The sequence below is a fragment of the Yersinia sp. 2541 StPb PI genome (genome assembly GCF_052217145.1).
Taxonomy (GTDB): domain Bacteria; phylum Pseudomonadota; class Gammaproteobacteria; order Enterobacterales; family Enterobacteriaceae; genus Yersinia; species Yersinia enterocolitica_E.
On record NZ_JAZGQB010000001.1, the window covers coordinates 3,170,818 to 3,286,160 of the forward strand.

Genomic DNA, 115,343 nt, shown 5'->3' on the forward strand with positions numbered 1-115,343 from the left:
TTCAACCTGCCACAAAATCTGCCGGGCACTCATTCCCACCCCTTCTGCCACCTCATGAATGCCGCGGGAGACAGACTCGATACCGGTGATGGTTCCTTGTAAAATCGGCAATAAACCATAAAGCACCAAAGCGATAATGGCGGGTTTTTCACTAAATCCCATCACCGGTACGGCAATAGCCAGCACCGCCACCGGTGGAAAAGTCTGCCCCATAGCAACAACGGTTTCCACCACTGAGCGAAACTCTTTCCCCATGGGACGTGTCACAGTAATACCCGCAATCACTCCTATCAAAACAGCGATAACACTGGAAACCAGCACCAATAAGACATGAGCAACCACCAGTGACCAGAATGTATCTTGCAGGTAGACAGGCCGATCGAGATCAGGAAATAACGCGGCAAAGAAACCGTGTAGAGAGGTCATACCAAAAACCAAACCGGTCAACAGCAGCAGCGCCCAGCACAGAGGGTCTTTTAGCCAGCGCAGTACATCGGACACTACCCATTTAAACGCTTTCTTTGTTGGCTTATAAGTATGGGCCGTATCACGGGTATGAGCGGTATCAGGTTTCACACGCTCCCCTTATCTGCCACCAAATCAGCAAAATAAAGCACACCTAGTGATTGCCCATATTCATCAGCCACCGGCAGTTTATCGGTCTGACGAGACACAAACAGGGAAAGCGCCTCGCGCAGGCTGGTAGTACCGAGAATCGGCGGCCCTATCAACGTTTCACCGCGCCTGACCCGTTGTTCAGCCCACCCCAGTGATAACAGCTTAATTCCGAGATCACTACGACCAAAGAAATCACGAACAAAATCATTGGCGGGTTGAGCTAGCATTTCAAGAGGCGTTCCCTGCTGAATGACTCGGCCTTCATCCATCAGAACTATGCGATCAGCCAGACTCAACGCCTCATCAATATCATGAGTCACCAGCACGATAGTCCGACCCGATAATTGATGAATACGGGTAATTTCAAACTGGAGTGCCGAGCGCGTCACCGGGTCTAACGCGCCAAAGGGCTCATCCATCAATAAGACTTCAGGATCTGCTGCCAAGGCACGAGCGACACCGACACGCTGTTGCTGCCCACCAGACAATTGATGAGGATAGCGGTGGAGAAATTGTTCTGGTTCCAGATGCAGTAGCTCAAGTAATTCGATGACGCGTTGGCGAATACGGTCCTGGGGCCATTTCAACAACTGTGGCACAGTGGCAATATTGCGCTCCACCGTCCAGTGTGGAAATAAACCTATCGATTGGATGGCATATCCCATCCGCCGCCGAATATCTTCAGGTTTATAGTTACGAATTTCTTCACCAGCAAAATGAATCTCCCCCTCATCATGTTCAATAAGGCGGTTAATCATTTTTAATGTGGTCGATTTACCGGAGCCAGAGGTACCGATGAGTACAGTAAACTCACCCTTGGCTATCTGCAACGTCAGATTATCGACCGCTCGTTTACCGGCAAAATATTTACTTACCTGATGGAAATGAATCATCGACGTGAAGTATCCATAAAAATAACCATAAATTTAAACAGCGAATCAACCACAACCGCCATCACAATCACGGGGATAACGCCAAGCAGCACGAGATCCAATGCGCTGCTAAGCAAACCTTGGAACACAATCGCTCCTAACCCACCCGCACCAATCAATGCAGCCACGACAGCCAGCCCTACTGTTTGTACCGCGACAATGCGGATACCGGATAAAATAAGTGGCATCGCAATAGGTATTTGCACCTGAAAGAACAACTGGCTGCGAGTCATCCCCATACCTCGGGCCGACTCGACAACACTGTCAGGCACCGACTCTAGCCCTGCGACCACATTACGCACTAATGGCAACAATGCATAAAGCACCAACGCGACAATAGCCGGGGCCAGGCCGATACCGCTGACACCATGCTCTGCCAACCAGGGAAGAGCCGCAGCCAGCCCCGCTAAAGGTGCAATTAGCAGGCCAAATAAGGCAATAGATGGAATGGTTTGAATAATATTCAATGTCGAAAAAATGGTGCTTTGAAAATGACGAGAACGAAAACAGAGTAAGCCGAGTGGGACCCCCAAAAGGGTGGCGGGTATCAATGTTACGAGTAAAATCTGAAGATGTTGCCATAGCGCATCATTAAATACGTCTTGCCGGTTAACGTACTCTTTCATTAACGATAGTTGATCCAACTGCCCCATCATGAGCAATATCACTACCGGCAGAAGCAGTAAGACATTAGCCACACTGCGCCACACAGGGTTAACAATGGCACGAGATAAGCTATCGACGGCAATCAATAGACTCATCCCACTCATCAGCCAGAACCCTCCACCTAATGAGGTACGTGCCAGACTCTCGCCACCTCCGGCAAGCTGTATGGCGGTCGTGCCAGCCAATAACAACAAACCCAAAAGCAGCAACTCGGCAAATAATACTGTTAGCCAATACAGCACGATATTTTGTTTTAAGAACGCAAAAATAAGCAGGATCAGAATAGGAATTAGCACTGCCCCATTTGATCCACTTATCAGCGATAACAACGAGATCCCTTGCCCGGAAATCAATCGGTTAGGTGCATGGCTCACAAAAGACAGCCCAGCACCTGATAAAACCAATAAAATAGCCAGTACTAGCAGGACCCGGTTTTTGACAGCCATAAAAATCCATCTCCATGACAGGTAACCTTTGTTGTAATAACGAGTGACCTGTTTCTTTGATAGCGCTATAAATCAGATGCCTACAGCGCCATCTCTGACACCCACCACTATCCTTTAACAAACCCTTTCTCTTTCAGATAATTAGCTGCCACTTTTTTCGCATCCTGACCTTCAACCGCAATGCGGGCATTCAGTTTTTGTAGCGTCGGCCCATCAAGGGTAGCAAATACAGGATTGAGTAAAGCAGGTATCGTTGGATGCGCTTTCAGTGTGGCCTCACGAATGATCGGCGTCGGCGCATAAATAGGTTGCACACCCTTAGTGTCTTCGAGTGTTTGTAAGCCTAAAGCAGCAACCGGGCCATCAGTGCCATACGCCATGGCAGCATTAACACCAGAGGTCTGTTCTGCCGCAGCTTTAATCGTCACCGCAGTGTCACCACCGGCTAATGATAACAATTGGTCTTGATTCAATTTAAAGCCGTAAGCTTGCTGGAAAGCAGGCAAGGCATCTGGCCGTTCAATAAACTCGGCGGAGGCCGCTAATTTGAATTTACCACCAGCATTAATCCATTTCCCCAAATCCTCCAGCGTTTTCAAGTTATTCGCTTGGGCTAAATCCTGGCGTACTGCAATGGTCCATGTATTGTTCGCTGGAGCAGGTGAGAGCCACACCAGTTTGTTCTTCTCGTAATCTAACGCTTTGACTTTTTCATAGCCTGCTTTCGCATTTTTCCAAGCGGGATCTTTTTCATCCGAGAAGAAAAAAGCCCCATTACCGGTATATTCAGGGTAAATATCAATCTCACCCGCAGTGATAGCACCACGCACTACTTTGGTGGTGCCCAATTGTGATTTATTGGTGGTTTTTATCCCGTTAGCATCCAGTACCTGCACAATAATATTGCCCAGCAATGAACCTTCAGTATCAATTTTTGAGCCAACTCGGACAGTATCTGCGGCCTGTGATATACCGGTTGATGCCGTTAGCACCATTGCCGCCAATGCAAAAATCCGGCCACGGGTTAGGGTCATTGCCATGCTTACCTCTCATGTGCTCAAGGGTGAGTTAACGTTCATTCTTGCATACTTGTAGTAGCTGAATGTTTACAGGGTGTGCGGCCAAGACATCTTTAACAGATGAGTAACCATATTAGATTTAGTCCAAAACAAACCAAATAACCAATTGATATTAAATATATTATTAGCGTTACATTAGGCTTGTAGGTTTGTATCTATAATACGTAACAGTTTGATAGCTAAGTATTTAAGCTGTGTTGTAACAGCAAAATTTTCAGTTAAGATTACATGAAATACTGTATATAACAACAGCAATTTTCAAATAACAGAAGAGATCGCTAAGAATTTTTTCACCTGAATCCATAGCCGTTTTAACCTCAGCGGGCTGATTTAGGTTGATTCAGAATGCTGGCTACTACTTTTAATCACACCATACCGCTCTTCTGCCGCAACAGTTTTATTCTCACAATCGTAAAATGGGTGTACTTCTATTTCCAACGCAGTAAAAGCAAATGCGTCAAACCATTGAGTATAGCCGTTCACGACAAATTGCCCGCTGCGCTGCTGATATTGAACGCGGTTTTCCAGATAAATCTGGCGTAACCCGTACCAAGGTAAGGCTGGCAAATCATGATGCACCAAGTGGTAATTGAGGTTTAGAAATAACAGACGCCATGGCCATGCAGCTTCATTCAAGGCTGAGCGCGCCGAACTCTCTGGCGCTGCACGATGTTCAAAAAAAGATCTTACTTTAGTCAGACTAAGTGCCGGATAGCTAATCGCCAGTAGGTAGAAAACGGCAGAAATACCATAACCTGCCATCCAGTGAAGTAACCCGTAAAGTAGCCCTAAATGAATCAGCCACATGAATATGGCCGAGCGATCGCCGGAAATAAAAGCCCGGGCTGCGCTGCGAAGAGTATTAATGATGTCTAGTGATGGCCCGAGGGCTAGCCGCCCCACAAAGGTGTTACTCGCACGTATAATACCTTTGAGTAATATGTGGAAGTATTGCCATTGTGTTGCCGTGTAGTAATAGCACTCTGGATCTTTTTCTGGGTGAGTCAAATCCTCATCGCGGTGATGTTGAATATGAGAATCACGATAAAGACCATAGGGGTACCATACCGCCAGTGGCAAAGTTCCAAATAGCTGATTTACCCTCCGCCAACGGGTTGGATGGCCGTGAATCAACTCATGTTGCAAAGACATATACCACGCACTCAACAAGATCAGCAGAACACTTCCCATCACTGGCCCTAATTGCTGCCAATGAATAACACCAACAAACCACCCAGTGTAAATGACACCGATCAATATCCAAGTAGGGATCTCCAGACGCCATAGCCAAGAACGGGACAACTGCTTTACCTTTGCCCGTTGCTGCTCACTAAGATAATGAGCAGTAGTTGTCGCGTGATTATTACGTTTAGTGTCAGCAGTGGGCATATTTAAAACTCATACATGGCCTAATTCGGGCCAGTATCAGCTAAATGATGCTCACCACTAACTAACTTAAGGTGCTATGTAAATCTGAGAATTAGATAACCTCTCTTCGCATTGACATTGTAGAAATTAAAAATGTTAGCTGTAGCTGAATGGTCAATCTGTTAAGACATTTACCCAGCATCGTTCCTCGGCAGAAACGGCAATAGCATCCAATACTTTCGATACTTTCCAACCTTCTTCAAAATCCGGCCACATACGGTCATCGGCAGCAATGCCGTTAATCAAATCGCGGATCTCAACCGTTTTTTGATCGTTAAATCCAATACCATGTCCTGCACTGACACAAAAAGCCGCATAGTCTGGATGCTGTGGCCCTATAAGTAATGTTTTAAACCCTTGTCTGGCCTGTGGATCATCATGGCGATAGAACTGTAATTCCGCCATGCGTTCTTGAGAATAACTGATCGCACCTTTAGTGCCGGTGATTACATATGTCAGCCCCATTTTACGGCCACAAGCAATCCGTGAAGTTTCTATGGTCCCCATAGCACCATTGCTAAAATGCACCAATGCACTGGCTTGATCTTCATTCTCCACCGCAAGAAGCGATGAGGGATCTTTCGGGTCAGGGCGCCGTCTGATGATAGTTTGCATATCGCCACAGACACGGGTGATATCGCCGACCAGATAATGAGCCATATTAACAATGTGTGCGGCTAAATCCCCCAAGGCCCCCAGACCTGCCTGCGCCTTGGTACAATGCCAGTCCAAAGGTGTGAGTGGATCAGCCAGATAATCTTCATTATGAGTACCATAAAAATGCACGACCTCACCAATCTCACCGTTTGCAATAATTTCTCGCGCTAACTGACTCGTTGGATTTTTCATATAATTGAAGCCTACCAACGTTTTTACCCCTTTTGCACGTGCAGCATCGACCATTTCTTTAGCATCGGCAGCACTCAGCGCCAGTGGCTTTTCTGAATAAACATGTTTGCCGTGGCTAATTGCTGCTAGAGCCATCTCCTTATGCAAGAAATTTGGTGCACAAATATCCACCACATCAATATCAGGATCGGCAACCAATTCGCGCCAATGGGAGGTAGATCGGGAAAAACCAAATTCTGCAGCACGTTTTTGAGCCAATTCAGGAGTCACTTCTGCCAACATCTCTAATACTGGCTGACCCTTGAGTGGAAAAACAGTCGCAACCTGCGCGTAAGCAATGGCGTGGCAACGGCCGATATAACCAGTACCAATAAGGCCAATTCGAACTTTTTTCATTTTATTCCCCTTACCTGTTTATAAATTAAAGCCCCGATAAGGTAGCTTTACTTGCCACTGGTTATACGAAATTAAAATTTCACCATCAAGTCAATATGAAATTAAAAGTTATTTTTGCGAGGCGCTACGAAGAAAAGGGTTAAGCTAATGAAAGCTTACATAAGCAGGATGCTTCTATCAGAACGCAGTTCACAGATTGAATTCCAAATTCAATTAATTAATTATATATTTTCATTATGTAATTTATTGAATAATAAATTTCAATAAATGCGAAGCGTCACGCATCATGAGCAAGTCGGGGTTTCAATAGCGTAATTTCGTTATATAGTGGGCATCAAGATGAAGCGATAAATCCCATCGCTCCTTTATAATGTTGACAGGTAACTTGCTATGAACTCACCTTTTCTGGTTACAGCACAATGGCTGGCAGAACATGCTAATGATGCCGATATCGTTATTCTGGATGCCAGAATGTCACCGCCGGGATTGATACCTAAAAGAGACATTCAGGCTGAGTTCGAGCAAGGGCATATCCCGGGAGCCGTTTACTTTGATATTGATGAAATTGCAGACCACAGTACTGAATTGCCACATATGCTGCCATCGCCACAGGAATTCAGTGAGAGGGTTGGTCAATTAGGGGTAAGTGAGCAACATACTTTAGTGATTTATGACGACGGTAACCTGTTTTCCGCACCACGCGTTTGGTGGACGTTCCGTACTTTTGGTGCCAAAAATGTGCGTATATTGGCCGGTGGTATCAACGGATGGCGGCAAGCGGGTTATGCATTAGAAAGCGGCCAGGCAAAATCAACCCCGCAAGTGTTCAATGTGGCTTTCAATAGTGCTGCGGTCAAAAACGTTGATGAGGTTGTCGCCGTACTGGGAAATAGTGAAGTACAAATTATAGATGCTCGGCCAGCCAACAGATTTAAAGCCCAAGAGCCTGAGCCTCGGCCTGGTCTGCGCCTTGGCCGTATCCCCGGCAGTATTAATGTCCCGTGGGGGAACATGGTAGAAAATGGTAATTTGAAATCGCCACAAGCACTGGCACGTATTTTTGCCGCTCAAGGCGTGGATTTAACCAAGCCCATTATTACCAGCTGTGGTTCTGGCGTAACAGCCGCAGTGGTAGCTTTGGGGCTGGCGGCATTAAACGCACCATCAGTATCACTCTATGATGGTTCTTGGGCGCAATGGGGGGCATTGGATTCACTGCCCATCGAGGATACCCGCCTCCCATAAGAGCCTGTCAGATAGCAACCAGGCCACGGACACCGTCTAACTCCATATCAGTGCCGTGGCCACGCTGGATAATTTTGCCACGGGACATCACTAAATAGTTATCCGCCAGCTCTGCGGCAAAATCATAAAACTGCTCAACCAACAAGATAGCCATATCCCCTTGAACAGCCAGTTTTTTGATAACTATACCTATCTCTTTGATAACCGAAGGTTGAATTCCCTCAGTTGGCTCATCCAAAATGAGCAAACGAGGCTGGCAAGCCAATGCGCGCCCAATCGCCAACTGCTGCTGCTGCCCACCAGATAGATCCCCACCACGGCGATGTTTCATTTCTTGTAACACTGGGAATAACTGATAAATACTTTCAGGTACTAACTTGCTCTGGGCGCCGGGAAAACGAGAAAGCCCCAATAGAATGTTCTCCTCAACCGTTAATCTGGGGAAAATTTCTCTACCTTGTGGCACATAAGCAATGCCTCCTTTCACCCGTTGGTGTGGTGACTGATGGCTAATATTTTTACCTTCCCATGTAATGCTACCGTTTTTGACCGGCACCAGTCCCATCAAGCATTTGAGTAATGTCGTTTTACCAACGCCATTACGGCCCAATAAGCAAGTAACCTCACCTATCGCAGCCTCGAATGACAAACCACGCAAGATATGGCTGCCACCGTAATATTGATCAAGTTCATTCACTTGCAGCATATATTGACCTTAAATATCCAGTTAACTGTTAGTCACCAAAACCCGATCACATGATATGGCAGGAGAAACAACACCGATCAGCCGCTATGAATCAAGGCGCAATCCCCCGAAGTTTGGTCAACCCAAATGAGGGGGGAAGCAACACCGAGTCAGAACGGCTCAGCGCCCCAAATATACCTCGATCACTTGCTCGTTGGCCTGCACCTCTGCCAATGACCCCTCGGCCAACACCTGGCCCTGATGCAACACCGTGACATGATCAGCAATAGACTCGACGAACCCCATATCGTGCTCCACGACCATCAGTGAATGCTTCCCGGCTAATTGATTAAACAACTCGGCGGTATAGGCGGTCTCGGCATCGGTCATCCCAGCGGCGGGCTCATCCAACAGTAGCAAATGCGGGTCTTGCACCAATAACATCCCAATTTCAAGAAACTGCTTTTGACCATGAGATAACAAGCCTGCCTGCCGCTGTCGCATCTCACTAAGGCGCAACATAGTAAGGGTTTCATCAATTTGATCCCGCTGCTCACTGTTCAACTTGGCGCGCAGACTGGCCCAGACCGTTTTGGTGCTTTTTTGTGCCAACTCAAGATTTTCAAACACACTTAGCGCTTCAAATACCGTCGGTTTCTGGAATTTCCGGCCAATCCCTGCTTGAGCAATCTCTATCGTATTCATCATTGAGAGATCATGGTGTTGGTCATAGGTCATCTTACCGGCCTGGGGACGTGTTTTACCGGTTATCACATCCATCAGCGTGGTTTTACCCGCACCATTCGGGCCAATAATGCAACGCAGCTCGCCAACACCTATTTGCAATGAGAGATCACGCAAAGCATGAAAGCCATCAAAACTAACATTAATATTTTCGAGGGTTAACACCGGATCCCGTTGCTGGCGATGCTTGTCGGCCGCATGCTCTAACGCACCGGGTTCCTGAGCAATTATCTCGGGATAAATCAGTTGTTCCGTAATTTGAAACCGGCTCATTTGTCTTTCCCCCGCCGCAGTAACCCGATAACACCCTTAGGTAAGAACAACGTAACCAAAATAAATATCAATCCGAGGAAGAACTGCCAATATTCTGGCATTGCCATGGTGAACCAGCTTTTTGCGCCATTGACAATGCCAGCCCCTAATACCGGGCCAATTAATGTCCCGCGCCCCCCAAGTGCTACCCAGATAGCAGCTTCAATAGAGTTGGTTGGCGACATTTCACTTGGATTGATGATACCAACCTGAGGTACATACAACGCTCCCGCCAGAGCACAGAGTACGGCTGATAATGTCCAGACAAACAGCTTGAAACCTTTCGGATCATAGCCACAAAATGTCAGGCGATTTTCAGCATCACGCACGGCGGTCAACACTCGCCCAAACTTGGTGCGGGCCAATGCAAAGCCCAATACCAAACTGGCGATTAACAAAGCGAGTGAGGCCAGAAACAGGGCAATACGGGTAGAGGTTGCCGATACCGGGAAGCCCAGCATAGTGGTAAATCCGGTGAAACCGTTGTTACCGCCAAAGCCCGTTTCGTTACGGAAAAACAGTAACATCCCCGCGTAAGTCAGCGCCTGCGTCATGATAGAGAAATAGACGCCCTTTATTTTGGAACGAAAGGCGAAATATCCAAAAATAAAAGCCAGTAAACCGGGAACCAAGACGATCAGGCACAATGCCCAAATAAAATATTGGCTACCACTCCAAAACCACGGCAACTCAGACCAGGATAGAAAAGACATGAATGCAGGCAGGCCATCACCAGCCGCCTGACGCATCAGATACATGCCCATGGCATAACCACCAAGTGCGAAAAATAGGCCATGGCCAAGAGACAGTAAACCGGCATATCCCCATACCAGATCAAGTGCGATAGCCACTACTGCATAGCATAGAATCTTACCGATAAGCGTTAAGGTATAGGTTGATATTGCGAGGGGATTATCAGCCGGCAGCAGTGCTAAAAAAGGCAAAATAATCAGTGCAGTAACAACTACAGCCCCCAATGATAAGCTGATAACAGGTGCTTTTTGCGTCAAGGTTATAGCTAAAGGTTGATTCATTAATCACTCACCCTGCCCTTGAGGGCAAACAGACCCTGCGGCCGTTTTTGAATAAATAATATGATTAGCACTAAAATCAAAATCTTACCTAATACTGCGCCAATCTGCGGTTCCAAAATTTTATTCAGCATGCCTAACCCCAGTGCTGCAACAACACTGCCAGCCAGTTGTCCGACACCACCAAGCACAACAACCAGGAAGGAATCGATGATGTAGCCCTGCCCTAATTCCGGACCAACATTTCCCAGTTGTGACAGGGCAACCCCTCCTAATCCGGCAATACCCGAACCCAGGCCAAAAGCCAGCATATCAACCCTGCCGGTTGCCACCCCACAGCAAGCAGCCATGGCGCGATTTTGCGTCACTGCCCGTACCTGTAGACCGAGGCGGGTTTTATTTAGCAACAGCCAAGTGAGTAACAGAACAATGATCACAAAGGCGATAACGGCGATACGATTCCATGGCAAAACCAGATTTGGCAAAATCTGTACCCCGCCAGACAGCCACGCAGGGTTAGCGACTTCCAAGTTTTGCGCGCCAAAAATCATACGCACGCTCTGAATCAGCATTAGACTAATTCCCCAGGTTGCCAACAGCGTTTCCAGCGGGCGGCCATAAAGATGCCGAATTACCGTTCGTTCCAAAGCCATGCCGATTCCAGCCGTAATAAAGAACGCGACCGGCAAGGCGACCAACGGATAGAGGGCTAGCCAATGCGGAGCTAATTGCTGAAACAGTGATTGCACCAAGTAAGCTGAATAGGCTCCCAACATCAGCATTTCACCATGGGCCATATTGATAACACCCAATAGGCCGTAAGTGATGGCTAACCCAAGAGCTGCTAGCAACAAGATAGAGCCTAGTGATAACCCGCTGAATACTTGCCCAATAATATCCCCGACCATCAACCGATTTTGTACCTGTTTCAAACTACTGGCTGCCGCGGCACGCACTTGTGCATCAGGCTCGGTTTTAGCATCGGTTAAGCTTTGCAAACGAGATTGGGTTTGTGGCGAACCTGATTGTCCGAGCAATTGCACAGCATTCAGGCGCACCAAAGGGTTACTATCGGTCAGTTGTAAATTAGCCAAAGCAATACTTAGCGCCTCTTTGACTTTACTGTCTGTTTCCAATTTAAGACGCTGATTAAGTAACGGTAATTGATCACTTTGCGCTTGCTGCTGTAACTCTAGTGCCGCTTGCAAGCGCACTGATTCGTCTTCACTTGCCAGCCGTTGAGCCGTCAGTGCATTAGCAATCAGAATACGTAAGCGGTTATTGAGCCAGATTTTCTTTGGTGTACCGACAGGTTGTAACTGCCCTTCCAGCGGGGTGAAACTCTGATTATGCTGGATGAATGCCTGCCCTGTGCTATCGACCACCAACGTTTCTTGTTTCAGTGCCTGCAATAAGGGTAATCGGCTAGCATCCGGTTCGGTCGCCCATTGCTGCAACATAGCGGCTTGCTGTGAACGATTAGCCACAGCAAAATCATGGGCTGGCCCTGCTGTTGCCAAGGCTGAAAAGCTCAGTAACAGGCCTATCAGCGGCCTGAGCAAAAAATTGACTGCTCTACTCCAAACAGGAATTAACAATTTCATAGGCCCGCTCATCACTGATATATGGCAAAAAAGATCCAGAGCCCGCAAAATCTGGCCCTGGAGAGTCATCGCTACTGAATGCTTTTCACTGGATGATCCGGTTTCTTGTCATTTCCGGCGATGAACGGGCTCCATGGCTGAGCACGAATTGGCGCATCGGTTTGCCATACCACGTTGAATTGTCCGTTAGCCTCAATTTCGCCAATCATCACCGGTTTGTGCAGATGGTGATTAGTTTTATCCATTGTCAGCGTAAATCCTGATGGTGCTGGATAGGTTTGTCCGGCCATCGCAGCACGAACCTTATCCACATCGGTTGATTTGGCTTTTTCTACTGCCTGGGCCCACATGTGCATACCTACCCAAGTAGCTTCCATCGGATCATTGGTGACAGCAGTATCTGCATTCGGCAACTTATGCGCTTTGGCATAGGCTTTCCATTGTTCAACAAACGTCTTGTTCGTCGGATTATCCACCGATTGGAAGTAGTTCCAGGCCGCCAGATTCCCCACTAGTGGTTTGGTATCAATGCCACGTAGTTCCTCTTCACCCACAGAGAACGCAATGACAGGCACATCAGTCGCTTTGATACCTTGGTTGGCCAATTCTTTGTAGAAGGGAACATTTGAATCGCCGTTGATGGTGGAAATAACGGCGGTTTTGCCATCGGCAGAGAATTTCTTAATATTACCCACAATAGTTTGGTAATCGCTGTAACCAAACGGGGTATAAATCTCTTCGATATCTTTATCCTGAATACCTTTGGTATGCAGGAAGGCACGTAGGATTTTGTTGGTAGTGCGCGGGTAGACATAATCCGTCCCTAACAAAATAAAGCGTTTGGCACCACCCCCATCTTCACTTAATAAGTATTCCACAGCAGGGATAGCCTGTTGGTTTGGTGCCGCACCGGTGTAGAAGACGTTGGGCGACATCTCCTCCCCCTCATACTGTACCGGATAGAACAGTAGACCATTTAACTCTTCAAATACCGGTAAGACAGACTTACGTGAAACCGACGTCCAGGCACCAAATACGACGGCGACTTTATCTTGTGTTAATAATTGCCGCGCTTTCTCGGCAAAGAGTGGCCAGTTAGAGGCCGGATCGACAATAACCGGCTCCAGTTGTTTACCCAATACACCACCATGAGCATTGATATCATCAATACTCATCAAAGCCATATCTTTCAATGGTGTTTCAGAGATAGCCATCGTGCCGGACAACGAGTGCAAGATACCCACTTTGATGGTGTCGGCAGCCAGCGTGCCAAAAGCCACACCCATACTGATAACTGAAGCTGAAAGAGCAAAAACCTTAATCAAGTTACGATGTTGCATAGCGTTAACCTCTGGTCGTTGAGTAAAACACACAAGATCGGATTACTCTGCGCAATCGCCATGCCAGTTTTATATCTTAATAATTTAATTGAAGATTATAGATAACGTTACCAAATAACCGGATAAACGGCCTAATTGTCTGCACCAATAATGCACAACGCACGGGCACAGATAGTGCAACAATGAGAGGAAGTATGTGGGCAGGTAATTAAAAAACAGAATGGTGTTAATTCAGAGATTGGTGAGAAGAGTGTAGCTTAATTTTAACGAAAAACAGGAGTGCCAAATTGCCACTCCTGTTTTGTTATTAATAATCTATATCAGATAGTTATATCGATATGATCAATCTTACTTTTTAGGGCCACGTATACGTAGCGTCAAACCTTTCAGAAAATAACGCAAAGCCTGATCACCACATGGGCGGAAGTTTTTGCTGCCCTCTTTGCGGAACAGTGCATTTAGCTCAGGTTTAGATACTGGGAATTCAACCGCATTAAAAACATCGTGCATATCGGTATCTTTCAACTCAAATGCCACACGTAGTTTTTTCAATACAATATTGTTGGTAATGACTGGCTCTACCGCTGGGGCCGGGAACTTGTCATCTTTACCACGTCTAAAGAAGATCAAACCATTAAGGAAATGTGCCATTACCAGATCAGGGCAATCTTGATAACCGGCCTCATCTTCTTTTTTAAGAAAATTAACGACATCCGCATTGTTCACTTCAAAATCAGCCAGCTTAATGATTTCTGCTATCTTGATATCGTTTACGTTAAGCATGTAGCGAACACTACGGAGCACATCGTTGTTCATCATATTACTGCCCTATTCCTATTATTTAGAGTAGACGTGGGCGAATATCGCAAGAAAAACAAAAGGCTTCTTTCACGTCTAGCGGGCAGTATTGTATAGATTTACGTTGATTTTCTCAATGCAAATCTGATTAATGAGAAAAGTATGCATTCCGGTAGAATACATAAAACTCAATAATAATGAAATTTGAAGGGCTAAGATAAATTAATATTCCCTTCATCTTTCTACTTTATTAAAGATCAGCTATTCATCTTACTGTTATAGCTGGATTGATAAAGGGCGATATCCTCACCGGAAATGTATTTTCTACGTAATGTGGCAGATATTTTATCCATAATCATAACTACCACAACCATTATTAAGGTAATAAACATCACAACATCCCAGTTCCATAGACGCATATTCTCGGCATAAACCAAGCCAATACCTCCCGCCCCCACAAAACCTAATACTGCGGCAGAACGCGTATTTGACTCAATTTGATAAAGGCTTAGCGCTAACAGTGTTGGGAAGGACTGAGTAAAAATACCAAAACGGTGTTTTTGCAAAGCATTAGCCCCCATGGCGGTCAAGCCGCGATTAGGCGATTTATCAACAGCTTCATGCCCTTCAGCATAGAGTTTACCCAACAACCCTATATCTTGCATAATAATAGCTAACACCCCGGCAAGCGGCCCCATACCAACGGCACGAACAAAAATCAGTCCCCAAATTGCCATATCAATGCCACGAAAAACATCCAAAAAGCGCCGAATTATAAAGGAAATAATACGTAATCCCGGTGTCGACATTACGTTGCGTGCGGCTAAAAATGATAGCGGCAAAGCCAGCACCGTCGCGGTTAAAGTCCCTGCGAATACAATTGCCAAGGTAATAAATATCTGACTGAAATAGTATTTAAATGGCCAATTAATGAAATCATGCCAAACAAACATACGCAAAAAATAGCGGCTTATTTGCTGGCTTCCATTAGCAAATGTCTGCCAAGGGATACCAAAGACTTTAAAGAAAAATAGATAATATAAAAAAATACCGACAGTAATGGCGGTAACTAACCTGATATACCGTTTTTGCTGTAAGAAAAATTGCGGATATTGCTGTTTTAAAGTCAATATCTGTGACGGTGTTAAATGATGAGCCAACATTATGAAGCTCCTTCCACAACGTGCTGACGTAATTTACCCGAGGTATAATCCAACAGCGATACCACAATAATAATCAGCAGCAATGTCATGCTCACCTGATCATAACGGTCCAATTTTATTGACGTCATCAGTTCCTGCCCAATCCCACCAGCACCAACCAGTCCTAGAATGGTCGATTGGCGGAAATTAATCTCCAGACGCATAAAGCTATAAGAGAGAAATATCGGTTTTACCTGTGGCCACAGCGCAAAACGCATTCGTTGTAATTTACCCGCACCACAGGCCGCCAGCCCACGCACCGGTTTATCAGATACCGTTTCAAGCGATTCATAAAACAACTTAGTCAAACTGCCAATCGTATGTAATGCCAGTGCCAGAAAACCGGGAATTGCCCCGATACCAAAAGCCATAACAAACATCACTGCCCATGCCAATTCCGGCATGGTGCGTAAAAATGCCACAAAAGTTCGAATAGATAACCGTAACCAAGGCGGGCTTTGAGTATTATTCGCAGCCAGGAAGGCCAGGATAACCGCAACCACCACGGATAAAATAGTGGCTGCCACCGCCAATTGCAGCGTTTCCCAAATCAGCGGTAACTGTATAGGTAACCGATAACCCCAATAAGCCAGAGACCCCTCCGTGTGACCATCGGCAAATAAATTGTGCCAATAGAGTACCGGTATCGTTTCGGCTAGATAATCAAAAAAATGTGGGATGGAAATAAGAACAGTATGTAAATTAAACTCAGCAATACTTCCAGCACCCAGATAAATAATTGCCAGCGTTAATGACCAAATCAACGTTTCACGTTTTTGTTTACCGCGAATCTGCTGGTAGTAGTGGTTAAAATCAGTATTCAAAATAAGCTACCACCTAAAAGCAATAGCTCCGGCAAGCCAGAGCTATTTCGTTTTATCCGCCGGACCGAATTAACGATCACCTTTGGTTAATTCACGCTTCATATCAATGATAGTTTGATACTCGCTGAGGGATGTTTCACCAATATGCTGTTTGCCACCCATCGCTTTAATGAAACAACCGTGATCCTCTTTATCCAGTTTTTTAACCGCAGCGACTAATTGCGCTTTAAATTCAGACGGTAATGCACTGCGGACAAGAATCGGGCCGTTGGGGATCAGTGGCGACTGCCAGATGATACGGATCTGTTTCATTAAATCCGGGTGATCCATACGAATCATGCGCGTAAATGCACCACTGGTATAACCGGTGTTATAGTCACCGATCATGGAAGCCCAGGTGACAGCACCGGCGAATTGCCCGTTAATGACACCCAGAATATCTTGTTCATGACCACCAGAGAATGTCACGCTAGAGAAGAAGTCGTTATATTTATTATCCGGTGTTCCACCAAATTTCTGTTTAAAACTTTGATTAGGGATTAAAAAACCAGAGGTTGAATCTGGGTCAGCAAAACCGAACGCTTTACCTTTCAAATCTTCAATTTTCTGATAAGGGCTATCCGCTTTCACCACAACCACAGAGTGATAACCGCGTGATTTGTCAGTATCATCGATAGCAATACCTACAATATCAACGGCTTTAGGATCTTTAATATAAACAGAGGCAAAAGAGGAAGGAGACATACTTAATACCAAGTCAATCTTCCCACCTAATAGGCCTTGTATTACGCCAGAATAGTCTGATGCATTATGCAAGTTTGTTTTTACATTTAACTCTTTATCTAAAAACTCTTTGACACACATATTATCGCCAATTTGTTGTGTCGCATTCTGCCCACCAAGAATACCCAGATTAATTTCTTTTGGTGCATCCGCTGCTGTAGCATTAAATACCATAAAACTTGCCACTAATGAGGTAAGACAAAGTACTTTTTTCATTAAAATAACCTATTCTGATAAAGGGATAAGTGGGGATTAATGCAAAAGTTCAGTGGATTCATCGCTGTAAATATCTTGAATAATAGAATCATTTAACAGTGAAGGATGCCCATCAAAGACAATCCGCCCGTGGGCAATACCAATCACTCGGGTGCAATAGTCTTTCACCAAATCAACAGAGTGTAAGTTCACAATTACAGCAATATCGTTTTCACTTATTTTCTGTAATGTATTCATAATGCGGGTTGTGTTTTTTGGATCTAAAGAAGCGACAGGTTCATCAGCCAATAATATTTTGGGGTTTTGCATCATGGCGCGGCAAATGGCCACCCGTTGCATTTGGCCGCCAGAGAGATTCTCTGCACGCTGCAACGCATGGGGTAACATATTAAGCCATTGTAATAACTCAATTGCTCTAGCCCGATCTTCATCAGCAAATATTTTGAAAAATGATTTAAACGTGGAGGTGTAACTCAGGCGGCCTAACAAAACATTAGTAATAACATCAAGACGGGGGACCAAACAGAAATCTTGGAAGATCATGCCGCATTTTGCGCGCCATTTACGCATCTGCTTGGTTGTTAGTGCTGCAATATTTTGCGTATCGCCATTGTCATGGTAATTAATAATTTCACCCGCACTGCTGGGAATAGTGCCATTTAAAACATGTAACAATGTTGATTTTCCGGCACCGGAGCGGCCAATAATTGCAACAAACTCACCTGCATGGAGTTCAAAATTAATATCATCCAGCACACGGTGTTGTGATTGGTACGCTTTAACTAATCCCTTAACGGCAAGTACCTTCTTACGCGGTTCTTGCACCGCAGCCGGATAGTCAGCCACAGTGAATTTACGTAATGCCTGGCCCATAACATGTCTCTCAGATTGCCTGTCGTCATGAGCTATTAACGGATAATTCTATTGCATCTTGATGAAAGTTTTATGAGAGAAAGGTGACAAAAAATAGCCACCTTTCTTATACTTTACTCAATTACAGGATATTGATGAGTATCTAACTTCTTAATTTACGGTAGACGAACAGCACAACCAGTGAACCGATAACCGCCACGACAAAGCTGCCAAAATTAAACCCATCAACTTTGCCCATACCAAAGAAGACACTAATATAGCCCCCCACCAGGGCACCGACCACGCCAAGGATTACGGTCATAATAAAGCCACCGCCATCCTCTCCGGGCATAATCCATTTAGCCAAAACACCGGCGATAAGACCAAAAATAATCCAAGATAGTATGCCCATAAACACCTCCATAAAATTAATATTTGCTGATAACTGATTTGACTACCCACTGTTGTTGATCCGCCTTTCAGCTTTGCGTTCAATCTTAAACATAGGTCTCAGGTAAACATAACGGGCTTAACCTGACAGTCTTAAAACAGCTAACATCATTAAGTTAAGACCCGATTAACAAAATCTGCAAATCAGACCAGCCAAGTTAAATATAAATCAAATAACCGGCTGTCGCGGGGTGAAAACATGATTAATTCCCTGCTGTTGTAGCTTTTTCAATAAATCATATCCACCATTTGGCACACTATGCGCAAACTCTCGTTCGCTTGTAAACACAGGGCTGACCCAATACATATTAACCGGATCACCTTGTTGAAGAGGTAGAGTAAGATTGTCTGCATCAGCATATAACGCTGATGATAAAATATAGCCTTCATAACCCTTAGGGGCGACAGCCGACTCCAGTGTATGCCCTTCGCCAAGCCAGGTTATTTTACTCCAGGGAACGTGGGCAAATCCTGCCAGCGCACTGGCCATGTGAATAGCGTTGTCTTCGTTGACATATTGGCTATCAATTGCAATCGCCATCTCCAAGCGCCGGTATTTAGCTGCATCATCATTAAATAATATTTCAACCCATGGCTGAGGACGAATACTGACCCCCACGGTCAGAAAGTAATATATTCCCTCTTTCTCATGTTGGGAGATGGCCATTGGCGGCCACGTCCCCTGATCGATGGCATAATATTTTACCGATGGACCGAAGTGCTGCTCATAATATTGAATATATTCAGCTTGTAATGCAGGCCACGGATTTCCCTCTTCCTGTTGCCAGGCCCGCCAAAATTGACGAGTATGTTGCGCATTGGCATATTGTGTATTGGTTGAAGCTGACCCCAGAGGTAATGTCAGTGGATTATCTTTAATACAACTGGCGGAATAGCAAATTGAGTGATCAATATAGAGGCTCCAGCCAGGAATAATTGCCAACAGTTGTCCCTGATACCACAATGCCGCACCGTCGTCACTTTCAGACCAGACTATCGTAATATACTGCGCATCCAGCTCCGCCTCGCCCGCCACATTACGGCAGAACTCTGCGGCTAATCGTGGGGCCAACCCTTGTTCAAGGGCGGTATTATCAGCCGATGGTGGCGCAGCAACCAGATTTCTCACCCAGCAGGCACGCACGGGAAAACGCTCTTCAAATGCCTCCTGCGGATAAATATAGAAGTAAACTACCCGATTATCCTGTTGCACCACAGCAACCAATGTCTGGTTTTCATTACTGACTTCGGCCAGTACCTCAGATTCTTTCATATCGCCTCAACTGTATCGGCAAAGGGTTTCAGGCGAAACATACTGTATTGCCTGCTGTAAAATAAGCCTATTAGCGGAACACAGATAATCTCATGCTAATAACTTTAATACTGATAGTGTAAAGCATGGCATAGTGTAAAACGTCTTATCCCTTTAAATCATCAGCAAAAGTCTCAAAAATACGCCGAATGCGATTATTATTTGAATCTTATTTTTTATAATCGATTCAATATGATCCTATAGTGACCGATCGTAATTATAGACTGTCACCTCAATACCTATAACCAATAGTTGATAGTCTACAGCCTGAATTCACGCTAAAATAAAACCATTATTTCTCGCAGAATTGAGGGTTCACATGGCATATATACCGAAGAATTACACCCGGCTGGAAAGTGGCTATCGGGAGAAAGCACTGAAAATTTTTCCGTGGGTTTGCGGTAAATGTTCACGAGAGTTTGTTTATTCCAATCTGCGAGAGCTGACGGTTCACCATATTGACCATGATCATAGCAATAACCCAGAAGATGGCAGCAATTGGGAGATGTTATGCCTTTTTTGCCATGATCATGAACACTCTAAATACACCGAAGCAGACCAATATGGGTCGACTGTGATTGCCGGGGATGATGCCCAGAATGATCAGGGTGTTGCTACCCATAATCCATTCGCCAACCTAAAGTCTTTGATGAAGAAATAACGCTGTCTGGCCGTGGTATGCAACACGGCCGACATGACATCACCATCGGACTAAAAACCTAATAGCTGCCGGTAAGATTGAGTTTCTTGTTGTTGTGGCAATAGCCCTAATTTATCGGCTAACTGTTGGCATTCGACTTTAAGGCTATCCAGGGCCGTAGCATCATCAGTCATGATGGCTATTTCGGCAAAGTCGCCAAGACTCGCCAAGCTATCAACTGTGACATGAAACTTCCCAATAAAGTAGATACTCCGTATTTTTTCCAGCATAAATGCTGGCTGATAGCCTAACGTCGCCAGCATGCTTTGAACCTTGGTTATATCCTCAATATTGCTGGCCTCACAGCGTTCAGTTCCCGGCCCTTTTACTATCCATAAACGAATACCTGACGGGTTCATCTCACGTAAAACCATACTGACCTGTTTAGCCGCTAAATCACCGCCGTTGGCTTCCAGATAGATATCTTTTTCATGATTATTGAGGGTAAATGGCAATGCTTGATGTAATGCTAGTTGTTCATGTAATTGGCTGATGTTCGATACATGGAACTTTAACTCAACTTCATATTTACCAACAAAATGCTCACTCATAAATGCCTTACTAATCAGTGTAATCATTAAACTCGATCCTATACCTCATCACGTAATGATCAAAATACTTATCAATATCCCAATGACTCAACCTAGCCTTGATACGCTGAATAATTTTCTGATAAATCATTAATGTTAGTAATGTTTAAACGGCGGGAATGATGAAGGTTGAAGACAATTTAAGCACTAATAACGAGAGCTAGCTCACAAAGCAAACGATTCATCAGGAAACCCTTTCCTCCCTCATGTTTACTTCATGGCATCCGAAGAGCGGTTTGCTATCAGCCGATACGTGGATGAATGCTAACAAAAGTCAATGCCATTACAGGGAGCGGCACCAATGAATCAATCCAATGATGAAAAAAGGCAAACCTTGCTGAACCAGTTGCAGCAGATTGTGGGTGCGCGCTACTTGCTAACCGGCGAACGGCAGACAGAGCGTTATCGTACGGGTTTCCGCTCAGGAACAGGATCTGCTCTTGCGGTAGTGTTTCCTTCAACGTTATTACAGCAATGGCAGTTGCTACAAGCCTGTGTGGCCGCCGATACCATTGTTATCATGCAGGCAGCGAACACCGGGCTGACAGAAGGCTCAACCCCCAGTGGTAATGATTATGATCGACCCATTGTTATATTAAATACTTTGCGCCTCAATCAAATCCAGCTATTAAATGATGGAAAGCAGGTTATTGGTTTTCCTGGCAGTACGCTGAATCAATTGGAAAAACGTCTGAAACCTTATGATCGTGAACCCCATTCGGTCATTGGGTCCTCTTGCATCGGTGCCTCGGTGGTGGGGGGCATTTGTAATAACTCAGGGGGGTCATTGGTTCAAAGAGGCCCTGCCTACACCGAAATGGCACTGTACGCACAGATTGATGCTCAGGGTGAGTTACAGTTAATCAATCATTTAGGGATTAATTTAGGCAATACGCCAGAAGAGATTTTGCAACGGCTGGAACGGGGTAAATATCGTGCCAGCGATATTGCACAAGGTACACAACAAACCTCCGACCACGAATATGCTACGCGAGTAAGAGATATTGATGCGCCAACCCCTTCACGTTTCAATGCCGATCCAAGACGATTATTTGAAGCCTCGGGATGTGCCGGTAAATTGGCCGTATTTGCAGTACGGCTTGACACTTTTCCCAGTGAAAAACAACAGCAAGTCTTTTATATCGGCACCAATCAGACTCAGGTATTGACTGAATTACGCCGTGCAATTTTACGTGACTTTAAACATTTGCCCGTCGCTGGTGAATATATGCATCGCGATATTTTTGATATTGCTGAAGTGTACGGCAAAGATACCTTTGTCATGATAAATAGCATGGGTACCAATAATATGCCTCGTTTCTTTACCCTAAAGGGCAAAATTGATGCGCGGCTTAGCAAAGTTCCTTTTTTAATCGACCATTTAACTGATCGAATAATGCAAGGCTTCAGCCAGGTACTGCCCAACCATTTACCTAAACGCCTCAAAACATATCGGAGTAAATATGAGCATCATTTGATGCTTAAAATGTCAGGTGCAGGTATTCCTGAAGCACAGCAGTTTTTGAAGGACTTTTTTGCGACGGCGGAAGGTAACTTCATTACCTGTACCGCTGATGAAGGCAAAAAAGCCTTTTTACACCGCTTTGCCGCAGCAGGTGCTGCTGTGCGCTATCACGCTGTTCACGCTGATAAAGTGGAGGATATTCTGGCTCTGGATATTGCGCTACCGCGCAATGAAGAACAATGGTTTGAGACCCTCCCGGCAGAAATAGACCAATGCCTGGTCGCCAAACTCTATTACGGCCATTTCTTGTGCCATGTCTTCCATCAGGACTATATTGTGAAAAAAGGTGTTGATACTCAGGCATTAAAACAAAAAATGCTGGCACTGCTGAATGACAAAGGGGCGGAATATCCGGCTGAGCACAATGTGGGGCATCTCTATATAGCCAAACCAGCCTTAAAGGATTTTTACCAACAGATAGACCCAACCAACAGCTTTAATCCTGGGATTGGTAAAACCTCAAAACGTAAATCCTGGCAGAAAGAATAATATCACCCCGATACTGGGCTCCATATCAAGTCGAATTAGGCATTATCTGAATTCAAGTCCTCTATCTCCTGAATTCTGCCAAACAAACTATAGTCATAGTCTAGAGCCAACGAGGTTGGTGCGGCTAACAAATGTTAGTCGGTATTAATGCTAAGTCTGGGAGACAGAATGAAAATAATACTGTGGATTATCGCCATTATTTTTATTGTCGGGTTGTTGACGATTACTGGTGTGTTTAAATTGATTTTCTAATGATTATCAGAGAGATGTAAATATCCGCCAATTGCTTTAAGCAGAATTTGCAGCCCGTCTGCAAATTCTGCTATCTACTGACTGTGTTCTCTACCTATTCCGACACCTGAGCTAAACGCCCTTGCCCATCTTTTTGCTGACGATAGCTTTTGGCAGCCCCAGGGATCGGCGCGGCTTTACCGGTTTCCATCCAACTGCGTAGGCGGTTTGCATCGGCAAAATGCGTATATTTACCAAAGGCATCTAACACCACAAGAGCTACAGGACGATTGCCAATGACGGTCCGCATTGCCAAACAGTGCCCAGCTTGATTCGTAAAGCCGGTTTTAGTGAGCTGAATATTCCATTTATCGTTATAAACTAAATGGTTAGTGTTACGAAATGGCAGCGTATAATCAGGGTCACGGAAAGTTGCCATTTTCTCAGTGGTAGTGCTTAGTTGCCCAATCAGCGGGTATTGTTTGGTCGCCACCAGCAACTTGGTCAAATCATGCGCGGTCGAGACATTATCAATCGACAGACCTGTTGGCTCAACATAACGTGTTTTGGTCATTCCCAAAGATTTCGCTTTCGCATTCATTGCGTTAATAAATGCGTTATAGCCTCCGGGATAGTGATGCGCCAGACTCGCCGCAGCGCGGTTTTCCGATGACATTAATGCTAATAGCAGCATATCTTTGCGACTGATTTCACTGTTTACCCTAACCCGAGAAAATACCCCTTTCATTTCTTTAGTTTGATGAATATCTACTGAGATAATCTCATCCAGTGGCAATTTGGCATCCAACACCACCATTGCGGTCATCAGTTTGGTGATTGACGCAATGGGTACCACTTCATCAGCATTGTTAGCGTAAATCACTTTATTTGTTTGTAAATCAACCACCATCGCGCTGCCGGATGCCAGTTCCAAGGGCGTTTTCCCTTTAATTTCAGCCGTCCCACCACTGGCAGAGGCTAAAGGAACAACACTGATACCGGTAGATAAAAGCAAAAAACTTAATAGTGCAAAACGGATTTTCACATGCATATTCGTCAGCTTAGATAGGTTGTCGGGAGTGATTGTGGTTGGTTTGGCGCATTATAAATTACAGTAATGCACGGCGCACCACACATTCTTCAAATGATTGTTACAAAGATTAAAGCTGCCTAATTGCTACTCACCGGTAAACACTTTTCAAAGAAAGGAACAAAGACTTATTGTGAGCATTATTTTGAAAGATAGTGATTGTTTATAAAATAAGCAAGCAGCCATCGTGGCTCAATTTAGGTCAGGATAATTCAATTTTGCTAAATTACGCGGGATGTGACGTTAATTGGCGGAAAGATTAGCGCTATAAATCTAAACAGATTATCAATAATGACAAAAAAAACGCTTGCTAGACTAATTATTACCCTATAATTGCCAACATAATTTTTAGATATACCCTAAATAATTCGAGTTGCAGGAAGTCGGCAAGCGAGAGACAAATCGGTCGGAAACCGATTTGAACAGCATTTATGCTGCCCGCAGGGTGAGGCTCATTAACCCCGATGAGCTTACATGAGTAAGTGATTCGGGTGATTGAACGTAGCCAATGCAGCTTGAAGTATGACGGATATAAAACTGATTCATAGGTATTTATATGGGAACAACAATCTTTGGTATTCTCTTTGGTGTATTTCTAATAGCGGCAGGTTTAGCGGATATTCATGATGAAAATCTAGCATCACTAACCTTCTGGGTTGACGCATTGCTGATTCTTGTTGGTGCAGTATTCCTATTGGGTATTGCAAAGTTTATCGGGCGTAAGAAGAAATAGCAGTGATATTTATCAGAAAAGGCCGCGCACGGCCTTTTCATTGTCAGCCTGTTATACCAAATCACTCATCACTAATTGTGCGATTTCAAAGTAAATAATCAGGCCGGTACCATCAATAAAGGTAGCAATAAAAGGTGCGGAGACCACCGCAGGATCAATTGACATCCGTTTTAATACCATCGGAATAATAGAAGAGACAATGGCACTCCACACGGTGATAGCAACAACAGTTAAGCTCACCACAATGGTGACTTCCATCCCTACGCCCAGGAACCAAGCGCGGATCCAGGCCGCCAGCCCAATCGTCGTTGCCACCATCAGAGAAGTAGAGACCTCTTTACGCAATACCGCCCCCACATTGCGCAGACTCACCTCCCCCAAAGCCATGGCCCGTACCAGAGTCGAGGTAATTTGCGTACCACTGTTACCACCGGTTCCAATCAGTAATGGAATAAAGAAAGCCAGCGCGATAGCGGCTTCCAATTGCTCTTCAAACGCTTTCAATACTGTTCCGGTATAAGCTTCTGCCACAAATAACAGTAATAACCATATAACGCGTTTACGCCATAATGTTATCGGACTAGTTTGCAAGTAAGGCTCGTCGAGAGGCAAACTGGCTCCTTGCCGTTGGGCATCCTCAGTATTTTCATCTTCGATCAATTCGGCAATATCTTTCGCCCGTAATACCCCCACTAATTTTCCGTGGCTTAATACCGGAACAATATCCAGGCCGCTTTTTGCCAGTAAACTTGCCGCCTCATGACGATCCTGCTCCGGAGATACCGAGAAATAACTCTGATTGATAATTTGAAATACTTTTATATCAGGCTGTTCTTCCGTCAGTAGATTTTTAACCGAGAGTAAGCCGACCAAATGCCGATTGCCATTTGTTACCAACAATTGCGTTGGTATTTCACTATCTGAGATATTCTGCAAGAAATAGGCTTTAGCCTCAGTGACTGACATATCAGCCGATACCGTAATATAAGTATCGCTCATATAGGCACCTAAGGTGGACTCTTTATCCTCGCCTTGATTGGATTGCTTTGGTATTGCTAAATCGAAATGTGAACTCATAAATGACCCTATTACTGTTATAAATTAACTAAACAGTCCTCACATAGGGGCGTAACCAGATTAGAGAGTGCTCAATGGCTATCTCCGTGTCTAAGTTTTAGCACTATACAACGTATCTGATTTCTCAGAAGTTACTTTGGGTTATACCTTAATCCGATATAACCTGTCCTAACCTTGGGCGTCTCTGGACGTCGTCAGATCAGTAACCTGTGTTTGTATAGGAGCCTCGCCTAACGAGATACTGCATTTAAAATGCAGGCACACTATAAACGCGATACTTAAAACAAATCAAAAGAATAACTATTCTTGTTTAAGCTATATTTAGGGTTAGGATTTATATGGCTAATATATAAGTAATAGAAAATTCATACCCGCAGAATAGCCAACGCAATATCTTTTGAGTTTTTTAACGCACGGATTTCACTGAATAAATCTGTTGCTTCAGCATATTCTTTACGTAAATAACCCAACCACTGTTTGATGCGGGCAACATGATACAGGCCGGTATCGCCCTGCTTTTCCAACTGCACATATTTTTGCAGCAGTTTTACCACTTCAGACCAAGCCATATGCGGTTCGTTATACTTCACCACCCGGCTCAGATTCGGTACATTTAATGCCCCGCGCCCTAGCATCACGGCATCACAGCCCGTCACCTTCATGCACTCCTGCGCGCTCTGGTAATCCCAGATCTCACCATTGGCAATCACGGGGATAGTCAGCCGCTGGCGTATTTCGCCAATCGCTTGCCAATTAATTCGTTCGGCTTGATAACCATCTTCTTTGGTGCGGCCATGTACTGCCAGTTCAGTCGCGCCCGCTTGTTGCACTGCGTCTGCGATTTCAAACTGACGAGCGCCAGAATCCCAGCCCAAACGAATTTTGACTGTGACTGGCAAATGCGCAGGCACGGCTTCACGCATCGCTTTGGCTCCCTGATAAATCAATTCAGGATCTTTCAGCAATGTGGCACCACCGCCACTGCCATTCACCAACTTTGAAGGACACCCACAATTGAGATCGACACCGTATGAGCCAAGTTCTACCGCGCGAGCCGCGTTTTCCGCCAGCCACTCGGGATATTGACCCAATAATTGAATACGAACTAAGGTGCCGGAGGGAGTACGGCTTTGATGATGTAATTCAGGGCAGAGACGATAGAAGGATTTTGCTGGCAAAAGTTGATCGACCACCCGTAAAAACTCAGTGATACAAAGGTCATAATCGTTCACTTCGCTGAGGAGTTCGCGCACCAGTGAATCTAATACCCCTTCCATCGGCGCCAATAATACCCGCATGCTAATTACCCTGATCCATTATCCGCACTCGCCCAGTATAAACGTAAAAAAGACCGGCAATGATACGGGGGAATTGAGGTGTAAAACAAGGAATAACCCAGCAGGAACGTCAATTCAGATGAAAAAAAACCGCCTCAAAGAAGCGGTTTGATCAGCGAAAGGGATTACCGCTTATTCGCCTGGTTTACTGCTACGGCCACGTGAAGAAGGGCCAGCCGGGCGACGTTGACCATCAGCCTGGCTACGTGGGCGACTGTTACGGCTATCGCCGCGACCGGCTGCACCACCACCATTCTGTGGACGGCCTGCGCTGCTACCACGCCCCATTCCTGGACGTTGTGCGCCACGGCCCTGGCGACCATTTTGAATCGGATCAGCTTTGATGCTTGGGTCCGGCTCATAGCCATCCAGCGCGATGCGCGGAATTTCACGCTTCAGTAAACGCTCAATATCACGCAACAGTTTATGCTCATCAACGCAAACCAGTGAAATCGCTTCACCTGTGCGTTCCGCGCGGCCCGTACGACCAATACGGTGCACGTAATCTTCTGGTACGTTAGGTAATTCATAGTTAACCACATGGGGTAACTGATCAATGTCCAGACCACGGGCAGCAATATCAGTGGCTACCAGAACCCGGATTTTACCGTCTTTAAAATCAGCCAATGCACGAGTACGCGCGCCCTGGCTCTTATTACCGTGAATTGCCGCGGAGGTAATGCCGTCTTTATTCAGTTGTTCAGCCAAATGGTTAGCACCATGCTTAGTGCGGTTAAACACCAACACTTGCTGCCAGTTGCCCTCACCAATCATCTGAGACAATAATTCACGTTTACGGTTTTTATCCACAAAATGAACACTTTGCGCAATTTGTTCAGAAGCTGTATTGCGGCGCGCTACTTCAACGGAAGCCGGGTTGTTCAACAGCTTGCTCGCCAGACCTTTAATTTCATCTGAGAAGGTGGCGGAGAACAGCAAGTTCTGGCGCTTAGAGGGCAGTTTGGCTAATACGCGACGGATATCGTGAATAAAGCCCATATCCAGCATGCGGTCAGCTTCGTCCAATACCAAAATTTCGATCTTGGACAAATCTACTGCGTTCTGATGTTCCAGATCCAGTAAACGGCCAGGCGTCGCGACTAAAATATCAACACCACCACGCAGTTTCATCATCTGGGGGTTAATGCTAACGCCGCCAAATACCACCAGCGAACGTAGCTTCAGATATTTACTGTAACTCTGTACGTTTTCGTCAATCTGCGCAGCCAGCTCACGGGTAGGCGTTAAGATCAACGCACGTACCGGGCGACGGCCTTTAATTGGCTGTTGATCCTGACTAAGCAGTTGCAGCAATGGCAAGGTGAAACCAGCGGTTTTACCGGTACCCGTTTGCGCACTGGCCATTAAATCACGGCCTTCCAGTACCACAGGGATTGCCTGACGTTGAATCGGTGTCGGCACAAGGTAGCCCTGCTCTTCAACAGCACGCAGGATGTCGGCGTTTAGGCCGAGAGAATCAAATGACATATTACAAGAAGCTCCAGATCTTCCCAATCCCAACGATATCGTCAGGTGCAGTTTCAAGGGAAGATTATCAGACGAGGCATGAATTGAGGCATTACCACGAGGATTGGCACAAACTGCAGTGCACCATTGCGGCTGATTGTAGCAGATCTTTAGCAAGAAAAGGGATATTTACACATTTCTTAAGATTTTTATTAGCGCAAACATCAAGAGAATTGATTTATTACTTGTCATTTATCCATCCCCGATCGCAAAAACCAGGCTTTTATCCGCGCTAACTTTACATATTCTTTGGGACGACCTAAAGTTAATCATATGATTGATTAATTGTTCGACTACCTCTTAGCATTTAACTAATTTCAATTTATTAAGTATGGTGACGATGTCTCATTCCACACCTCATTCCTTAATATTATCCACGCCCGTTACCAGTCGTGGTGAGCAAGCCCGCCAACAATTGATTCAGGCGGCTACCGAATTATTCGGTGAGTTAGGCCTGAAAGGGGCAACAACTCGGGATATCGCCCAGCGGGCAGGACAGAACATTGCGGCCATCACCTACTATTTCAACTCTAAAGAAGGGTTGTATCTGGCGGTCGCGCAACAAATAGCGGATTTCATTCAGCACGCCTTCTCACCGCTGGCGCAAGAGATTGACCAGTTTCTCCAACAACCGATTCACGCACAAACCGCCGAGCAACAGTTGCATTTTATTCGTCGTGGGTTACTGGAATTCAGCCATCTAATGACCCAGCCAGAAACGTTGAATATGAGCAAAATCATGGCGCGTGAGCAACTCTCCCCTAGCGATGCTTACCCACTGATTCATGTGCAGGCTATTGCGCCATTACACCAAAAACTCAATCTGCTGCTGGCCGCATTTATTGGTGCTGATGCCAGTGCAACCAAAACGATTCTTCATACCCATGCCTTGATTGGTGAAGTGTTGGCCTTTCGCATGGGGCGCGAGACTATCCGCCGCCAGGCTGGTTGGTTGGATATTGGTGAGGCTGAAAGTGAAATGATCAATCAGGTACTTATCGAACACATTGACCTGCTGCTTTACGGATTGCGGGACAAATCAGTACGGTGAGCGTATTGAAGGGGTCGTTATAAAATTGTAGCTATAGACATGGTCGATAGGGAGCATTATGAATCGCAAGAAGATTATAGTGGCCGTCGTTATTGTTGCCCTACTGGCGGCGATAGGTTATGGCTGGAACTACTACCGTCAACAACACGACGCATCATTGACGCTGTACGGCAATGTGGATATTCGCACAGTGAATTTAGGCTTTCGAGTCGGTGGTCGGCTGGCGTCTCTGGCTGTCGATGAAGGGGATAAAATCCAGCCAGGGGAAGTTCTGGGGAAACTGGATGACGGCCCTTATCTCAATGCACTCAAACAAGCGCAAGCCAATGTTCAAAGCGCGCAAGCACAGTTGGCTTTATTGAAGGCAGGATACCGTGACGAGGAGATAGCACAGGTAAAATCTGAAGTTGCTCAGCGAGAAGCGGCATTTGGCTATGCCGATAGCTTCCTAAAACGTCAACAAGGGTTGTGGGCAAGTAAAGCCACCTCGGCCAACGAGCTAGAGAATGCTCGAACTGCTCGTAATCAAGCACAGGCTAATCTGCAAGCCTCCAAAGATAAGCTCGCACAATATTTGAGTGGTAACCGGCCACAGGAAATTGCGCAAGCCGAAGCAAATCTGGCCCAAAGTGAAGCTGAACTGGCTCAAGCTCAACTCAACCTGCAAGACACTACCCTGCTCGCGCCATCAGCGGGTACCGTACTCACTCGCGCGGTTGAGCCGGGGACCATTTTATCCGCCAGTAACACCGTATTTACCCTGTCACTGACCGATCCGGTATGGGTACGGGCCTACGTCAGTGAGCCCCACTTGAATCAGGCCATTCCCGGTACCGAAGTCGACGTATTTACCGATGGCCGCCCGGACAAGCCATATCACGGCAAAATAGGTTTCGTATCACCCACGGCGGAATTTACCCCTAAAAGTGTCGAAACGCCTGAGCTGCGTACCGATCTGGTTTATCGCTTACGTATCATTATCACTGATCCCGATGAATCGTTACGACAAGGTATGCCCGTCACCGTTCGTTTCGCACAACCTTAAGGCGGCATGAGCTATGAATGGAATCCAGCATCTTATTACTTTGGAGGGTGTTGAAAAACGCTTCCCCGGACTGGATAACCCCGCCGTCGCCAGCCTGACGACAGAGATCCGCAGTGGTGCAGTCACTGGTTTGGTTGGGCCGGACGGGGCCGGTAAAACCACCCTACTCCGTATGCTCGCCGGATTACTCAAACCCAGTCAAGGCAAGATGACGGTGGTCGGGCTGGACCCGTTAGAAAACGATCGCCAGTTACATTCTATTCTCGGATATATGCCACAAAAGTTTGGTTTATATGAAGATCTCACGGTGATGGAGAACCTGACGCTGTATGCCGATCTACGCGGGGTTACCGGTGAGCTTCGCCGCCAAACATTTGAGCGCCTGCTGACGTTTACCGATTTAACCCGCTTTACTGACCGGCTGGCGGGAAAACTGTCCGGCGGGATGAAGCAAAAACTGGGCTTGGCCTGTACTCTGGTCGGTCAGCCCAAAGTACTGTTGCTCGATGAGCCGGGTGTCGGCGTTGACCCGATTTCACGCCGCGAGCTATGGCGCATGGTGCATGAGTTAGCGAGCGATGGCATGCTTATCCTGTGGAGCACATCATATCTGGATGAAGCAGAGCAATGCCGCGAAGTGTTGTTGCTAAATGAAGGGAAGTTGCTGTACAGCGGTGCACCTCAAAGCCTGACACAACGGATGAGTGGGCGCACAATTTTGCTGGCAGCGCAAACCGGGACCAACCGTAAACTGTTACAACATGCGCTGGCATTGCCCCAAGTGAGTGATGGGGTTATCCAGGGGAAGTATGTGCGGTTAATCCTCAAACCCGACGTGGATCACAGCCAACTATTGCCACTACTCAATCAACCGAATGCCGAGATAACTGAAGCAGAACCGCGCTTTGAGGATGCCTTTATCGACCTGTTGGGGGGCGGCCCCGCCAGTGAGTCCGCGTTGGCGAAGATCATGCCCAAAGTCGCAGGTAGCCATCAGGAGACCGTGATTGAAGCCCAAGAGTTAACCAAAAAATTTGGCGATTTTGCTGCTACCGATCATGTAAATTTTCAGGTCAAACGCGGTGAGATATTTGGTCTACTCGGTCCGAATGGGGCGGGTAAATCCACTACCTTTAAAATGATGTGCGGTTTGTTAGTCCCCAGCTCAGGCAAAGCATTGGTACTGGGAATGGATCTGAAAACCAGTTCAGGTAAAGCACGACAACATTTGGGCTATATGGCGCAGAAATTCTCGTTGTATGGCAATCTGACCGTTGAACAAAACCTGAAGTTTTTCTCCGGCGTTTATGGTCTGCAAGGCAAAACACAACGCGATAAAATAGCTGACATGACCTCAGCCTTTAACTTTACCCCAATCCTCAAACAAACCCCGGACTCACTGCCTCTGGGGTTTAAACAGCGTTTAGCATTGGCCTGCGCGTTAATGCATGAACCAGACATTCTGTTCCTGGATGAACCAACGTCCGGTGTCGACCCCCTCACCCGCCGTGAGTTTTGGTTGCATATCAATGGGATGGTAGATAAAGGTGTCACCGTCATGGTTACCACCCACTTTATGGATGAAGCGGAATACTGTGATCGTATCGGGCTGGTTTACCGTGGCAAAATTATCGCAGCCGGCACACCGGATGAGTTAAAACAACAGGTTGCCAGTGATAATAATCTTAATCCCTCCATGGAAGAGGCCTTTATTGGGCTGGTGCAGCGCTATGATCAGCAAAATGATAAGGAGCAACAGTCATGACCGAGCCACATCTATTGCCAGTGGATAAATCGTCGGTAAATGAGAGCGAAACTTATCAGGACACGGGGTTTTCCTGGCGTCGCCTACGGGCTTTATGCCGTAAAGAGACCCGGCAAATACTGCGTGACCCGAGCAGTGGATTGATCGCATTCGTCATCCCGCTGTTGCTGCTGTTTATCTTTGGCTATGGCATCAATCTGGACTCCAGCAAACTGCACGTCGGCATTTTAATGGAGCAACAGAGCAAACCGGCTCAGGATCTGGCTAACGCCTTCGCCAGTTCACCTTATATTTCACCGCAAATCAGTGATAATCGCCAGGCGCTAATTCAGGCGATGCAAGCCGGAAAAATTCGTGGGCTAATTGTGATCCCCAATGATTTTGCGCAGCAGCTTGCGCGCCCCGAAAGTAAAGCCCCCATTCAGGTGATTACTGATGGCAGTGAACCCAATACCGCCAACTTTGTGCAAGGTTACGCACAAGGGGTGTGGCAAATCTGGCAACAACAACAGGCGCAAAACCTAGGGCAAAAAAACGATCCTCTGATTGAGATTCAGGTCCGTTATTGGTTTAACCCTGCCGCCATCAGCCGACATTTTATTATTCCCGGAGCCATTACCATTATTATGACGGTTATCGGCGCGATTCTAACCTCGCTGGTGATCGCCCGTGAATGGGAGCGCGGAACCATGGAAGCGCTGCTGTCGACCCAGGTCACGCGCAGCGAGTTGCTGTTGTCGAAACTGATCCCCTATTACGTCCTGGGCATGATAGCCATGACACTCTGCATGGCGGTGTCGGTATTTATCCTTGATGTGCCTTTCCGTGGCTCATTGTGGATACTATTTGTTATGACCAGCCTATTTTTGGCCAGCACTCTGGGTATGGGATTGCTAATTTCGACCATTACCCGCAATCAATTTAACGCCGCAATGGTGGCCTTGAATGCCGCATTCCTACCGGCTGTGATGCTGTCTGGCTTCATTTTCGAAATTGACAGCATGCCCGCTATCGTGCGCGCCGTAACCTATATCATTCCGGCCCGTTATTTTGTCAGCAGTCTGCAAACCCTGTTTCTGGCGGGGAATATCGGCACCGTGCTGGTGATTAACCTGTTGTTCCTGGTCGCCTCAGCAGCCGTATTTATCGGCCTGACGGCATGGAAAACTAATCGTCGGTTAGATTAGGCGCCGATTAGATTAAAGGAAGGAAGCAAGATATGTTTCACCGCCTCTACACATTGATTATCAAAGAGTTGCAGTCACTGCTGCGGGAACCACAGACACGTGCAATATTAATTATGCCGGTCATATTACAAGTCATTTTGTTCCCATTCGCCGCTACATTGGAAGTGACCAATGCCACCATTGCTATTTATAGCGAAGACAGCGGGAAAGCATCTGTAGAGCTGACCCAACGCTTTGCCAAAGCAGAGGCTTTTTCTCATGTCTTACTGCTCCACAGCCCGCAAGAAATTCAGCCAGTGATTGATAACCAGCGAGCACTGCTTTTGATACGTTTCCCAGAGCAATTCAGTGCTGACCTGGCTAATGGCAAAACCACTCAGTTGCAATTATTGCTGGATGGGCGTAACTCCAACAGCGCGCAAATTGCCGCCAATTACATTCAGCAAATCGTACAAAATTATCAATTAGAATTAACCCAAGGCCAGATAAAGCCCAACAACAGCGAGTTGGTCATCCGCAATTGGTATAACCCGAATCTGAACTACAAATGGTTCGTGGTGCCATCATTGATTGCGATGATTACGACTATCGGGGTGCTTATTGTGACATCACTGTCGGTGGCTCGTGAGCGGGAGCAAGGGACACTCGAGCAGTTGTTAGTTTCACCGCTAACCACCTGGCAGATTTTTATTGGTAAAGCTGTCCCGGCACTGATTGTCGCGACTTTCCAGGCAAGTATCGTCTTGTTTATCGGTATCTTTTTTTACCAAATTCCGTTTGCTGGTTCGTTGGCACTGTTTTATGGCACCATGCTGCTCTACGGCTTGTCGCTCGTTGGCTTCGGTTTGCTGATTTCCTCGTTATGTTCCACTCAGCAGCAGGCTTTTATTGGCGTGTTTGTTTTTATGATGCCCGCTATCTTGCTGTCCGGTTATGTCTCGCCGGTCGAGAATATGCCTATCTGGCTGCAAAATATTACGTGGATCAACCCTATCCGCCACTTTACAGATATCACCAAACAGATTTACCTCAAGGATGCCAGTTTCGATATTATCTGGCACAGTTTGTGGCCGTTACTCGTGATAACCGCCACCACGGGGAGTGCCGCCTATGGGATGTTTAGGCGGAAAATTGCATAGCGACATTAAACGGTAGCAAGACTTACCTGCATTCACCAAAAGCAAAAAGGACACCACAGGGGTGTCCTTTAAAATTTTGATCAACCTATACAACGAGCAAGTTGCGAGACCAAAAAATTGACCGACGCCCGCAGCGCAGAAAGCGCAGTTGACATCGGTCAATGAGCATTTCGAGCAGCGTACGGCGAGCAAGTTTGCCGCGTCGCAGCCCTGAATCAACCAGCTTAACGGCGGTTGCCGAAAATCCGCAGTAACATCAAGAACAAGTTAATGAAATCAAGATACAGCGTCAAAGCACCCACGATGGAATACTTGCGGAAGTTATCTTTATCATTGGCATCCAACTGTGAGCCCATGTTTTTCAACTTCTGGGTATCATAAGCAGTCAAACCAACAAACACTAACACCCCGATGTAGGTCACTGCCCACATTAGCGCCGTGCTTTTCAGCCAGATGTTAACAATCGATGCCAACACGATACCGATCAGGCCCATAAACAGCATGCTGCCCATACCACTCAAATCACGCTTGGTGGTATAGCCGTAGAAACTCATGGCACCAAACATACCGGCAGCAATCAAGAATGTGCTGGCGATAGAAGAGCTGGTGTACATGATGAAAATGCTGGATATCGTCAAACCGGTTAATGCGGAATAGAGCATAAACAGCGAGGTAGCCATCGAGCCACTCAGGCGGTTAACCATGCCAGAAATAACAAATACCAGACCTAACTGAACAATAATCAGCCCGAAAAAGGTGATCTGACTGGAAAATATAAAGTTGAGTATCGCAGGGGTATTCGCTGCGTACCAAGCGACAACCGCCGTTAATAACAGACCACAGGTCATCCAGCCGTATACCTGCGCCATGTATGCCTGAATGCCTGTGTTGGCACGTTCGACAATCGAACCATTAGAGCGTGGATAGCGATCCATGGTAGTTACCTTATGCATATAAATAATGATACAGGCCATCTAAATTGACAGCCCACCGACTTTTTAAGGGTACCACAGAAGTACAGTCAACAAGGGAGTAAAAATAGACATTTAGCAGTGATCTTTACACTGGTTTACGCTCAATTTACCAACGCCTGGCCGCCTGATGATCACTGTCGCGTGATTCAACCCAACGTTCGCCATCCGTTGTGGCTTCCCGTTTCCAAAATGGTGCCTTTGTTTTCAGGTAATCCATTATAAATTCAGCCGCATCAAACGCCATACTGCGATGGGTACTGGTCACCCCGACAAAGACGATTTCATCGCCGGGGAACAGTGGCCCTACCCGATGAATAACGCTAACACGCTGTAAAGGCCAACGGCTGCGGGCGTCATCAATAATCTCAGCTAACGCCTTTTCTGTCATGCCTGGGTAATGTTCCAGCGTCAGTGCACTGACGCTATCACCCAGGTTGTGATTACGGACTTTGCCGGTAAAGGTCACCACCGCGCCATCTTCATCACACTGTGACAACCAGTGATACTCATCACCCACACTGAAGGTCTCAGTGCCCACACGAATACGGGTATGCTCCATTATCAACCTCCGGTCACCGGCGGGAAGAACGCCACTTCATCACCCGCCACCAGCGGATGGTGAACATTGACCAGTGATTGATTCACTGCCGTCAGTAATTTGCCTTCTTCAAGGGCTAATTGCCAGCGTTCGCCCCGTTGGCACAGGGATTGGCGCAGTGCCTCGACAGTGGGAAATTCCGCCGCCAATTGCAGGCTGTCGGTTCCGACCAGTTCACGCACCTGAGCAAAAAAGAGAATCTGAATCATGGGTTCACCTTAAAATCACCGGATTTCCCGCCACTTTTTGCTAACAGGCGCACCGGGCCAATTATCATGTCTTTTTGTACCGCTTTGCACATATCGTAAATTGTCAGGGCGGCAACGGAAGCTGCCGTCAGCGCTTCCATTTCCACGCCGGTTTTACCGGTCAAGCGACAGCAAGTTTCGATACGCACACGGTTGTGTTCTGGTTGTGCTTCCAGTTGAACTTCAACTTTGGTCAGCAACAGTGGGTGGCACAGTGGGATCAATTCCCAGGTTTTTTTAGCCGCCTGAATCCCGGCAATACGCGCAGTGGCAAAGACATCACCTTTGTGGTGGCTGCCCTCGATAATCATCGCCAACGTCGCGGCCTGCATTTCAACAAAAGCCTCTGCCCGTGCTTCGCGCACAGTTTCTGCTTTAGTGGAAACATCCACCATATGGGCTTCGCCTGCGGCGTTAATGTGAGTTAGTTGGGTCATATATTCTCTTCTGTTCTTAACGTTGCCCGCTATCAACCGCCAATAAACGATAAATTCTGGGTAATACCGCTGTTGCCCTGATGCAGAAAATGAGTCTGTTTCTTGGTTTGCAATGCACTCTGGATGCGTGCCATTAACTCATCTTGCTGGTCATCGCTGCCCAGTAAGTCACGTAGCGTAATACCTTGCTCGCCAAATAAGCATAAATGCAGATTTCCCAGCGCTGAAACACGCAAGCGGTTACAACTGGCGCAGAAGTCTTTCTCATACGGCATAATCAGCCCGACCTCTCCCAGATAATCCGGATGATAAAACACCTGCGCCGGGCCATCACTGCGCGCCCGCGCTTGCTGTTGCCAACCTTGTTGGAGTAATTGCTGGCGGATGACACCACCGGAGACATGATGCTGACGAAACAGCTTCCCCCCCTCGCCGGTTTCCATTAATTCGATAAACCGCAGTTGAATCGGTCGCGATTTTATCCAACTGAGGAAGGCATTCAGATTGCGATCATTGACATCACGCATCAGTACGGCATTGATTTTGACTTTCTCAAAACCAGCATCGAAAGCAGCATCAATGCCTTGCATGACCTGATGAAATTTATCCTGCCCGGTTATGGCATGAAATTGTCGCGGGTCAAGGCTATCGACACTGACGTTAATGGCTGTCAATCCAGCCTCCCGCCATTGGGCGGCGTCACGGGCTAAACGGTAGCCATTGGTGGTGACTGCCAGTGTGCGGATCGCCGGATTTTGTTTGATAGTCGCGATGATATCGGTGAAGTCGCGCCGCATAGAAGGTTCGCCGCCCGTCAGACGAATTTTTTCTGTTCCCAACAGAGCAAAGGCGCGGCTGACGCGGCTTATCTCGTCCAGACTCAGAAAGCTTTTTAATCCGTCGGGGCGATAGCCATCCGGCAAGCAATAGGTGCAACGGAAATTGCACACATCGGTGATTGATAGGCGCAAATAATAGAACTTGCGCGCAAATGCGTCAGTGAGTTGTACCATAACACCTTTCCAAATACGGGAGATGCAGGCATTTCTACCTCGCACCCTGGTGGCTTAAAGCCACGGCCAGAGCATCATATTGTTCGCGGACGAGACAACGTAGACGCCAAGGCTAGGAGTTTATGTTCAGTGACAGTTTACCTACTGCCCACCGAACCATGGTTTAAAAAGTAAAGCGCTTAGTGGCAGATGAGTCGCTAAAAACCCTACTTTTCCTAGAGATTCTAACGCTAAAACGGCAGGATAGCCAATGGCTGTTTTTCGTTATATATTTTTATATACAACGACTTATCTAACAAAACTCACTGTTATTCAGTCTATTGTAATCCGTTGCTAATACTTTGTTTAAAATCACTAAAACAATGGCTTTTATCGCGTTTTCGCGGCAAATCCGTTAACTTATGCAGCAATTTCACCCTTAGCTACGCTATTAGAGCCAGGCAACAATATTTAGACAGGAAAAATATGCGAAATCGCACATTAGCGGATCTCGATCGAGTGGTTGCTTTAGGGGGAGGCCATGGCCTGGGGCGCGTGATGTCAGCCCTTTCGCCACTGGGTTCACGCCTGACAGGTATTGTTACCACCACCGATAATGGCGGCTCGACTGGCCGCATTCGCCGTTCAGAAGGAGGGATTGCCTGGGGTGATACCCGCAATTGCCTTAATCAGTTGATCACTGAGCCGAGTGTGGCTTCGGCAATGTTTGAATACCGTTTTAGCGGTAATGGCGAACTCTCGGGCCATAATCTGGGCAATTTAATGCTCAAAGCGTTAGACCATCTCAGCATCAGACCTATCGAGGCAATCAATCTGGTACGTAGCTTGCTGAAGGTTGAGGCATGGCTCATCCCAATGTCTGAGCAGCCGGTCGATCTGCTGGCCATCGATCATGAAGGGCACCCCGTTTATGGTGAGGTGAATATCGACCAACTGGCAAAAATGCCACAAGAGATGTTGTTGTCACCGCACGTTCACGCCACGCGGGAAGCCGTGGAAGCAATTAGCCAGGCCGATGTTATTTTGATTGGGCCAGGTAGTTTCTTAACCAGTCTGATGCCCTTGTTACTGCTAGATGACTTAACTCAGGCCTTACGACGCAGCTCTGCCAGTATGATTTATATCGGTAATCTGGGGCGTGAACTCAGTGTGGCGGCGGCCGCGCTATCGTTGCAAGAAAAACTGGCGATAATGGAAAGCAAGATTGGCCGCAAAATTATTGATGCGGCAATTGTCAGTCCACAAATTGATATCAGTGGTGTAACAGACAGGATTATTATCCAGCAGCCACTGGAAGCAAAAGATATCCCTTACCGCCATGACCGTGAGCTACTGCGCCAGGCACTGGAAAACACCCTGCAACAGCTCGGTGGGGCAAACTAGCTAAGAGGCTTAGCTTGAGTTTGAGCTTGCAACCTTGCGCTGTCATTCATATGGATATACAGCGCCTCCACTTTAGTTCTAGCCCATGGTGTACGGCGTAAAAACTTCAGGCTGGATTTAATGCTGGGATCGCTGATGAAACAGTTGATATTGATACGGTATGCCAACTCCTCCCAGCCATAATGCTCAACCAGTTTGGTCAGCAGTTGTTCAAGGGTAATACCGTGTAATGGATCTTTCGACAAGTGATCACTCATTATTTATCTCGCACTTTTACTCTCCGACTTGGGGCTGCTGAATTGTGGGTTTGCCACCAACCTGCAACGCCAGGTTATTTGAGTCTATCTAGGTGATGATTTTATTAGTCGCACACCTTAATCAGGATAGGTTGATGCGACAAGCATAAATTCCCGATTTGTCGCACCATTGCTTACCGCTCACATAATGCAGGGCTGATGAGCATCAAGATATCGCGATAAATTGCTGGCGCAACTGATGGACTTGATCACGCAGTTCTGCTGCCTGCTCAAACTCCAGATTTTGCGCGTGGGTGTACATTTTAGACTCCAACTCACGGATTTTCTGATCAAGCGCTTTTGGTGGCAAGGCGTGATAATTATTGGGATCGGCCACTTTGCCGCCCCGCCCTTTCCCTTTACCACGGGAAGAGGGTTGGCCCAATTGCAGAATATCGCCAATCTTCTTGTTCAACCCTTGCGGAATGATGCCACGTTCTTCGTTGTAAGCTTGCTGTTTGACACGGCGCCGTTCCGTTTCACCAATAGCCTTTTCCATTGAGGCGGTAATTCTGTCGCCATACAGTATTGCTTTACCATTAAGGTTACGCGCCGCACGGCCAATGGTCTGGATTAAAGAGCGTTCAGAACGCAGGAAACCTTCTTTATCAGCATCAAGAATTGCGACCAGAGAAACCTCTGGCATATCCAAACCTTCGCGCAGTAAGTTAATTCCCACCAATACATCAAACTCACCCAAACGCAGATCACGAATGATCTCTACCCGTTCAACGGTATCAATATCCGAATGCAGGTAACGAACACGGGCGCCATGCTCTCCAAGATACTCGGTCAGGTCTTCAGCCATACGTTTGGTCAGCGTGGTCACCAGCACCCGCTCGTTAATCGCTGCACGAATACGGATCTCTGACAGCAAGTCATCAACCTGTGTGGCTACCGGCCGTACTTCAATTAATGGGTCGAGCAGGCCCGTCGGCCGCACGACCTGATCGATGATATCGCCACCGGATTTCTCCAGCTCATATTTACCTGGAGTTGCTGAAACATAAATAGTTTGTGGTGCCAGTGCTTCAAACTCTTCAAACCGCATTGGCCGGTTATCCAGTGCCGATGGCAGCCGGAAACCATATTCCACCAATGTTTCTTTGCGTGAGCGGTCACCTTTGTACATCCCGCCGATTTGCGGAATAGTGACGTGGGATTCATCAACCACCAACAGACCGTCAGCCGGTAGATAGTCAAATAGCGTCGGTGGTGCTTCGCCTGGACCACGGCCCGAAAGGTAGCGGGAATAGTTTTCAATACCGGAGCAATAGCCCAGCTCATTCATCATTTCAAGGTCAAACTGGGTCCGCTGGCTAATACGTTGCTCTTCCAACAACTTGTTATTGGCTAATAGCACCTGACGGCGGTCGGCCAATTCGACTTTGATCTCTTCCATGGCCTGCAAAATACGCTCGCGCGGGGTAACGTAGTGCGTTTTAGGATAGACCGTAAAGCGCGGTACTTCATGCTGTAACTGGCCTGTCAATGGATCAAAGATGGACAACCGTTCGACCTCTTCATCGAACAACTCTACCCGCAACGCCCATTCATCAGATTCTGCGGGGAAGATGTCGATAACTTCACCACGCACCCGGAAGGTACCGCGCTGGAATACCTGATCATTACGGCTGTACTGCAATTCGGATAAGCGACGCAAAATAGAGCGCTGATCGATGATCATACCCTTAGTCAGATGCAGCATCATTTTCAGGTATAAATCAGGATCACCCAGACCATAAATCGCAGAAACCGACGCCACCACGATAACATCACGCCTTTCCAGCAGTGCTTTGGTCGCAGATAGCCGCATTTGCTCGATATGCTCATTTACCGAGGCATCTTTTTCAATAAACGTATCAGAGCTTGGGACATAGGCTTCAGGCTGGTAGTAGTCATAGTAGGAGACGAAATACTCTACCGCGTTATCGGGAAAGAACTCTTTCATCTCACCATAAAGCTGTGCTGCCAATGTCTTATTGGGTGCCAGCACCATGGTTGGGCGATTCAAATCAGCAATAACATTGGCTATCGTAAAGGTTTTACCCGATCCCGTTACCCCCAACAGTGTCTGATGAGCCAGACCATTCTCTAGCCCTTCTTCCAGTTTACGGATGGCCTCAGGCTGGTCGCCTGCTGGCTTAAACTCAGAATGTAGTTTGAATAATTTACTCATGAATTTGCTACCCACTGGAGAAACACACACTATCAGGAGGCTAATTATGAAAGCCCCATAGAATTTTGCCACCTCTATGATACTGGATATAAAACCAGCTTCAAGCACCAAAATGTAGGAATGTCTTTCACCAGGAGATTGTTTGCCTCGTTACAGTGACATCTAAACGACAGCTGCACTGTAAAAGCGTTTTTATCCCCAACTGTTAACATAAACACTTTAGTGATAACTAATCGATTAAAGATCACTCATCATCGCCAGTTATGATTTTTCAGCGCTTGATTTTAAATAACCCATTGAAAGTAAAATAAATTATTAAAAAGTAGAGAATGCGGACAACAGGAGCGCAAGCCGCGCCCGCTCTCGCTTGCCATCAGTTTTCTATGGCTAATGCACAAGGTTATCCACAGGAATGGTGGATAACTCATTCAACCCCACAGCGGCTGGGAGTTGGCGAAAAGCAAAGCTTGGGGGATAAATGGGGACTAACTGGCTTTTTTAGTGTTTTTTTTACATTTTTATTTCACCGCATATTTCAATTAGTGCTAACTATGTAGCTTGCTAATTCTATAATTTTCACTAGTTAACACCTGTATCTAATGACCTCTGACCTCTCTCTTTTTCTACTGCACCATTTTCTCCACCAAAGCACCGCTTAAGTGCAAGCTAGCCATCACTCTACGCTCGCCCCCCGCCAGGCTGAGCTATTTTTACCCCACGCTGCGCGTTAAAACCATTTACAGCCTGTTAACAAACAGATTTTACTCTCTGTATAGCAACTTGGCCCAAGAGTTGCTTTATATCTCTGTGAAACGGAGAGATTAAAGGGGAAATGGTCTAAAGCGGTGCAACGCATTAATAGACTAAAAATCATCCTATCGCAGGGTGATTAAGGATAAAAATAGCCTGTTGATGCCATTTAATGCCGCAATTCGCCCATTTCACCTCAATTTACACCGACAACCACCCGTTAGAAGTGTGGTGTTTTATGCTGTACTGCCGCTACCAAGTATGCAGATTTGCTGGTTAATCCTTCACTAGCCGTTACAGAACACCGGGCCACCTGTGAACTACTGAGATCGACTGAGGAGAAGCACTGATGCTGAGTTTAACCGCTGTGAATCAATACTATGGACAGAATCATATCCTTTGGGATATTAATCTCGAGATCCCCCGTGGGCAGTGTACCTGCCTGATTGGCCGTAATGGCGTAGGAAAAACGACGTTAATTAATTGCATCATGGGGCATCTGCCAATTAAGAGTGGCACCATGACCTGGCAACCTAATCATGAACCGCCGCAGAATTTGCTACAGCAGCCGGTTGAGGGGCGTACTGCTCTGGGTATTGGCTATGTACCACAAGGGCAGCAGATCTTCTCTCAACTGAGTGTAGAGGAGAATATGCTGATAGCCGTGCTGGCGGGCCGCCATAAGTCGCGCCAAATTCCGGGCTGGATTTTTGATATATTCCCGCAACTGTATGACAAACGCACCCAACGTGGTGGGGAGCTAACCCGTAATCAACAACAGCAGTTGGCCATTGCCAGAGCACTGGTGACAGAGCCAGAACTGTTGATTCTTGATGAACCGGGGAGTGGTATTTTACCGCCGTTGACTGAGGATATTGGCAATATCCTACATCAGCTCAGTCGTAGCCTGGGTTTGACGGTACTTTTGGTTGAACACCGTTTACCCTTTATTCAGCATGTGGCAGATCGATTCTGTTTGATGGCCGATGGCCGAAATGTGGCACAAGGAACATTGGCTCAATTGGATGAAGAGATGATTATTACGCATTTGGCCAGTTAATATGGCGCAGAGTGGTTTCTCCCTCATGCAAACTAAAGCCGATGATAGCGGCCATACTCCGCAAAAAACTCAGGGCTAATAATGTCTATTAGCCCTTTAGGGTCATATCGCCGTCAAAAATTCAGCTCAGTGGCACCTCAGCCAAAAGTCCTAAATCCAAATAGCCACCAAGATCACGCCGCTGGGTGATGGGATACACGTCAAGGTCCGTCAGATAGGGGACGACACCTAATCGCGGGGCACTGATCATCTGTGTCAATGTTGCCATATACTCAACTTGTCGCCCCCCCGCAGGTATCACCTCATTAGCGATCCACCCTACCAGTTTCAGCCCAGCTTGTCGGATAGCCAAAGCGGTCAACAAAGCATGATTGATACATCCCAATTTGATGCCAACAACCATAATTACTGGCAGTTGCTCTCGTAAAACCCAATCGGCAAAAGTTGCCTGTGGCGACAGTGGGGTAAACCAGCCGCCAGCCCCTTCGACCAATATCCATTCTGCTGAGTGCTCAAGCTGCTGTAGTCCTTGCGATAAAACTGACAAATCAATCTCACGCCCTTCGCTGGCACTGGCAATATGGGGCGAGGTTGCCTCCAGAAATGTGAGCGGATTCACCTGTGAATAACTAAGTGCCGTACTGCTGTTTGCTTGTAGCGCCAAAGCATCACTGTTGCGCAATCCGTCAGGCGTCATCTGGCTGCCGGATGCCACCGGTTTATAACCGGCGGTGCGATAGCCCTGCTGGGCTGCGGCTTGCAGTAAGGCACAACTGGCAACTGTCTTACCGACATCGGTATCCGTGCCAGTGATAAACCAACGTTTAATCACGATATATAACCCCATAAACTAAATGGTAACTCAGCGGGTAGGTGCCAGATTGGGTGCTATAAGCGCGTTGCAGGGCCACCAGCCGCTGGCGACCACTTAACCCAGACTGACGCCCCTGATGTAAATGCGTAGCACCAATGCCTTGCAGAGAGCGCATAAGCGCAATTACATCAGGAAACTGTTGCTGATATAACTCGGTTGTCAGGTGATGGCGATACCCCTGACAAGCGTCACTGATATGCTGAAAGGGGAGAAAATCATTCACATGGCGCTGGCCATCTACCTGTTGCCACGCCTGCCCCAGCTCGTCAAGAGACCCCTTTGCCAAGGTAGAAAACAGAATGATGCCGCCAACTCGCGTGACGCGATATAACTCAGCTAGCGCCTGCGGTAAATCAGCACACCACTGTAGCGCCAGATTACTAAAACAAATATCAACGCTTTGATCTGGCAGCGGTATATTCTCAATATCAGCCAATAAATAGCTGTCCGCAGCCTGCTGTCGCCGGGCGTGATCCAACATTCCGGCGGCCAAATCTAGCGCAGTAACATATCTGTCTCGTTCACGCCAACGGCGGCTGAAATAGCCAGTACCGCACCCGGCATCCAGCACCGACGCACCAGGGTGCTGATAACCCAGCGCCAATAAGGTATTCCCCGTTTCCCGTTGCAAACTTGCCGCTGAGTCGTAGCTGCCAGCAGCCCGGCTAAATGCAGCCGCAATCGCCGGTTTATCAACCAAGGGTAATCGTGGATTATCAGCGACAAACGCCATACAGCACCTCCAGCAATCTGTCGATATCATCATATTGATGCGCAGCACTCAGGGTAATACGCAATCTGGCGCCCCCCGGCGGGACTGTTGGAGGGCGAATCGCCGTTACCCATAACCCCTCGGCGCGTAGTTGCTCCGCCAGTGTCAGTGTTTGCTGATTGTCACCCACCAGCAGTGGCTGAATAGCGGTTTCAGATGCCCCTAATTGCAACGGTAAGTCTGCCGCTCCACGCCGAAATTGCGCAATACGTTGCTGAAGCTGCTGTCGCAAGTCGTCACCTTGCTGAATACGTAATAGTGCCACTTGCAGCGCACAAGCCTGTGCTGGCGGCATCGCGGTGCTGTATATCAGGTGGCGGGCATATTGCAGCAGATACTCGGCAACCGGTTCCTGACACAACACTGCCGCCCCACTTAGGCCGAATGCCTTGCCAAAAGTGACCACTAACAGTTCAGGTTTTACCCCTTGCTGCCAGCAACTACCACGGCCACCTTCGCCACACACCCCAATTCCGTGCGCATCATCCACCAGTAACCAGCCACCCGCCGCCACAGTTTTTTGCTGCAAAGCAGCCAGTGGAGCGCTATCACCGTCCATACTAAAAACGCCTTCGGTGACCACCAATGTTTGGCCCGCACAGGGTTTATCGAGTAGGTTTTGTAGCGCATCGGGCTGATTATGCACAAAGCGCCGCAATTGAGCCGGAGAGTGTGCAGCCGCCTCCAGCAAAGAGGCGTGGCTGAGTTTATCGGCCAGTATCCTGTCGTCGGCGGCAGTTAACGCCGCCAATACCGCCTGATTTGCCGCGTAGCCTGAGATAAACAACAATGCACGCGGATAACCCAGCCAGTCCGCCAATTGGTGTTCCAGTTGGGCATGAGGCCGGCTATAGCCGGTAACATGGCCAGAGCCACCACTGCCAACACCATAGCGTTGCGCCCCCTGCTGCCACGCCGCAATCACGTCGGGATCCTGACTTAACCCCAGATAATCATTGCTGGAGAAGTTGAGATAACGCCGTTCTGCTGATTGCAACCAGCGCCCACTCGCCCCCTCATTAACCTGACGGCTACGGTAGGCCGCGGCGTCGCGTCGCTGTTGCAGCCCCTGCTCTATCTTGCTTTGCCAGTTCATCAGATTGCCGCGTTATAAAATTGTGTACTCTCGCCGGGCAATGAGTCACGCTGCAAGAGTTGCTCAGTCAATACTTGCTGCTGTTCGCGATCCCCTTGCTCGGTGGCGGTTTGCTGTGGATTCAGCCCCAATTTACGAAACAGTTGCAGATCTTTATCTTCTTCAGGATTCGCCGTGGTAAGCAATTTACAGCCGTAGAAAATAGAGTTAGCCCCTGCCATAAAGCACATCGCCTGCGTTTGCTCGTTCATTTGTTCGCGACCGGCAGATAAACGCACGTAAGAGGTTGGCATCATGATACGTGCGATAGCGATGGTGCGGATAAACTCGAAAGCATCGACGTCGTCGTTATTTTCCATCGGCGTGCCTTTCACTTTTACCAGCATATTGATCGGCACACTTTCAGGCGGTTTGGGCAAATTCGCCAGTTGTACCAGTAGCCCTGCGCGGTCACGAACAGTTTCGCCTAACCCGACAATGCCTCCCGAACAGACTTTGATACCGGCGTCACGAACTTCACTGAGGGTATCGAGCCGTTCCTGATAACTGCGGGTGGTAATGATGCTGCCGTAGAATTCCGGCGAGGTATCAAGATTGTGGTTGTAATAATCCAGCCCAGCCTCTGCCAACCGGTGAGCTTGCTGTTTATCCAGCGAGCCAAGCGTCATACAGGTTTCCATCCCCATGGCCTTGACACCTTCAACCATTTTCTCCAAATAAGGCATGTCACGCTCATGGGGATTCTTCCAGGCCGCGCCCATACAGAAACGGGTTGAGCCGGCGGCTTTGGCCTTTTTCGCTGACGCCAGCACTTGTTCAACCTGCATTAAGCGCTCACTTTCCAAGCCAGTTTTGTAACGCGAGCTTTGCGGGCAATATTTGCAATCTTCCGGGCAAGCACCGGTCTTAATCGACAGCAAAGTACTGACTTGCACCTGACGCGAGTCAAAATGCTGACGATGAATCTGCTGCGCTTCAAACAATAAATCCAGCAGTGGTTTTTCAAACAAGGCCTGGGCTTGCCCGACTGTCCAGCGAATATAATTTGCCATTACGGCTTCTCCAAGGAAGAGAAAAAAGTTTCGCCAGTGTAAATAAACTCGATATACTGTCAACCATTCTTGCAATGAATTGGTTTACAACAATCCTCATGACACCTTCTGACCTGGCTTTTGATCAACGTCATATCTGGCACCCCTACACCTCAATGACTGACCCGCTTCCCTGCTATCCGGTGGTCGCAGCCGATGGCGTTGAGCTGCAACTGGCTGATGGCCGACGTCTGATCGATGGCATGTCATCATGGTGGGCGGCCATTCACGGCTATAATCATCCGGTACTGAACCACGCGGCACATCAGCAGTTGGATAAAATGTCCCATGTGATGTTTGGAGGTATCACCCACCCGCCCGCCGTGGAACTCTGCCAACAGTTGGTTGCTCTAACCCCTTCGGCACTAGAGTGTGTTTTTCTCGCTGATTCGGGTTCGGTGGCCGTTGAAGTTGCATTGAAAATGGCATTGCAATACTGGCAGGCCAAAGGTGAACGGCGGCAACGGATTTTAACCCTGCGCCACGGCTACCATGGTGATACTTTTGGTGCGATGTCAGTTTGTGATCCCCAGAATTCAATGCACAGTTTGTATCAGGGGTATTTAGCTGAAAATCTGTTTGCCCGCGCGCCACAATGCCGCTTCGACGAGCCGTGGAACCCGGAAGACATCACTGATTTTGCTGCAATGATAGCCACACATTCCAGCGAGATAGCCGCAGTCATTCTGGAACCGATAGTGCAAGGTGCCGGTGGAATGCGTATCTATCACCCCGCCTATTTGCGTGAGGTCAGAGCATTGTGCGATCAGCACCAGATTTTGTTGATTGCCGATGAAATTGCTACCGGTTTTGGCCGCACCGGCAAATTTTTCGCCTGCGAACATGCGCAAATCGTGCCGGACATTCTGTGTTTGGGTAAGGCGTTGACCGGCGGCTACCTGACTTTATCGGCTACCTTAACTACCCGTAAGGTGGCAGAAACCATCAGTAACGGTGATGCGGGTTGCTTTATGCACGGCCCGACATTTATGGCTAATCCATTGGCTTGCGCTGTCGCCTCGGCAAACTTGAGTCTGTTGGCTGAGAATCACTGGCAACAGCAGGTTGCCGCCATAGAAAACCAATTGAAACACGCGTTAATGCCACTTGCAGAACATGAAGCAGTAGCCGATGTGCGGGTATTAGGGGCAATTGGGGTAGTGGAAATGAAAGAGCCGGTTAACGTCGCGCGCTTGCAACGGCAATTTGTCGAGCACGGTGTGTGGATCCGCCCGTTTGGTAAACTGATTTACCTGATGCCGCCTTATATTATCTCGCCGCAATCACTGACGCGGTTAACGGATGCGGTGAAAGCTGCGATAGTAAATATCCACTAAAGCAGTGGTGGACAATATCGTTCGCAAATTGGCGGGCAACTGCACCGATGGGCGCTGCGACGGCTTACGCCGTTACGACCCCTTCGACACATTTCCCCGCCCTGCAATATTATTTTTTAAGCTCTTGGTGCCAAAATAGTGACCCACATTGGCCCTTTCCCTACTGCATAGCGCTTCAGGGGGGTTAGCTCACCGCTGTGTTGATCAATACGATACACGGCAATATGATCCGACTTCTGGCCGGAAGAGATCAGGAAGTTACCACTGTTATCGATATTAAAACCGCGTGGCTGTGCTTCAGTCTGTTGGTGCCCGACCAACGTAATCTCACGCCCATCTTCAGAAACACTGAAAATACCCAGCAGACTGGCAGTACGGTCACTGATATAGAGATGACGGCCATTTGGCGTAATATGGATATCAGCCGCCCAACGAGTGCCGGTAAAGTCTGTTGGCATCGCATCCAGCGTCTGTATTAGCTGGTATTCTTGGCCGTTTTTGTTGATTTGATACACATCTACCGAGCTATTCAGCTCGTTAACACAATAGGCGACGTGTTTATTGGGGTGGAAGGCCATATGACGTGGGCCCGCACCGGCAGCAACCGGTATCGCCGCCTGAACGTGTGGGGTCAGTTTACCCTCAAGGCTCAGATCAAATAACCGCACCTTATCTTCTTTCAGGCAAGGTACCAGTAATATTTGATTGGTCGGATCAATATTCGCCGAATGTGGAGCAGGCAAATCATCCAATTGCTGAATAGGTGCCTGTACCACACCCTGCTCATCAATAGGGCTAATGCTGACACAGTTAAAGCTATATGAAGCAGAGAACAGGAAGTGGCCTTGTAAATCAGTGCCAATGTGCGTTGGGCTGCCTGGCAGTGGTGCCATGCCAGCGGCGGTCAATGTGCCATCGTCGCTGATGTTGTAGCTGATAATGGCAAAATCGGGGCGCACCCCAACATATAACTGGCGCTGGTTTGGATTGATTGTCATCGGCTGCACTTGCCCCGGCACCTCCACCGTTTGCAATAAGGTTAATGCACCGGCGGAATCTAATTGCCAAACATGGATCTGCTGACTGTCTGGGCTTGCCACGTAAACCACTTGCTTCATCTCTACTCCTTAGTCGAACCTATTAGGCAACACTGTTTAGCCTAGCTTACCTGACTCGGCGGACATAACAACAGTCTGCTGTCGCGCTGTTTAAAACTTATCCTGCTTATTTTTAGCTGATTATGCTACCCACTCCCAGGCTTGGTTTAATCAACCCGCCATCCGGTGTACCATCGGGTAATACTATGTAACCATACTATTAATGCCCTTATTAACGAGACTATTGCTGCCATGACCTATCGCATAATTGCACTGGATCTAGACGGAACGCTACTGGATCACAAAAAACGTATTCTGCCAGAATCCTTGTCCGCACTGGCGCAAGCCCGTGCTGAAGGCATCAAAGTGGTAGTGGTGACCGGCCGCCATCATGTTGCTATTCACCCGTTTTATCAGGCACTAGAACTTGATACACCTGCAATTTGCTGTAACGGTACCTATATTTATGATTACCATGCCAAAAAGGTATTAGATTCAAACCCCTTGCAGCCTCAACAAGCGGTTCAGGTGTTGCAGTTGCTGGAGCAAACCGGTATCCACGGGCTAATGTATGTGGACGATGCCATGCTCTATCAGCAAACCAGCGGGCATGTGATTCGCTCACTCAGTTGGGCTGAGTCATTACCACCCGCTCAGCGCCCAACGCTACTCCACGTTGATAGCTTGCTTGATGCTGCTCACACTGCCAGTTCTATCTGGAAATTCGCCACTTCACACTCGGATATTGAGCAACTGAGAGCGCTCGCAACCCAGATTGAGAATGACATGGGGTTGGCTTGCGAATGGTCATGGCATGATCAAGTTGATATCGCACAGGCGGGTAACAGCAAAGGTAAGCGGCTACAGCAATGGGTTGAATCTCAGGGTTTGAGCATGAAAGATGTGGTTGCCTTTGGTGATAACTTTAATGACCTGAGCATGCTGGAAAGCGCTGGTTTGGGAGTGGCGATGGGGAATAGCGCCGATGCTATCAAACAGCGGGCTGACCTAGTGATTGCCGATAACGAACAACCCGGTATTGCTGGCGTCATCCGCCAGCATGTCCTGGCTTGATAGTAAAAAACGCCCGGCTGACGGGCGTTTTATCGTCGGGTGAACCCAGGGGTTATCGCCCTCAATTCTTGCGGTTAAACGAGACACTTTTTATCTGTGCATACACCCACTGACCGGGTTTAAGCGCCAATTCATCCCGTGCCCACGGCGTGATCCGCGCCCACAACCATTGATCACCAACCGCGAGTTTGACATCGACCTGCCCATCCACCTCAAGGCATTCGGCAATTTTTACCGGCAAGATATTACGGATACTGCTGCTTTGCGGTGGCTGTAATACCAACGAAACATCGGCTGCATTAATCCGAATACGCATTGAGCTACCCTCTTGCGCATCAAGCTTACCCACCCACAATCGCTGATCACCTAACGCCAGCGCGGTCATGGCATAGCGGTCGTGGTGACCAATGACACTGACCCGCAGTATGCTGCTCGGTTCTTCCCGTTGCAGCCACGGGCGCAATGCACTACTGGCCCACACTTCCTCCAGCCCGCCGACCGCGCGCACTTTGCCACCATCCATAACCACCACTTGATCTGCCAGCCGCAGGATCTCATCCATGCTGTGGCTAACATACAAAATAGGGGTGTTAACATCTTGCGCCAACCGCTCCAGATAAGGCAGCAGCTCACGTTTGCGGGGCAAATCCAGAGAGGCCAGTGGCTCATCCATCAACAACAGCTCAGGGGCGGTCAATAATGCGCGCCCAATAGCAACACGCTGTTTCTCGCCGCCAGAGAGGGTCAGTGGGAAACGACTTAATAGTGGCTCGATACCCAGCAAACCGACAATTGTGTCAAATTGCCCACGCATTGACGGGGCCATGCCGTATTGTAAATTGCCCCGCACCCGATAATGGGGAAATAAGCGCGCATCCTGAAATACGTAACCGACTTTGCGTTTTTCCGGTGGCAGATAGATTTGCTGCTCGGCATCCACCAGCACCCGGCCATTTAACACCACTTTGCCTTGCTGCGGACGGGTCAGGCCACCAATAACATTAATTAATGAGGTTTTACCGGCCCCCGACAACCCGAAAATAGCGGTGATACCTTGGGCGGGCAGATTGGTGGAAACGCGTAAATCCAAATCGCCCAGTTGCTGACTGAAATCCAGCTCTAACATGGTGCCCCCATGCGTTTTTTACCCCAGCGGGCCAGCCATTCGGATAATAGCAACGCCACCAACGACAGAATAATGGCAATGACACACAAACGCGCAGCAGCAGCTTCCGCCCCAGGGGTTTCAATCAGTGTGTACATTGCCAGTGGAATAGTGCGGGTTTCACCGGGAATATTGGAGACGAAAGTGATGGTCGCCCCAAACTCCCCCAGTGAACGGGCAAAAGAAAGCACGGTGCCAGCAATCACCCCCGGTAAAGAGAGCGGTAACGTAATGGTGAAAAACACCCGCCACGGATTGGCTCCTAGCGTGCGGGCCGCCAGTTCCAGACGCGTATCAACTGCTTCCAACGCCAGCCGGATAGCCCTCACCATCAGCGGAAAGGCCACCACCGCCGAGGCTAACGCCGCACCACGCCAACTAAAACTGAAATTAATGCCAAACCAGCTATAGAGCCACTCGCCAATAAAACCGCGCCGCCCCATGCTTATCAACAATAAATAGCCAATCACCACGGGTGGCAGCACCAGTGGTAAGTGAATAATACTGTCTAACAACGATTTACCGGGAAAACGGCAGCGCACTAAAATCCACGCCATTAAAATGCCTAATGGCAAACTGCACGCCACCGCAACCGCTGAAACCTTCAGACTAAGAATAATTGCCTGCCACTCATACTCACTCAATATCATTAGCGTGGGGTAAATCCATAATTTTTGAAAATAACCGCCGCTGCTGGGCTTTTCAGGTAATCATAAAAAGCACTCACGGTCGGGTTTTCATGACCTTTAACAATTGCCATCGGGTATTCAACCGGCTTATGACTTGCTTCCGGGAATATCCCCACAACCTTAACTTTGTTACTGGCTATCGCATCTGAACCATAGACAATACCCAGCGGCGCTTCTGCCCGTTCGACCAGTGCCATTGCACTGCGCACGTTATTGGCCCGCGCCATTTCAGGGGCTAAAGTTGACCAGGCACCTAAATTCTCCAGTGACTCTTTGGCATAAATCCCAGCAGGAACATGATCAGGATCGCCCACCGCCAAACGGCCACCATCCAATAATTTCTTCCAGTCGGTTTTTTTATCGATTACGACTTTATCTATTTTACTGTCTTGCGGAGCAATTAATACCAGTTCATTACCTAATAAGGTGTAGCGAGTATTGGCAACAATTTGCTGTTTATCAATAGCATAATCCATCCATTGCTGATCGGCAGAAATAAACATATCAGCCGGTGCGCCCTGCTCAATCTGGCGTGCCAACGTTGAGGATGAAGCATACGACGCAACAACATCAACCTGCTTCTCTTTTTTATACTGTACGGCAATATCTTGTAATGCATTGGTCAATGAAGCCGCAGCAAACACTGTAATGTTGTCCGCCGCTAACGTGGTGCCGGAAAATGCTGCCAGCAGTGTTGCACTCGCTACCCAAACCTTGGCGTTACCGTATTGATTCTTCATGTTGTTCTCCGCATTAATGAAATCGCTATATACATGGGAATATAACGCAACATTATAAGCAGGTCATGCAGTTTATCGGCAAGATGTGAGGTATCTTGAGCTGTGGTAACAAGTGGGGGAGTGGAGGAAATGAGGGAGAAAAACGAAAATGCCCAGCGTCTATGTGCCGGGCATTCAGAAATCAGATTAAGAGCGTTCTTTGGTGTGACCGGTCTTAGAGATGACGTTGAACACCTCGCCCAGTCCATAGATAAGCCCCAGAATCACGGCCATCACCACCGGTACCATGACCACGGCAAAGACCAGACTTTTCAATAAATCCAACATATCAGCCTCTCATTACTGCTCATTGAGCGATAACTTACGTTATCACAATAACTAGGATCTATCATTTACTGTAAATTATATCAGCGATGAATGAACCCTGTTATTTTAACTAACAGCAAAAGAATGTAACCTGCCAAACGTGCGATTCAGGTGTATACAAGCACTTAGATAGCAATAATCCTTTCCCGCCGGAGTAAAAAATCATGCAGGCTGAAATTCTTCTTACCCTAAAACTTCAGCAACGGCTGTTTGCTGATCCCCGGCGTATCGCATTACTGAAACAAATACAGCATACCGGTTCCATCAGCCAGGGCGCAAAACTGGCTGGGATTAGCTATAAAAGTGCCTGGGACGCGATTAACGAAATGAATACCTTAGCCGAGGAAATATTGGTTGAGCGGGCAACAGGTGGTAAAGGCGGTGGCGGCGCGCACCTGACTCGTTACGGCGAGCGTTTAATTCAACTTTATGATTTGCTCGCCAAGATCCAGCAAAAGGCATTTGACACGCTGAAAGATGATTCGCTGCCACTCGATAGTTTATTGGCAGCTATTTCGCGCTTCTCTTTACAAACCAGCGCCCGTAATCAATTTTTCGGCACCCTGATTGAGCGGGATCATCAGCAGGTTCAACAACACGTCAATATCCTATTATCAGACGGCAAAACCCGGTTATCTGCGGCACTCACTCAACAGAGTGCTGATCGCTTGCAACTTTCGGCGGGCAAAGAAGTATTGGCACTGATCAAAGCCCCTTGGGTAAAACTGGTTACTGATCAGGCACTGGCGGGGGCTGCTGATAACTCTCTGCCCGGCACCGTGGCCAGTATTGAACCCGGCAGCGATCACAGTGAAGTTATCGTGACCTTAACTGGGGGAGCCAGCTTGTGTTCGACACAAAACAATAGCGAATTACATAAGCTGAATTTGCATGTTGGTAGTCACGTCATTGCCCAATTCAATGCAGATCGGGTCATTATCGCTACACTTTGCTAAATAATTCAGCTTAGTTATGCAAAATAACCTTAGTATTTACTGTTGACATTTTGCCCCTTTCCGATTATCCCTAACACCCTTATTGTGTTGCAAAATATGGAAAGAATGATGTCGGAGTTGCAAATATCGCAAGGTTGTTTTCGCCTGAGTGACACCCGGACACTCATCCTGCCAGCATTGCATGTTCAATCGGGTGATAGCTGGGCATTTGTCGGTGCCAATGGTAGCGGGAAATCCGCGTTGGCAAAGGCATTAGCAGGGGAATTAATCCTGTTGAGCGGCAGCCGCCACAACCATTTTCGCCACAGCGTGCATTTGTCGTTCGAGCAACTTCAGCAGTTAGTCAGCGAAGAGTGGCAGCGCAATAACACTGATTTACTCAGCGCAGATGAAGACGATACCGGGCGTACTACCGCAGAGATCATTCAGGAAGAATACGTTGATCCGCAACGTTGTCAGCAGTTGGCAGAGCAGTTTGGTATCAGCCAGTTACTCTCGCGTCGCTTTAAATATCTTTCTACTGGTGAGACCCGCAAAACATTGCTGTGCCGAGCGCTGATGCCACAACCGGATCTGTTGATTCTGGATGAACCCTTTGATGGTCTGGATGTGACAGCCCGCACGCAGTTGGCTGGTATGCTATCCACCCTTTCAGCACAAGGTGTCACGCTGGTGCTGGTACTAAATCGTTTTGATGATATCCCTGATTTTGTGCAATACGTCGGTGTGCTGGCAGATTGCCAATTAACCCATACTGGCCCCCGCCAGCAGATTCTTTCCGAGGCATTGATTGCCCAACTGGCGCACAGTGAAAACCTTGATGGTATGTTGTTGCCAGAAACAGAACACCCGCAACAGCAGGCCCCTTTCGCACCAGATAAGCCACTAATTATCTTGCGTAATGGCGTGGTTGAATACAATGACCGCCCTATTCTTCATAACCTGAGTTGGCAGGTTAATCCCGGTGAACACTGGCAAATTATTGGCCAAAACGGTGCTGGGAAGTCAACCTTACTCAGCCTGATTACTGGCGACCATCCGCAAGGATACAGTAATGATTTGACACTGTTTGGCCGCCGCCGTGGCAGTGGGGAAACTATCTGGGATATTAAACGCCATATTGGTTATGTCAGCAGTAGTTTGCATCTGGATTACCGCGTCAGCACCAATCTACGTACCGTGATTCTCTCCGGTTTTTTCGATTCAATCGGTATTTATCAGGCAGTGTCTGATCGCCAACAACAATTAGCCAATCAATGGTTAGACTTACTCGGTTTTTCCGCCGTAACCGCTAATCAGCCCTTCCACAGTCTCTCTTGGGGACAACAGCGGTTGGCACTGATCGCCCGAGCACTGGTTAAGCATCCTGCACTGTTGATTCTTGATGAACCCTTGCAGGGTTTGGACCCGCTTAATCGCCTATTGGTACGGCGTTTTATTGATGTAATGATCAGTGAGGGTGACACGCAACTGTTATTCGTTTCTCACCATGCTGAAGATGCACCACAGTGCATTACCCACCGTCTGACCTTTGTTCCTGATGGCGATATTTATCACTACCAACAGGAAAAGTTAGCAGGTTAAAACTCTTCAGGCATTTCGTTGAGGATAATGAGAGCTATCCTCAACGGAAGCGGCGTTTATTGGCGGGGGCTTATGCTATCATTCTTACTGCCAGCCCCTATCAGCGCCGGCGATAAACTTAACATATTCAGCCACCATCAGGATTTATACCCTATAAATTTCAGGTGCAGGCCAGCCGCAAGAAACAAAGCGCTCATAAGCCGATTTGAACTGCATGTACGTGAGTCCGCAGGCTAAGTCTCAAAAGGGGTATAACCCTATAAGCCGAGCGAATCAAGCGGCCAACGCACCTGCGATTTGAAAGATGACGGGCATAACATTAAAGGGATATTTATGTGGGGCATACTTGCTGCTTCGTTACTTTTCTTATCAATTAACCGGGTACTTTCCCTGTTTCTCTTGCTGTCGTCACTGTCAATTGCCTTGTATCACGGTGTTTTGACTCTACCATCGGCCGCATTCTTGCTTCTAACATTGATTGTGGCACTACTACTGAAAAAATATCGTCACCGGAAATGGCCGGCCGTCGCACTGGAATTGCTGCTGGTGATGGCAGCAATCGCACTGTTTCTGCATCTGGTACCCGGTTTTAATAATCTAAATGTATTGAAAGACGTGAAGACAGGGCCACTCAGCGCACCCTTCAGCCTGTATTACAATCTTGATAAAGCATTAATACCTTTTATTTTACTGGCTTGCCTGCCAACCTTATTTGTCGCGAAAAAGCATCCATCAGTGAGCCGTGCAAGCTGGCTGGTATTGATTGTCAGTATCCCTGCATTGCTGTTGCTGGCTGTTGCCTTAGGCGGCCTGAAAATTGAGATGCACACCCCAGCATGGATAGGTTCCTTTGTGGTCGCTAATGTGTTTTTTGTTTGTCTGGCAGAAGAAGCACTGTTTCGTGGCTATTTGCAACAAAGGTTAAGTCAGTGGTTGGGTAACTATCCGGCCCTACTGCTCACCGCCCTATTATTTGGCGCAGCACATATTGCAGGCGGCCCGCTATTGATGGTGTTCGCCGCATTGGCAGGGTTAATTTACGGCCTGGCATGGCTGTGGAGTGGTCGTTTATGGGTGGCGGTTGCCTTTCACTTCGCCCTGAATTTGATGCATTTATTGTTCTTCACTTATCCTCTTTATTCATCGCACTAATCTTTATCTACCCTGTTATCTACCGACCCGAGGCTAGCATTCTTAACTGGAATCGGGCGGTGCATAACAGGCAGGACATTTCTGCTGAATTAATGGATGAGAACGCTACCAATCCAGTTATCTATGTGGTGACTGTTATTTATCTCTTGTTTTTGCCTATCCTTGCTTATTCCCCTGTCTTTATGCTTTTACTGGGATTAAACTGGGAGAAATTTAGATGTAAACGATTCCATTATTGAGCGCAGATCACCTTTTCTCACATAATGGCGTGCTATCTTTCTTAGACTAAAGTCATTCGAGGAGTCTTTTATGTACGTTCTGGTAACAGGTGGTAGCGGTTACATCGGTAGCCATACCTGTGTGCAATTGATTGAAGCTGGCTACCAACCGGTCATCCTCGATAACCTTTGCAACAGCAAATCCAGCGTATTAGCCCGGATACATGCCCTTAGCGGCTATACACCGAAGCTTTATCAAGGTGACATCCGTGACCGCGCTTTACTCGACCGAATATTTGCTGAGCAGTCTATCCATGCAGTCATTCACTTTGCTGGCCTGAAAGCCGTGGGTGAGTCGGTCAGTAAGCCACTGGAATATTACAATAATAATGTCTTCGGCACCTTAGTATTGCTGGAGGCCATGCGTGCTGCACAGATCAAAAACTTTATCTTCAGTTCCTCTGCCACGGTCTACGGTGATCAGCCACAAATTCCGTATGTCGAAAGCTTCCCGACCGGCTTGCCATCCAGCCCGTATGGCCGTAGCAAGTTGATGGTTGAGCAAATTTTGCAAGATGTGCAACTGGCTGACCCACAATGGAATATGACCATTCTGCGCTATTTCAATCCCGTTGGCGCACATCCGTCAGGCTCCATGGGTGAAGACCCACAAGGTATCCCGAATAACCTGATGCCATTTATTGCACAAGTTGCCGTTGGTCGTCGTGAGTCGCTGGCCATATTCGGTAATGACTACCCGACACCTGATGGCACCGGGGTACGCGATTATATTCACGTGGTCGATTTAGCCGATGGCCATGTGGCGGCGATGAAAAAACTACACAATCAGCCTGGCGTGCATATTTTCAATCTGGGTGCCGGCGTGGGTAGCAGTGTTTTACAAGTGGTCGAGGCATTCAGCAAGGCGTGTGGCAAGCCGCTGGCCTACCATTTTGCCCCGCGCCGCGAAGGTGACTTACCGGCTTACTGGGCAGATCCGAGCAAAGCTGCCGCACAATTGGGTTGGCGGGTACACCGCTCGCTTGATGAAATGGCGGCAGATACCTGGCGTTGGCAATCCAATAATCCTCAGGGCTATCCCGATTAAGGTGTTGTTATGACTGATTTTAACCCTGTGGATCATCCACACCGTAGATACAATCCATTAAGTGATCAATGGGTGCTGGTCTCACCTCATCGAGCCAAGCGCCCATGGCAAGGCCAGCAAGAGGCCCCGGCGACGGAGAATTTACCGGCGCACGACCCTGATTGCTTCTTGTGCCCTGGTAATACTCGGGTGACCGGCGATGTCAATCCTGACTATCCATCAACCTATGTGTTTACCAATGACTTTGCCGCGCTGATGCCAGATACACCTGATGCGCCGCAAAGTGATGATCCCTTGATGCGGAGCCAAAGTGCGCGCGGCACCAGCAGGGTTATTTGCTTCTCACCTGACCACAGTAAGACGCTGCCGCAACTCTCTTTGCCTGCGTTGGAAGATGTTATTCAGACCTGGCAGCAACAGAGTGCCGAATTAGGCCAAACCTACCCATGGGTGCAGGTATTTGAAAATAAAGGCGCGGCGATGGGGTGCTCAAATCCGCATCCCCATGGCCAAATTTGGGCCAATAGTTTTTTGCCAAATGAAGCAGCACGGGAAGACAGCCTGCAACAGCACTATTTTCAGCAAAATCAGTCCCCCATGCTGGTCGATTATGCTGAACGTGAGCGTCGTGACGGCAGCAGGACGGTAGTTGAAACCGAGCACTGGCTGGCGGTAGTGCCCTATTGGGCAGCATGGCCGTTTGAAATATTATTACTGCCCAAAGCCCATGTGCTGCGGTTAGAAGACCTCTCTGTGGAACAACGCAGTTGTCTCGCCATTGCCCTGAAAAAGCTGACCAGCCGCTACGACAACTTGTTCTCGTGCTCTTTTCCCTATTCGATGGGGTGGCATGGCGCACCGTATAACGCAAGCGACAACACACACTGGCAATTGCATGCTCATTTTTATCCGCCGTTGCTGCGTTCGGCGTCGGTACGTAAATTTATGGTGGGTTATGAGATGTTGGCTGAAACCCAGCGCGACCTTACAGCAGAACAGGCGGCTGAACACCTGCGGGCAGTAAGTGATGTTCATTATCGAGAAGCCGGAGTCAAATAATGAGTTTAAAACAGCATACCCAGGCTATTTTTCGCCAACAGTTTAATCAAGAACCTGACATCACTATCAAAGCGCCGGGTCGTGTCAATCTTATTGGCGAACACACCGATTATAACGACGGTTTCGTGCTGCCCTGTGCTATTGATTATGAAACCGTCATCAGTTGTGGCAAACGTGATGACCGCCAGATTCGTGTTATTGCTGCTGATTATGAAAATCAGCAGGATATATTCTCACTGGATGCGCCAATCGTCCCACATGCCGAATACCGCTGGGCGGATTACGTGCGCGGCGTCGTGAAACACTTGCAACTGCGCCATGCCGATTTTGGTGGTGCAGATCTGGTGATCAGTGGCAATGTGCCACAAGGTGCCGGTCTCAGCTCTTCAGCATCACTTGAGGTCGCGGTCGGGCAAGCGTTGCAGTCTCTTTATCAATTGCCCCTTAGCGGCGTCGATCTGGCGCTAAATGGGCAAGAGGCAGAGAACCAGTTTGTTGGCTGTAACTGCGGCATTATGGATCAGCTCATTTCAGCGCTGGGTAAACAAGATCATGCACTACTGATCGATTGCCGTACCCTTGAAACCCGTGCCGTGGCAATGCCGGAAAACGTTGCGGTCGTCATCATTAACTCCAATGTGAAACGGGGTCTGGTTGATAGCGAATACAACACCCGCCGCCAGCAATGTGAAACTGCCGCCCGTTTCTTTGGTGTTAAAGCCTTGCGTGATGTGGATCCAACCCTGTTCTTCTCTATTCAGGATGAGCTGGATCCCGTCGTCGCTAAGCGTGCACGCCATGTAATTACCGAAAACGAACGCACGCTAGCGGCAGCTGATGCCCTGGCCTCCGGTGATTTGAAATTGATGGGGCAATTGATGCAGGAGTCTCATATTTCGATGCGTGATGACTTCGAGATCACAGTTCCGCCGATCGATAGCTTGGTGGATATTGTGAAATCCGTTATTGGGGAGCAAGGTGGTGTTCGTATGACTGGCGGGGGGTTCGGTGGCTGCATTGTCGCACTGATGCCAACGTCGCTGGTTGAGCAGGTTCGTGCAGCCGTAGCCCAGGAGTATCCGGCTCATAGCGGCGGTAGGAAAGAGACCTTCTACGTATGTCAGGCTTCACAAGGAGCGGGTTTATGCTGAAAAACGACGCTGCATCATCAAGCAGTGTTGACCAGTTAGCACCAGATGGTCACCCCTTTGAATTGACCGAATTGCATAATAAAGCCGGTATGAGTGTAACGCTGATGGACTGGGGCGCAACCTGGCTATCTGCGGTCCTGCCGCTGACCGATGGCGAAAAGCGCGAGCTATTGCTGGGCTGCCAGACTCCCGCAGACTACCTACGTCAAGCCGCTTATCTTGGTGCCACCGTTGGCCGCTATGCCAACCGTATTGCTAACAGCCAAATCACGGTGGAGGGTCAAACCCTCAATCTGTTACCTAATCAGGGACCTAACCAACTGCATGGTGGTCCTGAAGGTTTCCATGCTCGCCGCTGGCAAAAGGTTAAGCAGGATGAGAGGCAGGTGACTTATCAACTGCACTCACCTGATGGTGATCAGGGCTTCCCCGGTAATCTGACCGCCGAAGTGCAATATCTGTTGACGGAAGATAACCGATTGGAGATCCACTATCAGGCTCAGGTCGATAAAACCTGTCCGGTGAATCTGACCAATCATGCTTACTTTAATCTTGATGGTGAAGGGCTGGACGTGCGGGCGCATCGGTTGCAGCTATTTGCGGATCGTTACTTACCGGTTGATACTGAGGGGATCCCAAGCGGCGGATTGGCTAATGTTGAGAAAACCGGTATGGATTTCCGACAACCAAAAACACTGGCACGCGACTTCCTGCAAGACCGTTGTCAGCAGCGGGTTAAAGGCTATGATCATGCTTACCTGCTCCATCGTACTTGCGGTGCAACGGAAAGCCCGGCGGCTCATCTGTGGTCATCTGATAACCGGGTACAAATGAGTGTTTATACCACCGCACCTGCGTTGCAGTTGTATAGTGGCAACTTCCTTGGCGGAACACCGGCCCGCAAAGGGGGCACTTACGCCAGCTACACCGGCGTAGCGCTGGAAAGTGAATTCCTACCTGATAGCCCTAACCACCCCGAATGGCCACAACCTGATTGCTGGCTAAAACCTGGGAAAACCTACCGCGCCACCACGGTTTATCACTTTATCGCGCTATAAAGCTATATACCCAACAGATTTCAAGATGCAGGAAGACGAGATCCCGATGAGCTGACATAGGTCAGTGATTCGGGTGACATATCGGTCGGGAACCGATTTGAACGCTGTTTGAAAGATGACGGGGATAACTACCCATATTGAGCACTGCCGACTACGCTTAACAGCATCTATCTGCGGTGATACTGACCTGTTTCCCGCCCTTTCCGACCCTCAATATTATTTAAGGAATGTTTATGCGCCTAACTACCCTATGGTTACTCTGTGCGGGATTACTGCTTAGTGTCAATGTGATGGCAGCAGATACGGCGAAAACACCGTCACCCGCTCAGGCCGCACAACAGAAGAAGATGACTGACTGTAATCAGCAGGCAACGACCCAATCACTGAAAGGCGATGATCGGAAGAAGTTTATGAGTCAGTGCCTGAAAGCGCAGATTCATCCCGATGAAAAAGCCCTGACGCCACAACAGCAGAAAATGAAAAGCTGCAATGCCGACGCAGCGACCAAAGCGTTAAAAGGTGATGAGCGTAAAACCTTTATGAGTACCTGCCTGAAGAAAGCCGCCTAATCCCCGCAGCCGGAGGGGTATTTAGTACCCCTCTTTTAATTGGATATAAACCGATACCTAATAAATATCAAGATCCAGGAAGGCGGTAAGCGAGGGAACCCCAATGAGCTTAACTTCCGCTAAAAAATTGGCTATGGTTAAACACAAACCATTGCTGTTGGCGGCAATCCCGCAATATAATGATAATAGTTATCATTGAATATTAATCTATACCCTCCGGTAATAGCGTGGTTAGACAGCGTCTTCAAGTCCGAGGGGTATAGAGATTGAGTTTCACATTAAAGGAGTTAACGCTATGGCAGTAACTAAGCTGGTTCTGGTACGACACGGCGAAAGTCAGTGGAACAATGAAAACCGCTTCACCGGTTGGTATGATGTTGATTTATCTGAGAAAGGCCGTGGAGAAGCACAAGCGGCGGGCAAGCTGTTAAAAGACGAAGGTTTCGCGTTTGATTTTGCTTATACCTCAGTACTGAAACGTGCTATCCACACCTTGTGGAGTGTGCTGGATGAACTGGATCAGGCCTGGCTGCCAACGGAAAAAACCTGGAAACTGAATGAGCGTCATTACGGCGCACTGCAAGGTCTGGATAAATCAGAAACTGCGGCCAAGTATGGCGACGAGCAAGTTAAATTGTGGCGTCGTGGTTTTGCTATCACCCCACCTGCGCTGGAAAAAAGCGATGAGCGCTTCCCTGGTAATGACCCACGTTACGCAAAACTTACCGATGCAGAACTGCCAACCACAGAAAGCCTGGCGCTGACCATCGAACGCGTTATTCCTTACTGGAATGAAGTGATCAAACCCCGCATTGTCAGTGGTGAGCGAGTCATTATCGCCGCCCACGGTAACTCTCTGCGAGCATTGGTAAAATATCTGGATGACCTGAGCGAAGATGAAATTCTTGAGCTGAACATCCCAACTGCCGTACCTTTGGTGTATGAGTTTGATGAAAACTTCAAACCAATCAAACGCTACTATCTGGGTAACGCTGATGAAATCGCGGCTAAAGCCGCCGCTGTTGCTAACCAAGGCAAAGCGAAGTAATCATCCCTGATTAGCACCATTAAAAAACCCCCGAACATGATCAATGCCGGGGGTTTTTATTTGCCTGCTCGCTATTATTGGCGGCGCGCTTTGACGGCATCTGCTAACTCACGTAATACCGTTTCGGTGTCTTCCCAGCCGATACACGCATCGGTGACACTTTTGCCGTAAGTCAGTGGTTCGCCACTTTCCAGATTCTGATTGCCTTCCACCAAATGACTTTCAATCATCACGCCCATAATCGATTTTTCACCATGAGCAATCTGGTTGCAGACATCTTTACTGACGTCCATCTGCTTTTTAAATTGCTTGCTACTATTAGCATGGCTGAAATCGATCATGATCTGTGGTTCCAGGCCCGCTTTACTCAGCCCTTCTTTAACCGCAGCAACATGAGCACTGCTGTAGTTTGGCTCTTTGCCACCACGCAGAATAATATGACAATCGTCGTTACCGGCGGTATTTACAATCGCTGAATGACCCCATTTGGTCACTGACAGGAAGCAGTGCGGTGCACTAGCCGCATTAATGGCATCGATAGCGACCTTGATAGTGCCATCGGTGCCATTTTTAAACCCAACCGGGCAAGACAGACCTGAAGCCAGCTCACGGTGAACCTGAGATTCAGTGGTACGGGCGCCGATGGCACCCCAGCTCATCAGGTCAGCCAAATACTGCGGGGTTATCATATCCAAAAACTCACCCGCTGCTGGCAGCCCGCTCTCGTTGATATCTAACAATAACTTACGCGCGATACGCAGACCGTCATTGATGTCATAGCTAGCATCCATATGCGGATCGTTAATCAGACCTTTCCAACCCACCGTGGTACGCGGTTTTTCAAAATAAACCCGCATCACCACTTCAAGCTCGCCTTGCAGTTCTTCACGCAGGGTTAGCAAACGGGCCGCATACTCTTTGGCCGCTTGGGTATCATGAATAGAGCATGGACCGATGACAACCAACAAACGGTCGTCTTGGGCACGCAGGATGTTATGAATAGCTGTGCGGGTCTTGGATACCGTCTCTGCTGCGTTCTCACTGGCTGGAAACTTCTCTAACAAAGCAACAGGGGGCAGGAGTTCCTTAATTTCATTAATCCGTAGGTCATCATTCAGGTAATTCATAGTTCTTCCATTAAGTCTTGTGACGGTCATCGCACAACGTCTATCGGTACCAATCTAGTTGAACCAATCTAGCTGGTGAATTGAACGCTGTAAATCTACTTTATTACATTTGGTGTTCTGTGCAGATAAACAGCAATAATGCGGTTTACTCGATTAGGTATCAACTTATTGAATGAAGCCATCAATTTTTATCTGGATTGTTATTTGTTATAAAATCATTAATAAGAGTCATACTCGGTTATCACCCCCTCTTATCCCTAAAGGTTAATACGGTTTATGCCTAGGTTACTGTTAGTTGATGATCACCCCGTGGTGCATGTTGCCCTTGAAGCCGCACTGATGCGCGCGACACCACGTTATCATCTGCATTGCGCTGCTGATGACCAGCAGGCATTGGCCTTATTGGCGGAATATCACTTTGATCTGTTAATTTTGGATATCAGTTTGCCACAGCTTGACGGTTTGCAGTTTTTACGCAAAATCCGCCGCCACTATCCACAGCAGTCCATCATGATTTACACCGCCCAGGAAGAAGAGGTTTATGCCAAAATGGCTTATTCCGCTGGGGCACAGGGTTTTATGCATAAAGGGCAGCCGATGGATAACCTATTGCAAGCCATTGATGCCGTTATTGCCGGCCAACGAGTATTCCCCGCCAGTACGCTGGATAGCAGCTCCACACCTAACGATGAAAAATACCATTTAACCCAGAAAGAGCTGCAAATATTGGGATTACTCAGTAAAGGCCATTCTAATTTACATATTGCTGAGTTACTGAATATCAGCAATAAAACTGTCAGCACACATAAGAAAAATATTCTCAATAAAACCGGTGCAGCAAATTTACTGGCATTAATTGCCGTATTTAACGAGCTACAACCATGAGAAAATGCGGGTTAGTATTGCTATTCATTGTCCAATTCTGCCTGCTGCTACCCGCACAAGCGACCTCTACTTTGCACTACAATTTAGTTAGCAGCTTGAACATACCGGCCAGCACACCGTTTATCACACCTAATAATCCATGGCGTAATGCCACTTTGCGGGTTGGCATCCTCAACGACAATGTGAGCCCGTATAATATTATTGTCGATGGTGACCTGTACGGTCTGAATGCCGATTACCTTAACTATATTAAGCAAGCAACCGGGGCCAATGTGGAGGTGATAGGCTTCTCCGACACCACAACCCTGAATCAGGCATTAAAACAAGGTGATATCGACCTACTGTTTGGTTTACCTCGCAGCGCATTAAATCCCAACTTATATATATCAAAACCTTACTATGTCAGTAAGTTACTGGTGTTACGTAGCCGCCAAAATAGCCGTCAGGTAATGTTAAACTCGGCTGATGCGCGCATTGCTATTAGTAAAATGGCCAGTATGCAGTTGGTCGATGAAATTCAGAATAAAACCCCGCATAACCAGCTGTTTGATAATAATCTGCAAGCCATTTACTCCTTATTAAACGGCCTTAATGACTACTTTATTGCCGATGAAACCAGTGCCAGCTTTATTATTGATCAACTGCAACTGGGGCAAATTTATCAGGTTGAGAATGATATAAAGCCCGGCAGTATCTCTTTGGTGTTTGCGGCAACCAATCCGGCATTGATAGAGACGCTTGATCACGTTATCAGCAACGTCCCTATGGACGTTCTTAATACCATTCAGGGCCGCTGGAGTAAAAAAATTCCCAGCTATCTCGATACCGGTAATGCTGATCTTACCCGCATGGAGCAAGAATGGGTTAAGGCCCATCCCGTGGTGTATTACGCCGCCATCGATGATGACTATCCCTTTACTTATCGTGGCAGCGATAAACAACCACGCGGCTATATTGTCGATATTCTCAATACCATTGCGCAAAATACTGGCCTGCAATTTTCGCCTGTCTGGAGCAGTAACCCACGGTTGGCCGATCAACTGGTGCAACAAAATAGGGCCATGATGCGGGCTTTACTGCCGCTAGCCGGTAGTTTCAAAGCGCAATATGACAGCTCGATGCCCATTCACCGTGCCTTGTGGGGGGTGTATACCAACGCGTTCACCCATAACGTCTCAACGTGGGGAGATCTATCTGGCAAGCGTCTCGGTGTGGTGGAAGGGGATTTAGGTCAGCAACTGATCCCCCCCCAGACCTTGGCCACTGTCTTTGCTAACCGTAAGGCAATGTATGATGCACTGGCTAATGGGCAGTTGGACGGGTTGATTGATAATGTCATCTCCGCCAATTTTATGGTTCTTTCCCGCTATTCCGGGGTCATCAAACTGGCATTTGCGGCAGATAACATTGCTTATCCACTGGCCTTTGGCGTCGCCCAACATTCACCGTTACTGCTGTCGATTCTCAATAAAAACTTGCTACAAATCCCCCCCGCCACCCTACAATCACTGCGTGATGAATGGGTATCCGATCCTCGCAATATTATTGATGCGGTAAATGAAAATCGCATGATGCCCCCTGCCACCTGGTTGTTTAGCGCCCTTGGCGGGCTATTGATACTGCTCTTGGTGGTGATGGTCCGCCGTTTTATTCAGCGGCGCAAAGAGCGACGTGAGCGAGAAGTCTTGGAACAGGCGCGCCTGCAAGCCGAAACCGCTAATCAGATGAAAAGTAAATTTCTGGCAACTATCAGCCATGAGCTACGAACACCAATGAATGCCATCCTTGGTTTGTTGGAACTGGAGCTTAAAAAAAACACTATCGCGCAGGGTAATTTGCCCGTTATTTACAGCTCAGCATCATCGTTATTAAGTCTACTCAATGACCTACAAGATTATGCCAAGTTGGAAATTGGCTCGTTACAGCTTTTACCACAACCTACTGCGTTGATTCCTTGGATTAATCATATTCGCGCGGTTTATCAACCGCTGTTGGGTATGCGGCCGATAACCTTAAATGTCAGTTACAGTGATAACTTACCTGAAACAGTTCTGCTTGATGGCGGTCGCTTACTTCAGGTCATGAACAATCTAATTAACAATGCCATTAAGTTTACCCGCCAAGGCGAAATTAATGTTCGGATGGCGTGGCAACCGCAGCACGAAGGGCAAGGAGAGTTGATATTGCAGGTGGAGGACAGTGGTTGCGGAATAGCCGCTGCGGAAATACCCCACCTGTTCCAGCCCTTTTATCGGGTTGAGAGCAGCAACAATCTGATGATCCCAGGCAGTGGTTTGGGTTTATCGATCTGCAAAGAGCTTATTGACCGAATGAATGGCACTATCAGCCTAGCCTCAGAGCTGAATAAAGGCACCGTGGTCACCATCAAATTATTGCTTGCCATGGAGACGGTATCGCCGCCAATCCTGAGGCCCGCAACAGAAATTACAGACACGTTATGCTGGTCTCCTCTTCGTGTCGCGATGGTTGATGACCACCCGAGTAACCTCCTGTTGATGCAACAACAGCTCAGGCATTTTGGTATTGAATCCGAGCTGTTTGATAATGGCCGCCAGCTATTACACGCTCATTTTCAGCAACCGTTCGATGTGCTGTTTGTCGATTACAATATGCCCACTCTGGATGGTTTTACCCTGGCGCGAATCATTCGCCGACAAGAGCACCCATCTCAGTCTAAAGCGGTAAAAATCATCCTTTGCTCGGCCGATGTACAAGAATTTACCCGTATCCGGCCTGGGAATATCGTTATCGACCATTGGCTGACCAAACCGGTGACACTCAGTGATATTGAGCGGGTATTACGCATACAAACCGTTATGACCACAGAGCAACCGGTTTACGATAACCTGCGGGAAATACTATTACGATTGGGTAATCAAGACCCAATTATGGTGCGCAAATTAGTGGTGACGCTGCTTGATTCCATGGTGCATGACCACCAACAACTTGCACTGGTACCACAGCCGCTAGCGGCCCGTGCACAGGTATTACACCGCATTAAGGGCAGTTTTCTGATATTGCAAAATGCCGCAGGTGCCGCATTATGTCAGCAGTTAATTAGCCAATGCCAGCAAGGAAAAATCGCTCCTGCGGCCTATACTCAACTGCAGAATCTATTAGCACAGTTGATTAAAGGTTTGAATCAAACCCTGTCAGAGCTAACATAAACCGACAGTTCGGTGCACACATCTTATGGTCCAAGGATAACTATGGCTGTATCTTCATTTTTCCCCCAAGACAGCAACAGCAAACGCCTACTGATAGCTTTTGTGGTTACCACTCTGTTTATGGTGGTGGAAGCCATTGGTGGCTGGCTATCGGGTTCGCTGGCATTATTGGCGGATGCCGGACATATGCTGACAGACTCGGCCGCATTATTCATCGCATTGATGGCAGTTCATTTCTCGCAGCGAAAACCTGACTCTCGCCATACCTTTGGTTATTTGCGCCTGACCACACTGGCGGCGTTCGTCAACGCGGCGGCATTATTGTTGATTGTGGTATTGATAGTCTGGGAAGCGGTACGGCGTTTCTTTTCTCCCCATGAAGTGATGGGGATGCCGATGTTATTCATCGCCATCGCCGGATTATGTGCGAATATTTTCTGCTTCTGGATACTGCATCGTGGCGAGGAAGAAAAGAATATCAATGTGCGCGCCGCAGCCTTACATGTGCTGGGAGATCTATTAGGTTCCGTTGGGGCGATAGTGGCTGCAGTGGTCATTCTGACTACCGGCTGGACACCTATTGATCCGATATTGTCGGTATTGGTCTCAGTGTTGGTGCTCCGCAGCGCCTGGCGGCTGCTGAAAGAGAGTTTTCACGAACTGTTAGAGGGCGCGCCGCAAGAGATTGATATCACCAAATTGCGCAAAGACTTATGTGCCAGCATATATGAAGTGAGGGACGTTCATCATGTTCACTTATGGCAAGTTGGCGAAAAACGGCTAATGACGCTGCATGTGCAAGTGATCCCTCCGAGGGATAACGATGAATTATTGCATCGTATCCAGCACCATTTACTGCATCACTACAATATTGGGCATGCCACCATTCAAATGGAATATCAGCATTGTGCCGCACCCGATTGTGGCATTAATCAGACCGCCAGTAACGACGCGCACCATTACCACCCTCACTGAGGGCAAACAGGCCACTGTTTCAACGGAGATAAGCCCGATAAAACAGTGGCCTGACTTAGCCGCTAGTGACTCTGAGTTGATAACGGACGTGAATGATTTCTTGCCGCGCTCTTCATCCACAACCAAGAGCCATTCAGGGCAATCAGTGTCAGTATCACGTATTCCAGAGCCATCGCATAAACCCCCTGATAGGCGAAAATCGCTACACTGATGACATCAATCACCACCCAAATCAGCCAGTTCTCAACATATTTGCGTGTCATCAGGATCATCGCCACAATTGATAACACCATCATGGTGGAATCCCAGAATGGGAATGCATCAGGTTGCAGTTCAGGCATTTGCACATTAGCGCCCAAACGCTGCATCACCACCACTGCGGCACGGGTCAACCCGGCAAAAACAGTATCAATATGCAAGGTCATTAAAGCGATACCAGCCACGCACACTGCGCCCCAAATCAATGCTTTCGGCAATGATAACCAGCGAATTTTCAATTCAGCTTGATTATCAGACGTTTGCTTACTCCAGGCATACCAGCCATAGATATTAGCGACGAAGAAGAACAACTGTAATAGCAGGCTGGCATAGAGCTGAATCTGGAAAAAGATTACCGCAAATAACGTCACGTTAATCAGGCCAAACAAATAGTTAATTATCTTCTCTTTGCTGGCAAACCAAATACAGAGTAATCCAAACAGGGTACCAATCGCCTCTATCCATGAAAGGTCATACCCCCCCGCACCCAGCGGAATATGCACCAATATATTGCTTGTACTGAGGAAATCCATCTGGCAATCCTTTTATTGGGGAGAAATAATAAGTATTGAGGTCAATCGGTGTCATTTACGACTTAGGCATTGCCTTTGACCTGTAACTTCAACTGGTTGGCAAAATCCAACATCCGATTCAGCGGTATCAGCGCCTGCTGACGCAATTCTTCATCGACATGTATCTCATGCATTACACCTCCCTGCTCCAGCCCCTCAGCAATCGCTCTGAGACCATTCATTGCCATCCACGGACAGTGAGCGCATGTTCTGCACGTCGCACCTTCACCCGCCGTCGGGGCTTCGAATAATTCTTTATCTGGGCACGCCTGCTGCATTTTGTAAAAAATGCCACGGTCAGTCGCCACAATAAGTTTTTGCTGTGGCAACGTTTTTGCAGCCTGAATCAGTTGGCTAGTCGAGCCGACAGCATCAGCCATATCAACCACGGCCTGGGGTGATTCCGGGTGAACTAACACCGCAGCATCAGGATGCAGTACTTTCATGCGAGCCAGTGCCTGAGTTTTAAACTCGTCATGGACGATACAGGCCCCCTGCCAGCACAATACATCGGCCCCGCTCTTCTTCTGCACATAATTGCCCAAGTGGCGATCCGGCGCCCAGATAATTTTCTCACCCAAGCTATCGAGATGCTCAATAAGCTCAACCGCAATACTGGAGGTCACTACCCAATCAGCTCGGGCCTTAACCGCCGCAGAGGTATTGGCATACACCACTACGGTGCGGTCTGGATGACTATCACAAAATGCGGCAAATTCATCCGCCGGGCAGCCTAAATCCAGTGAACACTCTGCATTCAGGGTTGGCATCAACACTTGCTTCTCAGGGTTCAAGATTTTGGCCGTCTCTCCCATGAAACGCACGCCGGCGACCAGTAATGTCGATGCCGGATGGTTATTACCAAATCGTGCCATTTCAAGGGAATCGGCGACGCAACCGCCGGTTTCTTCGGCTAAAGCTTGGATTTCGGGATCAGTATAATAGTGAGCGACTAACACTGCATCGCGCTGCTTCAGCAGTGTTTTGATCTTCTCACGGTAAAAGGCTTTTTCCTCTTCATCCAAAAGGACAGGCCGTGGAGGAAATGGATAAATAGCCGCATTTACATCAAAAGTTTCACTCATCGCTCACATCTCTGTTGCCAGTTATTCCAGAGTCAGCAAACGTTGCTGGCTGCCAGTAAGACTTCATTTGTTTTTTATCCTAAACAAAATACCCAATATCCAGCTAAAAGTCGCCCAAAATTGTCTGATAATGGTGAAAATGTTTAATGGAGTTAAAAATGAGATGGAAAAGTGAGATACAGATGGAATGTCAGAGAATTATAGGGGGAACTTTGGGACACTGAGATTAGCAGTATATGTAACATTACAGGGAAAAGGTATCACTGGGGGGTATAATGGTAGGTTGTGCGGGATTACTTGACATAATGGTGGGTCGTGCGGGATTACTCGTCCTGCGGACTCGCCCTTCGGGTCAACGCTACGCGTTGCTGTCTCGCTTCGCTCGGCTCGAACCTTTACGGCTCTCATCCCTACGATTTGATACCCTAATAACTCTGCATAATGGTGGGTCGTGCGGGATTCGAACCTGCGACCAATTGATTAAAAGTCAACTGCTCTACCAACTGAGCTAACGACCCATTATGTGTACTACTAATGACAATTCAGTGCCTGTCGTGCGGGATTACTTGACATAATGGTGGGTCGTGCGGGATTCGAACCTGCGACCAATTGATTAAAAGTCAACTGCTCTACCAACTGAGCTAACGACCCATTATGTATGCTACTAATGACAATTTAGTGCCTGTCGTGCGGGATTACTCGCACTTCGGGTACTTTTTAGTACAAAACAGGAAGAAAAATCTTTGCGCTGATTTCAACTTCTTACATTCAAACCGGCGTGCGGGGAGAATGGTGGGTCGTGCGGGATTCGAACCTGCGACCAATTGATTAAAAGTCAACTGCTCTACCAACTGAGCTAACGACCCGCTGTAATGCGGTACTGCTTAACATAGTGGTGGTCGTGCGGGATTACTCGTCCTGCGGACTCGCCCTTCGGGTCAACGCTACGCGTTGCTGTCTCGCTTCGCTCGGCTCGAACCTTTACGGCTCTCATCCCTACGATTTGATACCCTAATAACTCTGCATAATGGTGGGTCGTGCGGGATTCGAACCTGCGACCAATTGATTAAAAGTCAACTGCTCTACCAACTGAGCTAACGACCCATTATGTGCATTGCTTACTATAATTTCCTGCTGCTTTAACGTTTTACAAGTTGTCTTGGCAACGGCGGCATATATTACTAATTTCTCTTCACAGTGCAACTTAAATTTCTGTTGAAGCGTTTAACTGCTTGTTCTTCGCTCGCCAAAGTCCAGAAATTAGTCAATATGACCAATTCCTGGACTCGAAAATGGCTAAAGAGCAGATAAACGTTTCTGTGCCTGTTTAGCAGCATCAGTATTAGGATATTGCTTGATCACTTGTTGATAAACCGCCTTCGCTTTATCGCTTTGGCCTTTATCCTGCATGATCACCCCAACTTTAAACATCGCTTCTGAACTTTTTGGAGACTTTGGATAATTTTTTACTACAACAGCATAATAATATGCAGCGTCGTCTTTCTTACCTTTGTTGTAATACAACTGCCCTAACCAATAGTTGGCATTAGGCTGGTAAGTCGACTTTGGATACTGTTTCACAAAACCTTGGAAAGCAGTGATCGCTTGATCGAATTGCTTTTTCTCAAGAGCCAAAGAAACGGCTGCATTATAATCGCTGTTTTCATCACCAGTACTTGCTGCAGGTGCCGCTGTAGCAGCCGCTGCGCCTGCGGCAGCAGTAGCGGAACTTCCAGCCGCAGAATTATCTGTCGCAGCACCAGTAGCCGCAGAAGCTGAACCCTGCGCCCCCTGACCACCGCTCAGACTCTCCATCTGCTGGTAGATCTGTTTTTGCCGCTCAACAATTTGATTGAGCTGGTACTGATTTTCTTGGATCTGACCGCGTAAACTATCTACATCGCGTTGCGAATCGGATAGCTGTTGCTGAAGTTGAGTTAATAGTTGGCTGTGAGCGTTGGAAATACGCTCAAGTTGAGTGACCCGATCTTCTACCGAGCCGGAGCCGACATTACTGATTGGCGCTTGGGCAGTAGCGGCCCATGGGACCGCTACGCCAACCAGTAACGACAGACCCACTAAGTGACGTCTGAAGTTACTGTTCATGCGATTCTCTTAGTAAACCAGAACTGCACGACGGTTTTTAGCGAACGCTGCTTCGTCATGGCCCAGTACTGCTGGTTTCTCTTTACCGTAAGAAACGATAGAGATCTGGTCAGCCGAAACGCCTTTACCTTGCAGATACATTTTCACAGCATTTGCACGACGCTCGCCCAACGCGATGTTGTATTCTGGCGTACCGCGTTCATCCGCGTGGCCTTCAACAACAACTTTGTAAGATGGGTTGCTACGCAGGAATGCAGCATGTGCATCCAGCATTTGAGCGAAGTCAGAACCGATATCGTATTTATCGAAACCGAAGTAAACGATATTGTTCTTTTGCAGTTCTTGCATCTGAAGACGAGCTTGCTCTTCTGAAGACAAGTTGCTGCCATTTTCTGTACCAGTGCCAGCGCCCATGCCAGATTGGTCATTATTTGCGCTTTTGTTAGAACTACACGCAGCGATTGCCAGAACTGGCAAAGCCAACATTAGCCCTTTTAGCACTTTGTTCAGTTGCATCTCTTTGATCCTTTTATAGTTTGCCATACATACGTATTTACACATGCATCACAGATACGGCGACCAGGCAGGAAATTTGACCTGTCCATCAGTTGCCGGAAGACGCGCTTTGAAACGCCCATCAGTCGAGACCAGCTGTAACACAGCTCCCAGCCCTTGTGTCGAGCTATAGATAACCATGGTGCCGTTAGGCGCGATACTAGGCGTTTCATCCAGGAACGTGTCCGTTAATACTTGAACGGCTCCCGTTTCTAGATCCTGTTTGGCGATGTGTTGTGCCCCACCATTAGAACTAACCAATGCCAGGAACTTACCATCAGGACTCACATCTGCGTTCTGGTTCTGAGAACCTTCCCACGTGATTCGCTGTGGTGCACCACCATTAATATTCACTTTATACACTTGTGGACGACCGCCCTGATCCGAGGTATAGGCCAGATTCTGGCTATCCGGGAACCAGCTTGGTTCAGTGTTATTGCTACGACCATCAGTAACCTGGCTGATTTGACCAGACCCTAAGTCCATAACATACAAGTTCAAACTACCGCTTTTAGATAACGCGAAAGCCAGTTTAGTCCCGTCCGGTGAGAAAGAAGGCGCACCGTTATGACGAGGGAATGAAGCCACTTGTCTGATTGCACCATTAGCCAGCGTCTGAATAACCAGTGCTGACTTACCACTCTCGAAAGTGACATAAGCAATTTTGCTACCATCTGAAGACCAAGCTGGTGACATCAAAGGTTCTGGCGAACGGTGAACGACAAACTGGTTGTAGCCGTCGTAATCAGAAACCCGCAATTCGTGTGGGAATTTGCCGCCGTTGGTTTGCACAACATAAGCAATACGGGTACGGAAAGCACCTTTAATCCCAGTCAGCTTCTCAAATACCTCATCACTGGCAGTATGCGCTGAATAACGTAACCATTGTTTAGTTACTTTATACTGATTTTGCGCTAAAACGCTACCGGCTGCACCAGAAGTATCGACTAACTGGTAAGAAACCACATAGCTACCATCAGCACTCGGTTGAACCTGACCAACAACAACAGCATCAATACCCAACGCAGTCCAGGCTGCTGGCGTTACTTCTGCCGCAGTTGAAGGCTGTTGTGGCATGCGAGCCGCATCAATTGGGTTAAATTTGCCGCTGTTACGTAAATCTGCGCCAACAATAGCACCGATCTCTTCAGGTGGTGTACCCGGCCCCATCCATTTAAACGGAACAACACCAATTGGACGAGCAGAGTCTACCCCTTGGGTAATCTCAATTCGAACTTCTGCATGTAACACAGAAGCCCACAAAACTAAAAAGCCTAGCGCAACTCGAAATGCCTGCTTCATCTTATCTCCCTTATCCGAGCGGGATGCCCGCGATAATTAGCAGAATTTTAACAAACCAACGCAAACAAAACTACATAATCCACGGTTGATCAACAAAGTTATACCCCTGTTAATCAACCTTTATTGAGGTTTAAATACAAGCGGAGCATTCTTAAACACTTCATAAACGTCCGAGCTTGGAGGCTTAGGAATCTTCGCTTGTTTTGCAGCAGCGATAGCAGCCTGGCACAGTGCCGGGTCACCCCCTTCTGCTTTAACATCAATTAATAGACCATCTGGTGCTAATTTAATTCGCAGATCACAGGTACGGCCTTTGTAAAGATCTGCATCATAAAATTTACTCTGGATCGCGGCGGTTATCTGGCCCAAATAGCCACTAACATCACCCGCTGATGCCCCGCTCTTCTTGCCACCACCTTTACCCGCAGCAGCAGCGCCCGCGCCGGCCCCACTTTTCGGTGCATTTTTGGAGTTAGCTAAACCACCAAATAAATCATCAACATCGGTTGTTGCCGCCGCTTCTGCAGCCGCTTTTTTCTTGGCATCAGCAGCAGCGGTTTTTTTAGCCTCTGCGGCCGCTTTTTTCTCAGCATCAGCCGCAGCTTTCTTCTCAGCGGCGGCAGTTGCTGCTTTCTCGGCAGCATCAGCCGCTTTCTTCGCCTCAGCATCAGCTTGTTTCTTCGCTGCTGCTGCTACAGCCGCCTCTTTTTTGGCTTCGGCTTCTGCTTTTTTCTGCGCGTCAGCTTGTGCTTTCACGATTTTATCAGCTTCTGCTTTTGCTTGTGCGGCTGCGGCCTCTGCCTGTTTCTGCTCTTCTTTCGCTTTTGCAGCAGCGGCAGCAGCAACTTTCTGTTGCTCAGCGGCCTCTTTTTGCTGCTCAGCGGCTTGTTTTTTCTGTTCTTCAGCCGCCTGCTTGGCATCTTCTTGCGCTTGCAGACGCTCTTTTTCCAATTCTTTCAGCCGTTGTTGCTCAGCAGCCTGCTTTTGCTGCAATTCTTCTGCTTGCTGATCGGCTTTTTTCTGGCGCTGTTGTTCTGCGCGTTTAGCGTCAGTCTGCTGTTGCTGCTGACGGTTATACTGTTCTGTTACTGCGCCCGGATCGACCATGACGGCGTCAATAACTTCGCCGCCAGCACCGCCGCCGCCCATTTCAGTCTTCTGCGTCAGAGAGCCCCAAATCAACAGGGCAATCAATATGATGTGCAGAACCACCGACACGATAACGGCGCGATTCAGCTTATCATTTTGCTCGGTTGCCTTACCCACGCTCGATTTCCACACTCGATGTCCGCATCTATTGCTAAAAAACGGAACTGCTAAAAACAAGGTATCTACTGGCTGGAGTGACTCTCAATCCAACCAATATCAACGCAAATTTATATCGGTTGAGTCATTAAGCCCACCGACGTCACACCCGCCTGATGCAGCATATTCAGAGCCTTGATAATTTCATCATAAGGCACCTCTTTAGCACCACCTATCAGGAACACAGTTTTCGGATTCGATTTCAATCTGGCCTGAGCCTCTGCCACAACTTGTTCTGAAGGCAGTTGCTCCATCCGCTGGTGATCTACCACCAACGAGTATTGCCCCACCCCTGACACTTCCACAATCACTGGTGGATTATCATCACTTGAGACGGTTTTTGAGTCCGTCGCGTCGGGCAAGTCCACCTCAACGCTTTGCGTAATGATCGGCGCGGTCGCCATAAAGATCAGCAATAGCACCAGCAACACGTCCAGTAAGGGAACAATGTTAATTTCAGACTTAAGCTCGCGACGTTTACGACCACGTACTCGCGCCATACAACCCCCTACTTATTTGCTCTCGGCGCTGGCAAAAGCCTGACGATGCAGAATAGCAATGAACTCTTCCATGAAGTTGTCATAGTTTTGTTCAAGTTTATTCACGCGCTGGTTCAGGCGGTTATAGGCCATAACAGCAGGGATCGCAGCGAACAGACCGATCGCGGTAGCAATCAGTGCTTCGGCAATACCTGGTGCGACCATTTGTAATGTCGCCTGCTTTACTGCACCCAGAGAAATAAAGGCATGCATAATCCCCCATACTGTACCAAACAGGCCAATATACGGGCTGATGGAACCAACAGTACCGAGGAATGGAATATGAGTTTCCAGAGCTTCTAATTCACGGTTCATTGAGATGCGCATCGCACGGGAGGCACCGTCAATCACCGCCTCTGGTGCATGGCTGTTTGCGCGATGTAAACGGGCAAACTCTTTAAATCCAGAATGGAAGATCTGCTCGGAGCCCCCGAGAGTCTCGCGACGAGCCTGGCTTTCCTGATACAAGCGAGACAGCTCAATACCGGACCAAAACTTATCTTCAAAGGCTTCTGCATCGCGGGTGGCAGCATTCAGAATACGCGTTCGTTGAATGATGATCGCCCATGAAGCAATAGAAAAGCCCATTAATACCAGCATGATAAGCTTAACGAATAGGCTTGCCTGCAGGAATAAATCCAGAATGTTCATGTCAGCCACTACTTAAACTCCGCGACAATAGACTTAGGAAGCGCTCTTGGCTTCATTTGGTGTGGATCGATACATGCGATCAATACTTCTGCACTACTCAGAAGATTGCCATGTGTGTCGAGAATTCGTTGAGCAAACGTGAGAGAAGCCCCACGCATTGCGGTAATTTCACTCTGTACTTCCAGCATATCATCAAGACGTGCCGGTGCCAGGTATTCTACCGTCATGCGGCGGACAGCGAAAGCGACATGCTCACTGAGCAATTGCTGCTGGTGAAAATTGCGTTGGCGCAACATTTCAGTGCGCGCCCTTTCATAAAAGGCAACGTAGCGTGCGTGGTATACCACGCCGCCAGCATCGGTGTCTTCAAAATAGACACGTACCGGCCATCGAAACAACGTATTACTCACTCTACTTCCCAGTAATGCAGTTAACGGACACACTATACTGAAGAGCGCTAAGCTTTGGAATCACTTGAGGGAATAGAACGAAAATAATTATGGGCCGAATGGCCCATAAGGATAGATTGTGTTCAGATTAGACGAAACGTGTACAGATTAGACAAAAAAGTAGAATAATCCCGCGCCCAAGATCACAATTGCGGGAAGTGGTGAGAAAAAAGCACGCAACCATATCCGCTTAGGGCGAAAACCTACCCCATGAATCACACCGGTACAAACCGCCCACACGATAAACACCTCTTGCCAGACCTCAAGTGAACTGGTTGCCGCCGCAAAACGCGAAGGGTCCCAAAACACACAGAATGCCACAGCAAACGCGAGCACCAGTGAAAGGGCCCTGAACGGGCCCTTATCCAGTAAATCGTATAACTTATCAGACAACATCATCATTGCCATTATTAGCGGCTTTCGCTGCTGCATTGGCTTCACTCTGCTCCAGCGCCAGAGCAGTAATGATACCAAAGGAGCAGGCCAGAAGTGTCCCTAGAATCCAGGCAAAATACCACATGCTTTATGCTCCTTAGTACAGTGAGTGCTTATTGTTTTCGATAAAGTCTTTATCAATGCGCCCGAACATCTTGTAGTAACACCAACTGGTGTACAGCAGGATGATAGGAACAAAGATTATCGCAACAACGGTCATCACTTTCAGCGTCAACAGGCTAGAGGTGGCATCCCACATTGTCAGACTGACATTTGGTACCGTGCTTGATGGCATAACGAACGGGAACATAGTTACCCCGGCAGTCAGAATCACACAGGCAATAGTCAGTGATGAGAACAGGAAGGCCCAAGCCCCTTTTTCAAAGCGCGACAGCAAAATGGTGAACAGTGGCAGAATAACCCCAAGAGCAGGTAGCGCCCACAGGCTTGGGTACTTATTGAAGTTAATCAACCATGCACCCGCCTGATGTGCAACTTCTTTGCGCATCGGGTTAGATTCAGCCGCCGTATCCAAAGCTGAGGTTATAACGAAGCCATCAATACCTTTAACTAACCAGATACCGGCCAACAGGAAGGCCACACTCATCACCAACGCAGAGATCTGAGCCGCAGTACGGGAGCGCAGATGCAACTCACCACGGGTACGCATTTGCAGGTAAGTAGCACCTTGCGTTACCAGCATGGTCAAGCTGACAACACCCGCCAGTAACCCAAACGGATTCAGCAACTGGAAGAAGTTACCGGTGTAGAACAGGCGCATGTAGCTATCCATGTGGAACGGTACCCCTTGCAGCAAGTTACCGAATGCCACACCGAAGACTACCGCTGGCACGAAGCTACCAGCAAAAATGCCCCAGTCCCACATATTGCGCCAACGGTTATCTTCCACCTTAGAACGGTAATCAAAACCGACCGGACGGAAGAATAACGCAGCCAATACCAAAATCATCGCAATATAGAAGCCGGAGAATGCGGCTGCATACACCATTGGCCAGGCAGCAAACAGCGCCCCACCCGCAGTGATCAACCAAACCTGATTACCATCCCAGTGAGGGGCAATCGAGTTAATCATAATACGACGTTCTGTATCATTCTTACCGATGATACGCAGCAGGATACCGACACCCATATCGAAACCATCGGTTACTGCGAACCCAATCAGCAGCACACCGATCAGCAGCCACCAGATAAATCGTAATACTTCATAATCAAACATAAGTGGACTCCTGTTTACCGTGCTTCCTGCACTGGGGCAGTCGGCTGTTCAAAATGATAGCGGCCCGTTTTCAGGCTACTTGGCCCAAGGCGCGCGAATTTGAACATCAGGTACATTTCTGCCACCAGGAACAGCGTGTACAGACCACAGATCAACCCCATGGAGAATAGAATATCCCCAGCGGTGACTGACGAGTTTGCAATTGCTGTCGGCAGCACTTCACCGATAGCCCATGGCTGACGACCATATTCCGCCACAAACCAACCTGCTTCTACTGCAATCCACGGCAACGGAATACCAAACAATGCTGCGCGCAGTAACCATTTTTTCTCACCAATCCGGCCACGAACTACGTTATAGAAGGACAGACCGATAATCAGCAACATCAGGAAGCCACAGGCAACCATGATGCGGAAAGCGAAATACAGTGGCAGAACACGTGGGATTGAGTCTTTAGCCGCCAACTGAATTTGTTCTTCAGTCGCATCGGTAACGTTTTGGGTATAACGCTTCAGTAACAGACCGTAGCCCAGATCTTGTTTCGCCTTACTAAAGGCTTCACGCACCTCAGGGTCAGTGTTACCCGAACGTAATTTTTCTAGCAGACTGTAAGCATGAATACCATTACGGATACGGACTTCATGCTGAGACATCAAATCACGCAAGCCGATAACCGGTGTATCCAATGAACGGGTCGCTATTATCCCCAAGGCAAATGGAATCTGAACCGCAAATCGGTTCTCCATGGTTTCTTGATTCGGGATAGCAAACAGCGTAAAGGCTGCCGGAGGCGGTTGGGTTTCCCATTCAGCTTCAATTGCAGCCAATTTGGTTTTCTGCACATCGCCCATTTCGTAACCAGATTCATCACCCAGCACGATAACCGACAATACGGCAGCCAAGCCAAAGCTCGCCGCAATGGCAAAGGAACGCTTGGCAAACGGAATATCACGGCCTTTCAACAGATAGTAAGAACTGATACCCAGCACAAACATCGCGCCAGTCACATACCCTGCCGCTACAGTGTGAACGAATTTCACCTGTGCAACCGGGTTGAGAACCAGTTCAGAGAAGCTCAGCATTTCCATACGCATAGTTTCAAAGTTGAAATCAGATGCAATCGGGTTTTGCATCCAACCGTTGGCAACCAAGATCCACAACGCAGAGAAGTTAGAGCCTAATGCAACCAGCCAGGTTACAGCCAAATGCTGATGTTTACTCAGGCGATCCCATCCGAAGAAGAACAGACCGACGAAAGTAGACTCCAGGAAGAACGCCATCAAACCTTCAATTGCCAGAGGGGCACCGAAGATATCACCGACGTAATGTGAGAAATATGACCAGTTAGTCCCGAACTGGAACTCCATAGTCAAACCAGTAGCAACCCCCAGAGCAAAGTTAATAGCAAATAACTTGCCCCAGAATTTGGTCATATCTTTATAGATTTGTTTACCAGACAGCACATAAACCGATTCCATAATTGCCAACATAAACGCCATACCCAGCGTTAGTGGGACAAATAAGAAATGGTACATTGCCGTTAAGGCAAACTGTAACCGTGACAGTTCGACAATATCAAACATCTTGACTCCTTGCTCCTCGCAGGAAGACTCCGACTTGCGGCAACCGAGCCTCCGCTAACTAAATTGGAAGCCCTGAAATTACCCCGCAGTGAATGCCCAAAAAAACACAACAAAAATAACAATATCAACTACCCAGTATTACACCGCGGTAATAGTACGCTTCTAATCCCACACAATAAATAGGATTTTACGTGACCCAGCGTTGAGTTCTGGATACAGGTCAACAAACAGGCCATTTGCCCATCCCGCCGTAGTTTGATCTAGAACAATTTAAGCTCATATGAACATTATTGCTATATTCAAAACTTGATTTAGAACAATTAATTCTTTTTCATGTTAATTAAAAGTTTGATTGTTTTTATATAACCCCAATCTGTTAATGAAATGTAATTTTATGGTTTCTCTAATGCTTTATTACTGCGTTATTATGCGATCCAGATTAACGTTTAAATTTATTACACTCAGAGAGAGTTAAATCACAATTCCGAGTTTTATATAAATATATTAGTCTAACTTGAGGGAAGCGTTCGCAAGTGTTGCCATTTTGTTGCATGATGAAATGCTATTTCTTGATAAAATATTGAATCCTCTACAATGAAAAAAATAGCGCTCACCACATTACTCTGTGTCAGTACCACTTCCATCGCCGCGCAACAAGTTGATATCACTATTTTAGGCACCTCTGATTTACATGGTACTTTTGTGCCGTGGGACTATGCCAGTGACAGTGAAAACTTAGCCGGTAGCCTGAGCCAGATAGCCACGAAAGTGCAAAAAATACGGGCTGAACAGCCGAATGTGATTCTGGTCGATGCCGGTGATACCCTTCAGGGCAACTTTGTTGAAACCTTTAAAAATGAGCCGATCAGCCCGATGATTCTCGGCTTCAATGCCTTAAAATATGATGCCTGGGTGATGGGCAACCACGAATTTGATTTTGGCCTGAAAGCCCTTTCCACTTCACTAAAACAATTTGATGGCACGGCACTGGCGGGGAATATCTTCTGGGATTCAGGTAAACCTTACCTCCCCTCTTATAAAATCATCGAACGTCAAGGGGTGAAAATCGGCATTATTGGCATGGATACCCCAATGACTGCGGAGTTTGCACAAGGCACCGACCGTATCAATGGCATTCATTTCACCGATCCAGTACAAGAAGTGAAAAAGGTTATTCAGCAAATCCAGCCACAAGTAGATGCCATCGTGCTGGTTGCCCATATGGGAGTCGATAATGAGAATCAGCGCCCTGGCACCGGGGTTGGCGATATCGCCAAGGCCAATCCAGAGCTGGCAGCCATTGTCGCAGGTCATATGCATGTGAAGATTGATAAAGCAGTGGTTAACGGTGTCATTATCACTGAACCAGATAAGTATGGCCGCGCGCTCTCCCGCATTGATCTGAAATTTGAGCAGCGTGAGGGTAAATATCATCTGGTGGATAAAGACAGCTATACCTACCCGATCAAGGGAATCGAGTCTGATAAAAAGCTGGAAGCGATTTACCAGCCTTATCATGATATTTTGCGCGCCAATGCTAATCGGGTGATTGCAACCTTGAGCGGCAGTAATCTGGTACCATCCGATGAGATTAAAGGTATTCCTCAGGTCCATATTCAGGATACCGGTATCAGCGCGTTGTATCAGGAGGCGGCACATTATTATGCTCCTCAGGCGCAGGTTATTGCCTTACAGATTGATAACGACCATCCTAAACTGGATGTCGGTGATATCACCGCTAAAGACATTGCATTTAACTATCAATATGCCGGCGGTGAAATCACCGTTTATGCTCTGACCGGTAAAGCGTTAAAACAGTACATGGAGTGGTCGGCTGATTACTTTAATCAGGTTAAAGCGGGTGATGTCACCTACAGTTTTAATCCACAACGTCGCGCTTCAAAATATTCGACCAATGACTTCTTCGATGGTGTGACCTACACCATCGATTTGCGTAAACCAGCAGGTTCGCGCATCACCGACCTACGCCTCAATGACGGCACGCCTGTTACCGATAGCACTCCTATTCATCTGGGAATGAACAGTTACCGGATGGGGCATTTGACGCAAAAAGGTGGCGCATTGGAAGGACAGAAATTCCAAGTGTTATCAGACAGTAAAGCACAATACGGTGAGGAAGACGGCACAATACGTAATCTGACCATTCGCTATTTGACTGATATTAAGGCCGGGAAGTATGAGGGTAAAGTTCAGCAGCGCTGGCATTTAATCGGGTTGGAAGGTTTTGACAAACAGCAGAAGATTGTCAAACAGTTGATTAATAGTGGCAAAATTGCAGTACCAGCAACAGCAGATGGTCGCTACACCAATATTGCGTCAATTAACGTCAAAGATAAGTTGTTTAAGGATAGAGCCAGTTATGATGCTGCATTGGCTACGTTGCAGCAACAAACTACCAGTGCCAGCACTGAGCAGGCTAAGCAACAAGCGCAAACAGATATTATCTTAATCACCGCCCTGAATACGTTCTGATTAGCCACAAAAAAGGCCACCGCAAGGTGGCCTCTATCTTGAGTTAGTTATCAAACTAACATCGTATCTAATGGCTTACTGCGGTAACACAGCTTTAACGGCATTGCCGATTTCAGCCAGGCTACGGACTGTTTTCACACCGGCAGCTTCCAGCGCCGCGAACTTATCATCCGCAGTTCCTTTACCACCCGCAATGATGGCGCCTGCGTGACCCATACGCTTACCTTTTGGTGCAGTTACACCGGCGATGTAACCCACAACAGGTTTGGTCACGTGATCTTTAATATAAGCAGCGGCTTCTTCTTCAGCGTTACCACCAATTTCACCGATCATCACAATAACTTCAGTCTGCGGGTCTTCCTGGAACAACTTCAGAATATCAATGAAGTTAGAACCTGGGATCGGGTCGCCACCGATGCCAACACAAGTGGACTGACCGAAACCGATATCCGTGGTTTGTTTTACCGCTTCATAGGTCAAAGTACCGGAACGAGAAACAATACCCACTTTGCCCGGTAAATGAATGTGGCCCGGCATGATGCCAATCTTACATTCACCTGGGGTGATAACACCTGGGCAGTTCGGACCGATCATCCGTGCATCAGACTGTTCTAATCTGACTTTTACTACCAGCATATCCAGTGTTGGGATGCCTTCAGTAATACAGATGATCAGTTTGATACCGGCATCAATAGCTTCCAGAATGGAGTCTTTACAGAACGGCGCTGGCACGTAGATAACAGATGCCGTAGCACCGGTAGTTTCTACTGCTTCACGTACGGTATTGAATACTGGCAGGCCCAGATGCTGGGTGCCGCCTTTACCTGGCGTTACGCCGCCAACCATTTTTGTACCATAGGCAATAGCTTGTTCGGAGTGGAAAGTCCCTTGGCTACCGGTAAAACCCTGGCAAATAACTTTGGTGTTTTTATCAATTAAAATAGACATTATTTAGCCCCCACTGCCGCTACAACTTGCTGAGCCGCATCTGTCAGGCTGGTCGCAGCAATGATATTCAAACCGCTGTCTGCCAATTTTTTGGCACCCAGTTCAGCGTTATTTCCTTCCAGACGAACCACCACTGGCACGTTTACGCCCACTTCTTCAACCGCACCAATGATGCCGTCAGCGATCAGGTCACAGCGCACAATGCCGCCGAAAATGTTAACCAGAACCGCTTTCACTTTGTCATCAGACAGAATGATTTTGAATGCTTCAGTCACACGCTCTTTGGTTGCACCACCGCCAACATCGAGGAAGTTAGCCGGTTCACCACCGTGAAGTTTCACGATGTCCATGGTTCCCATTGCCAAACCGGCACCGTTAACCATGCAACCAATGTTGCCATCCAACGCCACGTAGTTCAGTTCCCACTGCGCCGCATCAGCTTCACGTTTATCTTCCTGCGACTTATCACGCATTTCACGCAGTTCTGGTTGACGGAACAAGGCGTTACCATCAGCACCCAGCTTGCCATCCAGACAGATCAGATCGCCCTGTTTGGTAATCACCAGCGGGTTGATCTCAACCATCGCCAAGTCACGTTCCAAGAACAATGTTGCCAGGCCCATAAAGATCTTGGTGAACTGAGTGACTTGCTTACCGGTCAGGCCCAGTTTAAAGGCTAACTCGCGGCCCTGATAAGGCTGCGGCCCCGTCAACGGATCCAATGCGATTTTGTGGATCAGTTCAGGCGTTTCTTCGGCAACTTTCTCAATTTCAACACCGCCTTCAGTGGATGCCATAAACACCACGCGACGGGAGCTACGGTCAATAACCGCGCCCAGATACAGCTCTTTATCGATATCAGTCGCAGCTTCAACCAGAATTTGGTGAACCGGCTGACCGTGGGCATCTGTCTGGTAGGTCACCAAGTTTTTACCCAACCACTGTTCAGCGAAAGCACGAATATCTTCTTTGCTGTTAACCAGTTTCACGCCGCCCGCTTTACCGCGACCACCCGCATGCACCTGACATTTAACCACCCACGGGCCAGCACCGATTTTAGATGCGGCTTCTTCTGCTTCACGCGGTGTAGTACAAGCGTAGCCAGTTGGCGCTGGCATGCCATACCGAGCAAACAGTTGTTTTGCCTGATATTCGTGTAAATTCATGATGTTCTATCCATATAAGGTCTGAGATGGGCCGAAGCCTACTAGGTAGCCTGATTGCACGGAGGCAGGTTAATCAACACCTTGCAATCAGACTGACCTTGTCATTTATCTTTTTTATACGTCGAGCAGTAAGCGAGCTGGATCTTCCAGCATCTCTTTCACCGTCACCAGATAACCCACGGACTCGCGGCCATCAATCAAACGGTGATCGTAGGACAGTGCCAAATACATCATTGGCAGAATCACTACCTGACCATTTACCGCCATTGGCCGGTCTTTGATAGCATGCATACCAAGGATCGCGCTTTGTGGTGGGTTAATGATCGGAGTCGACATCAGGGAGCCGAATACGCCGCCATTGGTAATAGTGAAATTACCGCCAGTCAGCTCTTCTACTTTCAGTTTGCCGTCACGGCCTTTTACAGCCAGTTCTTTGATTTTCTTCTCGATATCAGCCATACCCAGGGTATCTACATCACGCAACACTGGCGTCACCAGACCGCGCGGGGTAGAAACCGCAATACTGACATCAAAGTAGTTGTGATAGACCACATCTTCGCCATCAATAGAAGCATTCACTTCAGGATAACGTTTCAAAGCTTCAACTACCGCTTTGATATAGAAGGACATAAAGCCAAGACGAACACCGTGGCGCTTCTCGAAAGCTTCACCGTACTGCTTACGCAGGTCCATGATCGGCTTCATATTGATTTCGTTAAACGTGGTCAGCATTGCTGTACTGTTTTTCGCTTCCAACAAACGCTCAGCAACACGTTTACGCAAGCGGGTCATAGGTACGCGTTTTTCGCTACGGCTAGCCAGTGCCGCAGGTGCGGCGGCGGCTACTTTGGTCTCAGCCACTGCCGGTGCCGTTTTACGGTTTGCCAAATGACTATCGACATCTTCACGGGTAATACGGCCACCCACGCCGCTGCCTTTAATGGCAGTAGCATCAAGGTCATGTTCTGCAATCAGACGGCGAATTGCCGGGCTGAGAGTATCGTTACTCTCTTCTTCCAGGCTAGCGGTCTGGCGCTGCGCCGGAGTGGACTCAGTGCTTTGACTTTTTTCTTCCGTCGGCTTACCTGAACTGTCACTTGGACGAATACGGCCCAGTACCTGACGTGAGGTCACAGTCGCGCCTTCGTCTTCCAAAATGGCGTCTAAAATACCGTCCTGACTGGCCGGAACTTCCAGAATCACTTTGTCCGTTTCAATCTCAACCAGCACTTCATCGCGTTTAACGCTGTCGCCCGGTTTCTTGTGCCAAGTTGCTACAGAGCCATCAGCGACAGACTCAGGGAGGTCAGGAACATTAATATCTACGCTACTCATTCTCTATCCTTTATATGTTAACCGGCTCGCTACTCGACGGTAAGCGCGTCATTAACCAGAGCTTGTTGTTGTTTCTGGTGTACGGAAATGTATCCAACTGCCGGTGAAGCTGATGCCGGGCGACCGGCATAACGCAAGGAAGCACCAAATGGAATCACTTCGCGGAAGTTGTGCTGGCTACAATACCAGGCACCCTGGTTCAGCGGCTCTTCCTGGCACCAGACGAAATCATGCACATGAGCGAACTGTTCCAACACCGCTTGTACAGCATGATGCGGGAACGGATAAAGCTGCTCAATACGCACGATAGCAACATCGGTTTGCCCATTCTTACGGCGTTGTTCCAGCAGGTCGTAATACACTTTGCCTGAACACATAACGACACGTTTGACGCCTTTCGCATCCAGCTCGTCAACTTCACCAATCGCTGGTAAGAAGCTGCCATTTGCCAATTCATCAAGCGATGATATGGCCAACGGATGACGCAACAATGACTTAGGTGACATTACCACCAGCGGGCGACGCATACCACGTAATGCCTGACGACGGATCATGTGGTAAACCTGCGCCGGCGTAGAGGGGATACACACCTGCATATTTTGTTCGGCACAAAGTTGCAGATAACGCTCCAGTCGTGCGGAGGAGTGCTCTGGACCCTGCCCTTCATAACCATGTGGCAGCAACATCACTAGGCCACACATCCGGCCCCATTTCTGCTCACCGGAGCTGATGAACTGGTCGATAACCACTTGCGCACCGTTGGCAAAGTCACCAAACTGCGCTTCCCAGATAGTCAGGGTGCGTGGTTCTGCGGTGGCATAGCCATATTCAAATGCTAACACCGCTTCTTCTGACAGCACGGAGTCCCAAACCTGGAAGTCACCCTGCCCACTGTGTACGTTCGCCAGCGGCACATAAACCGAGCCATTTTTCTGGTTATGGATCACCGCATGACGATGGAAGAAGGTACCGCGACCCGCGTCTTCACCGGACAAACGAATCGGAATCCCTTCATCTACCAGCGTTGCGTAAGCCAGTGTTTCAGCCCCACCCCAGTCAAACGGCTTCTCACCACTTGCCATCAAAGCACGATCGCCATAAATCTTGGCAACACGGGATTGCATTTCAATGGCTTCCGGCGCATGGCTGATGCGACGCGCCAGATCTTGCAGGCGTTTCATCTCAACTTTGCTTGGATATTCTTCGTCCCACTCATGGTTCAGATACGGCGACCAGGTGAAGGATTGCAGATTCATCGGACGCCACTCTTCCACCACACAGTCACCACCATCCAGCGCATCACGATACAGGTTGACCATTTCCGTGGCATCTTCCAGGCTGGCGATATTTTGCTCGGTCAGCTTGTCAGCATAAATCTTGCGCGGCGTCGGGTGTTTTTTGATCTTCTGATACATCACGGGCTGCGTTGCACTTGGCTCATCGGCTTCGTTATGCCCATGGCGGCGATAGCAAACCAGATCGATCATCACGTCACGTTTAAAGGTGTTACGGAAATCCAACGCCAGACGGGTAACAAACGCCACAGCTTCAGGATCATCAGCATTCACGTGGAAAATCGGAGCCTGTACCATTTTGGCGATATCGGTACAGTACTGGGTAGAACGCGCATCCAGTGGGTTCGAGGTAGTGAAACCAATCTGGTTGTTGATAACAATGCGCACCGTCCCGCCCACTTCATAGCCACGTGCCTGTGACATATTCAGTGTTTCTTGCACCACGCCCTGGCCGGTAATCGCCGCATCACCATGAATAGTGATTGGCAGAACCATATTGCTGCGTGCTTCATCCAGACGATCACGGCGTGCACGTACCGAACCGATAACCACCGGGCTGACAATTTCCAGATGGGATGGGTTAAAGGCCAGTGCCAGGTGAACCAGGCCACCTTCAGTTTCCACATCGGATGAGAAGCCTTGGTGATATTTAACGTCACCGGTCCCCAGATGCTCTTTATGCTTACCGGCAAATTCGTCAAACAAATCTTCCGGCTTCTTACCCAAAACGTTGATCAATACGTTGAGGCGGCCACGGTGAGCCATCCCCAGAACCACTTCACGGGTACCATTTTTCCCCGCATGGCGAATCATCTCTTTCAGCATGGTGACCAGCGAATCGCCGCCCTCCAGCGAGAAACGCTTCGCGCCCGGGAATTTAGCCCCTAAATAACGTTCCAGACCTTCAGCGGCAGTCAATTCGCTCAGGAAGCGACGTTTTTCTTCATCACTGAATGTCGGTTTCCCAACCACCGACTCAATACGCTGCTGAAGCCAGCGTTTTTCTTCGGTGTTGGTAATGTGCATGTATTCAGCGCCGATAGAGCCGCAATAGGTCTGTTTCAGTGCTGCATACAGGTCAGACAACTTCATGGTTTCTTTGCCAATAGCAAAAGAACCCACATTGAAGGTGTTTTGGAAATCGGCTTCGGTCAGGTGGTGGTAGGAAGGTTCAAGGTCTGGAACAGACTCCTGCTTCCACAAACCGAGTGGATCAAGGTTGGCATGTTGATGACCACGGAAGCGGAAGGCGTTGATTAACTGCAACACCTTAACTTGCTTGGCATCATTTTCAGGATCGCTGATGGATGAGTTATAACGAGAGGAATCCTTCGCCAAGCGACGGAAATACTCACGTGTTTGAGAGTGGAACTGATCAGGTTTTACACCCGTTGTTGGTAGCTGTTGAAAAATTGAACGCCAACTATCATCAACGGAACCAGGATCGGTTAAAAAGTCTTCATAGAGCTGCTCTATGTAGGACTGGTTCGCGCCCGCCAGATAGGAGGAATCCAGCCAGGCCTTCATTGCGCCGTTCTGCATCATGATCCCTTAAGCTTTGAAGCTTCAGTTTTCGCCGTGGTTAACATATACACCGTAGTATCAACGGTTTGCCGTAAAAACGGTTCACTCGACGTGCTCAATGCACGTTCTGTTATGGACCTTAACGGTCCCGTTCAAGGAACCTCTAAAAACTGACTGCATGCCGGCTTTTAGAGATTCCCTACCTTGAAGCAACCCGGGAAATACATTCCCCGGGTTAATAAACTCACATCATGCACTACGTTGCAACTATCATTCGCTACCCTGTAGCTATACATGCGCTACGCTGTAACTATCATGCGCTACGCTGTAACAACATAGACTTAATGTGACCAATTGCTTTGGTCGGGTTAAGGCCTTTAGGACAAACACTGACACAATTCATGATGCTATGGCAGCGGAAAACACTAAAAGCGTCGTCCAGGTCATCCAACCGTGCTGCTGTTTCGGTATCACGGCTGTCAATCAGGAAGCGATAAGCAGCCAGTAACCCTGCCGGGCCGACAAACTTATCTGGATTCCACCAGAATGACGGACAAGATGTCGAGCAACAGGCGCACAGGATGCATTCATACAAACCATCCAGTTTTTCGCGCTGTTCCGGGGATTGCAAATGCTCACGTGCCGGCGGATTTTTGCCATCATTCAACAGGTAAGGTTTAATTTTCTCGTACTGAGTATAAAACTGCCCCATATCGACCACTAAATCCCGCACCACCGGTAACCCCGGCAATGGGCGAATCACAATCTTTTTATTACCCTTTTGCAATGCCGAGACTGGCGTAATACAAGCCAGACCGTTTTTGCCATTCATATTCAAACCGTCTGAACCACACACACCTTCACGGCATGAACGGCGAAACGACAGGGTAGGATCTTTTTCTTTCAACTGGATGAGCGCATCCAGCAACATCATATCCCGGCCTTCTTCCGCTTCCAGCTCATAATCCTGCATGTGCGGCGCGTTATCGATGTCCGGGTTATAACGATAAATTGAGAACTCAAGTTTCATGACCTTTTCCTCCGCAACGGGTTAGGTTTAACCCTATCAACACAACACATGCATTAATAAGAACGCACTTTCGGCGGGAATGCCGCGCGTAGCTTAGGCTGCATGTTTACCTCACGGCGGGTCATGCTCTCAGTGTCTGGCAAATAGAGCGAATGGCACAGCCAGTTAGCATCATCACGGTCCGGGAAGTCGAAGCGGCTATGAGCACCACGACTTTCGGTACGGAAGTTTGCTGATACAGCGGTGGAAAACGCAGTTTCCATCAGGTTATCCAATTCCAGACATTCAATACGCTGGGTATTGAACTCGCTGGAAGTGTCATCCAGACGGGCATTTTGCAGACGTTCGCGGATAGTTCTTAACTCTTCCAATCCTTTCGCCATCGCATCACCTTCGCGGAATACCGAGAAGTTATGCTGCATGCAAGATTGCAGTGCTTTGCGGATCTCAACGGGATCTTCACCTGAACGGGTGTTGTTCCAACGGTTCATTCGTTCCAGTGAGGCTTCAATATCTGATTCGCTGGCATCGCGGCTAGCACCCTGCTCCAGTAATGACTCTTGCAGATGCATACCGGCAGCACGACCAAACACCACCAGGTCCAGCAATGAGTTGCCCCCCAGGCGGTTGGCACCGTGGACGGAAACACAGGCGATTTCACCGACCGCAAACAAACCAGGGATGACAACATCTTCACCCTTTTCATTTACTGTAATTGCCTGGCCGGTCACTTTGGTCGGAATACCGCCCATCATGTAATGACAGGTTGGAATAACCGGAATAGGCTCTTTGATTGGGTCAACATGAGCAAAGGTGCGAGATAACTCAAGGATGCCCGGCAGGCGGGATTCCAGCACATCTTTACCCAAGTGATCTAATTTCAGTTTGGCATGTGGGCCCCAAGGACCATCACAGCCACGACCTTCACGGATTTCAATCATAATGGAACGTGCAACCACGTCACGACCCGCCAAATCTTTGGCGTTCGGGGCATAACGTTCCATAAAGCGTTCACCGTGCTTATTCAGCAGATAGCCACCTTCACCACGGCAACCCTCGGTAACCAGCACCCCCGCCCCAGCGATACCCGTCGGGTGGAACTGCCACATTTCCATATCCTGCACCGGTACACCGGCACGCAGTGCCATCCCCACGCCGTCACCGGTATTAATGTGCGCATTGGTGGTTGATTGATAGATACGACCCGCACCACCGGTGGCCAGCACCGTGGCCCGCGCTTTGAAATAGACCACTTCACCGGTTTCAATACAGATAGCAGTACAGCCAACGAAGGCGCCATCCTGATTTTTCACCAGATCCAGTGCATACCACTCAGAGAAGATAGTGGTGTGGTTTTTCAGGTTTTGCTGATAAAGGGTGTGTAATAGCGCATGGCCGGTACGGTCTGCGGCTGCCGCAGTTCGCGCCGCCTGCTCACCACCAAAGTTGCGCGATTGCCCACCAAATGGCCGCTGATAAATGCTGCCATCTTCTAAACGGGAGAAAGGTAACCCCATATGTTCCAGTTCGAGTACCGCTTCTGGACCGGTTTTACACATATATTCAATGGCATCCTGGTCACCGATATAATCGGAACCTTTTACCGTGTCATACATATGCCATTCCCAGTTATCTTCATGGGTATTACCCAGCGCCACGGTAATACCGCCCTGCGCAGATACCGTATGGGAACGGGTAGGGAAAACTTTAGATATCAGGGCACAAGACAGCCCCATTTGTGAAATTTGCAGTGCGGCGCGCATACCTGCACCACCTGCACCGACGACGACAGCGTCAAACTCTCTGACCGGCAGTTTCATTTAAGCACCCCACACCACAATTGTTCCATACAATAGATAGACCAGCAGCGTAACCACAACGGCCAGTTGTAACACCAGTCGTACCGCTAGCGGCTTTATATAGTCCGTTAATACCTGCCACAGACCAATCCAAGCGTGAGCCAGAATCGACAGCAAGGTCAGCAGGGTAAATACTTTTGTGATGTGCGAGGCAAAAAAGCCGCGCCAGATTTCATAGGTGATGTCCGGGACAATAACGACGAAGCCCAGGATATAAAGAATATAAAGAGTGATGACGATTGCAGAAGCACGCAGTAACAGCCAGTCGTGTACTCCATTACGCCCTAACGCAGAAGCATTGCTTACCATACGAGGACTCCAGCTAAAACTGACAGCACCAAGGTTAACACCATTGTTACTTGTGCGGAGCGGGTCCCCGCAGCCAAGCTCTCTTCGATGTAGCCAAAATCCATAAGCAAGTGACGGATGCCACCGCAAACGTGATAGGCCAGTGCAGTAAGTATTCCCCAGAAGATGAATTTAACAATAAAACTATTCATGACAGCCGCTGCTTGCATGAATCCCTCTTGCGAGGAAACAGACAAACCTAACAGCCAAAGGAGGATACCAACGGCAACGAAAGTAATTACGCCAGAGACTCGGTGTAAAATGGACGCTATCGCAGTAACGGGAAATCGAATCGTTTGCAGATCCAAGTTGACAGGTCTTTGTTTTTTCACGGTTTTGCCCACACAGCTCTTATTATTTTCCTTCCTCCGGGCCTTGTTGGGATCAGACAGCGTTAAGAGCCGAAACCCTTCACATCGCACATTTAAACATAACATCCTGCATGCCTAAATGACGTGTTCTATATAACGCTGGGTGCTCCTACTTCAGGGTAATCCGGAGACCTGGCGGCAGTATAGGGGGTTCACATTCTTATTACAATTCCCACACAAACCGATTGGTAACATTTCCCCTGAACAGTGATTAGGATCACGATTTACACAATTTATATAAAATTAATTATCTGATTTGACAAAGAATAAACATTTCCATTACAACTAGGGTAGAAATAAGCCCTATGATGCACTAAAGGTCTGCGGATACACTTCCCCATAAGCCTAAGTTATGCAACAGTGTATTAAGTGAATATCCCCATAGATATCGTAGGCAATGAACTATAAACGATAAGCATCCGACAAATCGTTAACAACTTTGTAACGTCGCTATCGATCCAGCCTCTCGGATCGCTGGCCGCATTGGTAAGACACTCTGTACCCTAAATCATGTTTTAATCGTGAATAAAACGTTTAATCGTGAATCAAACAGAGCAGTGCCGATAAGATAATGCCCTACAGGCATCTAAGACATTCCAGTTGTTAGCGGTTTTTAAAATAAGCGCGAAGGAGACTGTAAATGGCTGATAAAAAAGCGACGCTGAATCTGGCAGGCGAAGCTGCGATTGAACTGAAGGTTCTATCCCCAACCCTCGGCACTGACGTGATCGACGTCAGCACTTTAGGTTCTAAAGGGTATTTTACCTATGACCCTGGGTTTACCTCTACCGCGTCCTGCGAATCAAAAATCACGTTTATCGATGGTGATAAAGGGATCCTACTGCATCGTGGATACCCTATTGATCAATTGGCAAAAAACTCTACTTATCTGGAAGTTTGCTACATTTTGCTGTACGGCGAAACCCCCACAGCAGAAGAGTATGAAACCTTCAAAGCGACAGTAACCCGCCACACCATGATCCACGAGCAAATCACCAGCTTGTTCCGTGGGTTCCGTCGCGACTCACATCCGATGGCTGTATTATGCGGAGTGACTGGTGCACTGGCCGCGTTCTACCATGACGCACTGGATGTAAACAACGAGCGCCATCGTGAAATTACCGCCTTCCGTCTGCTGTCTAAAATGCCAACAGTGGCTGCCATGTGTTATAAATATTCCATCGGCCAGCCGTTTGTTTATCCACGTAACGACCTGTCCTATGCCGGTAACTTCCTGCGTATGATGTTCTCCACACCGTGCGAAGAGTATGAAGTCAACCCGGTGCTGGAACGCGCGATGGATCGTATTTTTATCCTACATGCCGACCACGAACAGAACGCCTCTACCTCTACTGTGCGCACCGCAGGTTCTTCGGGCGCTAACCCGTTTGCCTGTATCGCCGCGGGGATAGCATCCCTGTGGGGGCCAGCTCACGGCGGCGCGAACGAAGCCTGCCTGAAAATGCTGGAAGAGATTAAATCTGTCGAGCATATTCCAGAATTTATCAAACGCGCGAAGGATAAAAACGACTCGTTCCGCCTGATGGGCTTCGGTCACCGTGTGTATAAGAATTACGATCCACGCGCGACGGTGATGAAAGAAACCTGTGACGAGGTATTGAAAGAACTCAAACTGGAAAATGACAGCCTATTTGCAGTCGCGAAAGAGCTGGAACGTATCGCCCTGGAAGACCCTTACTTCGTTGAGAAAAAGCTGTATCCAAACGTGGACTTCTATTCAGGTATCATCCTGAAAGCCATGGGGATCCCGTCTTCAATGTTTACCGTGATGTTCGCGATTGCCCGTACCATTGGCTGGATTGCTCACTGGAATGAAATGCACGATGAGGGCCTTAAAATTGCCCGTCCGCGTCAGCTTTATACCGGTTATGCCGAACGTGACTTCAATAGTCAACTGAAGAAATAAGCAGAGTAATTAGACTGTTTATGATGAGAGCGCCACCGGTGAAGGTGGCGTTTTTTTATAGAGAAATCAGTGGATCGCGCCGCCTGATATATGCAGATCGTGTTCAATTTGCATGGCAATAGAGATAGCCAGTTCTAAGGCTACCAGCACTGAATGTGTTGACATACTGGGTGATCCGGGGTGAGCTACCGCCTGTTCCGGCAGATAAGGGATATGAATGAAACCACCCTTCACCTCACTATTGAGCTGATTTAACCGATGCAATAACCCGTACATCACATGGTTACAGACATAGGTTCCGGCCGTCTGGGAGACCGAGGCCGGAATGCCCGCCTCACGGATACCCTGCACCATCGCCTTGATGGGCAAACGGGTAAAGTACGCCGCCGGGCCATCCTCAACTATCGGCTGATCTACCGGTTGATTCCCCAAATTGTCAGGAATACGGGCATCATCAACGTTAATAGCTACCCGTTCGATAGTAATATCGGCGCGTCCCCCGGCCTGACCGACAGCCAACACCAATACTGGCTGAATTTCATCTATCGCGGCATTCAACGCAATTAATGCTTCACCAAAGGCGCAAGGCAACTGGCGAGCCACCACTCTGACCCCACCCAGCATTAAATCATTCAATTGTTTGACCACTTCCCAAGAAGGATTTACTCGCTCCCCACCAAATGGCTCAAACCCGGTAATTAATACACTTCTCATCACCACTCCTAGAGGAACATCAGGAAATACAGCAAGAATACGTTAACAATCAATAGAGTCACCCCGGTTGGAATCTGGGCTTTAATCACCGCATTCTTATCCGGCAACTCCAGTAACGCAGCAGGAACGATATTAAAGTTGGCTGCCATCGGCGTCATTAAGGTACCGCAGTACCCTGAGAACATACCAATAGCTGCCATCACTGCGGGATTACCGCCGTGTTGCAATACTAAAATTGGAATACCGATACCGGCAGTGACGATGGGGAAAGCAGCAAAGGCATTACCCATGATCATGGTTAACAGTGCCATGCCAATAGCATAGACCGCCACGGCGACAAAGCGATGATCGACTGCCAGATATTCCTGTGTCAGATGGGCAATAGCAGTTCCGACCCCGGCGGTGGTAAACAGCAGGCCAAGGGTGGCCAATATCTGTGGCAAGATAAATGCCCAGCCGATGGAATCGAGCAAACGCCGAGCTTCCTGCACCGGTTGTGCCGCGGTTTCGTGGGTCATGACGACCGCAATAATCAAACCGAGAACACAACCAACAGTCATCGAGAATAAGGTGACTAAGGTGGCGTGGTTGCCGGTGCCAAACAGCCATTGATCCAGCGCGGGGATATTGTTAAACAGCAGCACGCCAATAACCGTCACCACTGGGATAGCCAATGCCGGGATGAACAGCCGGTTCCCCAAACGCTTGGCACTCACTTCGCGCTGTTCTGGAGTGCGTTGATGATAGCTACCCAGTTTTACCCCACCAAAACCGGCAATCAGCGCCATAATCACCACCACCACACCGACAGTAATATTCAGAATGCGCTTCTCATCCGGTCCCTCGCCCGCCAAAGTATTGGCCAGACGATAGGTCCAATCACCCACCAGGAAAATCAGCCCGTATAATCCCCAAAATAAACCGGTGGTGATACGGCCCGGGTTGGCCTTATCACGAAATGACATTAACGCGACAATCAACAGCACTACGCCAGCCAGCCAATAAAGATATTGTTGTTGGAAAATCATTTTGCGTCTCCCTTGGTAGCCAAAGCAGACTGACTCAGCGCGGTTAACTCAGCGGCGAGGTGTTTATCCAAACGTTGCAAACGGTAGGCGTGGATCAGGAAAGCACAAATCGCCGTCGGGATACCCCACAACGCAATGTGTAACGGCTCGGTCTGAATGCCACCGGATTCCAGCATAAAGTTGTGCATAAAAATAATCGCACCGAAAGCGACAAAAATATCTTCACCGAAGAACAACCCAACGTTATCGGTCGCGGCAGACATTGCACGCAGGCGATAACGCACTTTCTCCGGTAACTCACCATAACGGGTTTCAGCCGCCCCTTCTGCCATCGGTGCCAGTAATGGCCGTACCATTTGCGGATGACCACCCAGACTGGTTAAACCCAGCGCGGCTGTCGCTTCACGCACAAACAGATACACAATCAATAAACGGCCAGAGGTGGCACTTTTAATTTGTGAAATCCACGCCTGCGCTCGCTCTTTCAAGCCGTGGCGCTCCAGCAAGCCGATAACAGCCAGTGGCAGTAACAGAATCAGAGGCAGGTTGCGGGTATTGAGAAAACCTTCACCCAGTTTTTCCAAAATAGTGGCCATTGGCATTAGCGCCGCCAGACCAGTGATGATACCGGCGGTAATCACCACCAGTACTGCGTTGATACGCAGTAAAAATCCGATTACGATCGCCGCAATACCAATTAGCGGCCAAAGGTTTACCGTTTGTTCCAAGGTGACTCTCCTGTCCTAAAGTGTTGTTATAAAGTGTGATATGTAGCTAATTGATGAAGCCATTCCACCCGGGCCAGGCGGTTATAATTTTTACTGCCCAACGTCCATCTTACTGCGCGGTTACCGTGATATTTTGCTGCTGAAAACTGTGGCGTAAACGGCGGGCAAAATCCAAGGCATGGGCTCCATCACCGTGGACGCATACTGTATCCGCCTGTACCGCTACCCAACTGCTATCACGAGCCTGAACCTGCTGACGCTGCACCATTGCCAACGTTTGTGACAACGCCAACTCGTCACTTTCAATTAAGGCATCTGGCTGGCTGCGCGGCACTAGAGTGCCATCAGGCTGATAGCGACGATCAGCGAATACCTCTTGTCGGGTCACCAAACCTGCGCGTTCACCGGCACGGATCAATTCGCTTCCCGCCAATCCAACCAGCCGTAACGACGTGTCCACGGCTTTCACCGCTTTCGCTATGGCATCCGCCAGCAGAGGATCAACCGCCGCCTGGTTATACAACATGCCATGAGGCTTCACATGTTGCATCACGCCGCCCTCCGCCTTCACGATAGCTGCCAAGGCACCTAATTGATAAACCACTTGGGCATACACCGTCTCAGGGGGTAACTGCATCGCGGTTCGACCAAAATTCTCGCGATCAGGGAAACTCGGATGCGCACCGATAGCAACGCCATATTCCATAGCCCAGCGCACCGACTGGCGCATGGTCTGCGCATCACCGGCATGAAAGCCACAGGCAATATTGGCTGAACTGACCAATTGCAGCAGTGCTTGATCATTAGCGCAGCCTTCACCTAAGTCGGCGTTTAAATCAATCTTCATTTGGCCTCCGTCGCATCGAATCCTTGCTGTAAACCCCATTCGATCTGTTTTAAGAAATGCTGTTGCTCCGCTTTGGCCCGCAGCGCCTCCTCAACTGTGCATGGCACAAAATGCACTGGTTCGCCGAGCCGAAGTTGAGCTAAATGGTAAAGGTCTGCTTCGATAACGCAGGCAATGCGCGGATAACCGCCGGTTGTCTGGGCGTCAGCCATCAGCACAATCGGCTGGCCGTTGTGCGGTACTTGCACCACGCCGGGCAATAGCCCATGGGATAGCATCTCGCGGTCCGTGGTGCGCGCTAATTCGCGCCCGGTCAGGCGATATCCCATACGATTGCTCTGTGGGCTGAGTTGCCAGGCTTCACGCCAAAAAGCACCCTGTGCGATATCGTCGAACTCATGATATTCCGGGCCAGGAACAGCCCGGACACGGTTACCAAATAACAGTTGTTTGATACCGACTGATTCACGTGGTAAACGTGTGGCTTGGCCTAATGGCAGGGTGTCGCCATCTTTGATCAGTCGCCCCTGATAACCGCCAAAACCGGCTTTCAGGTCGGTGCTGCGTGAACCCAACATCTCCGGTACTGCAATCCCTCCAGAAATGGCTAAATAGCTGCGCATTCCCCGATGTGGCACACTGAGTTTTAGCTGCTGCCCCGGCTTGACCGGATAACGCCAGCCGGTCCACAGCAACTGATTATCAAGCCGGGCATCGCAACCAGCTCCTGTCACCGCTATCCAGCCTGGTTGCGTAAATTGTGCCGTAAACTGACCAAGGGTAATTTCCAGCCCGGCAGCATCAGGCTCATTACCTACCAGCATATTTGCCATGCTGAGCGCCGGTAAATCGAGTGCCCCACCCTGGCTGATTCCCAAACGGCGAAAACCGCCACGGCCACTGTCTTGTACTGTGGTATAAATACCTGAACGAATAATATTCAGCATACGCCCTCCTTTAAGGGCAGGAAGCGCACATTATCGCCGGGCCGTAACAAGGTTGGCGGCATCTCCAGCGGGTTAAACAGTGCCAATGATGTGCGGCCAATAAGTTGCCAGCCGCCGGGCGTTGCCAGTGGATAGATACCGGTTTGGCTACCGCCAATACCGACAGAACCGGGCGCGACCACTAAACGTGGTTCAGCACGCCGTGGCGTGGCGAGTTTTTCCGGCATCCCCCCCAGATATGAGAAGCCCGGCTGGAACCCCAAAAAATAGACGATATAGCTCGCGCCAGCGTGGCACTCCACCACCTGACGCTCTGTCATGCCAGTGTGACGAGCCACTTCAGCCAGGTCTGGGCCTGCCTCACCGCCATAAATCACTGGAATGGTGATATCACGTGATTCAGGCACTAATGATTCGCTCTCTTCCCACCAGCGTTGGAGGCGTTCAATGGCGTCCAGCGCCGTATTTTGTGGATCTGACAATAATAGAGTCAGATTATTCATACCCGGAATCGCTTCAAGGACATCAGGATGATGAATCAGACGATCAGCTAAGCCCCAGATCCGTTGCTGGCTTGCTAATGTTACCGGCGGTTCCAATTCCAGAACCACCGCACTCTCTCCCAATAAATAGCATCGTGCTCTTTGCACTCCCGTCCCCCTAAGACATGTATAGTTTTTATTTTCATTAGATAAATAGCTTTTATAAGGACATATTTATGCGTTAGCACCTAACTGCTGTCAATAGAACTGAATCAACCAATAGATATCAGCAATCACTAGATTCAATGTAAATCCTGAAATTAACCGCTAAAAACAGCGTATTTTGAAGTTTTTTACGAAGGAAAGTGGTAAATAATCGATTCTTTTCTTATTTAGAATCAGGCTATAGAGAGCAAATATTCTTAAAAACTGTCGGTTTATCATCCAACTATGGCCAGATGATGATTTTAAATAGCCAGAGAGAGGATAAAACCTTGTTTAAAGTATGGTTTAATTGCACATAAACAAGGAGATACCTACAGTAGATTATGCACCGATACTTATTACCAGTGCATAATGTTGCATAATGGTCAGGCGGGATTGGGGATATCGATAAAGATAACTTCAAATTGATGCTTGCTAGCCAACCATTCACCTAACGCCTTGATGCCGTAGCGCTCAGTGGCGTGATGCCCCGCAGCATAAAAATTCACGCCCATCTCCCGGGCAATATGAATTGTTTGCTCTGAAACTTCACCAGTGATAAATGCATCAACACCAAAATCAGCCGCTTGTTGGATAAAACCCTGCCCGCCGCCGGTACACCAGGCAAGACGACGCACATCTACTGGCGCTCGATCACCACAATGTAATACCTCACGGCCCAACAATTTTTCCAGCCGTTCACGTAAAATTACCGCATTTAACGGTGCATCAAACTCACCATAAGGTAAGAAAGATTCAATTTCACCCGACACCCGAATACCCAGTAATTTAGCCAATTGCGCGTTATTGCCTAATTCAGGATGAGCATCCAGTGGCAAATGGTAGCCATACAAATTGATATCGTTGGTAAGCAATGTTTTCAGCCGGTTACGTTTCATTCCACGCACCACGACCGGTTCATTTTTCCAAAAATAACCGTGATGAACCAAAATAGCATCGGCCTGTTGCCCAACCGCAGCATCCAATAGTGCCTGGCTGGCGGTCACGCCGGTGACAATGCGCTTGATCTCTTCGCGCCCCTCAACTTGCAAACCATTGGGTGCATAGTCTTGAAAAACCGAGATATTCAGTTGGCTATTGAGTAGAGTTTCCAGTTCGGTATTGCGCATTTCATCAGCCTCAAAAAATATAAATGGGTAGTTAAAAACGCTGGCTATCGCCTTGCTCCATCAGGATAAAATTAACCCCCATATCATTACCTTGTTGCAACTCAGTGGCAATCGTTTTACGCACATCTTGCCCCTGTTTAAATGAAGGTTTTATATGACTGATAACCACCGGCAGCCCCTTTAATGGTTGGCCTTCACCGCTGTATTTCTCCAGATTTTTCAATTCCTTCAGCAACCACTTAGGCGTCATATGGCCGTACAACTTGTTATCAGCAACGTCATTGGGGAAAGAAACTTCGATTATCATCCCTTTCAATTGCTGCTGTTTAACCTTTTCGGCCAGGTTACGCCACACCGTATCCAGATTTTTCGACTTTTCCATCTCATCCGGGCCAGTATCACCAAAATAGGCAAATGACTGATTATTACTACTGATCAATAACATAGCAGAGGGGGACTTATCATGGCTCAGTGGATACAATTCCCCCGTCAAACGGGTTAAGCCCAGGCTTAGAGGCTGGTTTGGCCGCACCATTTGCATGCGATAGGTTCCCAGCCGGGTACCGCTGCCGCTGTCAGTAAAGTTAGGCCAGACACGCCAGTTAAAATAGTAGTTTCGCAATACATCAATCGTGTCTGCCGAGGCATAAAGGGGCTTGTTGCTGTCTTGCGGCGAACCGATAATCAGGCCGGAAACATGGTCAAGATGGGCATGACTAAGAAAATAGCTGTTGATGCGCTGGCGAAAGATATAACCCTGACGTGTCAGCGGGGCGGCGGTTTCATCGGTAATATCGGGGAAAGCGCCCTTCTCCAGAGCTTTGGCAATACCCGGTAGCACCGAACCGGCATCCAGAGCTAAATAGACCGGCTGGCTATCATCACGAATCAGATAAGATGTCAGATTGCCATCGCTGACACCACCATCCACCCCCAGAGCCACCACCTCAAAACCGGCCGCTGCCAGCGAGCTATATAGGCTAAACGATAAAATCAGCCCGGCGTTAAGCACCATGTGGGTTATCTTATTGGTACATAACGTGGGTTTCGTTAAAACATGGGTTTTAGTTGAAACACAGAATTTAGTCGAAATATATGTCAAAAACATGCAAGCTCCTGGTGATTAGGGATCCTTGCGGCCATCCCGCTTAGCGGCTTCAAATGCCGCGAGTGTAGCCAATCTGGCCAGCTTATGATCCACCAGCGGTAGTGGGTAATCCAGATGTTGCTGTTGCCGCTGCGCCCAGCGCCATGGCTGATGGATATCACTGTCTGGCACCCTAGCCAGCTCAGGTAACCAACGGCGGATAAAAACGCCGCTCGGGTCAAAACGCTCGCCCTGGGTGGTGGGATTAAAAATACGAAAATAGGGTGCAGCATCAGTACCCGTGGAGGCAGCCCACTGCCAGCCTCCATTATTGGCGGCCAAATCCCCATCCAATAGTTGGGACATAAAATAGCGTTCGCCGTGTCGCCAATCGATCAACAGGTCTTTAACCAGAAAACTGGCGCTGATCATCCGCAGGCGGTTATGCATCCAGCCGGTTTCATTCAACTGCCGCATAGCTGCATCAACAATAGGGTAACCTGTTTGTCCCTGCTGCCAGGCAAGTAGTTGCTGTTCTGAGTGATGCCATATTACGCCATCAGTCCAGTCAATAAAGGGACGATGCTGGCATAAACGCGGATAAGCCACTAACAAATGACGATAAAATTCACGCCAGACCAACTCATTGAGCCAAGTAAAAGCACCACCGTCGGAGTTTTCCAGCAACGCGGGACATTCTGCCAACAAGCGGTTAAAGCATTGACGGGGCGAAAGTATCCCCAACGCCAGATAAGGTGACAAACAACTGGTTCCTGCCACAGCAGGCAGATCACGTTGTTGCTGGTAGTCCTGAACCTGCTCGCGACAAAAACTGCGCAGGCGATGTAATGCCGCCTCTTCGCCTGCCGGAAATAATTGGCTATCTACCGGTTGTTGCGGATAGTCAAACGGGAGCAGTGGTAATGGCATAGCAGCTACCACGTTATCGCGCGTTTTTGGCGCAGGGACACAACGGCATTCACTCATCATTAAACGCTGAATAAAAGCACGACGAAACGGGGTAAATACTTTGTACATCTCATTATTACCGGTCAGGACACTGCCCGGCGGCAATAACACACTGTCATCGAAACGGTGGCAGGTAATGGTATGACCGGCTTCTTGCCGATGATTGAGCCGCGTCACTAGCGCCCCATCTCGCAGTTGTTCATTTAACTCATACTGTTGGTTAAAAAATAGCGCATCAACTTGCTGCTGCTGACAAAAATCATCCAGCCAGATAATGGAGTCCTGAAAATCATCACACTGATGATAGTGTAGCGGTATCGCCCGGATAGCCAGTGCGTGCTGTAACTGTTGTAGGTTTTGCAGCAGGAAGGTGGCCTGCCGAGGGGCCATATCATGTGCGGCCCATTGTGCAGGGGTCGCGATAAATAGCGCAATCACAGTGGCTTGTGGGTCCTGACAAGCGGCATGCAGCGCCAGATTATCCGTTACGCGTAGATCATTACGAAACCAGACCAGATGCGTCGCCATGCCTTATCCTTGTGCCGAGTAAAATGTAAAATAGCGTTGTCCGGCCAGATACTCATTCGGGAATTCAACCAAGTAAGCATTTATTTGGCCGATGGGGACACTCAAAGGCAACTCACCTACCCGATACTGCTCGATAAGCTGTGCCAATGCCTGACGTTGTGTTGACGTAAGGTAAGGCCGAAAATAACCCTGTACATGCATTAATACGTTGGTGTGATTGGCGGACGTTGGCTGATGAGACAACAAATGCAGTAAACGCTGACGATACTCATCAGTAAACTCAATTAATGATGACCATCTATCCATTGAGGCAATAAAAGGACCGATTTCGCGGTATTCAGGCTGCGAATGCGCCAACAGCACTAACTTATAGCGGCTATGAAAATCCATCAATTGGCCACGTGTTATGCCTGCTGCATATAACGCATCAAGCTCGTCTCGCGCATGGCAGTACTCGATACTGTGGGTTACCTGATTACTCTCCAGCATTCTATTCTCCCTTGGCCTTGGCAGCTTTTCTCATCACAGCATAACAGTTGTTGCCCGAGAACCACGCTCTTGCTTGATACCTTTATATCTGGGGCAGATATAAAGGCAGTAAAAAGCCCGCGAGTGTTAACCCACGGGCCATTAATTTTACGCCGTTTTTATCTACGAGCAGCTTACTGATTTATCTCAGTAAAAATCCTGTATTGCCGATTCAGACTGTGCCAACCACACCGGCTTATCACTGGTTTTAGCCCAAACCCGGTGCAGATAGCTGTAAAAACGGGCGCGATCTTTGCGGAAAAGCATCACCGGCAGTGCCAGTAAACCGACCAGAATCACTGCGCTCCGGCGCAAGAGAACCTGATGCAATGGGTATGCGTTGTACATGGTCATAACGATCCTCCTTTAAAACGCCTTGGTGTAACAGCCAACTCGGTTAAACAGAGAGTCGATTTACAACTTGGCGTTAAAAATAAAATAAACAAAATTGGAAACTGGACAAAATTTTACCGTATCGGTTGAAATTTTACCACTCATCCGACCACTCAATCACGTCAAAATCCGAAATAAATTGTCAATTCTGTAATTTTGTTACAACAAGGTTAATTTAAAACCAATCATTAGTTACATTGCAGTTATGTACTCTTTAGTAATTGGCACATTATATGTATTGACTCAGTGCCTAACCCTTCAAGGGCCAGAATTGGCGATACTGCGCCGCCACTGGTTAATTTACACCCATTTCGCGTCTATTTTTTGACCGTTTTTATACTTTTTTTACACCTCTCGGCCATTTTTTATCAGGAACTTTTCGCTCGACTTCATAAGCTGTTGTTATCAAAAATAAGCGTTGTGGAGGTGTATCGTGAGTTTCAGCATCATTAGTGGTGCGCTGTTGGTCCTACTGCTTCTTGGCTATCTGGTTTATGCCTTGTTTAACGCGGAGGATTTTTAAATGGCAGCGTCAGGATTTCTGCTTATCGCCAGCTTCATGCTGGTGTTGTTGGTGCTGTCCCGCCCGTTGGGGAGCTTTTTGGCTCGCATAATCGAAGGCGAACCCTTTGCGCCATTGCGCCAAGTCGAGGCCGGTTTATGGCGTTGTAGCGGTGTAAAAAATGAAGAGATGAACGGCTGGCAATATGCGCTCGCCATTCTCTGCTTTAACTTACTGGGTATTGCCTTGCTGTTCACGCTGTTGATGGCGCAAGGTTCGTTACCGCTAAATCCTGAACACATGCCGGGTATGTCATGGCATCTGGCCTTAAATACCGCGGTCAGCTTTGTCACTAACACCAACTGGCAAGCCTATAGCGGCGAAAACACCCTCAGTTATCTGAGTCAAATGGCCGGTCTGACGGTACAAAACTTCCTCTCTGCTGCAACCGGCATTGCCGTCGCTTTTGCTCTGATCCGTGCCTTTGCCCGCCATTCTGCCCACACACTGGGAAATGCCTGGGTCGATCTGGTGCGCATCACCTTATATGTGTTGCTGCCGATTGCGCTGATTATCGCGCTAATTTTCGTCAGTCAGGGGGTATTACAAAACCTGGATGGCTACCTGCATATCACCACCCTTGAAGGGGTAAAACAGACCCTACCAATGGGACCGGTAGCCTCGCAGGAAGCCATAAAAATGTTGGGGACCAACGGCGGCGGTTTTTTTGGCGCTAACTCCGCACATCCATTTGAAAACCCAACTGCTTTTAGTAACTTTGTGCAGATGCTGGCGATTTTCCTCATACCCTGTGCACTCTGTTTTGCCTTCGGTCAGGTGGTGGGTGATAGCCGTCAGGGCCATGCGCTGATCTGGGCTATGTCACTGATTTTTGTGGTGGCCGTAGTCGTGGTGATGTATGCAGAACTGGCCGGTAACCCGCACTTAACTCAGTTAGGTGCCGACAGCAATATCAATATGGAAGGTAAAGAATCCCGCTTCGGCATTCTGGCAACCAGTATGTATGCCGTGGTCACTACCGCAGCCTCTTGTGGGGCCGTTAACGCCATGCATGACTCCTTTACCGCCTTAGGTGGCATGGTACCGATGTGGTTAATGCAGATTGGCGAGGTGGTGTTTGGTGGGGTCGGTTCTGGGTTATACGGCATGCTGCTATTCGTGCTGCTGACCGTCTTTATTGCCGGGTTGATGATTGGTCGTACCCCTGAATATCTTGGCAAGAAAATTGACGTATTTGATATGAAAATGACCGCGCTGGCCATTCTGGTCACCCCGGCTATCGTGCTGCTGGGTACCGCACTAGCACTCTGCACTGATGCCGGGCGGGCGGGGATTCTTAACCCCGGAGCGCATGGTTTTAGCGAAGTTCTCTACGCCCTCTCCTCTGCGGCCAACAATAACGGCAGCGCCTTTGCTGGTCTGAGTGTCAATACGCCGTTTTATAACCTGCTGCTGGCTGCCGCCATGTTCTTCGGCCGCTTTGGCGTGATTCTGCCGGTATTGGCCATTGCCAACTCATTGGTGGCGAAGAAGCGGCAACCCGCGGGTAATGGCACGCTGCCAACCGCTGGACCACTATTTATCGGTTTGCTGGTAGGTACGGTGCTGTTGGTCGGCGCATTGACCTTTATCCCAGCGCTGGCCTTAGGTCCGGTTGCTGAGCATCTGCAAGTTTGGTTAGCACATTGATGAGAGAACTACTATGACACGCAAACAACGCGCGATTTTTGAGCCAGCACTGGTTCGTACTGCGCTTATTGATGCCGTGAAGAAACTGGACCCACGCGTCCAATGGCGTAACCCAGTGATGTTCGTGGTCTATCTGGGGAGTTGGCTGACCACTCTGATTTGGCTGGCGATATTAAGCGGCCAAACCACCGGTAGTGCCATGTTTACCGGCAATGTGGCTCTGTGGCTGTGGTTTACCGTGCTGTTTGCCAACTTCGCAGAAGCTTTGGCCGAGGGGCGCAGTAAAGCGCAAGCAGAAAGTCTGCGTGGGGTGAAAAAAACCAGTTGGGCCAAAAAACTGTCAGAAGCCCGCTTTGATGCGCCACAGGAGAAAGTCTCCGCCGATAGCTTGCGCAAAGGCGATGTGGTGTTGATTGAAGCTGGCGATACCGTGCCCTGTGACGGCGAAGTGCTGGAAGGTGGTGCATCCGTTGATGAAAGCGCCATTACCGGCGAATCTGCTCCGGTTATCCGTGAATCCGGTGGTGACTTCTCTTCCGTGACCGGCGGTACCCGCGTGCTGTCCGACTGGTTGGTAGTTGAGTGCAGCGTTAACCCCGGCGAAACCTTCCTCGACCGGATGATCGCCATGGTTGAAGGCGCGAAACGGCGTAAAACCCCTAACGAAGTGGCGTTGACCATTTTGCTGGTGGCTCTGACTATTGTCTTCTTACTGGCGACGGCGACACTCTATCCGTTCTCGGTGTTCAGTGTTGAGGCCAACCATGCCGGTTCACCGGTGACAATTACGGTACTGGTGGCGCTGCTGGTTTGTCTGATCCCAACCACTATCGGTGGCCTGCTATCAGCCATCGGGGTTGCCGGGATGAGCCGGATGCTGGGCGCTAACGTGATTGCCACCAGCGGGCGCGCGGTGGAAGCGGCCGGTGACGTTGATGTGCTGTTGTTGGATAAAACCGGCACTATCACACTGGGTAACCGCCAGGCGTCTGAGTTTTTACCTGCACCGGGTGTCACCGAGCAACAACTGGCCGATGCCGCGCAACTCTCTTCTTTGGCGGATGAAACGCCAGAAGGCCGCAGTATCGTGGTGTTAGCGAAACAGCGCTTTAACCTGCGCGAACGTGACTTGCACAGTCTAAATGCCACCTTTGTGCCTTTCTCGGCACAAACACGGATGAGTGGTGTGAACGTGCAGGACAGAATGATCCGTAAAGGTGCTGTGGATGCTATTCGCCGCCATGTCGAGTCCAATCAGGGCCATTTCCCGCGGGCAGTGGAAGACGCGGTGGAAAGCGTCGCCCGCACCGGTGGTACGCCACTGGTGGTGGCCGATGGGCCACGGGTGCTGGGTGTAGTGGCGCTGAAAGATATCGTCAAAGGTGGCATCAAAGAACGTTTTGCCGAGTTGCGCAAAATGGGCATCAAAACAGTGATGATCACCGGTGATAACCGCCTGACAGCAGCCGCCATTGCCGCCGAAGCGGGTGTGGATGATTTTCTGGCGGAAGCCACGCCAGAGGCCAAACTGGCATTGATTCGCCAGTATCAGGCCGAAGGCCGATTGGTGGCAATGACCGGTGACGGTACCAACGACGCCCCGGCACTGGCGCAGGCTGACGTCGCCGTGGCGATGAACTCGGGGACACAAGCGGCGAAAGAAGCTGGCAACATGGTGGATTTGGATTCTAACCCGACCAAGTTGATTGAAGTGGTGCATATCGGTAAACAGATGCTGATGACCCGTGGCTCGCTGACCACCTTCAGTATCGCCAACGACGTTGCTAAATATTTCGCCATTATCCCGGCTGCGTTTGCAGCTACCTATCCGCAGCTTAATGCCCTGAACGTCATGCAGTTGCACTCCCCGGCGTCGGCCATACTGTCGGCGGTTATTTTTAACGCACTGGTGATTATGTTCCTGATCCCGCTGGCACTGAAAGGGGTGAGTTACAAGGCGATGAGTGCAGCGGCGCTGCTGCGCCGTAACTTGTGGATTTATGGGCTGGGTGGCCTATTGGTGCCGTTTGTCGGTATCAAGCTGATCGATCTGGTACTGACCGCCCTAATGATGAGCTGAAAACTCAGTAATTAATGTTTGCAATGGCCACGGCGTGTTTTGCTCGTGGCCGCTATTAAGACCGAATAGAGAGGCAATATCCATGTCATACCTGCGACCTTCATTGGTTCTACTGATATTACTGACACTTATCACCGGGATAGCTTATCCTCTGCTGACTACCGGATTGGCAAAATTGATGTTTACCGAGCAAGCGCGTGGTTCACTGGCGATGCTGGGTGATGAAGTTGTCGGCTCTACCTTGCTAGGCCAAAACTTTACTCAGCCAGGCTATTTTGCTGGCCGCCCATCGGTAACAGCAGATATGCCTTATAATCCAATGGCCTCTGGTGGGAGTAATCTGTCCATCAGCAATCCCGCACTGGATCAGGTTATCAGTGAGCGAGTAACATTACTGCGTCAGGCTAACCCGACACAAACTGGCCCAGTCCCGGTTGATTTGGTGACAGCATCAGGCAGTGGTCTGGATCCCAGTATTTCACTGGAAGCGGCCTATTATCAGGCTCCCCGCATCGCCAGCGTGCGCCAGATGCCATTGTCTGAAGTGAAGCAGTTGATTGATAGTAGTGTGCAAAAAGCGACACCGAACTTCTTCGGTGAATCTGTGGTGAATGTGCTGAATCTGAATATGGCGTTGGATGCCCAAAGCCCGGTAAAAGTACCGATCAACCCGGCAAAATCTTAAGGACATAACATGGTGGATGCAGAACCAACCCGCCCCGACCCCGACAGCCTGCTCGCAGCAGCCAATGAGAAGACCCGTGGCCGGCTAAAAGTGTTTTTCGGGGCCTGTGCGGGGGTAGGCAAAACTTACGCCATGCTGCAAGAGGCTCAGCGCCTGCGGACTCAAGGGCTGGATGTATTGGTTGGTGTGGTGGAAACACACGGGCGTAGCGAAACCGCAGCGCTGCTCGAAGGGCTGACCATCCTACCGCAAAAGCGAATTCATCACCGCAATCGTCAGGTACGTGAATTTGATTTGGATGCGGCCCTGGCACGCCACCCGGCACTGATCCTGATGGATGAGCTGGCGCACAGTAATGCCTATGGCTCGCGCCATCCGAAACGCTGGCAGGATGTTGAAGAACTGCTGGATGCTGGCATTGATGTGCTGACCACCGTCAATGTACAGCATCTAGAAAGCCTGAATGATGTGGTCGGCGGCGTGACCGGTATCCGGGTGCGGGAAACCGTGCCCGACCATATGTTTGATGAAGCCACTGAAGTGGTTTTGGTCGACCTCCCCCCCGATGACCTGCGCCAGCGGCTGAATGAAGGCAAGGTCTATATTTCGGGTCAGGCGGAGCGAGCCATTGAGCACTTCTTCCGTAAGGGCAATTTAATCGCCCTACGCGAGCTGGCACTGCGCCGTACCGCGGATCGGGTTGATGATCAGATGCGTGCTTTCCGTGACACTCAGGGGCGCGAACGTGTCTGGCATACCCGTGATGCCATCTTATTGTGTATTGGCCATAACAGCGGTAACGAAAAACTGGTCCGAACTGCTGCCCGGCTGGCAGCCCGATTGGGGTGTATCTGGCATGCAGTCTATGTGGAAACACCCCGTCTGCATGGCCTGCCGGAAGCGAAGCGCCGGGCCATTTTACGCACACTAAAATTGGCGCAAGAGTTAGGAGCAGAAACCGCTACGCTGTCAGAACCCCGTGAAGAACAGGCCATCCTGCGTTACGCCCGAGAACATAATCTGGGGAAAATCATCATTGGTCGCCGCACGGAAAAACAGTGGAAACTGCGTGGTAGCTTTGCAGATCGCCTGGGCAAGCTGGGGCCAGATCTGGATTTGGTGATTATTGCACTGGAGGGCGATACCCCCCCCAATGTGGTGAAAGAGAGTGATTCTCGTACCTTTACTGAAAAGTGGCGGATGCAACTGCGTGGCTGTGCGGCAGCCATCGGCTTGTGTGCCCTGATTACGGTGTTATCGCAGTGGCTCATCCCCGGTTTCGATCAAGCCAACCTGGTGATGGTCTACTTACTGGGTGTGGTGATTATTGCACTGTTCTATGGCCGCTGGCCGTCAGTCTTGGCGGCAGTGATTAATGTCGCCAGTTTCGATCTGTTTTTTGTTCAACCGCATGGGTCACTGGCGGTCACTGATGTGCAGTATCTGGTGACGTTTGGCGTGATGCTGATTGTCGGTATCGTGGTGGGTAATCTTACCGCAGGGGTGCGCTATCAAGCCAGAATTGCCCGTTATCGCGAGCAACGCGCCAGGCATTTGTATGAGATGTCGCGCGGATTAAGCCGTGCCCTAACGCCTGCGGATATTGTCAAAACCAGTCGTCATTTTCTCTCCAGCAGTTTTCAAGCGAAAACTGACCTGTTACTGCCACAGGAAGATGGACGCTTGCAGCAAGTCGCCACTGACGAAGGCGGCGCACTTTCTGTTGATGTGGCTATTGCCCGCTGGAGTTTTGACAAAGGCGCACCGGCAGGTGCCGGTACCGACACCCTGCCCGGTGTCCCCTATCAATTATTACCGTTGACCGCCTCCAAGCAAACTTTTGGCGTGCTGGCAATCGAACCTGCCAACCTGCGCCAATTAATGGTGCCGGAGCAGCAGCGCTTGCTGCAAACCTTTACCAGTCTGATCGCCAATGCTCTGGAAAGGCTACATCTGGCACGCAGTGCCGAATTGGCAAAACTGGATGCCGAACGCGAGCAACTGCGTAACTCACTGCTGGCGGCACTATCTCATGATTTACGTACCCCATTGACGGTGCTATTCGGTCAGGCCGAAATTTTGACGCTGGATCTGGCAGCGGAAGGTTCACGCCATGCGCCGCAAGCCAATCAAATCCGCCAACAAGTGCTGAGTACCACCCGACTGGTGAATAACTTATTGGATATGGCGCGTATTCAATCGGGTGGGTTTAATCTACGTAAAGAGTGGCAATCACTGGAAGAGATCGTGGGTAGCGCCCTGCATATGCTAGAAACCGCCCTCAATCATCATCACATCAACGTCGAGTTACCGGATGAAATGGTGTTGATCAACTGTGACGGCAGCTTACTGGAACGGGTGTTTATCAATTTGTTGGAAAATGCACATAAATATGCCGGTCAGGGGGCATTGCTGGGGATTCGGGCCGCGGTACAAGGTGAGTGGCTAAATGTAGAAGTATGGGATAATGGCCCAGGAGTGACCCTTGGGCAAGAACAGCTAATCTTTGATAAATTCTCCCGAGGTAACAAAGAGTCAGCCATTCCCGGTGTCGGCTTGGGTTTAGCCATTTGTCGTGCCATTATTGATGTACACGGCGGGCGTATCTGGGTTGAGAACAATAAAGATGGCGGTGCTAGCTTCCGCTTCACGCTACCACTCGAGAGAGCGCCAGATATTGATGGTGAAAACATTGATAGTGAACACCTTGATGCTGAAAAATGATATACCCTAAATAATTCGAGTTGCAGGAAGGCGGCAACTGAGTAAGTCCCCGGTCACTTACTTAAGTAAGTGACCGGGGTGACAAACCTGCCAGGAGCAGATTTGAACGCTGCTTGCAGCGGCCTCACAGAGGCGAGGCCCATGGACGGGCCGAGTAACGAAAGCAGCCAACACACAAGCAGCTTGAAGTATGACGGGTATAGAACCTATCTCAGTAGGCGTCATTGTTGCAGGCAGTTTGAACACGGACAGAGCGGAAGAACCGGAGCGTACACCGAGTACGTGAGGATTCTGAGCACTGCCCAGGTTCAAAATGGCAAATAAAATAGCCTAATGAAGGAGAAGTGACTATATCCCCGACTAACATTCTAATCGTAGAAGATGAAAAAGAGATCCGGCGCTTTGTTCGTATTGCGCTGGAGAGTGAGGGCTGGCGAGTATTCGAGAGTGATACCTTGCAACGGGGGCTAATTGAAGCCGGTACCCGCAAACCGGACCTGATTATTTTGGATTTGGGGTTACCAGACGGCGATGGACTGACTTATATTCAAGACCTGCGCCAGTGGAGTGCCATTCCTATTATCGTCTTATCGGCTCGTAACAATGAAGAAGATAAAGTGGCCGCGTTGGATGCCGGAGCCGATGACTACCTAAGCAAACCATTTGGAATCAGTGAGTTATTGGCTAGAGTGCGGGTTGCTTTGCGCCGCCATAGCGGTGGTAGTCAGGAAAGCCCGCTGGTGGGCTTTGCGGATATCAGCGTTGATCTGATTAATCGTCAGGTTACCCGTGCCGGCGAAAATCTGCACCTGACACCGATTGAGTTTCGCCTGCTCTCTGCATTATTGGCGAATGCCGGTAAAGTCATTACCCAGCGCCAGTTATTAAGCCAAGTCTGGGGGCCAAATTATGTCGAACACAGCCACTATCTGCGTATTTATATGGGCCATTTACGGCAGAAATTAGAAACAGACCCGACCCGCCCTAAGCATCTGCTAACTGAAACCGGCGTCGGCTATCGCTTTATCCCGTAACACCTTGTGTGATATAAAAATTTACATTGATACTA

General features: G+C 48.5%; 106 protein-coding genes, 4 tRNA genes, 2 other RNA genes and 2 riboswitches (1 of these 114 running past the window's edge). Of the genes, 34 read left to right on the forward strand and 78 right to left on the reverse strand.

Going from position 1 to position 115,343, the window contains the following annotated elements; all coding sequences use genetic code 11:
* From V1953_RS14295 to V1953_RS14320, 6 genes are all read right to left on the reverse strand, one after another.
* Nucleotides 1–426 carry the 5' portion of an ABC transporter permease gene (locus V1953_RS14295; RefSeq protein WP_442851330.1) on the reverse strand. 273 nt of this gene lie to the left of the window's left edge, so the window shows 426 of its 699 coding nt (coding positions 1–426); it begins with the start codon at nt 424–426; its stop codon lies off the left edge, out of view.
* A gap of 146 nt (nt 427–572) precedes the next feature.
* Nucleotides 573–1,511, reverse strand: a complete 939-nt coding sequence (locus tag V1953_RS14300; RefSeq protein WP_442851072.1) for an ABC transporter ATP-binding protein — start codon at nt 1,509–1,511, stop codon at nt 573–575.
* Nucleotides 1,508–2,662, reverse strand: coding sequence for an ABC transporter permease (locus V1953_RS14305; RefSeq protein ID WP_442851073.1), 1,155 nt, complete (start codon nt 2,660–2,662; stop codon nt 1,508–1,510). Before V1953_RS14305 ends, V1953_RS14300 begins: the two co-directional genes overlap by 4 nt.
* Before the next feature lie 107 nt (nt 2,663–2,769).
* The gene (osmF, locus tag V1953_RS14310) at nt 2,770–3,702 is read right to left on the reverse strand and encodes a glycine betaine ABC transporter substrate-binding protein OsmF (protein WP_083159470.1); all 933 of its coding nucleotides are present in this window, start codon (nt 3,700–3,702) and stop codon (nt 2,770–2,772) included.
* Nucleotides 3,703–4,071: 369 nt separating this feature from the next.
* Complete coding sequence (locus V1953_RS14315) at nt 4,072–5,130, reverse strand: fatty acid desaturase (protein WP_083159472.1); 1,059 nt, start codon at nt 5,128–5,130, stop codon at nt 4,072–4,074.
* Between the two features lie 153 nt (nt 5,131–5,283).
* Nucleotides 5,284–6,414: a Gfo/Idh/MocA family protein gene (locus V1953_RS14320; RefSeq protein ID WP_442851074.1), complete on the reverse strand. Its 1,131-nt coding sequence runs from the start codon at nt 6,412–6,414 to the stop codon at nt 5,284–5,286.
* Between the two features lie 390 nt (nt 6,415–6,804).
* Between V1953_RS14320 and sseA the strand changes: the two genes are divergently transcribed.
* Nucleotides 6,805–7,659: a 3-mercaptopyruvate sulfurtransferase gene (gene sseA / locus V1953_RS14325; protein WP_442851075.1), complete on the forward strand. Its 855-nt coding sequence runs from the start codon at nt 6,805–6,807 to the stop codon at nt 7,657–7,659.
* Nucleotides 7,660–7,666: 7 nt separating this feature from the next.
* On the opposite strand, the gene urtE is transcribed toward sseA, so the two are convergent.
* The 12 genes from urtE to V1953_RS14385 all read right to left on the reverse strand — a co-directional run bounded on the left by urtE (nt 7,667) and on the right by V1953_RS14385 (nt 19,773).
* Nucleotides 7,667–8,365: an urea ABC transporter ATP-binding subunit UrtE gene (urtE, locus tag V1953_RS14330; RefSeq protein ID WP_083159478.1), complete on the reverse strand. Its 699-nt coding sequence runs from the start codon at nt 8,363–8,365 to the stop codon at nt 7,667–7,669.
* A 159-nt stretch (nt 8,366–8,524) separates the two neighbouring features.
* A complete protein-coding gene (gene urtD / locus V1953_RS14335; RefSeq protein WP_372568883.1) occupies nt 8,525–9,361 on the reverse strand; it encodes an urea ABC transporter ATP-binding protein UrtD in 837 nt (278 codons plus the stop codon).
* A complete protein-coding gene (urtC, locus tag V1953_RS14340) occupies nt 9,358–10,434 on the reverse strand; it encodes an urea ABC transporter permease subunit UrtC (RefSeq protein WP_083159484.1) in 1,077 nt (358 codons plus the stop codon). The genes urtD and urtC overlap by 4 nt, the downstream gene beginning before the upstream one ends.
* Complete coding sequence (gene urtB / locus V1953_RS14345) at nt 10,434–12,035, reverse strand: urea ABC transporter permease subunit UrtB (RefSeq protein ID WP_442821098.1); 1,602 nt, start codon at nt 12,033–12,035, stop codon at nt 10,434–10,436. The genes urtC and urtB overlap by 1 nt, the downstream gene beginning before the upstream one ends.
* 71 nt (nt 12,036–12,106) lie before the next feature.
* Entirely contained in the window at nt 12,107–13,375 is a 1,269-nt protein-coding gene (gene urtA / locus V1953_RS14350) for an urea ABC transporter substrate-binding protein (RefSeq protein ID WP_442851076.1), read from the reverse strand.
* Between the two features lie 348 nt (nt 13,376–13,723).
* Nucleotides 13,724–14,194 (reverse strand): DUF1456 family protein, encoded by a 471-nt coding sequence (locus V1953_RS14355; protein WP_083159488.1) that lies wholly within the window; start codon nt 14,192–14,194, stop codon nt 13,724–13,726.
* 236 nt (nt 14,195–14,430) lie between these two features.
* Nucleotides 14,431–15,336 carry a phosphonate ABC transporter, permease protein PhnE gene (gene phnE, locus V1953_RS14360; RefSeq protein ID WP_083159490.1) on the reverse strand — a complete coding sequence of 302 codons (906 nt, stop codon included), beginning with the start codon at nt 15,334–15,336 and terminating at the stop codon, nt 14,431–14,433.
* Nucleotides 15,336–16,199, reverse strand: coding sequence for a phosphonate ABC transporter, permease protein PhnE (phnE, locus tag V1953_RS14365; RefSeq protein WP_193784694.1), 864 nt, complete (start codon nt 16,197–16,199; stop codon nt 15,336–15,338). Before phnE (V1953_RS14365) ends, phnE (V1953_RS14360) begins: the two co-directional genes overlap by 1 nt.
* 69 nt (nt 16,200–16,268) lie before the next feature.
* Nucleotides 16,269–17,198, reverse strand: coding sequence for a phosphonate ABC transporter substrate-binding protein (gene phnD, locus V1953_RS14370; RefSeq protein WP_442821100.1), 930 nt, complete (start codon nt 17,196–17,198; stop codon nt 16,269–16,271).
* 36 nt (nt 17,199–17,234) lie between these two features.
* Complete coding sequence (gene phnC, locus V1953_RS14375) at nt 17,235–18,071, reverse strand: phosphonate ABC transporter ATP-binding protein (protein WP_083159494.1); 837 nt, start codon at nt 18,069–18,071, stop codon at nt 17,235–17,237.
* A gap of 142 nt (nt 18,072–18,213) precedes the next feature.
* Nucleotides 18,214–18,462, reverse strand: coding sequence for a GlsB/YeaQ/YmgE family stress response membrane protein (locus tag V1953_RS14380; RefSeq protein WP_083159496.1), 249 nt, complete (start codon nt 18,460–18,462; stop codon nt 18,214–18,216).
* Nucleotides 18,463–18,669: 207 nt separating this feature from the next.
* A complete protein-coding gene (locus V1953_RS14385; RefSeq protein ID WP_083159498.1) occupies nt 18,670–19,773 on the reverse strand; it encodes a suppressor of fused domain protein in 1,104 nt (367 codons plus the stop codon).
* 358 nt (nt 19,774–20,131) lie between these two features.
* Here V1953_RS14385 and yajD point away from each other — a divergent pair, with 358 nt between their 5' ends.
* On the forward strand, nt 20,132–20,473 hold the full coding sequence (gene yajD, locus V1953_RS14390) for an HNH nuclease YajD (protein ID WP_005189583.1): 342 nt from the start codon (nt 20,132–20,134) through the stop codon (nt 20,471–20,473).
* A gap of 50 nt (nt 20,474–20,523) precedes the next feature.
* On the opposite strand, the gene V1953_RS14395 is transcribed toward yajD, so the two are convergent.
* Entirely contained in the window at nt 20,524–21,063 is a 540-nt protein-coding gene (locus tag V1953_RS14395; RefSeq protein ID WP_442851331.1) for a class IV adenylate cyclase, read from the reverse strand.
* A gap of 340 nt (nt 21,064–21,403) precedes the next feature.
* Here V1953_RS14395 and dld point away from each other — a divergent pair, with 340 nt between their 5' ends.
* Together dld and V1953_RS14405 are read left to right on the forward strand one after the other, a co-directional pair.
* Entirely contained in the window at nt 21,404–23,116 is a 1,713-nt protein-coding gene (gene dld, locus V1953_RS14400) for a D-lactate dehydrogenase (protein ID WP_372568880.1), read from the forward strand.
* 168 nt (nt 23,117–23,284) lie between these two features.
* Entirely contained in the window at nt 23,285–23,368 is an 84-nt protein-coding gene (locus tag V1953_RS14405; RefSeq protein WP_017346848.1) for a membrane protein, read from the forward strand.
* Between the two features lie 94 nt (nt 23,369–23,462).
* Here V1953_RS14405 and pbpG read toward each other — a convergent pair whose 3' ends face one another.
* Complete coding sequence (gene pbpG / locus V1953_RS14410; protein ID WP_083159502.1) at nt 23,463–24,398, reverse strand: D-alanyl-D-alanine endopeptidase; 936 nt, start codon at nt 24,396–24,398, stop codon at nt 23,463–23,465.
* Between the two features lie 595 nt (nt 24,399–24,993).
* On the opposite strand from pbpG, the gene V1953_RS14415 reads away from it, so the two are divergent.
* A complete protein-coding gene (locus V1953_RS14415; protein ID WP_005189574.1) occupies nt 24,994–25,170 on the forward strand; it encodes a hypothetical protein in 177 nt (58 codons plus the stop codon).
* Nucleotides 25,171–25,221: 51 nt separating this feature from the next.
* Here the strand turns inward: V1953_RS14415 and mgtE are convergent, their stop codons facing one another.
* The 3 genes from mgtE to rhlE form a co-directional block, all read right to left on the reverse strand.
* On the reverse strand, nt 25,222–26,247 hold the full coding sequence (gene mgtE, locus V1953_RS14420; protein WP_083159504.1) for a magnesium transporter: 1,026 nt from the start codon (nt 26,245–26,247) through the stop codon (nt 25,222–25,224).
* Nucleotides 26,248–26,322: 75 nt separating this feature from the next.
* Nucleotides 26,323–26,492, reverse strand: a riboswitch (M-box (ykoK) riboswitch).
* A 120-nt stretch (nt 26,493–26,612) separates the two neighbouring features.
* Complete coding sequence (gene dusC, locus V1953_RS14425; RefSeq protein ID WP_083159506.1) at nt 26,613–27,545, reverse strand: tRNA dihydrouridine(16) synthase DusC; 933 nt, start codon at nt 27,543–27,545, stop codon at nt 26,613–26,615.
* 171 nt (nt 27,546–27,716) lie between these two features.
* Nucleotides 27,717–29,072 carry an ATP-dependent RNA helicase RhlE gene (gene rhlE, locus V1953_RS14430; RefSeq protein WP_083159508.1) on the reverse strand — a complete coding sequence of 452 codons (1,356 nt, stop codon included), beginning with the start codon at nt 29,070–29,072 and terminating at the stop codon, nt 27,717–27,719.
* Nucleotides 29,073–29,451: 379 nt separating this feature from the next.
* Between rhlE and cecR the strand changes: the two genes are divergently transcribed.
* From cecR to V1953_RS14455, 5 genes are read left to right on the forward strand one after another with little or no spacing between them, the layout of a single operon-like run.
* Nucleotides 29,452–30,162: a transcriptional regulator CecR gene (gene cecR / locus V1953_RS14435; RefSeq protein WP_442851077.1), complete on the forward strand. Its 711-nt coding sequence runs from the start codon at nt 29,452–29,454 to the stop codon at nt 30,160–30,162.
* 58 nt (nt 30,163–30,220) lie between these two features.
* Nucleotides 30,221–31,207, forward strand: coding sequence for a secretion protein HlyD (hlyD, locus tag V1953_RS14440; protein WP_083159512.1), 987 nt, complete (start codon nt 30,221–30,223; stop codon nt 31,205–31,207).
* Between the two features lie 13 nt (nt 31,208–31,220).
* Nucleotides 31,221–32,972, forward strand: coding sequence for an ATP-binding cassette domain-containing protein (locus V1953_RS14445; protein ID WP_083159514.1), 1,752 nt, complete (start codon nt 31,221–31,223; stop codon nt 32,970–32,972).
* Nucleotides 32,969–34,159 carry an ABC transporter permease gene (locus V1953_RS14450; RefSeq protein ID WP_083159516.1) on the forward strand — a complete coding sequence of 397 codons (1,191 nt, stop codon included), beginning with the start codon at nt 32,969–32,971 and terminating at the stop codon, nt 34,157–34,159. The genes V1953_RS14445 and V1953_RS14450 overlap by 4 nt, the downstream gene beginning before the upstream one ends.
* A 32-nt stretch (nt 34,160–34,191) precedes the next feature.
* Complete coding sequence (locus V1953_RS14455) at nt 34,192–35,298, forward strand: ABC transporter permease (protein ID WP_083159518.1); 1,107 nt, start codon at nt 34,192–34,194, stop codon at nt 35,296–35,298.
* Between the two features lie 224 nt (nt 35,299–35,522).
* On the opposite strand, the gene V1953_RS14460 is transcribed toward V1953_RS14455, so the two are convergent.
* The 5 genes from V1953_RS14460 to moaA all read right to left on the reverse strand — a co-directional run bounded on the left by V1953_RS14460 (nt 35,523) and on the right by moaA (nt 38,568).
* A complete protein-coding gene (locus tag V1953_RS14460; RefSeq protein ID WP_083159520.1) occupies nt 35,523–36,233 on the reverse strand; it encodes a Bax inhibitor-1/YccA family protein in 711 nt (236 codons plus the stop codon).
* A gap of 145 nt (nt 36,234–36,378) precedes the next feature.
* On the reverse strand, nt 36,379–36,831 hold the full coding sequence (gene moaE, locus V1953_RS14465; protein ID WP_193784695.1) for a molybdopterin synthase catalytic subunit MoaE: 453 nt from the start codon (nt 36,829–36,831) through the stop codon (nt 36,379–36,381).
* Between the two features lie 2 nt (nt 36,832–36,833).
* Complete coding sequence (gene moaD, locus V1953_RS14470; protein WP_032907188.1) at nt 36,834–37,079, reverse strand: molybdopterin synthase sulfur carrier subunit; 246 nt, start codon at nt 37,077–37,079, stop codon at nt 36,834–36,836.
* Entirely contained in the window at nt 37,076–37,555 is a 480-nt protein-coding gene (gene moaC / locus V1953_RS14475; protein WP_372558386.1) for a cyclic pyranopterin monophosphate synthase MoaC, read from the reverse strand. The genes moaD and moaC overlap by 4 nt, the downstream gene beginning before the upstream one ends.
* Before the next feature lie 32 nt (nt 37,556–37,587).
* Nucleotides 37,588–38,568: a GTP 3',8-cyclase MoaA gene (moaA, locus tag V1953_RS14480; protein ID WP_102970445.1), complete on the reverse strand. Its 981-nt coding sequence runs from the start codon at nt 38,566–38,568 to the stop codon at nt 37,588–37,590.
* Nucleotides 38,555–38,699, reverse strand: a riboswitch (molybdenum cofactor riboswitch). Its footprint overlaps the gene before it by 14 nt.
* Nucleotides 38,700–39,033: 334 nt before the next feature.
* Here moaA and V1953_RS14485 point away from each other — a divergent pair.
* Complete coding sequence (locus tag V1953_RS14485) at nt 39,034–39,951, forward strand: gluconeogenesis factor YvcK family protein (protein ID WP_083159524.1); 918 nt, start codon at nt 39,034–39,036, stop codon at nt 39,949–39,951.
* Here V1953_RS14485 and V1953_RS14490 read toward each other — a convergent pair.
* Both V1953_RS14490 and uvrB read right to left on the reverse strand, forming a co-directional pair.
* A complete protein-coding gene (locus tag V1953_RS14490) occupies nt 39,948–40,208 on the reverse strand; it encodes a VF530 family DNA-binding protein (RefSeq protein ID WP_083159526.1) in 261 nt (86 codons plus the stop codon). The two genes, V1953_RS14485 and V1953_RS14490, sit on opposite strands and share 4 nt — an antisense overlap.
* Before the next feature lie 205 nt (nt 40,209–40,413).
* Nucleotides 40,414–42,426 carry an excinuclease ABC subunit UvrB gene (gene uvrB, locus V1953_RS14495; protein ID WP_050087533.1) on the reverse strand — a complete coding sequence of 671 codons (2,013 nt, stop codon included), beginning with the start codon at nt 42,424–42,426 and terminating at the stop codon, nt 40,414–40,416.
* 1,099 nt (nt 42,427–43,525) lie between these two features.
* On the opposite strand from uvrB, the gene V1953_RS14500 reads away from it, so the two are divergent.
* Nucleotides 43,526–44,236 carry an ABC transporter ATP-binding protein gene (locus tag V1953_RS14500; RefSeq protein WP_083159528.1) on the forward strand — a complete coding sequence of 237 codons (711 nt, stop codon included), beginning with the start codon at nt 43,526–43,528 and terminating at the stop codon, nt 44,234–44,236.
* 121 nt (nt 44,237–44,357) lie between these two features.
* On the opposite strand, the gene bioD is transcribed toward V1953_RS14500, so the two are convergent.
* Genes bioD through bioB form a run of 4 tightly spaced genes read right to left on the reverse strand, consistent with a single transcriptional unit; the run spans nt 44,358 to nt 48,030 of the window.
* Nucleotides 44,358–45,068 carry a dethiobiotin synthase gene (gene bioD, locus V1953_RS14505; protein WP_102970446.1) on the reverse strand — a complete coding sequence of 237 codons (711 nt, stop codon included), beginning with the start codon at nt 45,066–45,068 and terminating at the stop codon, nt 44,358–44,360.
* Nucleotides 45,061–45,843, reverse strand: coding sequence for a malonyl-ACP O-methyltransferase BioC (gene bioC, locus V1953_RS14510; protein ID WP_083159532.1), 783 nt, complete (start codon nt 45,841–45,843; stop codon nt 45,061–45,063). The genes bioD and bioC overlap by 8 nt, the downstream gene beginning before the upstream one ends.
* Nucleotides 45,827–46,978 (reverse strand): 8-amino-7-oxononanoate synthase, encoded by a 1,152-nt coding sequence (gene bioF / locus V1953_RS14515; RefSeq protein ID WP_372568876.1) that lies wholly within the window; start codon nt 46,976–46,978, stop codon nt 45,827–45,829. Before bioF ends, bioC begins: the two co-directional genes overlap by 17 nt.
* Nucleotides 46,978–48,030, reverse strand: a complete 1,053-nt coding sequence (bioB, locus tag V1953_RS14520; protein WP_083159536.1) for a biotin synthase BioB — start codon at nt 48,028–48,030, stop codon at nt 46,978–46,980. Before bioB ends, bioF begins: the two co-directional genes overlap by 1 nt.
* A 98-nt stretch (nt 48,031–48,128) precedes the next feature.
* Between bioB and bioA the strand changes: the two genes are divergently transcribed.
* Entirely contained in the window at nt 48,129–49,406 is a 1,278-nt protein-coding gene (bioA, locus tag V1953_RS14525; protein ID WP_420073089.1) for an adenosylmethionine--8-amino-7-oxononanoate transaminase, read from the forward strand.
* Between the two features lie 116 nt (nt 49,407–49,522).
* On the opposite strand, the gene pgl is transcribed toward bioA, so the two are convergent.
* Nucleotides 49,523–50,524: a 6-phosphogluconolactonase gene (gene pgl, locus V1953_RS14530; protein ID WP_442821106.1), complete on the reverse strand. Its 1,002-nt coding sequence runs from the start codon at nt 50,522–50,524 to the stop codon at nt 49,523–49,525.
* 231 nt (nt 50,525–50,755) lie between these two features.
* On the opposite strand from pgl, the gene V1953_RS14535 reads away from it, so the two are divergent.
* The gene (locus V1953_RS14535; protein WP_083159542.1) at nt 50,756–51,577 is read left to right on the forward strand and encodes a pyridoxal phosphatase; all 822 of its coding nucleotides are present in this window, start codon (nt 50,756–50,758) and stop codon (nt 51,575–51,577) included.
* A gap of 61 nt (nt 51,578–51,638) precedes the next feature.
* On the opposite strand, the gene modC is transcribed toward V1953_RS14535, so the two are convergent.
* The 4 genes from modC to V1953_RS14555 form a co-directional block, all read right to left on the reverse strand.
* Entirely contained in the window at nt 51,639–52,703 is a 1,065-nt protein-coding gene (gene modC, locus V1953_RS14540; RefSeq protein WP_083159544.1) for a molybdenum ABC transporter ATP-binding protein ModC, read from the reverse strand.
* Nucleotides 52,697–53,392: a molybdate ABC transporter permease subunit gene (gene modB, locus V1953_RS14545; protein ID WP_032907071.1), complete on the reverse strand. Its 696-nt coding sequence runs from the start codon at nt 53,390–53,392 to the stop codon at nt 52,697–52,699. Before modB ends, modC begins: the two co-directional genes overlap by 7 nt.
* A complete protein-coding gene (gene modA, locus V1953_RS14550; RefSeq protein WP_083159546.1) occupies nt 53,392–54,171 on the reverse strand; it encodes a molybdate ABC transporter substrate-binding protein in 780 nt (259 codons plus the stop codon). The genes modB and modA overlap by 1 nt, the downstream gene beginning before the upstream one ends.
* Before the next feature lie 186 nt (nt 54,172–54,357).
* Nucleotides 54,358–54,498 carry an AcrZ family multidrug efflux pump-associated protein gene (locus V1953_RS14555; protein ID WP_083159548.1) on the reverse strand — a complete coding sequence of 47 codons (141 nt, stop codon included), beginning with the start codon at nt 54,496–54,498 and terminating at the stop codon, nt 54,358–54,360.
* 203 nt (nt 54,499–54,701) lie between these two features.
* On the opposite strand from V1953_RS14555, the gene modE reads away from it, so the two are divergent.
* From modE to gpmA, 9 genes are all read left to right on the forward strand, one after another.
* Entirely contained in the window at nt 54,702–55,493 is a 792-nt protein-coding gene (modE, locus tag V1953_RS14560) for a molybdenum-dependent transcriptional regulator (protein ID WP_083159550.1), read from the forward strand.
* A 108-nt stretch (nt 55,494–55,601) separates the two neighbouring features.
* A complete protein-coding gene (modF, locus tag V1953_RS14565; protein WP_083159552.1) occupies nt 55,602–57,077 on the forward strand; it encodes a molybdate ABC transporter ATP-binding protein ModF in 1,476 nt (491 codons plus the stop codon).
* A 333-nt stretch (nt 57,078–57,410) separates the two neighbouring features.
* Entirely contained in the window at nt 57,411–58,229 is an 819-nt protein-coding gene (locus tag V1953_RS14570; protein WP_420073086.1) for a CPBP family intramembrane glutamic endopeptidase, read from the forward strand.
* A gap of 309 nt (nt 58,230–58,538) precedes the next feature.
* Nucleotides 58,539–59,555 (forward strand): UDP-glucose 4-epimerase GalE, encoded by a 1,017-nt coding sequence (gene galE, locus V1953_RS14575; RefSeq protein ID WP_372568873.1) that lies wholly within the window; start codon nt 58,539–58,541, stop codon nt 59,553–59,555.
* Between the two features lie 9 nt (nt 59,556–59,564).
* Complete coding sequence (galT, locus tag V1953_RS14580; protein WP_083159558.1) at nt 59,565–60,614, forward strand: galactose-1-phosphate uridylyltransferase; 1,050 nt, start codon at nt 59,565–59,567, stop codon at nt 60,612–60,614.
* Nucleotides 60,614–61,765, forward strand: coding sequence for a galactokinase (gene galK, locus V1953_RS14585; protein ID WP_083159560.1), 1,152 nt, complete (start codon nt 60,614–60,616; stop codon nt 61,763–61,765). The genes galT and galK overlap by 1 nt, the downstream gene beginning before the upstream one ends.
* Nucleotides 61,759–62,823, forward strand: a complete 1,065-nt coding sequence (galM, locus tag V1953_RS14590) for a galactose-1-epimerase (protein WP_442851078.1) — start codon at nt 61,759–61,761, stop codon at nt 62,821–62,823. Before galK ends, galM begins: the two co-directional genes overlap by 7 nt.
* 233 nt (nt 62,824–63,056) lie before the next feature.
* Nucleotides 63,057–63,392 (forward strand): PsiF family protein, encoded by a 336-nt coding sequence (locus V1953_RS14595; protein WP_372568872.1) that lies wholly within the window; start codon nt 63,057–63,059, stop codon nt 63,390–63,392.
* A gap of 295 nt (nt 63,393–63,687) precedes the next feature.
* The gene (gene gpmA / locus V1953_RS14600; protein WP_083159566.1) at nt 63,688–64,440 is read left to right on the forward strand and encodes a 2,3-diphosphoglycerate-dependent phosphoglycerate mutase; all 753 of its coding nucleotides are present in this window, start codon (nt 63,688–63,690) and stop codon (nt 64,438–64,440) included.
* A gap of 74 nt (nt 64,441–64,514) precedes the next feature.
* Here gpmA and aroG read toward each other — a convergent pair whose 3' ends face one another.
* Nucleotides 64,515–65,567, reverse strand: a complete 1,053-nt coding sequence (gene aroG / locus V1953_RS14605) for a 3-deoxy-7-phosphoheptulonate synthase AroG (protein WP_083159568.1) — start codon at nt 65,565–65,567, stop codon at nt 64,515–64,517.
* A 276-nt stretch (nt 65,568–65,843) separates the two neighbouring features.
* On the opposite strand from aroG, the gene V1953_RS14610 reads away from it, so the two are divergent.
* From V1953_RS14610 to zitB, 3 genes are read left to right on the forward strand one after another with little or no spacing between them, the layout of a single operon-like run.
* Nucleotides 65,844–66,452: a response regulator gene (locus V1953_RS14610; RefSeq protein ID WP_083159570.1), complete on the forward strand. Its 609-nt coding sequence runs from the start codon at nt 65,844–65,846 to the stop codon at nt 66,450–66,452.
* Nucleotides 66,449–69,640: an ATP-binding protein gene (locus V1953_RS14615; RefSeq protein WP_442851079.1), complete on the forward strand. Its 3,192-nt coding sequence runs from the start codon at nt 66,449–66,451 to the stop codon at nt 69,638–69,640. Before V1953_RS14610 ends, V1953_RS14615 begins: the two co-directional genes overlap by 4 nt.
* A gap of 42 nt (nt 69,641–69,682) precedes the next feature.
* Nucleotides 69,683–70,615 carry a CDF family zinc transporter ZitB gene (gene zitB / locus V1953_RS14620; protein ID WP_083159572.1) on the forward strand — a complete coding sequence of 311 codons (933 nt, stop codon included), beginning with the start codon at nt 69,683–69,685 and terminating at the stop codon, nt 70,613–70,615.
* Nucleotides 70,616–70,677: 62 nt separating this feature from the next.
* Here zitB and pnuC read toward each other — a convergent pair whose 3' ends face one another.
* The 19 genes from pnuC to cydA all read right to left on the reverse strand — a co-directional run bounded on the left by pnuC (nt 70,678) and on the right by cydA (nt 82,692).
* A complete protein-coding gene (pnuC, locus tag V1953_RS14625; protein ID WP_083159574.1) occupies nt 70,678–71,406 on the reverse strand; it encodes a nicotinamide riboside transporter PnuC in 729 nt (242 codons plus the stop codon).
* 62 nt (nt 71,407–71,468) lie between these two features.
* Nucleotides 71,469–72,530, reverse strand: a complete 1,062-nt coding sequence (gene nadA / locus V1953_RS14630; protein ID WP_083159576.1) for a quinolinate synthase NadA — start codon at nt 72,528–72,530, stop codon at nt 71,469–71,471.
* Nucleotides 72,531–72,836: 306 nt separating this feature from the next.
* Nucleotides 72,837–72,958, reverse strand: a non-coding RNA gene (locus V1953_RS14635) — RtT sRNA.
* Nucleotides 72,959–72,972: 14 nt separating this feature from the next.
* Nucleotides 72,973–73,048: transfer RNA gene (locus tag V1953_RS14640), tRNA-Lys, on the reverse strand.
* A gap of 57 nt (nt 73,049–73,105) precedes the next feature.
* Nucleotides 73,106–73,181: transfer RNA gene (locus V1953_RS14645), tRNA-Lys, on the reverse strand.
* A gap of 139 nt (nt 73,182–73,320) precedes the next feature.
* A tRNA-Lys gene (locus V1953_RS14650) sits at nt 73,321–73,396 on the reverse strand.
* A 24-nt stretch (nt 73,397–73,420) separates the two neighbouring features.
* Nucleotides 73,421–73,546: non-coding RNA, RtT sRNA (locus V1953_RS14655), on the reverse strand.
* A gap of 12 nt (nt 73,547–73,558) precedes the next feature.
* Nucleotides 73,559–73,634, reverse strand: a tRNA-Lys gene (locus V1953_RS14660).
* Nucleotides 73,635–73,826: 192 nt separating this feature from the next.
* Complete coding sequence (gene cpoB, locus V1953_RS14665) at nt 73,827–74,636, reverse strand: cell division protein CpoB (protein WP_083159578.1); 810 nt, start codon at nt 74,634–74,636, stop codon at nt 73,827–73,829.
* Nucleotides 74,637–74,645: 9 nt separating this feature from the next.
* Nucleotides 74,646–75,152, reverse strand: coding sequence for a peptidoglycan-associated lipoprotein Pal (gene pal / locus V1953_RS14670; protein ID WP_004393299.1), 507 nt, complete (start codon nt 75,150–75,152; stop codon nt 74,646–74,648).
* Between the two features lie 48 nt (nt 75,153–75,200).
* Complete coding sequence (gene tolB / locus V1953_RS14675; RefSeq protein WP_083159580.1) at nt 75,201–76,493, reverse strand: Tol-Pal system beta propeller repeat protein TolB; 1,293 nt, start codon at nt 76,491–76,493, stop codon at nt 75,201–75,203.
* Nucleotides 76,494–76,613: 120 nt separating this feature from the next.
* Entirely contained in the window at nt 76,614–77,759 is a 1,146-nt protein-coding gene (gene tolA, locus V1953_RS14680) for a cell envelope integrity protein TolA (RefSeq protein ID WP_193784696.1), read from the reverse strand.
* A 110-nt stretch (nt 77,760–77,869) separates the two neighbouring features.
* On the reverse strand, nt 77,870–78,298 hold the full coding sequence (gene tolR, locus V1953_RS14685; RefSeq protein WP_083159585.1) for a colicin uptake protein TolR: 429 nt from the start codon (nt 78,296–78,298) through the stop codon (nt 77,870–77,872).
* Between the two features lie 12 nt (nt 78,299–78,310).
* Entirely contained in the window at nt 78,311–78,997 is a 687-nt protein-coding gene (gene tolQ, locus V1953_RS14690; protein WP_005188971.1) for a Tol-Pal system protein TolQ, read from the reverse strand.
* Complete coding sequence (ybgC, locus tag V1953_RS14695) at nt 78,997–79,398, reverse strand: tol-pal system-associated acyl-CoA thioesterase (protein ID WP_032907060.1); 402 nt, start codon at nt 79,396–79,398, stop codon at nt 78,997–78,999. The genes tolQ and ybgC overlap by 1 nt, the downstream gene beginning before the upstream one ends.
* A gap of 147 nt (nt 79,399–79,545) precedes the next feature.
* A complete protein-coding gene (gene ybgE, locus V1953_RS14700; RefSeq protein ID WP_442851332.1) occupies nt 79,546–79,833 on the reverse strand; it encodes a cyd operon protein YbgE in 288 nt (95 codons plus the stop codon).
* A complete protein-coding gene (cydX, locus tag V1953_RS14705) occupies nt 79,823–79,957 on the reverse strand; it encodes a cytochrome bd-I oxidase subunit CydX (protein ID WP_025383069.1) in 135 nt (44 codons plus the stop codon). The genes ybgE and cydX overlap by 11 nt, the downstream gene beginning before the upstream one ends.
* 12 nt (nt 79,958–79,969) lie before the next feature.
* Entirely contained in the window at nt 79,970–81,109 is a 1,140-nt protein-coding gene (gene cydB / locus V1953_RS14710) for a cytochrome d ubiquinol oxidase subunit II (protein WP_083159589.1), read from the reverse strand.
* Nucleotides 81,110–81,123: 14 nt separating this feature from the next.
* On the reverse strand, nt 81,124–82,692 hold the full coding sequence (gene cydA / locus V1953_RS14715; RefSeq protein ID WP_083159591.1) for a cytochrome ubiquinol oxidase subunit I: 1,569 nt from the start codon (nt 82,690–82,692) through the stop codon (nt 81,124–81,126).
* Nucleotides 82,693–83,286: 594 nt separating this feature from the next.
* Between cydA and V1953_RS14720 the strand changes: the two genes are divergently transcribed.
* Complete coding sequence (locus V1953_RS14720; protein ID WP_442851080.1) at nt 83,287–85,185, forward strand: bifunctional metallophosphatase/5'-nucleotidase; 1,899 nt, start codon at nt 83,287–83,289, stop codon at nt 85,183–85,185.
* 75 nt (nt 85,186–85,260) lie between these two features.
* Here V1953_RS14720 and sucD read toward each other — a convergent pair whose 3' ends face one another.
* From sucD to sdhC, 8 genes are all read right to left on the reverse strand, one after another.
* The gene (gene sucD, locus V1953_RS14725) at nt 85,261–86,133 is read right to left on the reverse strand and encodes a succinate--CoA ligase subunit alpha (RefSeq protein WP_083159595.1); all 873 of its coding nucleotides are present in this window, start codon (nt 86,131–86,133) and stop codon (nt 85,261–85,263) included.
* Nucleotides 86,133–87,299, reverse strand: a complete 1,167-nt coding sequence (sucC, locus tag V1953_RS14730; protein ID WP_005188956.1) for an ADP-forming succinate--CoA ligase subunit beta — start codon at nt 87,297–87,299, stop codon at nt 86,133–86,135. Before sucC ends, sucD begins: the two co-directional genes overlap by 1 nt.
* Nucleotides 87,300–87,413: 114 nt before the next feature.
* Complete coding sequence (odhB, locus tag V1953_RS14735) at nt 87,414–88,634, reverse strand: 2-oxoglutarate dehydrogenase complex dihydrolipoyllysine-residue succinyltransferase (protein ID WP_083159597.1); 1,221 nt, start codon at nt 88,632–88,634, stop codon at nt 87,414–87,416.
* A 29-nt stretch (nt 88,635–88,663) separates the two neighbouring features.
* Nucleotides 88,664–91,471 carry a 2-oxoglutarate dehydrogenase E1 component gene (gene sucA, locus V1953_RS14740; protein WP_083159599.1) on the reverse strand — a complete coding sequence of 936 codons (2,808 nt, stop codon included), beginning with the start codon at nt 91,469–91,471 and terminating at the stop codon, nt 88,664–88,666.
* A gap of 295 nt (nt 91,472–91,766) precedes the next feature.
* Complete coding sequence (locus tag V1953_RS14745) at nt 91,767–92,483, reverse strand: succinate dehydrogenase iron-sulfur subunit (RefSeq protein WP_083159601.1); 717 nt, start codon at nt 92,481–92,483, stop codon at nt 91,767–91,769.
* A 53-nt stretch (nt 92,484–92,536) separates the two neighbouring features.
* Nucleotides 92,537–94,303, reverse strand: a complete 1,767-nt coding sequence (sdhA, locus tag V1953_RS14750; protein ID WP_083159603.1) for a succinate dehydrogenase flavoprotein subunit — start codon at nt 94,301–94,303, stop codon at nt 92,537–92,539.
* A complete protein-coding gene (gene sdhD, locus V1953_RS14755; RefSeq protein WP_050098880.1) occupies nt 94,304–94,651 on the reverse strand; it encodes a succinate dehydrogenase membrane anchor subunit in 348 nt (115 codons plus the stop codon). It abuts the gene before it with no gap.
* Entirely contained in the window at nt 94,645–95,034 is a 390-nt protein-coding gene (sdhC, locus tag V1953_RS14760) for a succinate dehydrogenase cytochrome b556 subunit (RefSeq protein ID WP_083163805.1), read from the reverse strand. The genes sdhD and sdhC overlap by 7 nt, the downstream gene beginning before the upstream one ends.
* 667 nt (nt 95,035–95,701) lie before the next feature.
* Between sdhC and V1953_RS14765 the strand changes: the two genes are divergently transcribed.
* Nucleotides 95,702–96,988: a citrate synthase gene (locus V1953_RS14765; RefSeq protein WP_083159605.1), complete on the forward strand. Its 1,287-nt coding sequence runs from the start codon at nt 95,702–95,704 to the stop codon at nt 96,986–96,988.
* Between the two features lie 66 nt (nt 96,989–97,054).
* On the opposite strand, the gene pcp is transcribed toward V1953_RS14765, so the two are convergent.
* The 11 genes from pcp to V1953_RS14820 all read right to left on the reverse strand — a co-directional run bounded on the left by pcp (nt 97,055) and on the right by V1953_RS14820 (nt 106,534).
* On the reverse strand, nt 97,055–97,702 hold the full coding sequence (gene pcp / locus V1953_RS14770) for a pyroglutamyl-peptidase I (protein WP_083159607.1): 648 nt from the start codon (nt 97,700–97,702) through the stop codon (nt 97,055–97,057).
* 8 nt (nt 97,703–97,710) lie between these two features.
* Nucleotides 97,711–98,730, reverse strand: coding sequence for a DUF979 domain-containing protein (locus tag V1953_RS14775; RefSeq protein ID WP_442851081.1), 1,020 nt, complete (start codon nt 98,728–98,730; stop codon nt 97,711–97,713).
* Nucleotides 98,727–99,458: a DUF969 domain-containing protein gene (locus V1953_RS14780; protein WP_372558356.1), complete on the reverse strand. Its 732-nt coding sequence runs from the start codon at nt 99,456–99,458 to the stop codon at nt 98,727–98,729. Before V1953_RS14780 ends, V1953_RS14775 begins: the two co-directional genes overlap by 4 nt.
* A gap of 109 nt (nt 99,459–99,567) precedes the next feature.
* Nucleotides 99,568–100,305 (reverse strand): 5-oxoprolinase subunit PxpA, encoded by a 738-nt coding sequence (gene pxpA, locus V1953_RS14785; RefSeq protein WP_083159610.1) that lies wholly within the window; start codon nt 100,303–100,305, stop codon nt 99,568–99,570.
* Nucleotides 100,302–101,252, reverse strand: a complete 951-nt coding sequence (gene pxpC, locus V1953_RS14790) for a 5-oxoprolinase subunit PxpC (protein WP_372568866.1) — start codon at nt 101,250–101,252, stop codon at nt 100,302–100,304. Before pxpC ends, pxpA begins: the two co-directional genes overlap by 4 nt.
* Nucleotides 101,246–101,902 (reverse strand): 5-oxoprolinase subunit PxpB, encoded by a 657-nt coding sequence (gene pxpB, locus V1953_RS14795; RefSeq protein WP_050086195.1) that lies wholly within the window; start codon nt 101,900–101,902, stop codon nt 101,246–101,248. Before pxpB ends, pxpC begins: the two co-directional genes overlap by 7 nt.
* A gap of 422 nt (nt 101,903–102,324) precedes the next feature.
* Nucleotides 102,325–103,068, reverse strand: coding sequence for a type 2 GTP cyclohydrolase I (locus V1953_RS14800; RefSeq protein WP_442821112.1), 744 nt, complete (start codon nt 103,066–103,068; stop codon nt 102,325–102,327).
* Between the two features lie 31 nt (nt 103,069–103,099).
* Nucleotides 103,100–104,083, reverse strand: coding sequence for an MBL fold metallo-hydrolase (locus tag V1953_RS14805; RefSeq protein ID WP_420072739.1), 984 nt, complete (start codon nt 104,081–104,083; stop codon nt 103,100–103,102).
* Nucleotides 104,084–104,191: 108 nt separating this feature from the next.
* Nucleotides 104,192–105,652 carry a deoxyribodipyrimidine photo-lyase gene (gene phrB, locus V1953_RS14810; protein WP_083159614.1) on the reverse strand — a complete coding sequence of 487 codons (1,461 nt, stop codon included), beginning with the start codon at nt 105,650–105,652 and terminating at the stop codon, nt 104,192–104,194.
* Between the two features lie 3 nt (nt 105,653–105,655).
* Nucleotides 105,656–106,141, reverse strand: a complete 486-nt coding sequence (locus V1953_RS14815; RefSeq protein WP_083159615.1) for a YbgA family protein — start codon at nt 106,139–106,141, stop codon at nt 105,656–105,658.
* A gap of 186 nt (nt 106,142–106,327) precedes the next feature.
* Nucleotides 106,328–106,534, reverse strand: coding sequence for a YbfA family protein (locus V1953_RS14820; RefSeq protein WP_083159616.1), 207 nt, complete (start codon nt 106,532–106,534; stop codon nt 106,328–106,330).
* A gap of 472 nt (nt 106,535–107,006) precedes the next feature.
* On the opposite strand from V1953_RS14820, the gene V1953_RS14825 reads away from it, so the two are divergent.
* From V1953_RS14825 to kdpE, 6 genes are all read left to right on the forward strand, one after another.
* Nucleotides 107,007–107,096, forward strand: a complete 90-nt coding sequence (locus tag V1953_RS14825; RefSeq protein WP_032907040.1) for a K(+)-transporting ATPase subunit F — start codon at nt 107,007–107,009, stop codon at nt 107,094–107,096.
* On the forward strand, nt 107,097–108,785 hold the full coding sequence (gene kdpA, locus V1953_RS14830; RefSeq protein WP_083159617.1) for a potassium-transporting ATPase subunit KdpA: 1,689 nt from the start codon (nt 107,097–107,099) through the stop codon (nt 108,783–108,785).
* Between the two features lie 13 nt (nt 108,786–108,798).
* Nucleotides 108,799–110,865: a potassium-transporting ATPase subunit KdpB gene (kdpB, locus tag V1953_RS14835; protein ID WP_083159618.1), complete on the forward strand. Its 2,067-nt coding sequence runs from the start codon at nt 108,799–108,801 to the stop codon at nt 110,863–110,865.
* 82 nt (nt 110,866–110,947) lie between these two features.
* The gene (kdpC, locus tag V1953_RS14840; protein ID WP_442851082.1) at nt 110,948–111,550 is read left to right on the forward strand and encodes a potassium-transporting ATPase subunit KdpC; all 603 of its coding nucleotides are present in this window, start codon (nt 110,948–110,950) and stop codon (nt 111,548–111,550) included.
* 9 nt (nt 111,551–111,559) lie between these two features.
* Nucleotides 111,560–114,274 (forward strand): two-component system sensor histidine kinase KdpD, encoded by a 2,715-nt coding sequence (gene kdpD, locus V1953_RS14845; RefSeq protein WP_102970448.1) that lies wholly within the window; start codon nt 111,560–111,562, stop codon nt 114,272–114,274.
* Between the two features lie 344 nt (nt 114,275–114,618).
* Nucleotides 114,619–115,308 carry a two-component system response regulator KdpE gene (gene kdpE, locus V1953_RS14850; protein ID WP_083159624.1) on the forward strand — a complete coding sequence of 230 codons (690 nt, stop codon included), beginning with the start codon at nt 114,619–114,621 and terminating at the stop codon, nt 115,306–115,308.
* The last annotated feature ends 35 nt before the right edge of the window (nt 115,309–115,343 follow it).

Excerpts from the sequence above, each read along its gene's own strand:
- V1953_RS14775 (WP_442851081.1), bottom strand. The coding sequence starts at position 98,730 with ATGATTTTCCAACAACAATATCTTTATTGGCTGGCTGGCGTAGTGCTG.
- pal (WP_004393299.1), bottom strand. The coding sequence starts at position 75,152 with ATGCAACTGAACAAAGTGCTAAAAGGGCTAATGTTGGCTTTGCCAGTT.
- V1953_RS14315 (WP_083159472.1), bottom strand. The coding sequence starts at position 5,130 with ATGCCCACTGCTGACACTAAACGTAATAATCACGCGACAACTACTGCT.
- V1953_RS14800 (WP_442821112.1), bottom strand. The coding sequence starts at position 103,068 with ATGCGCAATACCGAACTGGAAACTCTACTCAATAGCCAACTGAATATC.
- V1953_RS14820 (WP_083159616.1), bottom strand. The coding sequence starts at position 106,534 with ATGACCATGTACAACGCATACCCATTGCATCAGGTTCTCTTGCGCCGG.
- phnE (WP_083159490.1), bottom strand. The coding sequence starts at position 15,336 with ATGTTGGCTCATCATTTAACACCGTCACAGATATTGACTTTAAAACAG.
- pxpA (WP_083159610.1), bottom strand. The coding sequence starts at position 100,305 with ATGAAGATTGATTTAAACGCCGACTTAGGTGAAGGCTGCGCTAATGAT.
- V1953_RS14445 (WP_083159514.1), top strand. The coding sequence starts at position 31,221 with ATGAATGGAATCCAGCATCTTATTACTTTGGAGGGTGTTGAAAAACGC.
- V1953_RS14355 (WP_083159488.1), bottom strand. The coding sequence starts at position 14,194 with ATGATGAACAACGATGTGCTCCGTAGTGTTCGCTACATGCTTAACGTA.
- cydB (WP_083159589.1), bottom strand. The coding sequence starts at position 81,109 with ATGTTTGATTATGAAGTATTACGATTTATCTGGTGGCTGCTGATCGGT.
- rhlE (WP_083159508.1), bottom strand. The coding sequence starts at position 29,072 with ATGTCATTTGATTCTCTCGGCCTAAACGCCGACATCCTGCGTGCTGTT.
- osmF (WP_083159470.1), bottom strand. The coding sequence starts at position 3,702 with ATGGCAATGACCCTAACCCGTGGCCGGATTTTTGCATTGGCGGCAATG.
- phnC (WP_083159494.1), bottom strand. The coding sequence starts at position 18,071 with ATGGGCCAGGCATTACGTAAATTCACTGTGGCTGACTATCCGGCTGCG.
- sucA (WP_083159599.1), bottom strand. The coding sequence starts at position 91,471 with ATGCAGAACGGCGCAATGAAGGCCTGGCTGGATTCCTCCTATCTGGCG.
- dld (WP_372568880.1), top strand. The coding sequence starts at position 21,404 with ATGAATCAATCCAATGATGAAAAAAGGCAAACCTTGCTGAACCAGTTG.
- uvrB (WP_050087533.1), bottom strand. The coding sequence starts at position 42,426 with ATGAGTAAATTATTCAAACTACATTCTGAGTTTAAGCCAGCAGGCGAC.
- hlyD (WP_083159512.1), top strand. The coding sequence starts at position 30,221 with ATGAATCGCAAGAAGATTATAGTGGCCGTCGTTATTGTTGCCCTACTG.
- kdpD (WP_102970448.1), top strand. The coding sequence starts at position 111,560 with ATGGTGGATGCAGAACCAACCCGCCCCGACCCCGACAGCCTGCTCGCA.
- V1953_RS14555 (WP_083159548.1), bottom strand. The coding sequence starts at position 54,498 with ATGTTGGATTTATTGAAAAGTCTGGTCTTTGCCGTGGTCATGGTACCG.
- V1953_RS14455 (WP_083159518.1), top strand. The coding sequence starts at position 34,192 with ATGTTTCACCGCCTCTACACATTGATTATCAAAGAGTTGCAGTCACTG.
- V1953_RS14570 (WP_420073086.1), top strand. The coding sequence starts at position 57,411 with ATGTGGGGCATACTTGCTGCTTCGTTACTTTTCTTATCAATTAACCGG.
- pcp (WP_083159607.1), bottom strand. The coding sequence starts at position 97,702 with ATGAGAAGTGTATTAATTACCGGGTTTGAGCCATTTGGTGGGGAGCGA.
- V1953_RS14405 (WP_017346848.1), top strand. The coding sequence starts at position 23,285 with ATGAAAATAATACTGTGGATTATCGCCATTATTTTTATTGTCGGGTTG.
- cpoB (WP_083159578.1), bottom strand. The coding sequence starts at position 74,636 with ATGAACAGTAACTTCAGACGTCACTTAGTGGGTCTGTCGTTACTGGTT.
- V1953_RS14815 (WP_083159615.1), bottom strand. The coding sequence starts at position 106,141 with ATGCTGGAGAGTAATCAGGTAACCCACAGTATCGAGTACTGCCATGCG.
- V1953_RS14380 (WP_083159496.1), bottom strand. The coding sequence starts at position 18,462 with ATGGGCATACTATCTTGGATTATTTTTGGTCTTATCGCCGGTGTTTTG.
- bioF (WP_372568876.1), bottom strand. The coding sequence starts at position 46,978 with ATGAACTGGCAAAGCAAGATAGAGCAGGGGCTGCAACAGCGACGCGAC.
- modF (WP_083159552.1), top strand. The coding sequence starts at position 55,602 with ATGTCGGAGTTGCAAATATCGCAAGGTTGTTTTCGCCTGAGTGACACC.
- mgtE (WP_083159504.1), bottom strand. The coding sequence starts at position 26,247 with ATGAGTTCACATTTCGATTTAGCAATACCAAAGCAATCCAATCAAGGC.
- V1953_RS14595 (WP_372568872.1), top strand. The coding sequence starts at position 63,057 with ATGCGCCTAACTACCCTATGGTTACTCTGTGCGGGATTACTGCTTAGT.
- cydA (WP_083159591.1), bottom strand. The coding sequence starts at position 82,692 with ATGTTTGATATTGTCGAACTGTCACGGTTACAGTTTGCCTTAACGGCA.
- urtA (WP_442851076.1), bottom strand. The coding sequence starts at position 13,375 with ATGCAACATCGTAACTTGATTAAGGTTTTTGCTCTTTCAGCTTCAGTT.
- V1953_RS14535 (WP_083159542.1), top strand. The coding sequence starts at position 50,756 with ATGACCTATCGCATAATTGCACTGGATCTAGACGGAACGCTACTGGAT.
- V1953_RS14745 (WP_083159601.1), bottom strand. The coding sequence starts at position 92,483 with ATGAAACTTGAGTTCTCAATTTATCGTTATAACCCGGACATCGATAAC.
- bioC (WP_083159532.1), bottom strand. The coding sequence starts at position 45,843 with ATGGCGTTTGTCGCTGATAATCCACGATTACCCTTGGTTGATAAACCG.
- pbpG (WP_083159502.1), bottom strand. The coding sequence starts at position 24,398 with ATGCATGTGAAAATCCGTTTTGCACTATTAAGTTTTTTGCTTTTATCT.
- galM (WP_442851078.1), top strand. The coding sequence starts at position 61,759 with ATGCTGAAAAACGACGCTGCATCATCAAGCAGTGTTGACCAGTTAGCA.
- sseA (WP_442851075.1), top strand. The coding sequence starts at position 6,805 with ATGAACTCACCTTTTCTGGTTACAGCACAATGGCTGGCAGAACATGCT.
- urtC (WP_083159484.1), bottom strand. The coding sequence starts at position 10,434 with ATGAATCAACCTTTAGCTATAACCTTGACGCAAAAAGCACCTGTTATC.
- cecR (WP_442851077.1), top strand. The coding sequence starts at position 29,452 with ATGTCTCATTCCACACCTCATTCCTTAATATTATCCACGCCCGTTACC.
- nadA (WP_083159576.1), bottom strand. The coding sequence starts at position 72,530 with ATGAGTGAAACTTTTGATGTAAATGCGGCTATTTATCCATTTCCTCCA.
- V1953_RS14300 (WP_442851072.1), bottom strand. The coding sequence starts at position 1,511 with ATGATTCATTTCCATCAGGTAAGTAAATATTTTGCCGGTAAACGAGCG.
- V1953_RS14490 (WP_083159526.1), bottom strand. The coding sequence starts at position 40,208 with ATGAGTGATCACTTGTCGAAAGATCCATTACACGGTATTACCCTTGAA.
- modC (WP_083159544.1), bottom strand. The coding sequence starts at position 52,703 with ATGTTAGAGCTGGATTTCAGTCAGCAACTGGGCGATTTGGATTTACGC.
- V1953_RS14765 (WP_083159605.1), top strand. The coding sequence starts at position 95,702 with ATGGCTGATAAAAAAGCGACGCTGAATCTGGCAGGCGAAGCTGCGATT.
- sdhA (WP_083159603.1), bottom strand. The coding sequence starts at position 94,303 with ATGAAACTGCCGGTCAGAGAGTTTGACGCTGTCGTCGTCGGTGCAGGT.
- zitB (WP_083159572.1), top strand. The coding sequence starts at position 69,683 with ATGGCTGTATCTTCATTTTTCCCCCAAGACAGCAACAGCAAACGCCTA.
- moaE (WP_193784695.1), bottom strand. The coding sequence starts at position 36,831 with ATGGAGCATACCCGTATTCGTGTGGGCACTGAGACCTTCAGTGTGGGT.
- urtB (WP_442821098.1), bottom strand. The coding sequence starts at position 12,035 with ATGAAATTGTTAATTCCTGTTTGGAGTAGAGCAGTCAATTTTTTGCTC.
- V1953_RS14305 (WP_442851073.1), bottom strand. The coding sequence starts at position 2,662 with ATGGCTGTCAAAAACCGGGTCCTGCTAGTACTGGCTATTTTATTGGTT.
- V1953_RS14460 (WP_083159520.1), bottom strand. The coding sequence starts at position 36,233 with ATGGATCGCTATCCACGCTCTAATGGTTCGATTGTCGAACGTGCCAAC.
- modE (WP_083159550.1), top strand. The coding sequence starts at position 54,702 with ATGCAGGCTGAAATTCTTCTTACCCTAAAACTTCAGCAACGGCTGTTT.
- moaC (WP_372558386.1), bottom strand. The coding sequence starts at position 37,555 with ATGACCCAACTAACTCACATTAACGCCGCAGGCGAAGCCCATATGGTG.
- bioB (WP_083159536.1), bottom strand. The coding sequence starts at position 48,030 with ATGGCAAATTATATTCGCTGGACAGTCGGGCAAGCCCAGGCCTTGTTT.
- sucC (WP_005188956.1), bottom strand. The coding sequence starts at position 87,299 with ATGAATTTACACGAATATCAGGCAAAACAACTGTTTGCTCGGTATGGC.
- gpmA (WP_083159566.1), top strand. The coding sequence starts at position 63,688 with ATGGCAGTAACTAAGCTGGTTCTGGTACGACACGGCGAAAGTCAGTGG.
- V1953_RS14720 (WP_442851080.1), top strand. The coding sequence starts at position 83,287 with ATGAAAAAAATAGCGCTCACCACATTACTCTGTGTCAGTACCACTTCC.
- moaD (WP_032907188.1), bottom strand. The coding sequence starts at position 37,079 with ATGATTCAGATTCTCTTTTTTGCTCAGGTGCGTGAACTGGTCGGAACC.
- V1953_RS14610 (WP_083159570.1), top strand. The coding sequence starts at position 65,844 with ATGCCTAGGTTACTGTTAGTTGATGATCACCCCGTGGTGCATGTTGCC.
- kdpA (WP_083159617.1), top strand. The coding sequence starts at position 107,097 with ATGGCAGCGTCAGGATTTCTGCTTATCGCCAGCTTCATGCTGGTGTTG.
- phrB (WP_083159614.1), bottom strand. The coding sequence starts at position 105,652 with ATGGCGACGCATCTGGTCTGGTTTCGTAATGATCTACGCGTAACGGAT.
- pxpC (WP_372568866.1), bottom strand. The coding sequence starts at position 101,252 with ATGCTGAATATTATTCGTTCAGGTATTTATACCACAGTACAAGACAGT.
- tolB (WP_083159580.1), bottom strand. The coding sequence starts at position 76,493 with ATGAAGCAGGCATTTCGAGTTGCGCTAGGCTTTTTAGTTTTGTGGGCT.
- yajD (WP_005189583.1), top strand. The coding sequence starts at position 20,132 with ATGGCATATATACCGAAGAATTACACCCGGCTGGAAAGTGGCTATCGG.
- pgl (WP_442821106.1), bottom strand. The coding sequence starts at position 50,524 with ATGAAGCAAGTGGTTTACGTGGCAAGCCCAGACAGTCAGCAGATCCAT.
- bioA (WP_420073089.1), top strand. The coding sequence starts at position 48,129 with ATGACACCTTCTGACCTGGCTTTTGATCAACGTCATATCTGGCACCCC.
- pnuC (WP_083159574.1), bottom strand. The coding sequence starts at position 71,406 with ATGGATTTCCTCAGTACAAGCAATATATTGGTGCATATTCCGCTGGGT.
- cydX (WP_025383069.1), bottom strand. The coding sequence starts at position 79,957 with ATGTGGTATTTTGCCTGGATTCTAGGGACACTTCTGGCCTGCTCCTTT.
- kdpB (WP_083159618.1), top strand. The coding sequence starts at position 108,799 with ATGACACGCAAACAACGCGCGATTTTTGAGCCAGCACTGGTTCGTACT.
- urtE (WP_083159478.1), bottom strand. The coding sequence starts at position 8,365 with ATGCTGCAAGTGAATGAACTTGATCAATATTACGGTGGCAGCCATATC.
- V1953_RS14320 (WP_442851074.1), bottom strand. The coding sequence starts at position 6,414 with ATGAAAAAAGTTCGAATTGGCCTTATTGGTACTGGTTATATCGGCCGT.
- V1953_RS14395 (WP_442851331.1), bottom strand. The coding sequence starts at position 21,063 with ATGAGTGAGCATTTTGTTGGTAAATATGAAGTTGAGTTAAAGTTCCAT.
- sucD (WP_083159595.1), bottom strand. The coding sequence starts at position 86,133 with ATGTCTATTTTAATTGATAAAAACACCAAAGTTATTTGCCAGGGTTTT.
- galE (WP_372568873.1), top strand. The coding sequence starts at position 58,539 with ATGTACGTTCTGGTAACAGGTGGTAGCGGTTACATCGGTAGCCATACC.
- V1953_RS14450 (WP_083159516.1), top strand. The coding sequence starts at position 32,969 with ATGACCGAGCCACATCTATTGCCAGTGGATAAATCGTCGGTAAATGAG.
- modB (WP_032907071.1), bottom strand. The coding sequence starts at position 53,392 with ATGATATTGAGTGAGTATGAGTGGCAGGCAATTATTCTTAGTCTGAAG.
- galK (WP_083159560.1), top strand. The coding sequence starts at position 60,614 with ATGAGTTTAAAACAGCATACCCAGGCTATTTTTCGCCAACAGTTTAAT.
- urtD (WP_372568883.1), bottom strand. The coding sequence starts at position 9,361 with ATGAGCCGGTTTCAAATTACGGAACAACTGATTTATCCCGAGATAATT.
- moaA (WP_102970445.1), bottom strand. The coding sequence starts at position 38,568 with ATGGTACAACTCACTGACGCATTTGCGCGCAAGTTCTATTATTTGCGC.
- V1953_RS14485 (WP_083159524.1), top strand. The coding sequence starts at position 39,034 with ATGCGAAATCGCACATTAGCGGATCTCGATCGAGTGGTTGCTTTAGGG.
- V1953_RS14805 (WP_420072739.1), bottom strand. The coding sequence starts at position 104,083 with ATGGTGCTTAACGCCGGGCTGATTTTATCGTTTAGCCTATATAGCTCG.
- V1953_RS14615 (WP_442851079.1), top strand. The coding sequence starts at position 66,449 with ATGAGAAAATGCGGGTTAGTATTGCTATTCATTGTCCAATTCTGCCTG.
- aroG (WP_083159568.1), bottom strand. The coding sequence starts at position 65,567 with ATGAATTACCTGAATGATGACCTACGGATTAATGAAATTAAGGAACTC.
- ybgE (WP_442851332.1), bottom strand. The coding sequence starts at position 79,833 with ATGTTGTCTGATAAGTTATACGATTTACTGGATAAGGGCCCGTTCAGG.
- V1953_RS14500 (WP_083159528.1), top strand. The coding sequence starts at position 43,526 with ATGCTGAGTTTAACCGCTGTGAATCAATACTATGGACAGAATCATATC.
- tolR (WP_083159585.1), bottom strand. The coding sequence starts at position 78,298 with ATGGCGCGAGTACGTGGTCGTAAACGTCGCGAGCTTAAGTCTGAAATT.
- V1953_RS14385 (WP_083159498.1), bottom strand. The coding sequence starts at position 19,773 with ATGAAAGAATCTGAGGTACTGGCCGAAGTCAGTAATGAAAACCAGACA.
- dusC (WP_083159506.1), bottom strand. The coding sequence starts at position 27,545 with ATGCGGGTATTATTGGCGCCGATGGAAGGGGTATTAGATTCACTGGTG.
- sdhD (WP_050098880.1), bottom strand. The coding sequence starts at position 94,651 with ATGGTAAGCAATGCTTCTGCGTTAGGGCGTAATGGAGTACACGACTGG.
- odhB (WP_083159597.1), bottom strand. The coding sequence starts at position 88,634 with ATGAGTAGCGTAGATATTAATGTTCCTGACCTCCCTGAGTCTGTCGCT.
- phnD (WP_442821100.1), bottom strand. The coding sequence starts at position 17,198 with ATGAAAAAAGTACTTTGTCTTACCTCATTAGTGGCAAGTTTTATGGTA.
- kdpC (WP_442851082.1), top strand. The coding sequence starts at position 110,948 with ATGTCATACCTGCGACCTTCATTGGTTCTACTGATATTACTGACACTT.
- galT (WP_083159558.1), top strand. The coding sequence starts at position 59,565 with ATGACTGATTTTAACCCTGTGGATCATCCACACCGTAGATACAATCCA.
- V1953_RS14415 (WP_005189574.1), top strand. The coding sequence starts at position 24,994 with ATGGGAACAACAATCTTTGGTATTCTCTTTGGTGTATTTCTAATAGCG.
- modA (WP_083159546.1), bottom strand. The coding sequence starts at position 54,171 with ATGAAGAATCAATACGGTAACGCCAAGGTTTGGGTAGCGAGTGCAACA.